This is a genomic window from Dokdonella sp. (assembly GCF_044227025.1).
Classification (GTDB): Bacteria; Pseudomonadota; Gammaproteobacteria; order Xanthomonadales; family Rhodanobacteraceae; genus Dokdonella_A.
In genome coordinates this window covers 224645-339987 of sequence record NZ_JBGAFX010000005.1, presented here as the reverse complement: position 1 = coordinate 339987, position 115343 = coordinate 224645, and the positions used below count along the sequence as shown (strand labels likewise).

Genomic DNA, 115343 nt, shown 5'->3' with positions numbered 1-115343 from the left:
GCGCTTGTCGCTGATGGATTCATTGCCACTGGTCGGCAGCGCGATCGAGGTCGCCCTGCCGGAGCGCGTGCCGGTCAAGGCCATGGCGGTGCCGCGCGATGCGCTCGTCGTGCGTGCCGACGGCACATACGTAATGCGCATCGGCGGCAACGGCAGCAGCGAACGCGTCGCCGTGCGGACCGGCACCAGCGACGGCGAACTGACCGAGGTCGAGGGCTCATTGAATCCCGGCGACCTCGTCATCGTGCGCGGCGCCGAACGGCTCGGCGATGGCCAGAAAGTGCAGATCGCCTCGCGCAGCCAGGTCGTCGCAGGCGTCACCTCTACCGCAGCGAAACCGCCCGGCTGACGGATTCAAAGCCGAAAGATTGAAGCGCGAATGAGATGAGGAACGGCGAACAACAAGCCTGGGGCGCCCAGCACACGGAGCACGCGAAAGAAAGAATCGTTCTGCTCTTCCGGACCCGGCGACTCGACATCAGTCCGTGAGTACGCGGTAGCAGGGCACGTAGCGCGAGCCCGGCAGTTTCATGCGCTGCTGCGCGACGAAGCTTGCGAGCAGCGCATCCAGTGCCTGCATGATCTCGCGGTCGCCGTGGATCTCGAACGGGCCATTCTTCTCGATCGCTCGCATGCCCTCTTCCTTGACGTTGCCGGCGACGATGCCGGAAAACGCGCGGCGCAGGTCCGCGGCGAGGCGGTGCGGCGGCTGGTCGCGATGCAGGTTCAAGCCGGCCATCGCCGCATGCGTCGGCTGGAACGGCACCTGGAACTCCCGCTCGATGTGCAACGCCCAGTTGAAGAAGAATGCGTCCTGGTTTTCGAGGCGGTACAGACGCACCTTTTCGATGCCTTTTCGCACCTGGCGCGCGACCTCGCGCGGATCGTCGACGACGATCGAATAGTGTTTCGCGACCTCGTCGCCGAGCGAGAGGCGCAGGAAGCGGTCGATCTGCTCGAAGTACCCCGCCGATTCCTTCGGACCGGTGAACACCAGCGGGAACGGCAACTGCGCGTTGTCCGGATGCAGCAGGATGCCAAGCAGGTAGAGGATCTCCTCCGCGGTCCCGACGCCACCCGGGAAGACGATGATTGCGTGGCCGATGCGAACGAATGCTTCGAGGCGCTTCTCGATGTCCGGCATGATCACGAGGTTGTTCACGATCGGGTTCGGCGACTCGGCCGCGATGATGCCCGGCTCGGTGATGCCAATGTAGCGATTGCTGTGCCGGCGCTGCTTCGCATGCGCGATCGTCGCGCCTTTCATCGGCCCCTTCATCGCGCCCGGGCCGCAGCCGGTGCAGATGTCGAATGCGCGCAGGCCGAGCTCGTAGCCGACCTTCTTGGTGTACAGGTATTCGTCGCGCCCGATCGAGTGGCCGCCCCAGCAGACGACCATGTTCGGGTCGGTGTTCGGACGCAGCACGCGCGCGTTGCGCAGGATGTCGAACACCGCGTGCGTGATGCCGGGCGATTCGGTGAGGTCGAACGCGCCGGCTTCGATCTGCGTCGCGACGTAGACGATGTCTCGCACGACCGCGAACAGCAGCTCGTTGACGCCGTGGATGAGATGACCGTCGACGAACGCCTCGGCCGGCGCATTCTTCAGCTCCAGTTTGACGCCACGATCCTGCTGCAGGATCTGGATGTCGAAGTCCGGGTAGCGGTCGAGCAGCGCACGCGCATCGTCGCTGCCGGTACCCTGGGTCAAGACGGCCAATGCGCATCGCCGCAGCAGCTCGTGCAGGCCGCCGGCGCCCGCATCGCGCAGGCGCGCGACTTCGTGGCGCGACAGGACATCCAGCCCGGCAACCGGCGAGATGCGTGCGCTGAACGTGGCGGACTTGGTCGGGATCTGCTGCTCCATTCGTGTTCCTTGGCTGTTCTTCGTCATGTGGACTGCTAGCAATGCCACCATGCCGCGCCGTGGTCAAGAGCATCGCGGCTTTCGTCCCCCACACGATGCGCGCCGCCCTCCGCTGCGCAGGAGCGGCGCAGCGCGACCGGCCTTCGGCGTGCGAGGCATCGGTCGCGCCTGAAGCGGCCCCGGCAGCATCGCTCCCGCAGACGCTTTGCCCCCAAGCAAAACGGCCGGCGCAAAGGCCGGCCGTCTGCTTCAAGCGTGCAGCGGGATCAGAACGTGTAGCGCAAGGTGACCATCATCGACCAACGCGAGACGACGTTGGTCTTGATGTCGCGACCGGCGTCGTACACCGTCAGGCCACCCGGCTGGTAGTTTCCGTTGCGATCGGTCGGCAGGCCGTAGACCATCTGGCCGTTCGAGTTGACGCCCTGGAAGTTCGCCAGCGTGCGGTTGTACGGGAAGCCGACGTACTCCTGCTGTCCCCAGTCCTTGTTGAGCAGGTTCATGAAGTTGAAGATGTCGAAGCGCAGTTCGCCCTTCGCACCTTCCGGGAAGAAGCCCGGCACTTCCTGACGGAAGCTCAGGTCCACCTGGTTGACCCACGCCGAACGCGCGCGGTTGCGGCCAGCGTCCATGCCCTGATGATCCTTCAGGTACGAGTCGCTCTGGATGAAGTTGTAGAACTGCTGGATCTGCTCCGGCGTCGTCGCCGACGTGAAGGCAACCATCGGGTCGTTGACGCGCGGGATGTAGGCCAGGTCCGAGCCGCTGTAGCTGTCGCCGTTCGCGTCGTTGCCGAAGGTCCAGCTGTACGGGTTGCCGGTATGGCCGTCGTAGAACGCCGTCACCGCCGTCGCGTAGTCGCCGAAGAAGTTGTGCTGCCACGTCAGCGAGGCACTCAGGCGCTGACGGATGGAGCCGTTGGCGGGCGCCTCCACGTCCTCACCGGGGATGACCCACGCGCTGTTCGAGAAGTTCGAGGTCGCCTGGCTCGACGTACCCGGATTCACTTCGGTTGCACGCGCGAACGTCGCCGCGACATTGCCGGACCAGTTGTCCTCGAACGGCTTGCGCAGGGCCAGCGTCAGGCTGTCCGCGCTGCCCTTGTCGGTGTTGCGCAGCAGCGTCACGCCTTGGGCGAACGCCGGGTTGGCATTCGCACGCGAGCGGTTGCTGCCACCCGGGGCACCCGTCGGATTCGAGAAGTAGGTCGGGCGTCCGTCCGGCAGCGTACCGGTCGGGGCACCGATGTTGAGGTTCTGGTACCAGATGCCGTCTTCAGTCGAGATGTGCTGGAACTCGGCCGACGCGACCAGGTTCCACCACGGCAGCTTGCGATCAAGCGCAATGGTCGTCTTCCACGCGGACGGCAGCTTGAAGCCGGGCTCGATCGCGTCGACCGCCATCGTGCGGCTGCCCGCGGGCGGCAGACCCTGGTTGAACGGGTCCGGGCTGAAGTCGGGCGGCGTCGTGCACGTCGTGTTCGACGCGGCGGGCTGGCAACTGTAGACCGAGGTGGTCAGACCGTTGTTCTGGTATGGATTGGTCATCCACACGATCGGAGGATTCGACTGGAACAGGCCGAAGCCGCCGCGCAACTGCGTGGTGCGCTCGCCGTCGAGGTCGAGATTGAACGACACGCGCGGCTCAAACAGCTTCGAATTGTTGATCGTCGAATTGTTGGGGATGCCGAACGCCTGCTGGAACTGCGGGTTGTAGCGCGGCACGTCGTTGGTCTTGGCGATATCGGTGCGGATGCCGTACTGCACGGACAGCGCATCGGTGACCTGCCAGGTGTCCTGCAGGAACAAGCCCCACTGCGCGTACTTCCACTTGGCCGCCACGTCGTCGATCGTCAGGCCATTCGCCGGACGATACAGGTCGAACTGGCGGTAGTTGCCGGCGGCGAAATTGTCGATGCCCCAGAACGTGTACGCGCCGAACTGCGTACGACCGAACAGGTTGTAGATGTCGCTGTTGGCGTAATCGACACCGCCCTTGATCGAGTGGTCGCCAACGTTGTACGTGCCGGCGAAGAATGCGTTCCAGCCCTTCACGTCGAGGACGTTGTAGTGGCTGAACTGGTCCTCGCCGAGGTTCACGGTCGGGCCGGTGCCGTCCGGATTCAGACGGATCTGCACCTGCGGCTGCTGCGTCGGGCCCGAGCGCAACTGGTCGAACGTCGTGCGCATGAACGAGGCTTCGGTCGAGAAGCTGTCGGTCCAGTCGTCGTAGAAGTGCAGGACCGTGCTCTTGGTCGTGCTGTTCTTGTTGTAGTAGTAGCTGCTCAAGCCGATCGACGTCGCGTTGTTGCCCTGCACGATCGGCTGGAAGTCCTTCGTGCGCTGGAAGCTCAGGCTCGCGCGATGGCTGTCGTTGATGTTCCAGTCGAGCTTGGCCAGCAGGCGCTTGTCGGTCTGGTTGCCGGCGGCCGCGCCGAACGTGCCGGGCACGAGGCCGAGGGCCGTCGCGGCGTCGGTGATGCGCTGCAGGTCGCCCGGGGAGATCTGGTTGCTGGTCGACGGACCACCACCCAGCGATTCGTTCAGGCCATTCGCCGCATCGGCACCGACGTCGGTGGTCTTCTGGTCTTCGTACGAGAGGAAGAAGAACAGCGTGTCCTTGATCAGCGGACCACCGACGGTAAGGCCGGCGGTGCGATCGATGCCGTAGCCCTTGTAGTCGTAGAACTGGTTGCTGCTGTCGAGCCAGCCGGCCTCGCCGACGAGCTTGTGCGCATTGCGGTACGCGAAGTACGCCGAACCGTGGAAGTCGTTCGTGCCGCTCTTGGTGACTGCGTTGATGCTGGCGCCGACCGTGTCGGAGGTGACGTCGAAGTTCGCCGTCGACAGGTTGTATTCCTCGATTGCATCGACCGAAACGGGCGAGCCGACGTACGGCATGCCGTTCGAGTTCAGACCGAACGGGTCGCCGATGTTGACGCCATCAACCGTGATGCGGTTGTAGCGGCTGTTCTGACCCATCGCCGACATCGAGCCGTCGCCGCGATCGGAGATCACGATGCGCGGATCGAGGCGCGCGATGTCCTGCACCGAACGGCTCGGCGCCGGCGCATTCTTGAGATCGCGACCGGAAATGTTCGTGCTGATGCCCTTGTTGTCGGCCTGGAACGTCGCGCCCGGAGCCACGGTCGTGACCGTGATGCCCTCGAGCGTCTGCGCGGCAGCGGCGCCGACGGTCAGGTTCAGCGTGGTTTCCTCGGCGAGCTTCAGGTATACGTCCGGCTGGTCGGCGCTCTCGCCGTGACTGCCGGCGGCCTTCACCTCGAACGGTCCGCCGACGCGCAGACCCTGCGCGGAATAGCGACCGTTCGCATCGGTCACGACCGTGCGCGACGTGCCCGACGGCACGTGGATGATCTCGACCGTCGCACCGGCGACAGCCTGCCCGCTTGCGTCGAGGATGCGTCCGCTGAGGGACGAAGAAGTGTTCTGCGCGTACGCGGCCGATGCCGCGAAGAGCGAACCGATCACCAACGGCAGGAGCCGCATGCGAAGCTGCTTGTTCATTGTTGCCTATCCCTCGTGGACGTCGTCGAAGTGCCGGACACGAAAGCCGCAACACTCGCGCTTGGGCGGAGCGGTTGCGGTCGTTTCGTTGATTTCGTTGGCCGCCCCCGGGACGACCCGGATGCAGGCTCCGTACGGAGCCGCATCCTTAACCCTAGTTTAACAGGGTTCGGTGACGGATTTGTAACAACCAGTCAACTGGCAGGGTCAACCGTCTGGCGCATGGCGCGGTCGAGATAGCGCGCGCGCTTGGCCGGGCGCAGATGCGCCAGATCCAGCTGGACCAGGCCGTCGACGCAGCCACCGAACGCCGGATCGATGCCGAAGCCGAGGAAACGCACCCCTTCCGGCTCGCACAGGTCGGCATATTGTCGATACAGCACAGGCAGTTGCGCCTGCAGCGCGTCCAGCTGTTTGCGCAGGACAGGCAGCCCTTCGGCCACGCTGCGTCCGCTCCACGCTGCGCTTGCGGCGGTGGCGACCGCAGGCGAAATGACAAACGGGTTACGCGGCCGCGCCAGCCCCGCGTCCGATCCGAAATAGTGCCGGTGGTAGTGGACGATCCATTCGCGCGCCTCGAACGGCAGCGACGCGCTCAGGCTGACCGGGCCAAACAGGTAGCGCACGTCGGGGCGGCTGGCGAGATAGGCACCGATGCCCTGCCACAGGTAGTCGAGGCTGCGCGAACCCCAGTAGGCCGGCTGGATGAAACTGCGACCGAGTTCAACCGCCTGGTCGAGGAACGGGCGCGCTTCGTCCGCGTAATCGAACAGGCTGGCCGAGTACAGGCCATCCATGCCGCGTTCGCGAAGGATCCGCCCGGCTTCGCCGAGACGATAGGCGCCCACGATCGCGAGCGCATGCTCGTCCCACAGCACCAGATGCCGGTAATGCGTGTCGTAGCGATCGAGGTCGCGGCGCGCGCCAGTGCCTTCGCCAACGCGCCGGAATGCAAGTTCGCGCAGGCGACCGATCTCGCGCAACGCCGGGCAATCCACTCCGGCATCGAGCAGCAGGATCTGCTTGCCGTCGACCGTGTGGCCGAGCGGTTCGGCCTTGCGCAACGCACTGCGCACGGCCAGCGGCGATTCCGGATGGGCGATCGCGGTGGAAGTCGGGAACACAGTAGGCCGGCGCCGCGCGAGACGGTAGACGTGACGGCGCATCTGCGCCGCGATGCGCTCCGGCTGTTCGGCACCGTCCGCCAGAGCTTCGCTCGGCACCATCTGCCCGATCTGGAAGCCGATCCGGGTGTGTTCGGCGCCGAACATCTCGCGCACCAGCATCAGCGAGGCGAGCGGCTTGGCCAGCATCGACACGCCGTAGAACATCGGCGAGTTCTGCGCGCGGATATGCACCGGCAGGACCGGCGCACCGGACTTCAACGCGAGCCGGGCAAATCCGCTCGACCACTTGCCGTCACGCACACCCTGCGCGCGCATGCGCGAGACTTCGCCGGCCGGGAACACGATCAGTGCCTCTTCGCGATCGAGCGCACGATAGGCCTCGCGCGCGCCACCAAGCGCGCTGCCCGAACCGAATACCGGCAACGGCAACAGCAGCGGAGTCATCGGCTCGAGCTGCATCAACACGTCGTTCGCGAGCACCTTGACGTCACGACGCACGGAGCCGACCAGATGGATCAGCGCGAGCGCATCGAGCGCGCCGAGCGGATGGTTGGCGACGATCACGACCGGCCCCTCGACCGGGATGTTCTCGCGATCCGTATTGGCGACGGCGTAGCTGACCTTGATGCTGTCGAGCACATGCTCGACGAAAGCCAACCCGGTCATTTGCGCGCCCTGTTGCAGGATCGCGTTGATACGTTCCTCGCAGGCGATCCGGCGCAGCAGCCCGACCACCGGCTGCGCGAATGCGCGCGCACGCCCCTCGGCCAGACGCGGGAACTTGCGGTAGAAACTGCGTTCGACGCTGATCAAGGGACACCTCTGCTGACGCGGCGCACACTATCGCCGATTTGTGACAGACATGCGCGCATCCCGATGGTACTTGCGCGACGGCGCGTCGTTCTGCCGCATGCCCTCCGCCCCGCCTCAGCGCAACGGCTGCACGTAGGCGACGATGCCGTCGAGGAACATCTGCACCGAAAGGGCGACCAGCAGCATGCCCATCAGGCGCTCCAGCGCGGTCAGGACACTGGCGCCGAGCCACCGGTACAGGTAGGTCGACGACAGCAGGATCAGCGCGGTAGCGAACCAGGCGACGAACAACGCGACGCTCCAGTCGACCGTGCGGCCCGGGTTGCTGTTTGCAAGCAGCATCACCGCCGCCATCGCCGAAGGCCCGGCGACGCCCGGTATCGCCATCGGCACGATGAACGGCTCGCCTTCGCTGTCGCCGAACACGCCACCCTGCTGCGGGAAGATCATGCGCACGCCGATCAGGAACAGCACGATGCCCCCGGCGATGCCGACCGACTCCTGCTTGAGCTGCAGCACATGCAGCAGGTACTGACCGCAGAAAAGGAACACGAACAGCACGACCAGCGCGATGAGCATCTCGCGCACGAGCACCAGTCTCCGGCGTTCCTGTTTGACATTGCGCAGCAACGCGAGGAACAACGGAATGTTGCCGAGCGGGTCCATGATCAGGAACAGCAGCAGGCCTGCCGACACCGTGCTCATCGAACTTTCCATGGCGCCCCCCTTCAGGAATTACCGCCGCGCTCGGCGCGACACCACGCGTTCCCCTCGTCCCGCAACGGTTTCATCGTTGTGGGAGAGTGAACAAATCTGTGCCTCACCACCAACCCATCTAGCGCAGGTCGAGGACCTTGCCTCGCACGTCGCGCGCGCCGGCACCCAGCAGCCACGTCACCGCCTGCGCCGCATGCGCGGGATCCGGGTGCGCCAGGGTGTCCTCGCCATAGTACGCGGCACGACGCAGGGTCGTGCGCATCGGACCAGGCAGCACGGCATGCGTGCGCACGCTCGAGCTTTCGGTTTCTTCGTGCACGATCGAGGCAAGTGCTTGCAGCCCCATCTTGGCAACGCCATAGCCCCCCCAGAACGCGTTGCCGACGCGCGCCGGGTCGTCGAACACGAACACGACCGCCGCGTCGTTCGCACGCCGCAACACGGGCATGCAGGCGCGGGTCAGCAGGAACGGCGCGGTCAGGTTCACCTGCTGGGTCCGGTTCCACTCCTCGGGCGCCTGCTGCTCGAACGGCTGCAGGGTGTCGAAGTGCGCCGCCGCATGTACCAAGCCATCGAGGCGGCCGCATTCGCGCATCACCGCCGCAGCAAGATCGGCGTAATCGTTCGGCGTGGCACCCGCGAGGTCCATCGGATACAAGGCTGGGGTGGCGCCCCCGAGGCGCTCGATCTCGTCGTACAGCGCCTCGAGCGGCCGCACCTTGCGACCAAGCAGTACGACGGTAGCGCCCGCGGCGGCAGTGGCAAGCGCGGTCGCGCGCCCGAGTCCGCCGGTCGCGCCGGTCACAAGCACGACCCGCTCGCGCAGGGAGTCCGCGGCAGGCGTGGCGACGCCGTCCGCGAGTTGCACCGGAACGAGCATGCTCAGGCCTTTTGTGTGTCCTGCACCAGGCGTTCGAGCTCGCCCGATTCGTACAGTTCCAGCGCGATGTCGCAACCGCCGATCAGCTCGCCATGAATGAACAGTTGCGGGAACGTCGGCCAGTTCGAATAGCGCGGCAGGTTGGCGCGGATTTCCGGGTCTTCCAGCACGTTGACCGAGTGGAAGTCGGCACCGACCGCCTTCAACGCCTGCGAGGTGCGGCTGGAGAACCCGCACATCGGGAACTGCGGCGTGCCCTTCATGAAAAGCACGATCGGATGGCCCGCGAGGGTGCCCTTGATGCGTTCGATGACGTCCATTGCTGACCTTTCGGGTTAACGCGGCATAATCGCCGATGATACCACCCGCACCCCGCGGTTGATTTGCCGCGCGCCGACTGCCTAGACTGCAAGACCCTACCCATCGGCAAGGAGTGTCCCCATGGCGATCGAACTGCCTGCGCTTCCCTGGGCGCGCGACGCGCTGGCTCCGCACATTTCCGCGGAAACCATCGACTACCACTATGGCAAGCATCACCAGACCTACGTCACCAATCTCAACAACCAGATCAAGGGCACCGAGTTCGAGAACCTCTCGCTCGAGGAAATCATCCGCAAGTCTTCCGGCGGCATGTTCAACAACGCCGCACAGATCTGGAACCACACGTTCTACTGGAACTGCCTGAAGCCGAACGGCGGTGGCGAGCCGAGTGGCCGCCTCGCCGACGCGATCAACAAGGCGTTCGGCGGTTTCGCCCAGTTCAAGGACGAGTTCACCAAGACCAGCGTCGGCACGTTCGGCTCCGGCTGGGGCTGGCTGGTGCAGCGACCGGATGGCAGTCTCGCGCTCGCCAGCACCTCGAACGCGGGCACGCCGATAACCGGCGCCGACCGCCCGCTGCTGACCTGCGACGTCTGGGAGCACGCCTACTACATCGACTACCGCAATGCGCGTCCGAAATATGTCGAGGCGTTCTGGAATCTCGTGAACTGGGATTTCGCCGCGAGCCAGATGGCCTGATTCGTCGATGTTGCGAACCGTACGAAAAAGCCGCTCCCGTGAGCGGCTTTTTCGTACAGGACCCCGCTGCGTGCGCAAGCACTGAAGGAAGGCTCAGCGTAGTGCGTCGAGCACGGGGGCTACCTGGCTCTCGCGGCCAAGCACGTGGGCGACACGCAACAGGCGCTCGCGCATCCCGGCGGCATCGTTCGCGCAGAACGTCGCGTGACCGACCTTGCGCCCGAGGCGCGGACTCTTGCCGTAGTCGTGCCAGTGCGCGCGCGGTTCGGCGAGCACGGGATCGGCGGGTGGCAGTTCGCCGACCCAGTTCAGCATGACGTTGACGCCGAGAGCGCTGGTGTCGCCGAGCGGCAGGCCGAGTACCGCGCGCACATGATTCTCGAACTGGCTCGCGGGCGCACCCTCGATGGTCCAGTGGCCGGAGTTGTGCACGCGCGGCGCCATCTCGTTGCCGAGCAGCTTGCCCTCGCGCACGAACAGTTCGAGCGCGAACACGCCGACGTAGTCGAGCTCCTCGGCAATCCTTCGTGCGTGCGCGAACGCGATGGGTGCGAGCGCGTCGGTACCCGGCGCAGGCGCGAGGCTGGCCGAGAGAATGCCGTCGGCGTGCCAGTTCTGGGTCAGCGGCCAGGTACGGAACTCACCGTCGCGGGAGCGCACCGCGATAACCGACAACTCGCGCTCGAACGGCACGAACGCTTCCAGGATCGATGGCGCGCCGCCGAGTGCGTGCCACGCCGCGTCGACATCGGCCGGCGACTTCAGGCGGAACTGGCCCTTGCCGTCGTAGCCGAGGCGACGCGTCTTCAGGATCGACGGCGTGCCGATCTTCTCGACCGCGCGCGCGAGATCGTCGCGGCTGTCGACCGCGGCGAACGACGGCGTATCGAGCCCGATTTCGCGGAACAGGCTCTTCTCGGCGAGTCTGTCCTGCGAAATCGACAGCGCGCGCGGATTCGGGAAGACCCGGGTGTGCTCGGTCAGCCAGTGCGCGGTGTCGGCCGGCACATTCTCGAAGTCGAAAGTCGCGACGTCGATGCGTCGGGCGAAGTCGGCGAGCGCGTCGAAATCACGCCAATCGGCGCGCAACAACGGTGCGACCTGCGCCGCGCACGCGTCCTCGGCGCTGTCGACGACGAGGAAGCGCAAGCCAAGCGGCGCGCCGGCCAGCGCGAGCATGCGCGCGAGTTGCCCACCGCCAAGGATACCTATCGTCGCCATGTGCGGAGGCTTTCCGACCAATGCGTGCCATCGACCATCGCGTGCCTCATGCCGGAACCCGCGGATCGGGATTCGCAAGCACGTTCGCGGTCTGCTCGGCGCGGAAGGCATCGAGGCGCTGCGCCAGCATGGAGTCTGTGAAGGCGAGGATCGCGCTCGCGCACAGCGCGGCATTCAATGCCCCGGCACGGCCGATCGCGAACGTCGCGACCGGAATGCCGGCGGGCATCTGCACGATCGACAACAGCGAATCCATCCCGTTCAGCGCATGCGACTGCACCGGCACGCCAAGCACGGGGACGCGGGTTTTTGCGGCGAGCATGCCCGGAAGATGGGCCGCGCCGCCGGCACCGGCGATGATCGCCACCAGCCCTCGGTCCAGCGCCGAGGCGGCATAACCGAACAGCAGATCCGGCGTGCGGTGTGCGGAAACAACGCGCACTTCACAGGCGACGCCAAGCTGCTCGAGGGTCTCGACCGCATGGCGCATCGTTTCCCAGTCCGAGCGGGAGCCCATTACCACGCCGACCTTCGGCGTTGCATTCACGCTTTCTGTCATGGTCGTCGCAAGCCCAAATGGTTATTGTACGCATCACGCCCGCCGCCGACACCCGCCCCCGATGGACAAGCGCCTGCTCGACATCCTCTGTTGCCCGACGACGAAGGCGCCGCTGCGCCTGCTTTCCGACGCCGAGCTTGCCGCCCTCAACCAGGCCATCGCCAAGAAGGGCGTGCGTTTCGGCAATGGCAGCGAAGTTTCCGCTGCCGTGGCGGCCGGCTTGATCACCCGCGATCGACGCACCATCTATCGCGTCGAGGACGAGATCCCGGTCATGCTCGCCGACGAGGCGATCGCGACCGACCAGTTGGGCGACTTTCCCGACCGTTGAGACCATTTTCCCCAACCAAGTGTGACCGGCCTCACATTCCGTCGCCAGAGCGGGCTTAAGCTACGGTATGGCGCAGAAGATGCATCGTTTCCCCTGATGCGGTGCAGCTACGGAAGAACGCAATGACCGCCCCCAAAGACAATCCGAACGTCGTGGATTTGCAGCAGCGCCAACCGGGAACGGCATCGACGGATCGTCTCGGCGATCTCATGAAGCTCGTGCGCGGAGTGTCTCTGAAGCGCATCAATGCGCTGGTCGGGACGCTGTTCGAGAACGTCGACGATGCGTTGTTCGACCTTGCCGAGCGCGCTGGCAGCAATGCGGTGCAGACCGAGTATTTCGACGGCATGCGCGAAGTGCGCAAGAAGCGCCAGCTGGTCGAGCGCCTGTTCCAGGACAATGCGACCAAGGCCTTCAACGAGTTCGCCGATGGCAAGCTGAAGGCGGTGAAGGCTGAAGTGGCGCCGCAGGGCAGCAACAGTGGCCTCGCGCTTGTCGACGACGTCGAGCTGGAAGAATCGCTGGCCGTGACCAGCATGGTCGCCAAGGCCGAAAACCGCCTGCAGCGTGCGCTCTATCAGGTCAACCAGCGGCTGTCGGTGATCGTCGGCGGCGGCAAGGTCGAGGACTCCAGCAACCCGATCGGCCCGGCCGTGCTCGGCAACGCGTTCCGCGGCGCGATCCGCGAGTTCGACGTCAACGTCCAGGTCAAGCTGATCATCTACAAGCTGTTCGACCGTTACGTCATGGCCGGCCTCGAGCCGATCTACGACGAGGTGAACGTCGAACTGATTCGCGCCGGCGTGCTGCCGCAGGTCCGGCATGTGATGCCGGCCGGCACGCGTCCACCCGCCGCTGCGCGCATGCCCGGCTCGGCGCCTGGCTCGCCCGCCGGCGGCGACATGGTTGCTGCTGCCGCTTACTACGATCCTGCGGCGGACCAGTTGCAGGCCGAGATCTACCACACCCTGCGCTCGCTGCTGGCCAATCGTCACGGCGCGGATGCCTACGTGGGCAGCGGTGACGGTGCCGGAGGTGGCGGCCTCGGCCTCAGCCCTACGGATCTGCTGAGCGCCTTGACGATCCTGCAAAGCCAGAATGCGGTCGCGCAGGCGCGCGCCGACACCGTCGCCGACGCGGCGCAGGCGGTGCAGCAGATCAAGCGCGAACTGCTCGAACAGGTCAACAAGATTTCGGGGGATGCCAGGCGGGTCTCTACCGCGGACGAGGACACGATCGACCTCGTCGGCATGCTGTTCGAATACATCCTGCAGGACCGCAACCTGCCTGCGCAGATGCAGGCGCTGTTCGGGCGTCTGCAGATCCCCTACTTGAAGGTCGCGATCCTCGACAAGCACCTGTTTGCACAGAAGTCGCACGCGGCACGGCGCCTGCTCGACCTGCTCGCTGATTCCGGCAAGAGCTGGTCGGAGGAATCGGACCGCGATCATCGCCTGTACGATCGCATCAAGGCTTGCGTCGAAACCGTGCTGCGCGACTTCGATGACGACGTCGGCGTGTTCGAGCGCGAGCTGACCTCGTTCACCGACTTCATCGACCAGCACAAGAAGCGCGCGGAACTCGCCGAGCAGCGCGCCGCCGACGCCACGCGCGGTCGCGAGAAGCTGCAAGCCGCCCGCCGCACCGCAGCCCGCGAGATCCTCAAGCGCATCGAGGATCGCAACCTGCCGCCGGTCGTGCACAGCGTGCTGTCGCGCCCGTGGGCGAACTACCTCGTGCTGACCGTGCTGCGCCAGGGCGAGGAATCGGACGAGTGGAAGAACGCGCTGCGTTTCGCCGATGAATTCGTCTGGAGCGCGCAACCCAAGACGACCGAAAGCGAGATCACGCGTCTGCGCGCCCTGCTGCCGCAACTGGAAAAGGCGCTGCGTCACGGCCTTGCCACCGTCGCCTATCACGAAAGCGACATCAAGCAGCTGATGGGCGAGCTCTCCTCGTTCTACAAGCGCGTGCTCGACGGGCAGAAGATCGAGACCAAGACGGTCAAGGAAGTGATCGCGGAATCCAGCGGCTCGAACGGGACAACGGTGGATGGCGCGGGCCCGGCACAACAGGATGATGTCTCCGCGGCCTCACCCACGGCAACACAGAGTCCGGTCGAGGAAATCGTGCTCGGCTCGTCTCCGTTCGAACCCGAAGCGGAAGCGCCAACCGAGGCGGAAGACGAGTTCGTGAAAACCGTGCGCGCGATCAAGGTCGGCACCTGGATCGAGTTCACCGACGAGGCAGGACAGAGCGAACGCGCGAAGCTGTCGTGGATCAGCCCGATCAGTTCGAAGTACCTGTTCGTCAACCGGCGCGGCTTGAAGGTCTGTGACAAGACCGTGTTCGGCCTCGCCGCGGAGCTGCGTCGCGGCAGCGCCGTCGTGCTCGAGGAGGTACCGCTGTTCGATCGTGCACTCGACGCGATCGTCGCGCGCCTGCGCCACCCGGGTGATGAATCGGCTCCGGCGACCGCCTCTGCGACGCCACCGGCAACGCCTGCCTGATTTGCGGCACACGCGGGCGGTCGGCGCTATCCTGCCCGTCCGCCAGTCGCCCAAGGGTCCTGATACGTGACGAATCCGGTTTTGCTCCCAGCGCGCGATTCGATCGTGCGCGACGTCCATCGCGCTCTCGAGGAAGACATCGGCAGCGGTGATGTCACCGCCGACCTGCTGCCAGCCGAAGCGCGTGCGCGCGCGCGCGTGATCGCGCGCGAGGTCGCGGTATTGTGCGGCAGCGCCTGGTTCGACGAGTGCTTCCACCAGCTCGACCCGCATGCGCGGATCGAGTGGCTTGCCAGCGACGGCGAGCGCACGGTGGCCGGCGCGCCACTGTGCCGGATCGAGGGAAATGCGCGCGCACTGGTCAGCGCGGAGCGTTCGGCACTGAACTTCCTGCAGACGCTGTCGGCCACCGCGACCACGACCGCCGCCTATGTCGAGGCCGCGCGCGGTACCCGCACCGCGATCCTCGACACGCGCAAGACCCTGCCCGGCCTGCGCCTCGCACAGAAATACGCGGTCCGTTGCGGCGGCGGCATGAACCATCGCATCGGACTGTTCGATGCGGTACTGATCAAGGAAAACCACATCGCCGCAGCAGGGTCGATCCACGCGGCGGTCACGCGCGCGCGCTTGCTGCATCCGGGCGTCCTGGTGGAAACCGAGGTCGAGAATTTCTCCGAGCTGCGCGAGGCGCTCGCTGCCGGCGTCGACCGCATCATGCTCGACGAATTCGAGCTGCACGAACTGTCGCAGGCAGTCGCCGAAGTCGGCGGCCGGGTGCCCCTGGAAGTCTCCGGTTCGGTGTCGCTGGAGCGCGTGCGCGCGATCGCGGAAACCGGCGTCGACTACATCTCGGTGGGCGCGCTGACCAAGCACATCCGCGCGCTCGACCTGTCGATGCGCATCGAGCTCGTCGGCCACGAATGATGCAACGGGCGGCGGCCGCGCCTGCCGCCCGTGTCCAAATCAGAATACGCCGGCAAAATGCAGCGCGGCAGCCACCACCGCTGCCACGACTACCGCGATCACGATCAACATGCCGCTGGAGCCGCCCGCGGCCTTCTTGGGCTCGGCTTCGACCGGACGCGCCGACTGCTGCTTCGCATCCATGCCGGGCGTGATGAGCAGGAAGCGCACGGTGTCGAGGCGCAATTCCTCGCCGGGCTTGAGCAGGCCGCTCTGCACGCGCTTGTCGTTGATCCAGGTGCCGTTGGCCGAACCCATGTCCTCGACCAGCACGCCTTCCGGAGTGACCTTCAGGCGCGCATGGTGGCGCGACACTTCCTCGGCCGGGATAGGCAGGTCGCAATCGGGCTGGCGCCCGATGACCGCGTTGTCGGTGACCGCATAGGTCTTGCCGAGCGTCGCGCCCGAGACGCCACGCAGCAGGAAGCGCGGCAGCGCCGCGCGCACGCGGGTGCGGTCGTCGTTGGCCGGCTCAGGCTTGGCAAGCGCAGGTGCCTTGCGTTCCGCGACGACCGAAACACCAACCCGCCCGAGCACGAGCAGGTCGCCGTCCTTGATCGGCGTCCGCGCCGAGACCTGGCGCCCATTCAGGACGGTAGGCATGTTCGCGTCGAGCGATCGCACACTCGCGTCGCCGCCTTCGAAAGTGATCTCGCAATGGTGCTCGGCAACGCCGTCGCCCTTGAGCACGACCCGGCAATCGGCAGCACTGCCGATCGAGGTTGCCCCACCCGCCAGCTCCACCGGAACGTGTTCACCGCCAGGAAACACCAGTTTCATCACTTCCCCCAAAGGTTGCGCACCGCGGCGGATTGTAACCGCGCGCGTGCCCATGTGGGCCGCCCCGCCCTTGCGTGATCGGACTCGACAGGGACTTGCCCGGGCCGGTGCGCGTCCCCACACTGTGCGGATGATCGGTACCTGGCTCCTGCTGCTCGCAATCGCCACCACGCTCTGGGCCTGGATGGATGCCCTCCGCGCGCGTGAACTCGCGATCCATCACGGTCGCGCCTTGTGCGGCGAGGCGGGCGTGCAACTGCTTGACCAGACCGTTTCACTGAAGCGGATCGGGATCGCACGGCGCAACGGCCTGCCGGCCGTGGTGCGGCGTTACGGCTTCGAAGTCAGCCTCGACGGCAGCGATCGCCATCGCTGCCACCTCGACATAGCAGGCGGGCGGCTCGAAGCGTGGAGCCTGCCGCTCGCCGAAGACACCGCAGCAGCGATCGCTCGCCCCAATCACCTGCACCTTGTGCAAGGTGGAACACAGCCATAGGGTTGGGCCTCGCCCACTCCATTTCGTTCGCGGGCGCCACGCGGCGCGCTCGAGTCCGCCCTACTTGATGACGCGCAGGTGCGGGCGTTTCGGCGATTCATCGGGCGCAGGCGTGGTCGGTGGCGGTTCGCCCGGCGCCCCGTCGGCCTGGAACATCATGCCCTGGCCGTTTTCCTGCGCGTAGATCGCGAGCACGGCGCCCATCGGCACGTCGACCACCTGGCTCACGCCGCTGAAACGTGCGAGGAAATGCACCCGCTCGTTGCTGATCTCGAACTGTCCGACCGCGCGCGCGGCGATGTTCAGGATCACCTTGCCGTCCTTGGCCGCGCCCGGCGGCACGCGCACGCCTTCGACGCCGGCGTCGACGAGCAGGTACGGGGTCAGGCCGTTGTCGCTGATCCACTCGTACAGCGCGCGCAACAGGTAGGGGCGGTTGGGAGTCATCGGGGGAGAATTCACACCGGCTCCCGGCACGCGAACACGGAACTCACGGGCGCAGGCTCTTCTCTTCGGCGGTCAGACTGCGCGTGAACCCCTGGCTGCGGAAGATGCGTTCACCGTAGTCGGCGATCGCCTGCGCCTCGCGCGGCAGTTGCACGCCAAGCGAATCCAGACGCCAGACCAGCGGTGCAAGTGCGCAATCGGCAAGGCTGATTTCCGGGCTGAGGAAGAAGCGCGAAGCCTTGAACGCCGACGCGTTCTTGACCAGATCGTCGCGCAGGGCCTTGCGCGCGGCATCGGCGCCCTTGCCGCCCGCCTCGATATCGTCGACCAGGGTCAGCCAGTCGTTCTCGACGCGCACGATCGCCAGGCGCAGGCGCGCACGCGACAGCGGGTCGACCGGCATCAGCGGCGGGTGCGGGTAGCGCTCGTCAAGGTATTCGCAGATGACCGAGGTGTCGTACAGGACCAGGTCGCGGTCGACCAGGGTCGGCACCGAGTTGTACGGATTGAGGTCGATCAGGTCTTCCGGCGGGTCGTTCAGGTCGACCAGGACATGGTCGTAGGTCACGCCCTTGGCGGCGAGGGTCATCCGCACCCGGTGGCAGTGGACGCAGTTGTGGGCGGAATAGAGGGTCAAGACGGTACGCGAACGCTGGTTCAAGGCCATGCTGGATCCCCTGCTCCCCTCTCAAACGAGCCCTTCAGCGGGAATGTACTACGCGAGGCCAGCGGCCGCCTAGGAGGGTGGGAGCGGACGCCCGCAGGGCGCATGCCTTGTGCGGGAGCGACTGGCCGCGACGCTCTCAGTCTTGCCCTTCAAGGGACGGCGCGTCGCGGGAGCGGCGGGAGCCAACGACGCTCGCTCCCGCACGGGTTCGTGCGGGAGCGGCGGCCACGCTCAGTGCACGTCTTTCCAGAACTCGTGCTTGAGCAGATACGCGAGCAGCGTGAACAGGGCGAGGTAGAGCAGCACCCACACGCCCATCGACTCGCGCTTGAGCGCGGCCGGCTCGCCGGCGTACTGCAGGAACGCAGTGATGTCGCGCGCGGTGCGGTCGAACTCCTCGGCGTTCTGGCGGCCCGGGGTCTTCAGATCGAGCTTCTCGACCACGGCATCATGCCCCTCGCTGGCGGGCTTCATCACCGCCACCTGGAGGCCCTGCAGTTCCCACAGCGCGTTCGGCATCGACGCGTTCGGGAACACCGTGTTGTTCCAGCCCAGCGGACGGGTCGGATCGACGTAGAACGACTTCAGGTAGTTGTAGATCCAGTCCGAACCCTTCGAGCGGGCTTCCAGCGACAGGTCCGGCGGTGCCTTGCCGAACCACTTCGTCGCGTCGGCAGCCGGCATGTGGTTGATCGCCGGCTCGCCGATCTTGCCGCCGACGAACATGAAGTTCTTCTCGACGTCCTTCGGGTCGAGCTGCAGATCCTCGGCAATGCGCGAGTAGCGCAGGTACTGCAGCGAGTGGCAGCCGGAGCAATAGTTGAAGAACAGGCGCGCGCCGCGCTGCATCGAGGCGACGTCGTCGAGGCGGATGTTCGCCTGCTCGAGGCCTTCGCTCTCGGATGCACTGGCGACGCCGATCGTCATCAGGGCGGCGACCAGCAGGGCGGCAATCTTGATGGACATCGCGGTCCTCGAATTCTTGGTGGTGGCCTTAGTCATGCGACGTCACCCGCTCGGGTACCGGCCTGGTCTTCTCGAAACCAAAGCGCGTGTAGACCCAAAGGAACACGAAGAAGCCGAAGTAGACGAACGTCCAGATGCGGCCGAACAGGTTCTCGATGAACGTCGCATCGGCGGCCTCGCCGAACCATTTCGGGATCAGCTCCGCGGTCACGCCCGCACCGACCGCGGCCAGCAGGACGAACGACAGGGCGAACAGGCCGAGCGCGATCTTGTAGCCGAGGCCGCGATAGCGGATCGACTTGACCCTGCCCTGGTCGATCCACGGCATCAGGAACAGCACCGCGATCGACCCGAACATCGCGATCACGCCCCACACCGCGGTGCCGAAGAACGACGGAACCATGCGCAGGATCGCGTAGAACGGCGTGAAGTACCACACCGGCTTGATGTGCGTCGGCGTGGCGAGGTTGTTCGCCGGGATGAAGTTGTCGTGCTCGAGGAACCAGCCGCCGAAGGTCGGCGCGTAGAAGATGATGAACGCGGCGATCAGCAGGAAGAAGCCGGTGCCGAACAGGTCCTTCACCGTGTAGTACGGATGGAACGCGATGCCGTCGAGCGGGGTACCGTCGGGCTTCTTCTTTTCCTTGATCTCCACGCCGTCCGGATTGTTCGAACCCACTTCGTGCAGCGCACCGAGGTGCAGCACGACCAGCAGCAGCAGCACCAGCGGCAGCGCGATCACGTGCAGCGCGAAAAACCGGTTCAGCGTTGCATCGGCGGGCAGGTAGTCGCCCATGATCCATTCGACCAGCGACGGCCCGATCCAGGGGATCGTGCCGAACAGCGAAATGATGACCTTGGCGCCCCAGAACGACATGTTGCCCCATGGCAGCACGTAGCCCATGAACGCCTCGGCCATCAGGACGAGGAAGATCAGCATGCCGAGGATCCACACCAGCTCGCGCGGCTTCTTGAACGAGCCGTACATCAGGCCGCGGAACATGTGCAGGTAGACGACCACGAAGAACAGCGAGGCGCCGGTCGAGTGCATGTAGCGGATCAGCCATCCCCAGCTGACGTCGCGCATGATGTACTCGACCGATGCGAACGCTTCGAGCGCGTTCGGCTTGTAGTTCATCGTCAGGAAGATGCCGGTCAGGATCTGGTTGACCAGCACGAGCAGGGCGAGCGAACCGAAGTAGTACCAGAGGTTGAAGTTCTTCGGCGCGTAGTAGCCGCTCGTGTGCGACGACAGGAACGAAAGGACCGGCAGGCGATCCTCCACCCACGCGAGCACGCGGTTCTTCGGCTGGAGCCGGGTCATGGTGGTACCCATCAGACCTTCTCCCCCGGATTGACGCCGATCAGGATGTGACTGTCGTCGACGAAGTGGTACGGCGGGACGGCGAGGTTCGCCGGGGCCGGCACGCCGGAGTACACGCGCCCGGACAGGTCGTAGCGCGACTTGTGGCAGGGGCAGTAGAAGCCACCCTTCCAGTGCGGGTCGAACGGCTCGGGCTTGAGCTCCGGGAAGAAGTCCGGCACGCAACCGAGGTGGGTGCAGATGCCGGTCACGACCAGCCACTCCGGCTTGATCGAGCGGTATTCGTTCTTCGCGTACTCCGGCTGCTGCGCGGTGTTCTCCGACTGCGGATCACGCAGCAGCGAATCGACCGAGGTCAGCGTATCGAGCTGGCCCTTGGTGCGGTTCACGATGAATACCGGAAGGCCGCGCCATTCGAAGGTGACCTTCTGGCCCGACTCGATCTTGCCGATGTCGGCGAGGACCGGCGCACCCGCCGATTTCGCCTTCTCGCTCGGCTCCCACGACTTGACGAAGGGAATCGCGGCCAACGCGACGCCCGCGCCACCGACGACCGAAGTCGTCGCGGTCAGGAATCGACGGCGCCCCTTGTCCACCACAGCATCGTTTGCCATCAGCACTCCGCTGCAAACTTGAAAAAACCGGTCGACGGAAGCCGGATCACTCCGAACGACCGCCATTGCGCGCCACGAGCAGTGCCGCCCTGCGCGTAGCGCGCAAAAACGGCATTGCACCCGCGTTCTCCGCGGGGGTGAGCCCCAAAATCGTGTTAGTTTAACGAACGCCTCCGCACCGCACAATCAAAGGCGATGCCCTGCCCGCCCTCGCCGCGGGTGTCGCGGCGCCAACGGAAGTCCATGCACAGCAGCAAACTGCACGCCATCGCCGTTTTCGTCGCCCGCAGCATCGTCGTCGGTCTTGCCGTCGCGTTCGTGTTGAGCGTGTTCGCACCCGGTCTCGTCGACCGCTTGCGCGGCACCGGCAGCGCGCCCGCAACGATGGCGGGGGCCCAGACCTCCTATGCACGCAGCGGCCCGGTTTCGTACGCCGATGCCGTCTCGCGCGCCTCGCCCGCGGTGGTGAACATCTACGCCAACCGCGTCACCATGACGCGTCCTGCCTATCCGGTTTCCGACCCGCTGAGCCGGCGACTGCTCGGCTATGCGCTGGGACCGATCCGCCAGCAGCGCGACCAGAGCCTCGGCTCAGGCGTCATCTTCAGCACCGACGGCTATGTCCTGACCAACAACCACGTCATCACCGGCGCCGACGACATCCAGGTGCTGCTCGATGACGGCCGCGTCGCGCAGGCACAGGTGACCGGCACCGATGCGGAGACCGATCTCGCAGTGCTGAAGATCGCCGAGCACAACCTGCCGGCGATCGAGGTCGCCGGGGATGCCAGCGCCGACGTCGGCGACGTGGTCCTCGCGATCGGCAATCCGGCCGGCGTCGGCAAGACGGTCACGATGGGCATCGTCAGCGCGACCGGCCGACAACTCAACATGTCCGCCTACGAGGACTTCATCCAGACCGATGCGGCGATCAATGCCGGCAATTCAGGCGGCGCGCTCGTCAACGCGCTTGGAGAACTGATCGGCATCAATACCGCGGTCTACAACAAGCCGATCTCGTCCGGGCTCGGGCGCGCGCCGGAGATGCCCGAAGGCATCGGCTTTGCGATCCCGGTGGCGACAGCCAAGGCGGTGCTGGACCAGATCGTCAAGCACGGACACGTCATCCGCGGCTGGATCGGCGCCGACTACGCAGACATTCCCCCGGCCAATGGTGCGACGGCTCGCCAGCAGGGCGTGGTGGTCGTGCGCGTGGTGCCGGAAAGCCCCGCAGCTCAGGTGGACCTGCAAGTGGGCGACCTGCTGCTCAAGCTCGATGGCGTAGCGATCGCCGACCAGGTGGACCTGCGCAATCGCGAAGCCGCTCTCGCGCCCGGCACCAAGGTGCGCCTGGAAGGCCTGCGCGGCAACGTGCCGTTCGCGCTCGACGTCGTGCTGGTGCAGCGACCGGCGCCGAGTACCACTGGAGCCTAGGGGCTAGGGGCTAGGGGCTAGAGGGGCTAGGGGCTTGGCCCCTGCTCACAACGCCTTCGCGTACCGGTCACGCAACTGGGACACGCGCTGCACGTACACTTGCGTCTCGTCATAGGGCGGAATGCCGCCGTACTTCTGCACCGCGCCAGGACCGGCGTTGTAGGCTGCGGTTGCGAGCTGCGCATTGCCGTTGAAATTCTTCAGCAGCATCGCGAGGTAGCGTGCACCGCCGCGGATGTTCTGAGAGGCGTCGAACGCATCGGCGACGCCCATGTCGTTGGCGGTGTCGGGCATCAGCTGCATCAGGCCCTGCGCGCCCTTGTTCGACATCGCCATCGGATTGAAGGCGGACTCGGCGTGGATCACGGCATGCAGCAACGCCGAATCGAGACCGAAGTCGGCGGCGGCTGCGGCGATCTCGTCCTTGTAGGCGTCCAGATGCAGGGTCGTGCGTGCGAAATCGATCTTCGAATGGATGTCGCAGGCAACGCAGGTCGCGATGTAGGTGAATAGCACCGCGAACGCGCCGCCGGAAGGTTTCACGTTCGTGTACTCGGTGATGCCGCCCTTGCGCTCCACCTTGTAGACCGCGCCGCGCAGGATGCGCGGCATCGCCGCCGCGGTCGAGGCAACCAGCGGTGCCGCGCGCGGCGGTTCCGCAACCGGCCGTGGAGTTGGTCGATACGGCGCGGCGATGAACAGTGGATTGCCGACGGTCGTCGCGCTGCTGGCGACATCGGCAAGCACGGTCGAGAAATCCTGCGGCACGAACACCGGCGCACTGCTGGCGACGCCGGCATAGGTCGCGCGGAAGTCCGCCCGCACGATCGACGCGGGGTCACTCGCGACCGCGGCGCTGATCCCGGAGAAGTCGGCTCTCGCCGTTTCCCTGGCGCCTTCCTCGTAGACCCAGCCGGACTTCGGCAGCGCGGGCTTGGGTGCGGCGGCGGCTTTGGGCTTGGGTGGATCGGCGAACACCGAAATCGCCTTGCAATTGGTGTAGCCCTTGCTCGTGCTGGTGTAGGCGATGCTGCCGTCGGTGGTATCGCACTTGTAGAGCACACTCGCCCGCGCACCACCCCCTGCACAGAGCAGGAGAGCGAGTCCGCTGAAGGCGAATCGTGTCAGTAACGTCATGGAAGCGATTTAACCCATCCCGCTCAAGAGTTTCCGCTGCATTGTTCACGTTGCCAAGCGGAAGTTGTGCCGCAATGCAACAAACGAAGGTCGCCGGCCTGTTTCTGGACCTCCCGGCCTGGCGCACCAGCCTGTGACCCTCGAAACCTCTGGCAGTTCCACATATCGCGCCATAAGCCCTTGCCGCACAATGCTAAACTGCGCAGTCTTCCCCCGCCCGCCAGCACCATGACCGGCAACGCTGCCCCCATGAAACTCTTCATCAAGACCCACGGTTGCCAGATGAACGAGTATGACTCGGCCAAGATGGCCGACGTACTGCGCGCTTCGCACGGCCTCGAACTGACCCAGGAAGAGGGCGAGGCCGGCGTGATCCTCGTCAACACCTGCTCGATCCGCGAAAAAGCGCAGGAGAAGGTGTTCAGCCAGCTCGGCCGCTGGAAGCAGTACAAGGCCGACGGCAAGCCGGTGTTGATCGGCGTTGGCGGCTGTGTCGCAAGCCAGGAAGGCGAGGCGATCATCCGGCGCGCGCCCTTCGTCGACCTCGTGTTCGGGCCGCAGACCCTGCATCGCCTGCCGCAACTCATCGACGCCCGGCGCAGCAGCGGCAAGCCGCAGGTCGACATTTCCTTCCCCGAGATCGAGAAGTTCGATCGCATGCCCGAGCCACGCGCCGAGGGCCCGAGTGCGTTCGTCTCGATCATGGAAGGCTGCTCGAAGTACTGTTCGTTCTGCGTCGTACCGTACACGCGCGGCGAGGAAATCAGCCGCCCGTTCGACGACGTGGTCGCCGAGATCGCCACGCTCGCCGAACAGGGCGTGCGTGAAGTCAACCTGCTCGGCCAGAACGTCAACGCCTATCGAGGCCCGATGCACGATGGCGCCGTCGCCGACCTCGGCCTGCTGATCCACGCAATCGCAGAGATCGACGGCATCGGTCGCATCCGCTTCACGACTTCGCACCCGCTCGAGTTCTCCGATTCGCTCATCGACGCCTACGCGAACGTGCCGCAGCTGGCGAACTTCCTCCATCTGCCGGTGCAGTCGGGTTCCGATCGCATCCTCGCCGCGATGAAGCGCGGCTACACCGCGCTCGAGTTCAAGCAGAAGATCCGCAAGCTGCGCGCGGTGCGCCCGGACATCTGCATCTCGTCGGACTTCATCGTCGGCTTCCCCGGCGAGACCGACGCCGATTTCGACAAGACGATGAAGCTCATCGACGACGTCGGCTTCGACCAGAGCTTCTCGTTCATCTACTCCAGGCGCCCCGGCACGCCCGCCGCGAACCTCGCCGACGATACGCCCGACGCAGTCAAGCACGCACGGCTCGAACGCCTGCAGGCCGCGCTCAACGCGAACGCGGCGAAGATCAACGCCGCGATGGTCGCAACGACCCAGCGCATCCTCGTTGAAGGCCCTTCGCGCAAGAACGCCAACGAACTCACCGGCAAGACCGAGAACATGCGCTCTGTGAACTTCCCGGCGCCGACGCGACTGGTCGGGCAATTCGTCGACGTCGTAATCACCGAAGCGCTGACCAATTCGCTTCGCGGCCGCGTCCACCTCGACGACGGGCTCGCCGCTTCCGCCGCGTGAGCTCGCCGCTCGCCATCCGCGAGATCCACGCGAGAGGCTTCGCGCGCGCGTGGCAGATCTTCCGTGCGGTGGTCGCCGCGGGAGACACCTACAGCTACCCGCCCGACATTGACGAATCGCAGGCGCGCGCAATGTGGACGACGCCGCCGAGCCGCTGCTTCGTCGCCGAACGCGACGGCGAGGCGCTCGGCATCTACATGCTGCGCCCGAACCAGCCCGGCCTCGGCGACCACGTCGCGAACTGCGGCTACATGGTGTCCCCGCACGCGCGTGGCCAGGGCATCGCCTCGGCCATGTGCGAGCACTCGCTCGCGTTGGCACGCCGGGCGGGCTTCACCGCGATGCAGTACAACTTCGTCGTCAGCAGCAACGAAGGCGCGGTACGGCTCTGGCAGAAGCACGGCTTCGCGATCGTCGGCCGCGTGCCCGGTGCGTTCCGCCACGCACGCCTCGGGCCGACCGACGTCTTCGTGATGCACCGCGCGCTCTAGCGACGCGCGCGCCGGTCGCCAGCGTCGCACGGCGCCGCCGCCTAGCCCCGCATCGTGGCGTCGAACGCGGCACAGGCCGGCACGTCTCTCAGCTGGACGCGCCACGCGGTCCCGTCCGGATCCACCTCGAGCCAGGCGTCGCGGGCGAGTGCGCAGCGGGCTGCGCGCTCGTTCCCGGCGCCGGCTTCGTAGACGAGCAGCGTCAGGAAGGTCGCGACGACGACCCGGTTGACGGCCTCACCGAGGTCGCGGCGGCCCGCGGCGATCGCGGCCGCCGCAGCCGCACGGTCGCCCTGCGATCGCGCCAGGCGAAACGCCCCGACCGCGGCCGCGACGCGATCCTCGGCCGCGGCCGGTCGCGCCGCCGCGGACGCCGCGAGCCGTCGCTGCGCGCCCGCCGTGTCGCCGATGTCGAGCGCGGCCTCGACGAGCATCTGCTCCACGGTGGCCCGGTAACGGTCATTGCCGGCATCCGCAAGGTAATCCTCGCCGATGCGCACGAGCGCGTCGTAGGCGCCGGTCGAACGCTTCGCCTCGAACGCGGTGAACGCGCGCTCGATCGCGCACCACGCTAGATCCTCCACGGCGTTGCCGCCGAGCCTGGCGTAGATCGCGGCCGCGCGGGCAAACCGCTCGTCGGCCGCCGCGTACTCGCCGACGACGCGGAGGTCATCGCCCTCGATGCGCAGTGCATACGCGTGGTAGACCGAGTCCGGAAGGTTAGTTGCGTAGATCGCGCCGGCACGCGCCGCGCTGCCTGCCGCGGACCGTGCGTGACCGCGCTTTCGCTGGGCGAGCTCGAGGCTCGAATGGAACGCCGCGAGGCGCGTGCTGCCCGCGCCGTACGATCGCTCCGCCGCGGGCGCGAGCGCGGCGAGCAGCCGTTCCGCGTCGTCGGCACGCCCGGCCATCGCGAGCGCACTTGCGCGCTGGCGGCCGACCCATACACGCATGCCGTCGAAGCCTTCCGGCAACGCCGACGCCTCGCTCCACAGCGCATCCGCCTCGGCGAGTGCCTCATCGTCGCGGTGCAGGGTCGACAACAGGTCCATGCGCTTGAGGCGCAGCGCGAGGCGCTCGTCGGCATTGCCGTCGCCGCGGGCGATCGCGCACAGCGCGAGCGCGGCCTCGACGTCCGCGAGCGCCGCCTCGGGTGCGCCGAGCGTGCGCTGCACGTGCGCACGAATCCCGAGCGCCTCGATGCGCAGTGACGCATCCTGACGCGCGATCGAAGGCCACAGGGCGGCCAGCGACGCGAGCGCAGGCGTGGTCGGATCGAGCTCGAAGCGGCTTGCGACGTCGCGCAGGGACAAGCGCACGCGCAGTGGGTCCGCTGGCGCCACCTCGGCCGGCAGCGCACGCAACGCCGCTGCGAAGGCGACGGCAGCGTCGCTGCTGCGTCCCAGCGCGAACAGGCCATGGCCGATCGCATCCAACAGCTGCGCGCGCAGGCGCGGATCGAGCCCCGCCTGGGCGCGTGTGCGCGCCGACGCCGCGTCGAGCATTTCCGCCACGGTCAGACTCGAACCACGCAGGTCGTAGGGATCAGCCGCGTCGACCAGCGAAACGAGCAAGGCGTTCTGCCGCTCGGCGCGATCGCGCTCCAGCAGCGCCTGGTCGCGCTGGTACACGGCGACCGCGAGCCCGGCGAGCAGGCCCGCAGCCGCCAACGCCGCACCGCCGACCGCGGCGCGGTGGCGACGCACGAACACGCGCGCCCGGTATCCGAGCGATCGCGGGAGCGCGTCGACCGGCTCGCCGGAGAGGTGGCGACGAACGTCCGCGGCGAACTCGCCGACCGAGCCGTAGCGCTCCGCGGCGTCGGTGCGCAACGCGCGCGCGACGATTGCCTCGAGCTCGCCGCGCAGGCGGCGGCGCAGCGCGTTCGGCGTGGTGCTCCGTGCAGCCGCGACATGGACCAGGTCGTCCGCCGATGCGCCCACGCGATCGCGCAGCAACGGCGTTTCGGCGCGCGGGCGGGCGGAGCCGTCCATGCGGCCAAACGGAAACGGGCCGACCAACAGTTCGTACAGCAGCAGGCCAAGCGCGTAGACGTCGGTCGCCGTCGTCGCGGATTCGCCGCGCAACTGCTCCGGCGACGCATAGCGCGCGGTGAATCCGACCGTCGCAGTCGCTCCATCGTCGGCCGAGAGCAGCTTGGCGATGCCGAAATCGAGCAGCTTCACGTCGCCGGCGGCATCGACGAGGACATTGCCGGGCTTGAGGTCGCGATGGACGATCGCGTGCCGGTGCACGTAGGCGACCGCATCGGCCAATTGCAGCCAGAGCCGCAGGCGCTCGTTCACGTCGAGGCGCGCCGTGTCCGCGTGCGTGGCGAGATCGGTGCCCTCGACGAGTTCCATCGCGAACCAGTGGCCGAGTTCCGGGCTCGTTCCCGCATCGAGGATGCGCGCGACGTGCGGGTGCGAAAGGCGCGCCAGGAACGCACGCTCTCGCTCGATGCGCTGCTGGACGGGCCCGGACAGGTGCAGGCGTCCGGTCAGTTTCAACGCGACGCGCTGCTCGATCGCGCCGTCGCGGCGCGAGGCGGCGTACACGACGCCCATCCCGCCGGCGCCGAGGCGCCGCTCAAGCACGTAGGCACCGACCGCACGACCGACCAGCGGATCGCCGGCGGGCGCGAGATCGGTTTCGTCGAGCGCGGCCATCCAGCGCGCGAGTTCGGCGGCGAACTCCGGGTCGACCGCGGCGAGTTGCGCGAGGCGCGCGGCGCGCGCGTCCGGAGGCTGCCCGATCAGATCGTTGAATTCCGCCTTGAGTCGTTGGAAGCGCGCGCCTTGCATGATCCACCTTCACCCGTGCGTCATGCAGTGCGTACGTCGTCGGCGCGCGTACCCGACACGTGCTGCGCGCTCAGGCGCCCAGATGCTGGCGCAACCATGCGCGAGCCATCGCCCAGTCGCGATACACGGTGCGTTCGTCGACGCCGAGCAGGTGGGCCACCTCGGTTACCTCGAGGCCCGCGAAACTGCGCAGCTCGACGACCTCGGCCATGCGCGGATCGAGTTGCGCGAGCGCATCCAGCGCTTGCGCCAGCGCGCTCACGTCGGTCCCGGGCTCGATCGGCAGCGCGATCGCCTCGACCAGGTCGACGCGCTGCCAATGGCCGCCGCCGCGCTTTTCGCGCTGCTGCGCGCGCGCGCGATCGACGAGGACCTGGCGCATGAGCCTCGCCGCCGTGGTGAACAGGTGACGGCGATCGGTGATGCGCACGTGGTCGGTGCCGAGCAGGCGCACGAACACGTCATTGATCAACGCGGTCGGCTGCAGCGTGCCGTGGCCGGCGTTCGAGCGCAGTTCGGATGCGGCGATCCGCCGCAGGTCGTCCCACACGTCCGGCAGAAGATCGTCGAGCGCCTGCATGTCGCCCTCGCCCCAACGCCGCAGCAGACCGGTGACGTCGGCACCGCCCTCCCCCATGTCCGTGCCTCCACGATACCTCCGCGGAAGTCTAGCCGACCCGCGCGTGTCAGGTTCGCCCGTCGGCAGCGTAAGTCGAAGCTGGAGGGCGCATCTCGCGCCGAGGAGTGGATCGATGCTCACGAAATCCGGGATGGGCTGGGCGTGCTGCCTGCTGGCAGCGACGGCGGCGCATGCAGGCGGGGAACTGGACGCAACCTTCGGCGATGGTGGGCGCATGCTGTACGCGATCGCTTCGCGCGATCCGGCGCAGACACCGGGCGCGCTCGCGTGGGCCCAGGTGAGCCCGTTAAAGGTGCTGCCGCTCGGCGACGGGCGGTCGATCGTGCTCGCCAATGCCGCGACGCCGTACGATGTGCCGATCAGTACGGAGTCCGTGCCGGTCGCGGTCCGGATCGGCGCGGACGGCAGCTGGGACACGAGCTACGGCATCGGAGGACGCGCGCTCGTCTACGTCGGCGAGGACTACGACTGGCGCGCGAGCGATGCAGTGCTGCTCCCCGACGGGCGCGTCGTCGTCGTCGGCACGATCGACAACCCGGACGGCAGCAGCGACATGGCGGTGTGGGCGCTCGCACCCGGCGGCGAACCCGATACGTCGTTCGGCGTCGGTGGCCTGACGCGCCTGCATCGCGGCGGCGTGCCTTCGGACGCCGGCAAGGCGATCGCGCTGCTGGACGTCGACCTCGCCGGCACGGGCAGCGCGAGCACGGTACTCGTCGTCGCCGGCAACATCCGCGACGGCCTCGCCGGACCGCATACGCTCGGCGCAGCGATCCTGGGCCTGGATGGATACCTGTGCCCTTCGGGCCTGGCCGGCTGCGGCAACGTCGTCGGCGGCGCGGGCGACGGCTACAGCGGCGAATGGCGGATGCTGCGCATCGACACCGACCTATGCCCGAACAATGCGGACATCGATGTCGCCGACCTGACCGGCTTCGCTGCGGGCGTGTCCACCGCGATCCCGATCGCGATCCGCGGCTGCGGCGATACCGGGGTGGTCAAGCACACCCGCGTCGGCAATTTCGGCGGCGCGTGGGCCTGGGGCGCGAGCGGCGCATATGGCAACCAGAGCCGCTCACTGATCGGCTTCGGGCCCGGGCTCGCGGTCGAGGTCAACGCGATCGCTTCCGCCCCGATTGCCGGCGATGCCGGCAATGAATCGATTGTCGTCGCCGGCTTCGTCGCCAATGCCGATCGCAGCTTCCCCGCGATCCTCGCCGCGCGAATCACGCGCGACACGATCACGACCGCGGCCTACGGGATGGAGATCCCCGGCGATCCGTGGCAGAGCCCGGGTGCTTACGCCGGTGCGATCGTGGTGCAGGCGGACGGCAAGGCGGTGCTCGGCGGCGGCTATGCGGCCAGCGACTGGACCTACGGCGACGCCATGCTCATGCGCCTGAACGCCGACCTTTCACCGGATGATTCGTTCGGCTACCTCGCCTCGAGCCTGCCGGGACGCATGGGTTACGGCTATACGATCGGCGGCAGCGATCGCGACAACCGCGTCGACACGCTCGCGCTCACGCCGGACGGCAAGCTGCTGTTCGCCGGCTACGCCTACGCGAGCGACGACGGCCAGTCCCGCTACGGCTCGGTCATGCGCGTCCTGCTGCAGGGCGACCGCATCTTCGCCAACGCCTTCGACAGCTCGCCGTGAGCGCGCCGTCCGGCTTCCGTGCGAACGGCACGACGCTCGCCGCTCGGGCGATGGTCATGGGGATCGTTTTCGCCCTCGCCGCGTGCGGGCGCGGCCCTGCACCCGTCGTCACCGGCAGTCCGCAGGATGCCGGCGCGACAGTCGCGACGAATACGTCGACGTGCACCCGCGCGAACGTACTCGCGCTCCGCATCGATGGACGCGCGTGGCACGCCGATCGCGCGATCACGGCCATCATGCATCCGATCGGATTCGACCGCATGCTCATGTTGTCGGGATCGTTCGGCGCGAAGGATCGCGACGAACAGACGTTCAACCTCAACCTCGCCGGCGTCGACCGCCCCGGGCGATACGTCATCAGGGGTGGAAACGTCGCCGCAGGCGCCATCCAGCTCGCCAACCTCGATGCGACCCGCTACCTCGCCGGCGGCGTGCTCGGTGCCGATGTCGTCGTCGACGTGCGCCTGTTCGAGCGCTCGCCCCTTGCCATCGAGGTCGCCTTCGAAGGCACGCTGGTCGCGAACGACGGCACGCTCCTGCGCGTCGAAGAGGGGCACTTCGCATATTGCGAGTGAGCGGGCCCGCGGTGTCAGGTCGCCACGTCGACGTCGTACGCCTGAGTGAGGGGCGACACCCGCCCTACCGGAGAACCGCCGTGAAAACCATCCTCCGCCTCGCCGGGCTGCTGGCCGCCGGGAACGCCATCGCGGCGACGTACGTCGTCGACACCGCCAGCGACGACGCACTCGACGCATGCACCGCGGCGGCCGCCGACTGCTCGTTGCGCGGCGCCATCGCGCGCGCCAACGCAGGGTCCGGCGGCGACCTCATCGCGTTCGACATGCCGGCCAGCGATGCCGGCTTCGTCGCCGCCACGCAACACTGGCGCATTGCGCCCGCGACCGACCTGCCCCTCATCACCGTGCCGCTCGACATCGATGCCTACACCCAGCCAGGCGCATCGCCGAACACGCTCGCGCCGACCGACGGCGGCAGCGATGCGGTGCTGCGGGTCGAGTTGCACGGCGACGGCGGCCCGAGCGGATCCGGCTTGTCGGCCAGTGCCGCGCTCCACGTACGCGGGCTGGCGATCAACGGGTTCCACGCGAACCTCGAACTGTATGCACCGGGCGGCCATCGCATCGAAGGCTGCTTCATCGGCACCGACATCACCGGCATGCAGGCGGCGTCGGCGCCGGGCGCGATCGGGATCCACCTGCGCGGCAGTGCGGCCGTCGGTGGCGTCCCGCCCGCCGCACGCAATGTGATCGCCGGTAATGCGTACATCGGCGTCTGGGACGAAACCGGGACGGCCTCGTCGCCGGGCACCTACGAAGGCAACCTGATCGGGCTCGCCGCCGACGGCGCATCGGTCATCGCGGGACAGGACTACGGCGTGTACATGAACGACCCGGCAGCCGGTACGCGCATCGGCGGCGCGCTGCCCGGGCAGCGCAACGTCTTCGGTGGCAATGAAATCAATGCCCTCTACGTCACCGGCGCTGCGCTCGCGGCGAGTGCCGCGCCCGTGCGTGTCGTCGGCAACGTCTTCGGCACGGACTGGAGCGGCACGCTCGCGCGGCCGAACGGCGCCTACCCAGGCTCGCCTTCCCAGCCGCAATCGACGATTTCGGTATTCCGTGGTGGACATTGTGGCGTCTCGATCGGCGGCGACGCCGCGGGCGAAGGCAATCTCGTCGCCTACGGCGCGGCGGCCGGCGTGCAGATCGCCACGTGCACGGGAGGATCGGTGCTCGGCAACGCGTTCATCGGCAATCGCATCGGCATCGACCTGTCGCCGACGAGCAATGCCGACGGAGCGACCGCGAACGATCCCGCGGACGCCGACGAAGGCGGCAACCGGCAACTCAACGCACCGGTGATCGAGAACGTCGCCTACCTCGACGCGGGCGCCACCATCCGCCTTCGGTATCGCGTCGACGCGGCGCCGGCGAATGCGAACTATCCGCTGCGCATCGACGTCGGCTGGGGGCGCCGCGGCCAGGCGGCGGGCATCGCCGTATCCGACGCGTATACCATGGCCGACGCGCAGGCGACGCGTAGCATCGAGTTCCCTGCGGCGGACCTGCACGGGCAGGCACTCGTGTTGTCGGCAACCGACGCCGACGGCGACACGAGCGAGTTCTTGGCCGAGGGCCTGTTCGACGACGGCTTCGAGCCGTGACGCGCCGCTTGCGGCGCGATCGGTTCAGTCCAGGCGCTTGTGGAATCGCAGGATCGCCGCGCTCATCATCACCGCGATGAATGCGACCAGTGCCAGCACGTCGATCCACATCTCGACGAGGCTCGCGCCACGCAGCATCACGCCGCGGATCAAGCGCAGGAAGTGCGTCAGAGGCAACACTTCGGCGAGCCACTGCACGAGCTTCGGCATGCCGGCGAACGGAAACATGAAGCCGGACAACAGGATAGACGGCAGGAACACGAAGAACGTCATCTGCATCGCCTGGAACTGCGATTGCGCCTTGGTCGATATGAGCAGGCCTAGCGTGAGGTTGGCGATGATCAGCAGGCCGGACGCAAGATAGACGTCGAGCACGCTGCCGCGCACCGGCACGTCGAACAGCCAGACGCCGAGTGCGAGTATCACGGTCGTCTGCACGAAACCGATGGCGACGAACGGCAACACCTTTCCGATCATCAGTTCCGAACGCGTCAGCGGCGTCGCGATCAACAGCTCCATGTTGCCGCGTTCGCGCTCGCGCACGATCGCCACTCCGGTGAACAGCACCATCGTCATGGTCAGGATCACGCCGATCAGTCCGGGCACGATGTTCACCGCGGAGCGACGCTCGGGGTTGTAGAAGGCGACCACGCCGATCGGGGTTTCCCGCGGCGTGCTGCTGTGCGGCGCGCGCATGTCGACGCTCCCCGGATCGAGCGGCGTCTGCGCGAGCTGCGCCGCCGCTCCCTGCACCGCGGTGTCGCTGCCGTCGACGAGCACCTGGATCGCCTCGCGCCCGTCGATGCGGCGACGCTCGAAGTCCGGCGGAACCGCGATGCCGATGCTGATACGCCCCGCGCGGATCATGGCCATCAATTCGTCGGGCGTGTTCGCCGTCGCGACCGGCGACACCACCCCGGTAGCCAGCATGTCCATCACCGCCGCGCGCGAGGCTGCGGTATTGGCCTGGTCGGCGATGCCCGCATCGAGGTCGCGCAAGGTGAAATTGATCGCGTACCCGAACAGCACGAGTTGCATCACCGGAACACCCACGATCATCGCGAGCGTGATGCGGTCGCGCCGCATCTGGCGCAACTCCTTCAACACGATCGCCCACAGTCGGCGCGCACTCACGCCGCACGCTCCGGGCGCTGCCTGTGGGTGCGAGTGACAGCGACGAACACGTCCTCCAGGTTCGGCGGTGCGGGCACGACATCGGCTCGCTGGCCTGCACCGGATAATGCGTCGCGCAGGCGATTTCCGATCGCGGCGGCGTTCTCGCCGGTCAGCACGCGCAGACTGTTGCCGACCTGCGCGACGCCGAGCACGCCGTCCAGCCCGGTCAGCACCCGTTGCGCACGGCGCGGATCGGGGGCCTCGACGACGAACGTGCGGCCGGTCAGCCCGCCGGTGAGTTCGGACGGCGTTCCGTCCGCGACCAGGGCGCCGCGATCGAGGATCGCAAGTCGATGACAACGCTCTGCTTCGTCCATGAGATGCGTGGAGACCAGCAGGGTGGTGCCGAGATCCGCGAGTTCGAACAGCTTCTCCCAGAAGTCCCGGCGGGATTCCGGGTCGACCGCACTGGTAGGCTCGTCGAGGAAAAGCAGTTCCGGCTCGTGGATCACTGCTCCGGCAAGTGCGAGGCGCTGCTTCTGGCCTCCGCTCATCGTGCCGGCCAGCTGCGACTGGCGATCCGAGAAGCGGTACTGTTCGATCAATTCGTCCACGCGCGCGCGCGTGCGCGGCCTCGGAACGCCCTGCACAGCAGCGAGGAACTCGAGGTTCTCGCGCACGGTGAGATCCTCGAACAGGGAGAACTTCTGCGTCATGTAACCGACCCGGCTGCGCAATGCGTCGGCCTGCTCGGGTATCGACAGCCCGAGAACGTCAATCTTGCCTTCGCTCGGCGTCAGCAATCCGCACAGCATGCGGATCGTGGTCGACTTGCCCGATCCGTTGGGACCGAGGAAGCCGTATACCCGCCGCGCCGGCACGTCGAGGTCGACATGATCGACCGCAACGAGGTTGCCGAAGCGCTTGGTCAATCCGCGTACGCGGATGGCGTTCGCGCCGTCGGCGTGTTCGCTCACTTGCCGGCGCCCGCGAGCACGACGCGAACCGGCAGACCGACGGGCAACGCGGCCGCCTCGGCGCCGAGCGCGACTTCGGCAAGATAGCTGAGCCTTGCCGCGTCGTCGCCGATGAGCGCGTAGTACGGCGTGAACGTCGGCTCGCTGCGGATCATGCGCACCTTGCCCGCATATGGCTGGTCGCGCCCGGCCACGTGCACTTCAATCGCGTCGCCGACCCGCACGTTCACGCGCTGCTGCATCGGGACGTAGATGCGTGCATACGGCGCGTCGCCGGCGAGCAGGATCGCCAGCGGCGCGCCGACCGGCGCCTGGTCGCCCAGGCGATACGGCAGGCTGTCCACCCGCGCGGCGCGTGGTGCGACGACGGCAAGCTTGTCGAGCAGCACGCGCTGCGCATCCGCCTGTGCTACCGCGCTGGCGAGCGCAGCCTCGGCCTGCGCGACCTGTTCGACGCGCGTGCCGTGCAGCAGTTCATCGAGCGTGGCGTTCGCCGCGCCGACCCGGCCGTCGGCACTGCCGGCGGCCGCCCGCGCGCGATCGAGATCGGCGGCGGCGATGTAGTTCTTGCCCTTCAGCGGCAGCAAGCGCGCGTAATAGGCGTGCGCTTCGCGCGCATCCGCTTGCGCGCCGGCGAGATTCGCGCGCGCCTGCGAGATGTCCTCGCTGCGAGGTCCTGCTTTCAGCTCCGCCAGCACGTCGCGCGCGCGCTGCGCCAGCGCCTCGGCGGCGGCGAGATCGGCCTTCGTGTGCGCGGGATCGAGCTTGAGCAGCGACTGCCCTTGAGCAACCGTTTCACCTTCGTGCACATCGATTGCGATGATGCGCTCGGCCGCCGGTGCCGGCAGCACGATGCGGTCGAACTCGAGCGTGCCAAGCGCCTGTGGCGGGGTCTTGGCACAGGCACCGAGCACAAGCACGCCGAGCAACATGGCGAGGAAATGCAACGGCGCGCGGAATCTGCGTTCTGGGAATGTCATGGCTTGATCCTGCTCGCCGCGGGCGCTTCATCGAGTGGCCGGCCTTTTGTTGCATTCAATCATGGGGGCTCCGGCGAAGCGATACACCTTCGGACCCACTGCTCTCCGAACGGGGGATGGATCCGGCGGACGAGCTCGCGACACCCATACCCGGCGCACTTGACGGCAGGATACCCACCTTGTCGATTGCTACCAGCCTCGACCTCGATTGAACGGGCTTCCGCCGTCGAACCACTCGCGTTGCAAGGCGCGACGCCGCACTGGCGAGCGTCGCCACGCAGGCGACTCGAAACTGCCCGTGCCTGCGAAGGCGATCCGCAGCGCTGGCAGGACGAGGCTCCACGCGTTAGGCTCGCCGCCCCATGACCGATCTCACCCACCACGACTTCGCGCTCGAACCCGCCGATGGCGCGCGCCTCGCCAATCTCGCCGGGCCGTTCGACGAATACCTGCGGCAGATCGAACTGCGCCTCGGCGTCGAGATCGCGAACCGCGGCAACGTGTTCCGCGTGACCGGCGCCGAGCACGCCGTCAAGATCGGCGAGCGGGTGCTGCGTGATCTCTACGACGCCACCGAAAACGAGACGCTCAGCGGCGCGCAGGTCAACCTGCGCCTGTCCGAATCGGGCATCGACGCACTCGATGCACGCGCCGCCGACGGTGCGCAGTCGGTCGCCGTCAAGACCAAGCGCGGGACGATCCGCGGCCGCGGCGCGAACCAGACGCGCTACCTGCATGCAATCGCCACGCACGACATCAATTTCGGGGTCGGCCCGGCCGGCACCGGCAAGACCTACCTCGCCGTCGCGATGGCGGTCGACGCGCTCAACGACAGCCGCGTGCAGCGCCTGATCCTGGTGCGCCCTGCGGTCGAGGCCGGCGAGAAGCTCGGCTTCCTGCCCGGCGATCTCACGCAGAAGGTCGATCCGTACCTGCGCCCGCTGTACGACGCGCTGTACGAGATGCTCGGCATCGAGAAGGTCATGAAGCTGATCGAGCGCAACGTGATCGAGATCGCACCGCTCGCCTACATGCGCGGGCGTACGCTCAACGATGCGTTCGTTATTCTCGACGAGGCGCAGAACACCACGGTCGAACAGATGAAGATGTTCCTGACCCGCATCGGCTTCGGTTCGGTCGCTGTCGTCACCGGCGACATGACCCAGACCGACCTTCCGCGCCATGTGAAATCGGGATTGCGCGACGCGATCGAGGTGCTGCGCGACGTTGACGGCGTCAGCTTCACGTTCTTCACCGCCAAGGACGTCGTGCGCCACCCGCTGGTGCAACGCATCGTGCGCGCCTACGAACAGCGCGAGGCGACCGCCGAATCGGTGGCGTCACGCTCGAGCACGACCGATGAAGGATGAACCGCGCGCGCGCGCGAAGACCTCGACCGCGCGCGCCGGCGAGCCTCCGCGCATCTGCCTGTGGCTCAAGAACGAGGCCGGCCGCAAGGGCGTGCCGTTGTTGCGCTCGTTCGAGCGCTGGCTCGCCGCGATTCCGGACCTGCGCGAGCGCCGAGGCTGGAGCGAGGTGAACGTATTGATCGTCGGCAGCACGGCCGGCCGTCGCTACAACCGGCAATTCCGCGGGCGCGACTACGCCACCAATGTGCTGAGCTTCCCGTACGAGCCGATGCCGGGCGAACACAGTGGCCTGCTCGGCGACCTGGTGATCTGCGCCCCGGTGGTCGCGCGCGAGGCACGCGAGCAGCACAAGCTGGTGCGCGATCATTTCGCGCACATGACGATCCACGGCGTGCTGCACCTGCTCGGCTACGACCACGAAGCGGGCGTCGACGCAGAGCGCATGGAAGCGCTGGAAACGCGCATCCTCGCCTCGCTCGGCATCGGCGATCCGTACAGCTAGGGGCCACAGGCGAGGAGCGGTGGTCGACGACCACGGCAAGTTCGCGGTGCCGCGACAAGAGCAAGCTGTTCACCTTTTCGATCCGTGACGACCTGATGGCGTGCCCTGGCCCCGGCGCCCAGCCCCTGGCCCCTAGCCCCTCCCCCCTGCTTTGCTACACTGCGCCCCCGCCCGCAAGGGCCCGCAGCGGTTGCCAATGAGCGAGGACCCTCCCAGTACGCCCGCGCCACGATCGTGGTTCGAGCGCATCACCCAGGCACTTTCCGGCGAACCGCAGAGTCGCGAGGAGCTGATCGAGGAATTGCGCCACGCCCAGGCCAACGGCCTGATGTCGAACGACACCCTGTCGATGGTCGAAGGCGCGATCGAGGTCGCCGACCTGACCGTCGCCGACGTGATGATCCCGCGCGCGCAGGTCGTGTCGCTGCCGGTCGATGCGAGCCTGCCGCAAATCCTCAAGGACGTTCTCGAGTCGGGACATTCGCGTTTCCCGGTGCATGCCGGCGACAAGGACGAGATCCTCGGCATCCTGCTGGCGAAGGACCTGCTGCGCTGTTTCGCGGAAGGCCCGACCGGTGACATCCGGGCGCTGCTGCGGCCGGTCACGATGATTCCGGAATCCAAGCGGCTCAACATCCTGCTGAAGGAGTTCCGCCTCTCGCGCAACCACATGGCGATCGTCGTCGACGAATACGGCGGCGTCGCCGGCATCGTCACGATCGAGGACGTGCTCGAACAGATCGTCGGCGACATCGACGATGAACACGACGACGACGACGACGAGCACACCATGATCCAGCCGGCCCCCAATGGCGACTTCCTCGTCAACGCGCTGACCCCGATCGCCGAGTTCAACGAGCGCTTCGGCTGCGATCTCAGCGACGAGGAGTTCGACACGATCGGCGGCATGATCACCTCGGAAATCGGCCACCTGCCCGAAGTCGGCGAGGAAACCACGCTCAGCGGCTTCCACTTCCACGTGACCAAGGCCGACGCACGCCGCGTGCAACAGTTCGCGGTGCGGGTGCATGAGGCCTAGAAGCGGCGACTCGGGATGGGTGATTCGTGATTCGGGAAAGCCGGGCTTTCGCGATCTGGTTGCCCGCGCTTGCCTGATGATGCTGTTCGCCTTCGCAGCCGCGGACGGAGCAGGCGCACAACCTGCGGCCGAACCGGCTTTTTCCGAATCACCGATCGCCGATAGCCAGTCACCACCGGCGATCAGCCTGCTGACGATCGGCCCCGGCGAGATCTTTTTCGAGCGCTTCGGCCACAACGCGATCGTGGTGCGCGATCCGGCGTCGGGTGAAGCGCTCGCGTACAACTACGGCATCTTCGATTTCGACCAGCAGGACTTCCTGCTCAACTTCGCGCGTGGGCGCATGCGCTACCGCATGGCGGTCGACGAACTCGCCGACGATCTCGCGATGTATCGCGACGAGGGCCGCGAAATCACCGAGCAACGCCTCGCGCTGACCCCGCAACAGACGCAACGCCTGCTCGCGTTCCTCGAATGGAATGCGCGCCCCGAGAACGCGCAGTACCGCTACGACTACTTCGAGGCGAATTGCTCGACGCGCGTGCGCGACGCGCTCGACCGCGCGCTCGGCGGCGCGTTGCACGCGCAGGCCGAGGGGCGCTCGCGCGGCTTCACCTGGCGCCTCGACGCGCTGCGCCTGATGGCACCCGAACCCGCACTGATGCTGCTCATCGACCTGGGGCTGGGCCCGTACGCCGACGAGCGCATCGACTACTGGCAGGAAAGCTTCGTGCCGGCGACCTTGCGCGATGTCGTCGCGGACGCGCAAGTTGCGGATTCGGCGGCCAAACCTGTGCCGCTCGCCGTCGCGACGCAGGAACTCGCGCACGGAGTGGTCGAAGAACCGCCCGTGCTGCCGCCGGACCTGCGTTGGCCATTCCTGCTGCTCGGCCTCGCGCTCGGCGGCGCGCTGGCCTGGCTGGGCGCATCGGCGCGCTCGCCGCGTCGGGTTCCGCTGGCCCTGTTCGCGCTCGCGTTCGAACTGTTCTGCGGCCTGGGCGGCCTCGCGCTGCTGTTCCTCTGGTTCGGCACCGAGCATCGTGCGGCCTGGCGCAACGAGAACCTGCTGCTGCTCAGTCCGCTCTGCCTTGCGCTGCTGCCCGCCTGGTTCGGCCTTCTGCGTGGTCGCCTGCGCGATCGGCGATTCGCTCGCGGCTGCGCATGGCTCGTGGTGCTCGGCGCCGGGTTCGCATTGTTCTCGAAGATCCTGCCCGCGTTCGCGCAGGCGAACCTGCACTGGATCGTGCTGTTCCTGCCGATCCACCTCGCGCTGGCGCTCGCGTTGCGACCCCCGGTCGTCAATCTGCATCGGGGCTGAAGCCCGTTCGCGAGCGATCGCGCACAGGATTGCCGCGGTCCCGACCGGCACGGCATCATGCGCGCATGGAACTCGCCGCAAATCTGCTTCCGACCGATCCGACCTGCACCGACCCGATGGTGGTGAACTGCGTCGCCTATTCGGCCGATGGCCGCCGCCTGCGCGACATCACGGTCGAAGAGATCAGCGACGTGCTGGAGACGCCGGACGAGTGGGTCTGGGTCGGCGTGCGCGAGCCGAGCGAGGACCTGCTGGATAAACTGCGTGAGGAATTCGGCCTGCACGAACTCGCGGTCGAGGACGCGCACAATGCGCACCAGCGACCGAAGATCGAGGTCTATGGCGATTCCTTGTTCATCGTCGCGCATACCGCGCAGGTCGTCGCCGGCAAGATCGCATTCGGCGAAACGCACGTCTTCATGGGCAAGCGGTACATCGTGACCGTGCGCCACGGCGCTTCCCTGAGCTACGCGACCGCCCGGCGCGGCTGCGAGCAGTCGCAGGAGATGCTCGCGCTCGGGCCGAGCTACTCGCTCTATGCGGTGCTCGACTTCATCGTCGACAACGTATTCCCGATCGTGCGCGAGTTCCGCGAGGAGTTGCAGGAACTCGAGGACGAGGTGTTCGAGGAGACGTTCAAGCGCGAGACGATCCGCCGCCTGTATGTGCTGAAGAAGGAACTGGTCACCCTGCGGCTGGCGATCGCGCCGCTGCAGGACATCCTGAACCAGCTGATCCGGCAGTACCCTGGCCTGATCCGTGACGAAGTGCGGCCCTACTTCCGCGACGTCTACGACCACGCCGCGCGCATCAACGAATCGACCGACACCATGCGCGAGATGCTCACCGCCGCGCTCAGCGTGAACCTCGCCCTCGTCACCGTCGCGCAGGGCGAGGTGGTCAAGCGCCTTGCCGGCTGGGCCGCCTTGCTGGCCGCGCCCACGCTGCTCGCGAGCTGGTACGGCATGAACTTCCACCACATGCCCGAGCTCGACCAGCCGTGGGCGTATCCGGCGATGATCAGCGTGACCGCCGGCATTTGCGGCGTGCTGTACTGGCTGCTGCGTCGCGCCGGCTGGCTGTAGCCGGCGGCCGGCAATGCCCGACTGCCAGCCGGGCGGTCGGTCCGACCCGCCGAACGGTGCTGGAACTCGCCCGATTTTCGGTTCAGGATCACACTTGTTCGACGATCCTCTGGCGATAATGCGCTGCCGGATCGCCCCTAGTCGGTCCCGGATCAGCCTCTGGACATGAAAGCCAGCAAACACCTCGTGGTCGCCGGCGCATCCGCAGCGGAAGTGGCGGAAATCGCCACTTTCATCCGCGCAACCCAGTCCCAGCTTGACCATGCATGGTCCTTCGCGACCGACGATGACGGCATCGACTTCGTGCTGGTGGACCTGACCGACTTCGGCGGTCGTTGCGCGCGCGTGCGTGCGCTCGACGAAGGCAAGCATTTCGCGGTACTCACCGAGCCGGGCCATGACGTGCTCGGGGCGGATCTCGTGCTGCATCGACCGTTCAGCGCGAAGGCGATCGTCGGCATGCTCAATCACGTCGGTCGCGCGGTGGCGCCGGAGCCGCGCAAGCTGATCGACTTCAGCGCACAGGAACGGCGCATCGTGCCGCAGCGCAAGCCATCGCGCCGCAAGGGCGACGAGGGCGACGCCGAAGCCGAACCGGAATCGACGCGCGCCTGCTTCATGGACGTGCGCCTGCAGCGCCCGTGCACCGACCTCGACGCGCTGATCAAGCGCGGCGCGGTGCTGGTGCAGCGCCACGGCATCCCGGCACTGCTGATCGACCCGATCACCGACACCTTCCACACCAGCGCGCGCCTGGTCGACCTGGAACCCTACTTTCTCGACCCGCTCACGGGCCACGAACGCAAGCGCGTCGGCGGCGAACAACTCGCCGCGCTGCGCAAGGAACATCAGGGGCGTCCGCTGATCCGCCTGCGCTGGCTGCATGCGTTCCTGCGCTCGAACGGCTGGCTCGCCGCGCATCTCGACCCGAGCGCGACCTACAAGCTGAAGAGCTGGCTGCCGCTCGACAACGACTACCGCAAGCAGCATCGCATCGCGCTCGCGCTCATGCGCGACGCGCCGCTGCACGAGATCGCCAAGGCCGCCAAGGCGAAAATGGCCGACGTGTTCGACGTGGTCAACGCCTACGATGCGCTCGACCTGATCGAGACGCGGCGCTCGGCCAGCTGGGATCCGAGCCCGGAAATCGTCAACAAGCGCAAGCGCACGAACCGCAAGGCGCAGCAGCTGATCACGGCGACCGCGCTCACTCGCCCGTAGCACGCGGTCGTCCACGGATCGCGCCGTTCATTCGAAAACTGCTACCTTGCCGGAAGCCGTTCATTCCCGAGGAGAGCCCGTGCACATCCACGCCGCACTGCAACCACTGATCGCGCTCGTCGCCGGCATCCTGATCCTGATCCGGCCGCGCCTGCTCAACTACATCGTCGCGCTCTACCTGATCATCATCGGCCTGTTCGGCCTGCTGCCGGCCCTGCACCTGTCCTGAGCCTGTCCTGCTATAACTGCGTGATGCGCTCGCCCGACGGTCCCTTCCGCCAACGCCGCATCCTCCGTGTGCTGCCCTTGCTCCTGTTCGCCGCGGGGACGGCACATGCCGGGCGCGTCAGCGTCCAGCTCGATGGCGTCGACGGAACCCTGCGCGACGCCGTGATGGCCGGGCTCGAACTCGTCCAGTACGGCGAGCGCGAGGTCAGTGCCGCGCAGGCTCGACGCCTGTACGAACACGCCGAAGCGCAGGTGCGCAAGGCGCTCGAACCCTATGGTTACTACGCGGTCGACGTAGCTGGCGAGTTGCGCGAGGCCGCTGACAACTACACGGCGGTGCTGCATGTAACCCCGGGCGATCCGGTCAAGGTCGGCACGCTGGACATCCGTCTCGACGGCGACGCCGATGGGCAGCGCGAAGTGCGCAAGGCGCTCACGGCCTTCCTGCCGGCGAAGGGCAGCGCCCTCGACCACGTCGCGTACGAGAAGAGCAAGGCGACGATCCAGGCTGCGCTGTTCGCCAGTGGTTACCTCGATGCCGAACTCGTCACGCATCAAGTCGAAGTCACGCGCTCGTCGAACAGCGCCGAGGTGCATCTCGCCTGGAAAGTCGGCGCGCGCTACCGCCTTGGAGCGACGACCTTCGAGGGCGGGCAGTTTCCGCCGCAGTTCCTGCAACGCTACATCCCCTGGAACGAGGGTGATTTCTACACCCAGGACCAGGTGCTGTCGTTGCAGCAGCGCCTGATCGACGCCGACTACTTCGCGGTGGTGCAGGTGCAGCCGGACATCGAGCATGCCGCCGACGGCACGGTGCCGATCAAGGTCATGCTCGCGCCGGCCAAGCGCACGATCTACACCGGTGGCATCTTCATCGGTACCGATACCGGCCCGGGTGTACGCGGCGGCATCGAGCGGCGCTGGATCAATCGGCGCGGCCACAAGATGAAGGTGGAGACGATCCTCGCCACGCGCCTGAGGACCGCCTCGGTGCAATACCAGATTCCGCTTGCCGGACCCGACAACCACACCCTTTCGTTCGGCGCGAACTTCCGTGACGAGAACACCGACTCCAGCACCGCGCGCACGTTCGGCCTCGCCGCGACCGACTCACGCATCTGGCATGGCTGGACGCGCACGCTCGGCCTGAAATTCCTGACCGGCGACTTCCGCGTCGCGAACCTCGAAGGTGACACGACCCTGCTCTACCCCGAGGTTTCGTTCTCGCGCAAGCGCGCGGACGACCCCTCGTTCGTGCGCGACGGCTGGTCGCTGACCGCGGTCGCGCGCGCCGGGCAAGAGGGGCTGCTGTCGGACACCAGCTTCGCGCAGGCAAGCGTCGACGCGAAGTGGATCCGCGGCATCGGCGAGCGCTCGCGCTTCATCGCGCGCGGCTCGATCGGTGCGACCCATGCCGGTGACTTCGACAAGCTGCCGCCGGAACTGCGCTTCTTCGCCGGTGGCGACCGCTCCATCCGCGGCTATCCGTTCCAGACCATCGGCCCGCCGCTGGCGGACGCACTCGTCGCGCAGGCCCAGGCCGAGTGCGCGGCGCATCCAAAGCGGGATTGCCAGGACCTCATCGTCGGCGGCAAGAACCTCGTCGTCGCGAGCGCCGAGTACGAGTACTACTTCAAGCCGAACTGGGGCATCGCGACCTTCATCGACACCGGCGATGCATTCTCGAGCTTCGGCAGCTACCGCCAGAAGGTCGGCGTCGGCGTCGGCGCACGCTGGCGTTCACCGGTCGGCATGGTGCGCATCGACCTCGGTTTCCCGGTGCGCGACGAGAATGCCAGCGGCGTCGAGCTGCATATCGTCATAGGGCCGGATCTATGACCCGCCCGCACACACCGCCGGACGGTGCGCACCGCTCGGTCGTCATCCCGGCGAGGGATTGTCGCGGGCCTGCTGGAGGTTTCGCGATGACGCGCCTGCTCGCGCGCATCGGCATCGTGCTTGGCGTGCTGCTCGTGCTGGTCGGGGCGCTGTCGTTCTGGCTGTTGCGCACCGAGTCGGGCTTGCAGTTCGTGCTCGCGCGCGCGACGGGCGCGACCGAAGGAAAGCTGACGATCGAACACTCCAGCGGCCATCTCGCGGGATCAGCGACGATCGAAGGCCTGCGCTACGCCGATCCCGCAGCCGGCGTCGACGCGCGCGTCGCACACACGACGATCGCGTTCTCGCCGCTGGAACTGCTCGCCTCGCGCCTGCACCTGACGCAGGTCGCGCTCGATGGCATCGATGTCGCATTGACGAGCGTCGCGAAAACCCCCGGGCCCGAGTCGAAGTCCGGCGAATTCACGCTCGCCGCACCGCTCGACATCGTGCTCGATCGCATCGGCATCACGCAGGCAAAGGTCACGCTCGACGGCCAGCCGCTGGTCGCGGTCGATTCGCTCGACATCATCGGCCGCTGGACGAAACAGGGCGTGAAACTCGATTCGATCGCACTGCGCTCACCGGACGGCACGCTGGACCTGCACGGCAGCGTGTCCGCGCTGCCCGGCTATCCCGGCGACGGCGCGCTCGACTTCCACTGGAAGGTCGCAGACACATCGTATGCGGGCACGTTGAAGGCGAACGGCGACGGCAAGGTCGCCCGGCTCGCCATCGCGCTCAGCCAACCGACCAGTGCGACGATCGACGCACAGCTCACGCAGGCGAAGGAGTGGCCGTGGACCGCGAAGATCACGATTCCGCGCTTCGATCCGAAGCGCGTGCAGAAGGATTCCACCCTCGCCTCGCTCGAACTCGCGCTGACCGGCACGGGCGATCGCACGCACGGCGAAGTGGCCGGTGAGGTCGCCGTGAACGATCACCGCGTGCGGCTCGAACCGCTGCGCTATGCCCTCGACGGCCCGTTGCTGAAGATCGAGGCCCTGACGCTGCGCAGTCCCGAAGCCGCCGGCTCGCTCGATGCGAGCGGCGAAGTACAGCTCGACGCGAAACCGCCCGCGGCAAAACTGGCGCTGCGCTGGACCGACGTCGTGCTGCCGGCCGATCTCGCCGGTCAGGTGCTCGCGACGCATGGCCGCCTCGACGCGGACGGCAGCGCCGAGCGCTTCCATGCGCAGGGAGCGCTGTCGGTCGGTCCGCCCGGACACCCCGCCGACATCGCGCTCGAACTCGACGGCACGCCGGATGCGATCGCGCTGAAACAACTCGCGTTGCAGCAGCCGAATGGCGGCCTCGACGCGCACGGCACGCTCACGCTCAAACCAGCACTCGGCTGGCAGATCGACGCGAAGGCGAACAAGCTCGACCCCGGCGCGTTCGCGAAGGAATGGCCGGGTGCGATCGACTTCGACCTCGCCACGCGCGGCACGCTGACCGACCGCGGCCCCGATGCGACGATGAAGATCGACCGCCTCGGCGGCAGCTTGCGCAAACGCGCGCTGTCGGGCAAGGCCGACCTCGCGCTGAAGCCCGGCTACGTCGTCGACGGCATGCTCGACCTCGGTGCCGGCAACAGCCGCATCGAGGTCACCGGCCACGGCGGCGAGCAGACCGACGCGAACGTGAAGCTCGCGATCGCCTCGCTCGGCGACTGGCTGCCCGACGCGGGCGGTCGCATCGACGGCGATTTCCGCGTGCGTGGCAGCTGGCCGAAGCTCACCGTCAACGGTCGCGCGCGCGGCGCGAAGCTCGCGATCGGCGATACCACCATCGACGCACTCGACCTCGATGCCGGCATCGCGAGCCTCGATCCGCCCCAGGGCAAGCTCGACGTGAACGCGACGTGCCTCGCCAGCGGCAGCCTCGTGTTCGACACGCTCCGGCTCGACGCCAGCGGCGATCGTGATGCACACCAGCTCAGCCTCGAAGCAAGCGGCTCACCGCTCGGCCTGAAATTGGCGGTGTCCGGTAGCGCGAAGGGCGATGGACGCTGGAATGGCACGCTGAGGACTCTCGATGTCGCGATCAAGGACGCACCGCCGCTCGCGCTCGATGCCGCGGCGGCGCTTGCATGGAACGGCAAGCAATTCGAAGCGCAGGAAATCTGTCTTGCCGGCGGCGGTCCGCGCGTGTGCGTCGCCGGCACTGGCGGTGCCGACGGTGCGCTTGCCGCGCGCTATCGCGTCGAGCGACTGCCGATCGCCCTGCTCGCGAAGCTCGGCGCACCGGAGGCACCCTTCCGCGCCGACGGGCTGCTCGCCGGCCATGGCGAAGTGCGCCGCGGCGCCAACGGTGCACTCGACGGCAATGCGACGATCGGCTCGGACAAAGGCAGCATCGCCTATCCGGACAACGCGAACCAGCCGCTGCTCGCCTGGACCGGGCTCGCGCTCGACGCGACGCTGTCGCCACAGTCCACGCATGCGACGTTGCGCGCCGCGCTCGACCACGACGGCAAGCTCGATGGCGATGTCACCCTGTCCGGCGCAGCCGGTTCCGCGCAAGCCCTGTCGGGCCGCATCGACCTCACGCTCAACAGCCTCGCCTTCGTCGAGCTGCTGACGCCCGAGGTCGCGAACGCGAAAGGCCGTCTCGCCGCGAACTACGCGATCGCCGGCACGCTCGCCGCGCCGCGACTCGACGGCGCGCTGACCCTGAAGGAATTCGCGGCGGAGCTGCCGAGCGCCGGGCTGAAACTGCACGACGGAGACATCAGCGCGCGTGCGACCGATGCCGACCATTTTGTACTCGAAGGCACCCTGAAATCCGGCGACGGCAGCCTGACCCTGTCGGGCACCGGCGGCATCGGCCCGAACGCGCCCCTGAAGGCGAGCATCAAGGGCGACCACTTCCTCGCTGCGGACATTCCCGCGGCCAAGGTCGTCATCTCGCCAGACCTGACCATTGAACGCAGCGCCGAGAACATCACGGTTGGCGGCAGCATCACGATCCCGGCAACCGACGTGAACCTCGCCAAATTGCCGGGCGGCGGGGTCGCACAGACTTCACCCGATGTGGTCGTCGTCGATGCGGAACAAGCCGCGCCGGGCAAGCCGTTGCCGGTTGTGGTCGGCATCGAGGTGCGGCTCGGCGACGACGTCAAGCTCGCCGGCCTTGGCCTCGACGGTCGCATCCAGGGACAACTGCGCATCGACCAGCGCCCCGGCAAGGTGGCGACCGGCACCGGCACGATGAACGTCGAGGGCACCTACAAGGCGTACGGCCAGAACCTCAAGATCGAAAGTGGCCGCCTGTTGTTCGCCGGCACTGCGCTGGACAATCCCGGCCTCGACATCCGCGCCGCGCGCACGATCCTCGGTGCTTCCGGCGGACAAAGCGACGACAGCATCACCGCCGGCCTGCAGGTGCGCGGCACCGCGCAGGTGCCGGTGCTGACGGTGTACTCGCACCCGGTGATGGAGCAGTCCGAGGCGCTCTCGTACCTCATCACCGGCAAGCCGCTGTCGGGACTCAAGAGCGGTGAAGGCGACATGCTGGGCACTGCCGCGCGCGCACTCGGCAGCGCGACCGGCGACCTGCTCGCGAAGGGCATCGGCGCACGCATGGGCGTCGATGCCGGCGTGTCCGACAACGCCGCGGTCGGCGGCGCCGCGTTCACGGTCGGCAAGTACCTCGCGCCGAAGCTCTACCTCAGCTACGGCGTCGGCCTGTTCACGCCGGGCGAAGTCGTCAGCCTGAAGTATCTCTTCAGCAAGCGCTGGAACTTCGAGGCGCAGAACGCGACCAGCGGCAGCCGCGCCGGGCTCAACTACCGCTGGGAGCATTGATGCGATCGCCGCCGCAGCCGCGCGACAAGGAAGTTGCACGCGTACGTGCGTATCTCCTGCGCGCAGGATCTCCGCGCGTGCGCATGCTGGTGATCGTGATGCTCACGGGTGCATGCGGCCTTGGCGCGTCGTACCTGTTGTTGCGAGCGGGCCTGCTGTCGATGCCGGTCCGCTATCCGATCGCGCTGCTGATTGCGTACCTCGCGTTCCTCGGCCTGCTGCGCCTGTTCGTCGACGATTCCGGCCCGGGCAATCCCGATCTGCCCGGCAACTCGTTTGCGGGATCTCACGAACCCTCGTCGGCACAAGCCAGCTCCATGCACGACGTCATCGATGCGCGCGGCAGCCGCAGCGGCAGCGGAAGCTGGTTCGACAACCTCGGCGCCGCCGACGAACTGGTGCTGCCGCTGCTGTTGCTGCTCGCCATCGTCACGATCGCGTTCGCGTCGGCATGGGTCATCGCCTCGGCGCCGACGCTGTTCGCCGAACTGGTCGTCGATTGCGCGCTGTCGGCCGGCCTTTACCGGCGCCTGCGCACCCTCGAGCGGCGCCATTGGCTCGACACGGCATTGCGCCATACGATCTGGCCATTCGCCGCCACGGCGCTGGTCGTCATTGCGTTCGGCGCTGCCGCGCACTACTACCGACCGCAGGCGCATTCAATCGGCGAGGTGTTCGCACGACCGCCCGGAAACGGTTGAAGCAGCCGCTTCGCCCTTCTTTACACTCCACCCCCGAACTCGTCCGCGGCCCGTACGGTCAAAGTCGCCATGTCAATGCTTGCCGACCTCCGTCCGCCCCATCCCCAACCCGGCGAGCGCACTCTCGAATCGGACCTGTGCATCCATATCTTCACCACATCCGCGGCGCTGGTCGGTGTCTGCCTGACCGTGATCGGGCTCATCCGCGTCGTGATCGCGACTACCCAGGTCGGCACCATCGCCGACGACCTGCTCGCCGGCGATGCGACCCTCTTCATGATCTCGTGCGTCCTGTCCTACTGGGCGCTGCGTGCGCGCAGCGCGCGGCGCATGCACCGCATCGAACGCGCGGCCGATGCGATCTTCCTGCTCGGCCTGCTGCTCATGACGATCGTCTGCGGCGTGGTGACCTGGGCGTTGCTCTGACTCTTCGGACAGGATTCAACGCCCTGCAGCGATCGCCCCCAGCGCGCGGCGCAGCGGGCGAACGCGACCGGCACATGCCAGCGCGGCGCCACGCAATACGGCGATCGGCATGCTCGCGGACGCATACACGCGCTCGATCCCATCGAGACCATGCGCGGCCAGCGTGCTCTCGCTGCGCCGTTCGCGTTCATAGCGGCGCAGCACATGTGCGGCGCCGAGGTCGCTGCCACGCTCGCGCGCATCGCGCAGCACGCGACGCAGGCAGGCGACGTCGCGCAGGCCAAGGTTCATGCCCTGCCCGGCCAGCGGATGAACCACGTGTGCAGCGTCGCCGGCGAGCACGCAGCGGCCTTCAACGTAGCGTTGCGCGAGACGCAGCCGCAGCGGGAACGCGGCACGCGCGCTCGCCGCGGTGATCTCGCCGAGGCGGAAATCGAATGCGCAACCAAGCTCCCGGCGGAACGCGTCGTCATCAAGCGCGAGGACGCGCGTTGCTTCGGCATCGGGCAGCGACCACACGATCGAACAGCGGCCATCCGCGAGTGGCAGGAACGCGAGCGGACCGCCGGGCTGGAAACGCTGCCACGCGGTGCCTTCGTGCGGCCGCTCCGTAGCCACGTGCGCAACGACCGCGCGCTGGCCGTAGTCACGCCCTACGAACGCGATGCCGAGTTTCGTGCGCACCGACGATTCGGCGCCTTCAGCCGCGACCAGCACCTTCCCCCGCAGGCGAGTGCCGTCCGCGAGCGTCGCGGTCACACCGTCGTCGCCATTCTCGATCGCTGCGACTTCGCCGGGGCAATGAATGCGCACTCTTGTGGGAGCGGCGGAAGCCGCGATGCTCCTGCTCCTGGTCTCTCCGAATGCAGGAGCATTGCGGCTTCCGCCGCTGCCACGGAGCCCATCATCCTGCAGGACGCGCCATAGTGCGTGCTGGACGAGCTTGTTTTCGACGATCCAGCCGAGCGCGGCTTCGCCCCGCTCCGCTGCATCGAAATGCAATTCACCCGGCGCCGCCGCATCCCACACGTGCATGTGCCGGTAGGGGCCGACCCGCGACGACGCGATGGATGCCCACACGCAAATGTCGTCGAGCAGCTCGCGCGCGTCCGGCGCGAGTGCGACGACACGCAGGTCGACTTCGTCATCGCCCCGCCACGGTTTCGGCTCGCGCGCTTCGACCACGACGACTTCGAAGCCGTCACGCGCCAACGCGAGCGCAAGCGCGCCACCGATCGCGCCGGCGCCGACCACGATGACGTCGATGTCGCCGCGACGGCTCATCGCGACAGGCCTGCCGCCGGCGTGTCACCGCGAAAGCCCATGCCACGCAGCGCGAAGCCGCGCTTCAGCGGTGCAATGCGATCGAGCGCATGCAGTCCTAGCGAGCGCGCGATCCGCAACGGCAGGAAATCGCTGCCGGTCAGGCGCACGAGTTCGTCGCTGAATGCCGTGGTGGCCGCACGATCGTCGGCACGGCGCTCGACATGGCGCGCGAGCAGCGCGTCCGCTCCGGGATCGGCGCCGCTCGACTGCGCCTCGCGCAGCAATTCGGCGAGCACGAGCGCATCGCGCAGGCCGAGGTTGAAGCCCTGCGCGCCAAGCGGGTGCACCGTCTGCGCCGCGTTGCCGATCAGCACGCTGCGCGCCGCGCTGGTTCGATCAGCGAGAACGCGCGCGAGCGGATACGGCTTGCGCCGGCCAGGCCGCGTGAAGCGGCCGGCACGCCAACCGAAACGCTCGTGCACGAAGGCGATGAACGCCGCGTCGTCGAGCGCTGCGACACCTTCTGCCTGCTCCGTCGGCACGCTCAGGACGAGGCCGGCGCGGCGCTCGCCGAGCGGCAACAGCGCGACCGGGCCACTGTCGGTGAAGCGTTCGTAGGCGAGTCCGTCGAGTGGCTTGTCGACCGTCACGGCCGTGACGATCGCCGACTGCCGGTAGTCGTGCCGCTGCACGTCGATACCGAGCGCGCTTCGCACGAACGATTCGCTGCCGTCGGCACCGACGAGCAGGCGTGTGCGCACGCTTCGCGTGGAGTCGCCGCTGCGCAGCTCGACCCGCACCGCATCCGCGTTCGCCTCGATCGCGACAGCCTGCGCCGGCGCGATGCGCACGAGCCGTGTGCACGCGTCCAGACGACGCAAGAGCGCGTTGCCAAGCTCGCGCGCCGGGATCACCGCGCCGAACGCGGGCAAGCCAAGCTCGGCGGCATCGAGGCGCGCCGCGCCGAAATCGCCGCGGCGACTGACATGGATGCGCCGGATTGGCGTTGCAGGCGACGCAGCATCCAGCACACCGAGTGCTTCGAGCGCGTTGACGCTGGCACGCGCGAGCGCGAGGTTGCGCTCGTCGTAGCTCGGCTGCAGGTCGACGCGCGGAGGCACCGCTTCGGCCAGCGCGACGGCCAGGCCGGAGGCGTCGAGGGCTATCGCCAGACTGGCGCCAACCAGGCCACCACCGACGATGAGGACATCGAGAGTCTCGTTCACCTGCCGATGATAGCGGACGCGCCCGAGGCGGGTACGCTCGCACCGGGGCTGCGCAAAGCGGCTGCGCGGGCGGTGCGGTACACTAGGCCGCCCCCTCCTCGCGGCGCGGCCGCTTCAAGCGCATGTCGAACGACGCCCGCGACGCCATTCCAGAACCGATTCCGTTCCGCGAATTGGGCCTTTCCGAACCGTTGCTGGCCGCGCTGGCCGAGGTCGGTTACGAAACGCCATCGCCGATCCAGGCGGCGACGATCCCGTCCCTGCTCGAAGGGCGCGACCTGCTTGGCCAGGCGCAGACCGGCACCGGCAAGACCGCCGCGTTCGCGCTGCCGGTGCTGTCGCGGCTCGACCTTTCGAAGACGAAACCGCAGGCGCTGGTGCTCGCCCCGACGCGCGAGCTCGCGATCCAGGTCGCCGAGGCATTCCAGCGATATGCCGCGAAGCTGCCTGGCTTCCACGTGCTGCCGATCTACGGCGGGCAGAGCTACGGCCCGCAGCTGTCCGGGCTCAAGCGCGGCGTGCATGTCGTGGTCGGCACCCCCGGCCGCGTGATCGATCACCTCGAGCGCGGCTCGCTCGACCTCTCGCAGCTGACCACGCTGGTGCTCGACGAGGCCGACGAAATGCTGCGCATGGGCTTCATCGACGACGTCGAGGCGGTGCTGAAGAAAACCCCACCGACGCGCCAGATCGCGCTGTTTTCGGCGACCATGCCGAGCCAGATCAAGCGCATCGCGCAGACCTACCTGCGCGACCCGGTCGAGATCTCGATCAAGAACAAGACCACCACCGCCGCGAACATCCGCCAGCGCTACTGGTACGTCAGCGGCATGCAGAAGCTCGACGCGCTCACGCGCATCCTCGAAGCGGAGAGCTTCGAGGCGATGATCATCTTCGCACGCACCAAGTCGGCGACCGAGGAACTCGCGCAGAAACTGCAGGCACGCGGTTTCGGCGCAGCGGCGATCAACGGCGACGTGCAGCAGCAGCAGCGCGAGCGCCTGATCCAGAACCTCAGGGATGGCAAGCTCGACATCCTCGTCGCGACCGACGTGGCCGCGCGCGGCCTCGACGTCGAGCGCATCAGCCACGTATTGAACTACGACATCCCGACCGACACCGAAGCCTACGTGCACCGCATCGGCCGCACCGGGCGCGCCGGCCGCAGCGGCGAGGCGATCCTGTTCGTCGCCCCGCGCGAGAAGCGCATGCTGCAGGCGATCGAGCGCGCGACGCGCCAGCCGATCGCCGAAATGCAGTTGCCGAGCGTCGAGACCGTCAACGACCATCGCATCACCAAGTTCAAGCAACGCATCGCCGATGCACTCGGCGGCGACGACCTCGGTCCGTTCCGCCAGTTGATCGAATCCTTCGAGCAGGAACGCAACGTGCCGGCGGTGGAAATCGCCGCGGCGCTCGCGCGCCTCGTGCAGGGCAAGGAACCGTTGTTGCTGCAGGCGCCCGCGCGCTTCGAGCGCTCGCCATCATTCGACCGCGGCGAGCGCGAGGCACGCTCGTTCGATCGCCCCGCCCGTGAAGGGCGGTTCGAGAAGCCGACCGGGCGCGCTCCGCGCGAAGAACGGCCGCATGCCGGCTCGCAGCAGCGACCGTCTTTCCCTCCGAGGCACGAATCCGGCGCTGGCGAACACGGCCACGCATCGCGCCCGCCACGGGATGCAGGCGCGAACCTGCACCACGAATCGCAGGCGCCCGCACGCAGCGAAACACGCCCGCCGCGTTCGCACCACGAGGAAGGTCGTCGCGACGAAAAGCTGTCGCGCATGCGCCGCGACGATCGTCCGCACGTGCCCGATGCGGGCTTCGAGACGTTCCGCATCGAAGTCGGCGACCAGCATGGCGTCAAGCCCGGCAACATCGTCGGCGCGATCGCCAACGAAGCCGGCCTCGACAGCAAGAACATCGGCCGCGTCGACATCCGTGACGACCACAGCCTGGTCGACCTGCCGTCCGGCATGCCGGCGGAAATCTTCAAGCATTTGAAGAAGGTGTGGGTGTCCGGCCAGCAATTGCGCATCACGCGCGGTGGCGACGAACCCGATGCCGGCCCGCCGCGCAAGGCAGGGCCGCGCAAGCCTCCCTCGTTCGATCGAGGTGGCTTCGCGCCGCCGAAGCACCGCGACGCCAAACCACGCCACGGCGGCAAGCCGCAGCGCCCGAAATAGACATCGCGCCCCGCTCCTGGCGTGATGGTGGCGTCGTTGCGGGTGTATGGCCAGCTCAAGCTCACGGGTGCCAGCGAGGGCCTGCAATTGTTGCCGCGTGACCTCGGCATGCGCTTCTCACGGACGTCGAAGCCGGAGGAAGCGAAGGCGGCCTGGCCCTCGCGGCCTTCGCTCATGCAAGCCTGAGCCGCAGTGATGCGGCTTTTTTGTTTTCGGATTCGACCGACCACCGTTGCGTCGGCTTCGCGCACGGTTGATTTGAAGCATCGCAAAATTTCGGTGCGGCCTTGCACCTTTTCGGTGCGTCCGGGCAAATCCGATTTGCTCCGTCGCAAATTTTCTTTGGAAGGCCGGAGTCTTCGGGGTCCGGTCGCGCATGATTTCGGTGCGGCGTTGCATTTCGCCGGTGCGCCTTCGCAAATTTCATTTGCTCGCGAGCATGTTTCATTTGCCCGCTCGCAAATCCGGTTTGCCCGGACGCAAATCCGATTTGCGCGGTCGCATGTTTTCTTTGCGAGGTCGCATCCGTGATTTGATGGGCTGCACCGAATGGGTGCAATGCCGGGGCTTTTCGAAGCCGCGATGCTCTTACGTAGGGTGGACCCTGGCCCACCCGTGCTTTGATCCGCGACGCGGAAAATGGTGGGCTTCAGCCCACCCTACCAAGCTGACGGGGCGTTGTGGATTGCTCCGCCGGGGGCAGCGCGGCTTCCGCCGCTCGTGCATGGGTGCTACGCGCGGGTTCTGTACGGCGCGAGCAACGCAGGATCGGCGAACAGCGCATCGGGCACGAGCCAGCGTGGTTCGCGTCCCGACGCGAGAATCGCGCGCACCGTGCTCGCGGAAATCTCCAGTGGCGTGACCGCGATCGGCAGCACGCGACCGGCCGCGCTTTCGCGCAGGCTGGCCGCATCCGCACAGCGGCGTGATGCGATCTTGGTTCGCAACTCGGTCGGCAACGCCGCGCCGTCATGGCCGGGACGTGTCAGCACGCCGATGTGCGCATGGTCGAACAGTTCGCGCCAGCGATGCCAGGTGGTCAGTCCGGCGAACGCGTCGGCACCGACCAGCAACACCAGCGGCCGCGCTTCGCCCATCTCGGCGCGCAGCTCCAGCAGGGTGTCGATCGTGTAGGAAGGCCCCTCGCGTTGCAGTTCGCGCGTGTCGAGCGTCAACCGCGCCTGTCCGACCAGCGCCGCGCGCACCAGTGCGGCACGCTGGCGTGCGTCGGCAACCGGCTGGTCGCGATGCGGCGGAACGCTCGCGGGCAACAGGCGCACATCGGCGTCGAGCGCTTCCGAGGCTTCCCATGCGACGCGCAGGTGCGCATTGTGGATCGGATCGAAGGTCCCGCCGAAGATCGCGAGTGGGCGCTGCATGCAGGCTTCAACCGCCGATGAGCTTTGCCGCACGGCGCGGCGCCGCGATCGCCGCGACCAGGCGCTCGAGTTCGCGCCAGGCGTTCGCTTCGCGCCAGGCGGTGAGGTCCGGCAGCTTGCCGACCGTGAAGTAGATCGGCGTGAGCTCGTCGCGCCCCTTCACGATGCGGTCGATGCGACCGGCCTGTTCGAGGCAGCGCTCCCAGTGCGCGCGATCGGCATTCTTCACCGCGCGACGGAACAGACCCTCGCGCGACTGCGGCCAGATGCGCTCGTTGCGCAATGCCGCGTCGACGCTCGACGCCGAGGCAAGGCGCAGCAACAGGCGCAATTGAGTCAGCATCCAGCCGAGCAGCGGGATCAGCTCCTCGCCCTCCGCGCGCAGGCCGGCGACGATGTGCAGGGCGCGACCGGCATCGCCACCGATCGCCGCATCGGCGAGGCGGAACACGTCGTAGCGCGCATCGTCGGCAACGCTCGCCTCGAGCGCGGCGACGTCGAGCACCTGCCCCGCGTGCAGCAGGGCAAGCTTGTCGATCTCCTGCGCCGCGGCAAGCAGGTTGCCTTCGACGCGATCGGCCAGCAGCGCGACCGCTTCGGTGCTCATCTTCAGGCCGCGCGAGTTCGCGCGCGCAGTGATCCAGTCCGGCAATTCCTCGCGCTTGAGCGGCCAGGCGATCACCGCCGCGCCGACGCGTTCGATCGCGGTCGACCACGCGCCGGTGTGCTTGGAGCTCCAGTCATTCGCGCTCACCAGCAGCACCGTGTCGGGCGGAGGCGACGCGCAGAATTCGGCGATCGCGGCACTGCCCTCCTTGCCCGGACGCCCGGTCGGCAGGCGCAGGTCTATCAGCTTGCGAGTCGCGAACAGCGACATCGAGCGACTGGAGTCGGCGAGGCGATTCCAGTCGAAGTTCGGCTCGACATCGAGCACGTCGCGCTCGAGATAACCCAGATCCTTCGCGCGCGTACGCAGCGCGTCGGCCGCCTCGATCACCAGCAGATGCTCGGCGCCGGCAATCAGGTAGGCGGGTTTGAGATCGCTCGTGGCGAGCTGCTTGCGGAAGGCGGTCAGCGTCGCGGCCATCGATGCCTAGCCACCGGCCTTCGATCGCACCTCGAGACGGCGCAGGATCGCCTGCACCATGTCCTGTTGCAGTTCCTTGCCAAGCAGGTCGGTCTCGGCGGCGACGCCGAGTGCCTGGCTCGCGTCGAAGGTGAAGTCGCGGCTCAGATCGATCGTCTGCTTCGGCACGATCGCCGTTCCGGCGGCATCATCCACAGAGAATTCGACGTGGTATCGCAACGCGTATTCGGTCGCGCGCGCATTGCCTCCGACCGACAGCACGTCGGTCGACAAGGTGTTCGCGCTGATCTTCATCACGGCGACGTCGGCGCCGGCGGCATCGACCACCTGCACGCCCGAGCGCGGCAACGCCTTGGCGAGCCCCTTGGCGAGCGCGCTCGATGCATCCGCGATCTCGATGTGCATGCGCTGCATGCTCGCCGGCAATTGCGCCTCGCGGCGCAGGTGGAAACCGCAGGCCGCCAGCGGCAGGGCAAGCATTGCGACGAGAGCGAAGGAACGGCGGCTCGGGTTCATCATGTGCGGGTTCCGGCGGAGATCGGGGGACTGGCGATCAGCAGATCATACGGTGCCGACCAGCCCGGCAGCGAGCGGATGCGCTCGAGCCAGGCGATGATCGCCGGCCATGGCGCGAGGTCGACGTCGGCCTGGCCGGTCCAGAACAGGTAACCGCAACAGGAGATGTCGGCGATCGTCGGCGCGTCACCGACGAGGAACGGCATGCCCTGCAGATGCCGGTCGAGGCACTCGAAATCCGACTGCATGCGCGCGGCCCACCACGCCTCAAGCACCGGGTCGGCCCGCGTGAAGCGGCGCGAGAAGCGCAGATGCGGAAAGCTCATCGCGAGGCGATTCGCTTCCCACGCGAGCCATTCGCGCACGCGCACGCGCGTCGCCGGGGTGCGACCGTCGAGCTTGGCGTAGCGGCGCGCGGCGTAATCGAGGATCGCGTTCGACTGGCACACCGCAAGACCATCCTCGTCGACGTAGACCGGCACCTCGCCGAACAGCGAGACCGCGCGGAAGTCCGCGCTGCGCTGCTCGCGCGGCAGGTTGAGGTCGACCGGACGCTGCTCGTACGGCACGCCCATGAGGCGCAGCGCGAGCGCAACCTTGTAGCTGTGGCCGGATTCGCGGTTGCAGTAGAGAATGGGAGCGGTCATCGCGTGCAGTGTATTCGACGCGGCAGCGGTGACCACAGCCTGTCGTCTCCCGATCACGACGCTTGATGGGCCTGGGCCTGCAGCCACTGGCGAGGCGATTCGCCTACCGTCTGCGCGAACGCGCGCGAAAACGATGCCGGACTGCCATAGCCAAGGCGGAAGCTCGCCGCCTTGATCGAGACACCTTCGCGCAGCAGCGATTGCGCGATCGCAATGCGCCAATGCTGCAAGTGGTCGGCCGGTGTCGAACCGACGACCTCGCGGAACGTCGCCGCAAACGCGCTTCGAGACATGCCGGCCTCGCGCGCCATCGACGCGAGCGTCCACGGCTGGCCCGGTTCCTCGTGGATCGCCGTCAGCAGGCGCGCGAGCCGCGGATGCGAGAGCCCGGCGAGCAGCCCGCCGCGCAGTCCAGCCTCCTCGGCATGATCGAGTAACCAGCGCAGCAACTGCAGCACCAGCACTTCGAACAGGCGATCGGCAAGCAGGCGCTGCCCGCACTGCACGCGCGCCGCCTCCGCGAACAACAGGTCGAGCGTCTGCCCGAGTCCGTCCATCTTCCGCAACGGCAGCACGAGAACCGCCGGCAGCGCGGCTGCGACCGGATGGTTCGAGCCGCCGTCGAAATCGAGTGTCGCGCAGACGAGATCGGCACCTTCCCCGGGATTCTCGAAGGTGTGCTCGAACGCGCGCGGATAGAACAGCAGGGTCGGCTCATGCAGCTCGACCCGCGCAGGGGCGCCCGAACCCGGCCGATGCACGACAGTCATCTCGCCGCGCTTGAGCAGATGCAGAAACGCGCGACCGGGCCTCGCATCAAAGCGCGTCAGCCCGCACAGCGAACCGGTATGGAACAGGTGAGCGCGTACTCGGAACCGTTCGAGCAGAGAGGAAAGACGATCGATCGAAGTCATTGCCCGGAGCGTGCCTGGACGAATTGCATCAAATCACGGACTAAATAATACACGACGTCCTGCGAGCTCCACGAAAATCTCGTTCACCGGTTCGCCGAGGCTCTCAAGGGCCGAGCGCCCCGGCTACTTACCCACAGAACGGAGACAAACATGACCCGTGTTCCCCTGATCGACCGCGCCGCCACCACCCCGGAACGCAAGGAACTACTCGATTCCATCCACGGCGCGTTCGGCGTGACGCCGAACATGTTCCGCGCCGTCGCCAATTCGCCAGCGGCGCTGAAGAGCCTCTGGGGTTCGTTCGGCGCACTGGGCGGCGGCGTCCTCGGCGCCAGGCTCGCCGAGCAGATCGCGGTCGCCGTGGCCGACCGCAACGGCTGCGAGTACTGTCTCGCCGCGCATACGATGCTCGGCAAGAACGCCGGCGCAACCGCCGAGCAGATGCGTGCGGCACAGAACGCCGAATCGACCGATCCGAAAGTGCGCGTCGCCCTGCAGTTCGCGGCCCGCGTGGTCGACACGCGCGGTCGTGTCAGCGACGCCGACGTGAAAACCGTTCGCGACGCCGGTTACGGTGACGAGCAGATCGTCGAGATCATCGCGCACGTCGCCCTGAACCTGTTCACGAACTACGTCAACAACGCGCTCGCCGTCGAACTCGACTTCCCGGCCACGCGCCTGCGCAACGCGGCCTGACGCAATCCGAACCTGCCGGATCGGATACCAACGATCCGGCAACTCCAGGACGACGACGTTGCTGCAACACGCCCGCGCGAGGTCGGGATCAGACGACGATATTGACGATCTTGCCCGGCACCACGATGACCTTCTTCAGCGCCTGGCTGCCGACGAATTCGACGACTTTCGGTGCCGCCAGCGCGAGGCGTTCGACCTCGTCCTTGCCCGCCGATGCGGCGACCTCGATCGTCGCCCGCAGCTTGCCGTTGACCTGCACGGCGATCGTGAGCGAGTCGCGCACGAGCGCGGCCGGATCCGCCTTCGGCCACGGCTGGTCCTCGATCAGCGTTTCGGCGTGACCGAGCACCTGCCACAACGCGTGCGCTACGTGCGGCGTGACCGGATTGAGCAGCAGCACCATCGCTTCGAGCGCCTCGTGGCGAACGGCGCGGCCCTGGTCGGTCTGGTCGTCGAACTTGCCGACGGCGTTCAGCAGTTCCATCAGAGCAGCGATCGCCGTGTTGAAGGAATAGCGGCGACCGATGTCGTCGGAGACCTTCTGGATGGTTTCGTGGACCTGGCGGCGCAACGTCTTCTGCGCCGCATCGAGCCTGGCCGCATCGACGACGCCTGCGGCGTCTTCCCTCTTCCGCCCTTCGGGCACCTTCCCCCGCTGCGCGGGGGCAGGCGAACTGGAGCGACCTGCGGTCGCAGCAACGATCATGGGATGATCGGGATTCGCCGCGTGCGTCACGACTTCGCGCCAGAACCGTCGCAGGAAACGCGCCATGCCTTCGACACCGGCTTCGTTCCACTCCAGCGACTGCTCGGGCGGCGCCGCGAACATCGAGAACAGGCGCACCGTGTCGGCGCCGTACTTGCCGACCATCGACTGCGGGTCGACGCCGTTGTTCTTCGACTTCGACATCTTCTCGGTGCCGCCGATGCGCACCGGCTTGCCATCGGCCTTGAGCACGGCGCCGACGACGCGCGCCTTGTCGTCGCGCTGGATCTCGACGTCGGCCGGGTTGATCCAGTCCTTCGAACCGTCGGCGTTGTCGCGGTAGAACGTCTCGGCGATGACCATGCCCTGGCAGAGCAGATTGGTCGCCGGCTCGTCCGAATGGACCAGCCCCGCGTCACGCAGCAGCTTGTGATAGAAGCGGAAATACAGCAGGTGCAGGATCGCGTGTTCGATGCCGCCGATGTACTGGTCGACCGGCAGCCAGTGGTTCGCACGGGCATCGACCATCTCGGCCGCACCCGGGCTGGTGTAGCGCGCGTAGTACCAGCTCGACTCCATGAACGTGTCGAACGTGTCGGTCTCGCGCTCGGCCGGCCCGCCGCACCGCGGGCAAGTCGTCTTGCGCCATTCCGGGTCAGACTTGATCGGCGACTTCACGCCGCTGAACGCGACGTTTTCCGGCAGCAGCACGGGCAGCTGGTCTTCCGGAACCGGCACCGCATCGCACTGCGCGCAGTAGATGATCGGGATCGGGCAACCCCAGTAGCGCTGGCGCGAGACGCCCCAGTCGCGCAGGCGCCAGTTCACGCGGCGCGCACCCTTGCCTTCCTTCGCAAAGCGCGCGGCAAGCGCATCGAACGCGCCACGGAAATCGAGACCGTCGTACTCGCCTGAATTCACCAGGGTGCCGTACTCGGTGTAGGCGCCGTCCTCGATGATCGCGCGCTCGAATTCCTCGACGATGCCGACCGCGGCTGGCGCTTCGTAGACATCGATCGCGCGGCTCTCACCGAGCGCCGCGCTCATCGCATCGGGATTGCGTGCGGCGTCGCGACCCAGTTCGCTGATCGCGTCGCGCACGGCATCGCTGATGATGACCATGCGGATCAGCAGGTCGTACTTGGTCGCGAATTCCCAGTCGCGCTGATCGTGCGCGGGCACGGCCATCACCGCACCGGTGCCGTAGCCCATCAGCACGAAGTTCGCGATCCAGACCGGGATCTCCTCGCCGGTGATTGGATGGACCGCGGTCAGGCCGGTGTCGATGCCCTTCTTTTCCGCGGTCTCGATATCCGCCTCGGCAGTTCCGCCGTGGCGGCACTCCTCGATGAACGCGGCGACCAGCGGCTTGCTTTGCGCCGCCTTCAGCGCGAGCGGATGCTCGGCCGCGACCGCAAGGTAGGTCACGCCCATGAGCGTATCCGGGCGCGTGGTGAACACGGTGAGCGGCTCGCTCTCGCCCTCGACCGCGAACTGGATCTCGAGGCCTTCCGACCGCCCGATCCAGTTGCGCTGCATCGTCTTGACGGCGTCCGGCCAGCCCGGCAGCTTGTCGAGGCCGTCGAGCAGTTCCTGCGCGTAGTCGGTGATCTTGAGGAACCACTGCGGGATCTCGCGCTTCTCGACCAGCGCGCCGGTGCGCCAGCCACGCCCGTCGATGACCTGCTCGTTGGCGAGCACGGTCTGGTCGACCGGATCCCAGTTCACGACCGACTGCTTGCGGTAGGCGAGCCCCTTCTTGAACAGGCGCACGAACATGCGCTGCTCGTGCACGTAGTAGTCCGGCCGGCAGGTCGCGAACTCGCGCGACCAGTCGATCGCGTAGCCGAGGGTCGCGAGCTGCGCGCGCATGTGCTCGATGTTCGCGTAGGTCCATTTCGCGGGCGCGGTGTTGTTCTTGATCGCCGCGTTCTCGGCCGGCAGGCCGAACGCATCCCACCCCATCGGCTGCAGGACATTCCTGCCCTGCATGCGCTGGTAGCGGCTGATGACGTCGCCGATCGTGTAGTTGCGCACATGGCCCATGTGCAGCGCGCCGGATGGATACGGCAGCATCGAGAGGCAGAAGAACTTCGGCTTCGAAGGGTCTTCCTTGACCTCGAATGCACGCTTCGTGCGCCAATAGTCCTGCGCGGCGGATTCGACGGTCTGGGGTTCGTAGCTTTCCTGGATCGGCATGGGCTGGGCGCGACGTCGTGCCGCGAGGCTCGGCTTGGGGGTCGGTCAGCCTAGCGCAGCGCCGCAGTCGAGGAAAGGTGGAACCGCGGCGGGCAACGTCACCGCCGCGATGCGAAACTCAGTGGGCTTCGAAACCGTCCTCGAAGACGGTATCGCCCACGCCAGTGAAATACGCGGCCCCACCGCGACCGTCGCCAGGTGCGCCGATCACGGCTGTCTCACCGGCCATTGTCACCGCACTGCCGAACCCATCACCCTCCAATCCGGGCTGCGTTGGCGGCGCTTCTCCCGACAATTCGACGTTCGGCAGCCAATCCGACCCGCTGATCGCGAAAACGAACGCACGCCCATTCGCATTCGGCCCGGCGCTGTCGCGCTGACCGACGACGATGCGGTCGCCTGCCTGCGAAATGGCCACCGCGCTCCCGTAGCTTGTCGATACGGCGTCCGGGTTCGCCGGGATCAGCGACGATCGCAGCGTCGCGGCGCCGCCAAGCCACGAATAGACGTAGGCGGCGCCCCGGTTTGCGCCGACCGCGCCGACAACGATCGCATCCCCCTCGAAAGCAACCGAATGACCGAATCCGGCAAGCTTGGCGGGCACAGGGGCAGTGATCTTCGCGTGCTGCGCCCACGCACCGCCGCCGTCGTCGAACACATACACGGCTCCGCCACCGGTCTCGATGCCGATGTCGGCATTCGGCGCACCGATGACGAGGGTATTACCCGAGAGCGCGAGCGAGGATCCGAAGCCGTCATCGACTGCGCCGTCCGCGGCCTGCAGGACGACAAGCGGGGACCACGTCGTTCCAGAGCGTGTGAAGAGGTGAACACGGCCTTGTATGTGGGCTTGCCTCAAACCCGGTTCGCCTACCGCGAGGAGGTCGCCGCGAACGGCGACGGCTGCTCCAAAGGCGACCGGCTGACCGGTAACGTCGCTGGTCAGACGCGCCTGTTGCGGCCAGCTGCCGTTGCCACGCGTGAATACATACACTTCGTGGCTTGCACCTATGACCGCAGTATCCTGGTCCAGCGCGACGGACGAGCCGAAGAGAGAAGCCGGCGCGGACGGCAGGAGGCGTGCCTGTTCAAGCCAACCACTGTTGCCTGCCTCAAATACGTATGCGACACCGGTCGCCAACGGATGATCGGTCGCCGCAGTGGGAGCTCCGATGAGGACGGTATCCACCGACGCGGCCGCAGCAGCGCCAAACTGCTCGTCCCGATGCTCGTTGCCGGCATCGAGCACGGCAACCTGCGACCAGTCGCCACCGATCTTCGAGAACACCGTCGCATCGCCCGTGGCGCCTGCCATCGTGTATGCGCCCGGCGCACCGATGACCATCGTGTCCCCGGCGAGCGCCACAGCCCGGCCGAAGCTGTAGTCGTAATTGTTGACGGGAGTGTGTGCAACGTGCGCCACCCGAGACCAGACGCCGCCAACGCGTTCGAATACATACGTCGTACCGGCGCCGGACCATCCGTAGACCCGGTCATCAGGCGAAGAGGCAAGCGCGCGATCGCCGTCGATGGCGACCCGCGCACCGAAACCGGGCGCCGCCGTCAGCGGATCGAACACATTCTGCGCCGACCAGCTGCCATCGCCCGCGCGCACGTACGGCGTGACGACGCCATTCCATGCGACCAGAGCCGTCTGGCCGGATAGCGCGAACGACGCCACTGGCGGCGAGAACGCCCCCGTCATCCCCAGGTCAATGCGCGCTTCGCGCACCCAGCCGGTCGCGCCGTGGTTGAACAGGTACGCGTAGTTCCGGATCTGGAACGTGCTGTCGAATGCGGATGACCACGCAAGTGCGAAATCGCCGTCGAGAACCGTCGTCGCGAAGATTTCGCCCGCGTCGGCCTGCAGTTGCGATTCCTGCGTCCAACCCGCTCCATTACGGACGTACACCGTGCCGTTGCCGATCGCGAGTCGTTGCCCGGACAGCGAAACCGGACCGGTGCCGGTGAAACTGTCCACCTGCTGCCAAGCGCTTCCAGCACGGATGAAGGTGTAGATCGAATCGCCGCCTGTCGCGACGACGATATCCTCCCCCAGCGCGACCGACCCACCAAATCCCATTCCGTTGGTGGCGCCGGCCGGATGCAGGACCGCTTCCTGCTGCCACACCGGGCCGACGTGGCGGTACAGGTTCACGCTGGTGGCGCTCTGACCGGGCGCGCCGACGGCGGCCACTTCGCCATGAAGCGCGACGCTGTAACCGAGCGTGCCGCCCGTTCCGGGGATGCCCTCGGGCGTCGATTCCACGCGTGTCGCCGCGGAGGTGCCTGATGCGGCGAGCATGCACGCCGCTGCGAGGAGCGCGCTGGCCGCGCGTTGCATGCGGAAGAAGCATTCCACGAATGACCGATCGCGGTGTGTCGAATCCATGCTGTTTCTCCGACGCTTGTGGCGGCTTCAACGAATTGTGCCGATCCTACTCGCGCCCGATGTGCGCGAGAAGCATCGCCAAAAATCGTCGTTTCTGAACAGCCGCCGCAACCCGCCGGCAAGTCCTACAAGGCCGGCGTGAAGATCGCATTCGGACCGACGCGTCGCTCCATTGTCAATTATATTTCTACATCGCCTTGCGATCTCCTCGCGCTGGCACAATCTGCGGTCGACCTGGTCCAGGAGCGTCATGATGTCTGCAGCGACACCGTCCCCACATGTATTCGATGCGACCGAGGCGAACTTCCAGGTCGACGTGCTGGACGCCTCGTTCGAGCGGCCGATCCTCGTCGACCTGTGGGCAACCTGGTGTGGACCATGCAAGACCCTCGGCCCATTGCTCGAAAAGGTCGTCGGGGAATTCAACGGCGCCCTGACGCTGGCGAAGATCGACTGCGACGCGGAACAGGCGCTGGCGGCATCGTTCGGCGTGCGCAGCATTCCGACCGTGGTGCTGATCCGCGAGGGCCAACTGGTCGATGCGTTCACGGGCGCGCTGCCCGAAAGCGCGATCCGCGAATTCCTCCTGCGCCACGTCCAGCCGATGGAAGCGGCGCCCGAATCGGAGGAAACAGCACCCGCTCCCACCGAAACGCCGGAACAGGCGATCGCACGCATCCAGCAGGAACTCGCGCTGCAGCCGGACAAGGCCGAGCTCAAGCTCGACCTCGCCGTCGCGCAGATGCAGGTCGGCAATGCGGACGCAGCCGAGGCCGAACTCGACGCATTGCCGGCGAATCTCGCCAGCGACGATCGTGCGCGTCGCCTGCGCGGCCAGCTCGATTTCGCGCGCTCGTTGAAGGACGCGCCATCGGCTTCCGAATTGCGCTCACGCATCGCGCGCGACGGCCGCGATTTCGCTGCGCGTGACCTGCTCGGCGTACGGCTGCTGCTGGAAGGCGATGCGCCCGGCGGACTCGACCAGTTCCTCGAAGTGTTGCGCTCCGATCGCGACTGGAACGAAGGTCAGGCAAAGAAGCGCCTGATCGCCGCGTTCGCCGTGCTCGACGATTCCGAACTCGTCGGCAACTATCGGCGACGCATGTCGTCGCTGCTGTTCTGAGCCCCTTGGATGCCATCGCGACTTCCGGGCTCCTGCTGCAGTGAGCGGCATCAGCCGGCCTGCTCCTCGAGCCCCGGCTCTCCGGAACATCGCGACTGAAGCGTTCTGCGACAGCATGGGCGCGCGGCGAAGTCAGATCCCATAGCGTAGACCGCGTCACACATGCAGTGTGGATGACGCCCGCTGCCAGCTGCCGATCCGTCGGCGGCAAGCCGTCATGCGTCGGCATAGGATCATCGTCCAGCGCTCGCATGCCCGGCGGGCGAAAGCTGACGCGCTGCAACAGACCGTTCAGGGTTCGATCGGCGAGTCGTGCAAACCGTCCACGCTACGTGCAGAGGCGCTACACTTTTTCACGCGGCAGACCCGGCTGGGGACGGCACCGGGTCAGCCCGGTGCAAGGGCAGTACCAGGTTGTTCACCAGCAGGGAGGTTTCTCCATGAAACGTGTCAGACAACGCGCCATCGACGCGCCGCGCCTCAACTCGCTCGCGAGTTGCCTCGCGACCGCGCTAGCGTTGGGAACGAGCGCGCTCGTTCCCACCCTCGCCCATGCCAACGTTCCCCCACCCCTTCCGGCGGCAGGGGCACACTCCGCCGTCGCGTCTGTTCCAACGGCCCTGTCGGGGGTCGAACGCGACCTCATAATGAACACGGTCAACGCCGCGATGCGAACGCCGCCGGCCGTTCCGGCCACGAGCATTCCGGTCACCAACTGCAACGATTCGGGCGCAGGCAGTTTGCGCGACGCGGCAACCGCGGCGGTCGACGGCGACATCATCGACATGACTACCCTCGCCTGCAGCACGATCACGTTGACCAGCGGCCAGATCAGCATCGGTGCGAACAACCTGACCCTGCAGGGGCCAGGCATCCTCGGACTGGAAGTCAGCGGCGGCGATTCATCCCGCGTGTTCTGGCACATCGGCAGCGGCACCCTGACGGTCAACGACATGATCGTCAGCCACGGCAAGAAGTATCTCAACGACGGCGAGATCGGCAATGCGGGCGGTGCCTGCCTCTTCTCCAGCGGCACGATCGCCATGAACAATGCATGGGCGAAGTACTGCGACACCGGTTCGAATGACGTCGACAACGCGGTCCACGGCGGAGCGGTTTACGCAGCGACCGGAATCCTCATGAACAGCAGCCTCGTCACCGCGAGCACGGCGCACTCGTCGACGTTCCAGGCACGCGGCGGCGGTCTCTACACGCCGGGGACGCTGTTCATGCTGAGGAGCACCGTGTCGGGCAATACCGTCACTGCTGCGTCCCTCGCGACGGGTGGCGGCGTACAGGTCGGCTCCGTGCGTCCCGAGGGAGTGGCGGGCACGCCGGGCCATTCGGCCGGCGTCAAGTACAGCAGCATCACCGGCAACAGTACATCGGGTTTCGGCGGCGGCGCCTACTTCACCGGAGATGCGGCGGTTGGCAATTCGACGATCTCCGGCAACCAGAGCTGTCGCGCAGGCGGCTTGTACTTCGTCAACAGCGCCACCGTGACGCAGCCTGCCTCCGTCTACAGCAGCACCGTGTCGAGCAACACCGCCGCCTGCACGACGGGCGGCGCGGGCATATCGATCTGGAGCCGGAACTCGTCCTTCAAGGACACGACGATCGCGTTCAACACGACCCACAGCGGCGGCTCCACCAAGTACGGCGCCGGTGTACGCATGCCCAACGCGAACACGATCGACCTGCAGAACACGATCATCGCGAGCAATTTCGTCGACTTCGGCGCAGGTCCGCTGGCGGACGACATCGGCGGCGGCGGAACCCTCACGGGCGCCGCCAACCTCGTGTACTTCCCCTCGTCCATGACGACGCCGGGCGGCACGATCCTGCTCCAGGATCCGATGCTCAGGGCGCTTGCGAGCAATGGCGGCCCCACTGCGACCCACATGCCGAACTACGGCAGCGTGGTCATCGACGCCGGCAACAATGCATCCGGCGCGACCGTGGATCAGCGCGGAACCGGACATCCGCGCATCTTCGGGCCAGCGGCAGACATCGGCGCGGTCGAGTTCGACCTGGCCGACCTCATCTTTGCCAACGGCTTCGATCCCTGAGCCACGACGACCCTGCAGCCGCCCGCGGGCGGCTGCAAGGTCGCGTTTGCGCCCATTCCCTGCAGGAAGCAATCCACGTGACCAGGCTCGACGAAGCACCCGATTCCCTCGCTGCCGCACACGGCGGCTTCCAGTTCATCAGCAGCTGGCCCTCCGTCACCGCCGAGGATGCCGCCGCGATCAAGGCGTTCTGGCGCAGCGAGGGCGCGCTCAACGACGAAGCGGCGATGGACCAGCGCGTGAAGCAGGTCGTCATGCATGCGCGCTCGAACGACGGCGAGGTCGCCGGCGTCTGCACCGCGATGCCGATGACGCTGCCGCGCCTCGGCCAGCCGATGTATTACTGGCGCACCTTCGTCGGCGCGCGCTGGCGAGCGAGCGCGCTCGTGATGTCCCTGCTCAAGCGCTCTTGCGTGCTGCTGGAGGAATTCGCCCGCACGCACGACTACCCGTGCATCGGCGTCCTGCTCGAACTCGAGAACGACCGCTTCCGCGAGCGCGGGCGCATGGCCACCTGGTTCAATCCGCGCTTCGTCTACATCGGCCGCAGCGAACGCGGCCTCGACCTGCGCGCGCTGTATTTCAAGGGCGCGCGCCTGAAGGCGCCGCCGGCGAAGACCTGACCTCGAGCGATGGGCGGTTGCCAGCGGCGATGCCTGCCGTGCACGATTGCGCATTCGAACCTGCGGAGACACCATGAACGCCTACGACACCCCGGCCAACTCCGCCGGCGCTGCGCCGGCGTCCGCGACCGAAGGCGAAGCCGATCCGAAAACCGTCGCCGAAGTGCTCGGCAGCGTACACACGACCAACTTCCCTGACCTGCTGCGCCAACTCGGCGGCAGCCTGCTCGTAAGCACCTACCAGGCCGGCAAGCTGGTGATCCTGCGACCGGACGGCGCGAGCATCAACACGCATTTCCGCAATTTCATGCGACCGATGGGCATGGCGGCAGACAACCAGCGCCTTGCGCTCGGCACCGCGATCGAGATTGCCGAGTTCCGCAACATGCCGGCGGTCGCCAAGCGCCTGCAGGATCCGCCGCGCCACGATGCGGTGTACATGGCGCGCCGCGTGCACATCAGCGGCGCCATCGACATCCACGAGATGGCGTGGGACAAGCACGGCGACCTGTGGTTCGTGAACACGCTGTTCTCCTGCCTGTGCACGCTCGACTCGAAATCGAGCTTCGTGCCGCGCTGGCGACCGCGCTGCGTCAGCCATTACGCGCCGGAGGATCGCTGCCACCTCAACGGCCTCGCCATGCGCGATGGTCGCCCGCGCTACCTGACCGCGCTCGGTGAATCCAACGAACCGCAGGGCTGGCGCGTGAACAAGCGCGATGGCGGGGTGCTGTTCGACATGGCTGGTGACAAGGTCATCACACGCGGCCTGTCGATGCCGCATTCGCCGCGCTGGTACGACAACCGCCTGTGGGTGCTCGAATCGGGCCGCGGCAAGCTCGTCACGATCGACCCGAAGACCGGCCAGAAGACCGATTTCGCGTCAGTGCCCGGTTTCGCACGCGGCCTCGATTTCCTCGGTCCGATCGCTTTCATCGGGCTGTCGCAGCTGCGCGAGTCCAACGCGTTCACCGACATCGAGATCACCGACGACAACAAGGATCGCCAGAGCGGCGTATGGGCGGTGCATATCGGCACCGGCAAGACCGTCGCCCTGCTCAAGTTCACCGGCGGCGTGCAGGAAATCTTCGCAGTGCAGGCACTGTCCGGCGTGCTGTTCCCCGAGATCGTCCACGAGGGCGAGCTCCTCGCCAGCACCTACGCGTTGCCGGACGAAGCGCTGCGCGAAGTCGGCTTCACGCAGGCCCCGCCGCCGACCAGCGGCTACGCGGCGCCGTCGTAGCATCGGCGCAGCCGCGACAAGCATACGACGAGCGCCAGGCATTCAGCCAGGCAGGTGCTCCTGCAGGCGTGCAGCAACCGCCTTGAGCGCGGCCTCGCACATGCGCACCGGCGATTCGTGCGCATCGATGCGCACGACGCCGGGCGGCAGTTCCTCGAAGCAACCAGCCAGTGCATCGACGAGCGCCGGCGTGCGATCGAGTGCGGGATGCGCTGCTTGCAGGCGATCGTTCGCGATGCGGGCCCGCGCCCGCGCGGGGTCGCATGCCGCCAGCAGCCAGAGCAGGTCGAACCCGTGCCGATCCGCAATCTCGACGAGGCGGTCACGGTCCTCGCGCCGCGAGAACGTCATGCCGTCGATCACGCTCGTCTTGCCAAGCAGCCCGTTGATCTCGACTGCAAGCAGCACGCCGCGGAATGCCGCGCGCTTCTCGATGAAGCTGTAGTCGCACTGCGGGAACATCGCATGGCGGATTGCATCCCGGCAGACCCGGCGCAAGCCGAGCTGGTCGACCAGCGCGCTGGCGATGGTGGTCTTGCCGGCTCCCGGCAACCCCATCAGCGCCACTACCAGAGGCCGGTTCTGTCGTTTTTGCGCGTCCGCAGCCATCGTGCTCATCGAAAATTGTGTCGGAGTGTGTCCGCCCGCGGGTTTCTCGCGCGATGCGGCGCAGCGCGCGTGCGAGCGCTTCGATAGAATTGTCGCCCTGCCGCATCGCAATTGCCATGACCAACCTGAAGCAACCGTTCACGATTCCCGGCTACCGTCTGATTCGCCGGCTCGGCGTTGGTGGCATGGCAACCGTGCATCTGGCCAACCAGGAGTCGCTGTCGCGCCTGGTCGCCATCAAGGTGCTGGCGACCGATCACGCGCCCGGCGAAGAACTCGTGCAGCGCTTCGAGAACGAGGCGCGCACGATCGCCCGTCTTGACCACCCGCACATCGTGCAGATCTTCGACGTCGGGCGCACCTCGACCGGGCAGATCTACTACACGATGCCCTATCTGCCGAACGGCGACTTGTCCGCGCGCAACCTGCGCGAAGATCCCGAAGGCGTGCTTGGTGTCATGCATGCGCTGACCGAGGCGCTCGGCTGCGCGCACGACCACGGCATCGTGCATCGCGACGTCAAGCCGGAGAATGTGCTGTTCGACAAGCTCGACCGGCCCATGCTGGCGGACTTCGGCATCGCGCTGACCGGTTCGCACCAGCCGCGCGTGACGCGCGAGGGAGCGACGATCGGTTCGTCCGGATACATGAGCCCCGAGCAGGCACGCGGCCAGTCGATCGATGGTCGCTCCGACCTCTACAGTCTCGGCGTGGTCTGCTACGAATTGCTGACCGGCGAATTGCCGTTCGAAGGTTCCGACGCGCTCGCGGTCGCGCTCGCCCATATCGAGAAGCCGGTGCCGCGCCTGCCCGTCACGCGCCGGATCTGGCAACCGCTGATCGACAAGGCGCTGGCGAAGCATCCGGACGAGCGTTTCCAGAGCGCCGAAGAGATGACCGCGGCGCTCGAGGTCATCGCGCGCCGCATGCGTGGCCCGTCGCGCCACGGCATCGCGCGACGCTGGCAGACCGTGGTCGAACGCATCGTCGCGATCCCGCGCCGCCGGCGTGCATTCGGCATCGCCGGACTGCTCGTGCTCGCGTTGCTGGCGTTGATGGCATTGTCGCCGCATGCGCCCGAGCGAACGCCTCCACATACCGATGCCGCCGCAGGCGGCTCCGATGCCGGAGATGCAGCGCCGCCGGACGCCCATCCGGCCGACGCGCTCACCGAAACGCGCGTGCAGCATCTGCAGCAGGCGGAAGACCTGATGTCGATCAATCACGTGGCAACGCCACCCGGCGAAAGCGCCGCGGATGAATATCTGGCCGTACTCGCCAGCGAGCCGCATCAGGCGGAAGCGCAAAAGGGAATCGCGCGCATCCTCGAACGGCTCGGCACCGATGCAGCCATCGCGATCTCGGCCGACAGCACACGCTCCGCCAGCGAGGCGATCGAGAGCGCACTGTCGATCGGCGCCCGCGCCGGCGATGATGCGGCCGCGGCACGTGGCGCCTTCGCGCAGTCGGTGCATGCCGCCGTCGAGCAACGCCGCGCGCGCGGACGCGGCCCGCTCGACCTCGCGCCGCTGCAGGCACTGAAGCCCTTGCTGCCCACGCTCGCGCGCGTGGATGCGGCGCAGGCAAGGGAGATCGGCGCCGAGCTGGCCAAGGCGCAGGCGCAGCCGGCCGCGGGCGGCGCGCTGCGCGACGATGGCGGCCCGGAGCTGATCGTGTTGCCGGCAGCGGACGGCGCCGCCGCCACGCTCGCCATCGCAATGCACGAAGTCACGCGCGGCGATTACGCGAAGTTCGCCCGCGACACCGGTCGCGCGGCATCGCGCTGTCGTGCCTCGCAGAACGTGCTCGCGCTCGTGCGCAATCGCGACATCACCTGGCGCAATCCGGGCTTCGCGCAGGGCGACGATCATCCGGTCGTGTGCGTCAGCTGGAACGACGCCATGGCATACGCGCGCTGGCTCGGCCAGAAGACCGGAGAACGCTACCGGTTGCCGAACTCGAACGAGTGGCTGCTCGCGGCGCGACCTGCCGGCAAGGGCACCGGCTGTCGTGCGGCGAACATCGATTCACACGCGAACGGCTGCAGCGACGGCTACGAATACACCGCTCCGGTCGGCCATTTCTCGGCCAGCCCGAACGGACTGCGCGACATCTCCGGCAATGTCAGCGAGTGGGTCGATGTCTGCGCCAAGCCCGGTCGCGTCGGCAGCAGTTGCCCGGTGCATCGCTTCCGCGGGCTGTCGTGGCGCGACGACGAAGACGAGTCGAACCTGGACCGGATGGACACCGCCGGGGCCGATCTCGGTTATGCCAACGTGGGCTTCCGCGTGGTGCGCGAACTCGGCGGGAAACCTGCACAATGACCGCGTTGAATCCGATACTCGCATCGTGCTGAATCCATGCGACCTCTCTACATCCAGCGTTACCTGCTCACCGGATTGCTCACGTTCCTGCCGATCTGGCTGACGTGGATCGTGTTCAAGTCGATCTTCTCCCTCCTCTCGCAGTTGAACCTGCCGTGGATCTCCGCGTTGTTCGAGGCTTTCCCGGGCACGCTCGGGAGATTGAACGAGAGCGGCCTGGTGTCTCTGCTCGCATTCGTGGTGACGCTCGTCGCACTGTATGCCGCCGGCTTCGCCGCGAACCGCGTGTTCGGCCAGCGCCTGCTCGGCGCACTCGAGCGCGTGATCGAGCGGATCCCGATCGCGCACAGCATCTACGGCGGCGCGAAGAAGCTGATGACGATGTTGCAGAGCAAGCCCACCGGTACGCAACGCGTGGTGCTGATCGACTTCCCGTCGCCGGAACTGAAATCGATCGGTTTCGTCACGCGCGTGTTCCGCGATGCAGGCGGCATGGAGGTCGCCGCGGTGTACGTGCCGACCACGCCGAACCCGACTGGCGGCTACCTCGAGATCGTGCCCCTCGAGCGCCTGATCGCGACCGACTGGAGCGTCGATCAGGCGATGGCGTTCATCCTGTCGTGCGGAGCAGCCGGACCCGACGCGCTGCCGTTCGACCTGCGCGGCACACGCCCGACCCCGCCGCCCCTCTCGTAACGCGCCGCGCGATTCGCTGTCGTCGCGCTTCGCGGAGCCGAGCAGGCTCGGCTCCACACCGACCCGGCTTCGCGAAATCAGCCGAGTCACACCACGGGTTCTTCCACGAGCGCTCGCCGTGGTACGCGACCCAGCGCGTCGGCGTGTACCCGGTCGTCCGCCTCGGGGCCGAGGCGCCTGGCGCATTCGCGCGGCGAAAAGCCGAATGACGGCGGGACTCGCACTGCGCGCTCGACCCACCCCGCGTTGAGCGCGCAGGAATCGTGCGGCGACGCCAATGGAGATGCGCGCGAAGCAGGTGCCGCCGGCGACGATCAAACGTCGAGGCGCATGACCGAGCCGAAAAACAGTTCAAGCACGCGATTGGCTACACCGTCGTCGACGCGCGCGGGACTGACGATATGCGCGAACTTGACCGACTCGGCCAGCGCGCACAGGCCGATCGCTATCTCGCTCGGCGGAATCGGCGTCGTCTCGCCGGTCAGCTCGCAGTAGCGCTCGACGAAGCCGGTGATCTCGGCATAGTTCTCGTCGATCAGCGCATTCATGCGCGTGCGGAACGCCGCATGCCTTGCGGCGTGCAGGCGCGCCTCCATCCACAACAGGCAGTGGTCGTTGTTGCGGTACAGCTGGCCGTAGAACAGGCGCAGGCGGTTGGCGAGATCCTTCGCGTCGGAGGTCGTGCGGAACACCTCGTGGAACACGCCAAGCATCTGGCCGTGGTCATCGCGCAGCAGTTCGATGAACAGGTCGTCCTTGCCCTTGAAGTTCGAGTAGAACGCGCCGCGCGTGTAGCCGGCCTCCTTCGCGACGTCCTCGACACTGGTGCCGCCGAAGCCGCGCTTGGCGATGACCTTCGCCGCCGCGGCCAGCAATGCCTGCCGCGTCTGCGCCCTGCTTTCCTCTCGATTCAATCGCTTGCGTGCCATTTCGGCAGCATAGCACGCGCCAACATACGCCGTCGAATTGGGATACACATACGTATCTGAATGTGGTACCGTATCTGTACTCTCCGGTACGAGAATGCCCGCCATGGACCTTCGCCTTCGTCGTCCCACCGTCGTCCGCGTGGCAGCCGCCACCGTGGCGGTTGCGCTTTCGCTCCTGCTCGCCGCGTGCGGCCGCTCCGGCGCCGAGGCGCCTGCCGCTGCGCCCGTGCGTCCGGTGATCGCGCAGACCGTCGTCGCCGGCGGGCACTCGAATACCGAGCGCTACAGCGGTGAGGTGCATGCGCGCTACGAGGCGCCGCTCGCGTTCCGCATCGACGGCAAGATCAGCCATCGCAACGTCGGCATAGGCGACCGCGTCAGCGCCGGCCAGGTGCTCGCGACACTCGACCCCAGCGACGCGTCGATGAACGCAGCCGGCGCGAAGGCTGCAGTCGCCGCGGCGACCAGCCAGCGGGATGTCGCCCGACTGCAGCGCGACCGGATTGCCGCGTTGCGCGGGCGCGCCCTCGTCAGCGAGGCGCAGCTCGATCAGGCCGACAATGCCCTGAAAGCGGCCGATGCGGCCCTGCAACAGGCGCGGCAGCAGCTTGGCGTGCGCGAAAACCAGGTGCGCTATGCGACCTTGGTCGCCGAACACGACGGCATCGTCACGACTCAGGACGCCGAATCCGGCCAGGTCGTCGCCGCCGGCCAGCGCGTGTTCGGCCTCGCCTGGTCGGATGAACGCGAAGTGCACATCGCAGTACCGGAAATCCGCGTCGCCGCGCTGCGCGACACCGGCCCACTCGAGGTGACGCTGTCTGCACAGCCGGACAAGCACTACACGGGACGCCTGCGCGAGCTGTCGGCCGCCGCCGACCCGCAGAGTCGCACCTTCCTTGCCAAGGTCACGATCATCGATGCCGGTGCCGAGGTGCAGTTGCAGATGAGCGCGGACGTCGCCGTGACCTCGACGGGCAACGACGACGCCATCGAGTTGCCGGCAACCGCGCTGTTCCACGACGACGCGCAGCCGGCCGTCTGGATCATCGATGCAAATGACCGCCTCGAACTTCGCACGGTCACGGTTGCGCGCTATGTCGACGCCGGCGTCGCAATCTCGCACGGGGTCGCACCCGGCGACCGCGTCGTCGTGCGCGGCGTGCACACGCTGCATGCCGGCGACGCGGTGCGCATCGTCGAGCTGCCGTTCCAGTCGGCGGTAGCCGAACGATGAGCGGCTTCAACCTTTCTGCCTGGGCGCTGCGCCAGCGCGCACTCGTCGTCTACCTGATGGCGGCGGTCGCGCTGCTCGGACTGTACGGCTACCTGCATCTCGGCCGGTCCGAGGACCCGCCGTTCACGTTCAAGGTCATGGTGATCCAGACCGCGTGGCCGGGCGCGACCGCGCGCCAGGTGCAGGAACAGATCAGCGACCGCATTGCACGCAAGCTGCAGGAGACACCGGACGTCGACTTCGTGACCAGCTATTCGCGACCGGCAGAATCCGTGGTGATGTTCGCGATCCGGGATTCAGCGCCGTCGGCCAATGTGCCCGCCACCTGGTACCAGGTGCGCAAGAAGATCGGCGACATCGCCGCGCAACTGCCACAGGGCGTGCAGGGACCGTTCTTCAACGACGAATTCGGGGACGTCTACACGAACATCTGGGCGCTCGAGGGCGACGGCTCGTCACCGGCCGAATTGCGCGACTACGCAGACACGATCCGCACCGAACTGCTGCGCGTGGCCGGTGTCGCCAAGGTCGACTACTTCGGCGACCAGGAACAACGCATCACGATCGAGATCGACAACGCGCGCCTCGCCACCCTCGGCATCACGCCGTTGCAGCTCGGAACCGCGATCGCGGCGCAGAACGCGGTCGCGCCGGCCGGCACGCTGGAGGCCGCCGAGGACCGCATCTTCGTGCGCCCGAGCGGACAGTTCGGCGACGTGGCCGCCTTGCGCGAGACGAGCCTGCGCATCGGCGACAAGCTGTTCCGCCTCGGCGACGTCGCCGAAGTGCGCCGCGGTTACGTCGATCCGCCGGTCGAGGAAGTGCGCTACGGCGGGCGACCCGCACTGGCGATCGGCGTGACCATGCAACCCGGTGGTGACGTGGTCGAGCTCGGCCACGCGCTCGACGCGACCATCGCGCGCCTTCGCACGGGCCTCCCGGCCGGCCTCGCCTTGAATGAATACAGCAGCATGCCCGCTGCGGTCGAACATTCGCTCGACGACTTCCTCGAAGCGGTGGCCGAGGCGGTGCTGATCGTGCTGCTGGTCAGCCTCGCCAGCCTCGGCTTCCGCACCGGCATGGTCGTCGCGATCACGATTCCGTTCGTGCTCGCCGCGACCGCACTCGGCATGTGGTGGTTCGGCATCGGCCTGCACAAGGTCTCGCTCGGCACGCTTATCCTCGCGCTCGGCCTGCTCGTCGACGACGCAATCATTGCGATCGAGATGATGGCGGTGAAGCTCGAGGAAGGCTGGGACCGCATGCGTGCGGCGAGCTTCGCCTACACCAGTACCGCGTTCCCGATGCTGACCGGCACGCTGGTCACGGTCGCCGGATTCCTGCCGATCGCTCTGGCGAAATCCGGCACCGGTGAATACACGCGCTCGATCTTCCAGGTTTCGGCGATCGCGCTGGTCGCTTCGTGGATCGCCGCAGTGGTGGTGATCCCGGTGCTCGGCCACGCGATGCTGCCAGAGGCGCACCATCCGCCGAGCCGCTTCGCTACATGGCTGCGCGAACGCGTGCTGCGCCGGGGCGCGGCCGCGGCGACGCACGGCGTCGATCCGTACGACCGCGCGTTCTACCACCGCTTCGGCGCGCTGATCGCCTGGTGCGTCGACCATCGCTGGCGCGTGCTCGCCGCGACCCTCGCGCTGTGGCTGGTTTCGATCGGCGCATTCGCGCTGGTGCCGCAGCAGTTCTTCCCGAGTTCGGACCGCAGCGAGCTGCTGATCGACCTGCGCCTCGGCGAAGGCGCATCGATCGCCGCGACGCGTGCGGTCGCCGCGCGCATGGAACACGAACTCGCCGCCGACAAGGATGTCGACCACTTCGTCGCCTACGTTGGTGCCGGCGCGCCGCGCTTCTACCTGCCGCTCGACCAGCAGTTGCCACGCGCGAACTTCGCGCAGGTTGTCGCAACCGCACGCGACGTCGAAGCGCGCAAGCGCCTGGAGAAGCGCGTGCAGCAGGTCCTCGACGAACGCTTCCCGGACGTCAGTGGTCGCGTCAGCGCGCTCGAGAACGGGCCACCGGTCGGCTTCCCGGTGCAGTTCCGCGTCTCCGGCGACGACATCGGCAAGGTGCGCGCGATCGCCGAGGAGGTCGAGCACGTGATGCGCGCCGATGCCGGCACCGCGAACGTGCAGTTCGATTGGGACGAACCGTCAACGCGCTCGATCCGCCTCGACATCGACCAGGACAAGGCACGTGTGCTCGGCCTCACCTCGCAGGACGTCGCCGCCGCGGTCAACCTCGCGTTGAGCGGTGCGCCGGTCACACAGTATCGCGAGCGCGACAAGCTGATCGTCGTCGACCTGCGCTGGCCGCAGGCGCAGCGCGTCGATGCCGAACGCCTTGGCGATCTCGCGATCGCCACGCCAGCGGGCAAGACGGTGCCGCTGACGCAGATCGCGCGCATCGACCAGGCGATGGACTACGGCGTGGTGTGGGAGCGCGACCGCCAGCCGACGATCACCGTGCGCTCGGATACCGCCGCGGGCCGCCTAGGCATCGACGTCACCCACAGTGTCGATGCAAAGCTCGGCGAGCTGCGCGCGAAACTTCCGATCGGCTACCGCATCGAGGTTGGCGGCGCGGTCGAGAACAGCGCCAAGGCGCAGGCGTCGATCAATGCGCAGATGCCGGTCATGCTGCTTGCCGTGCTGACCCTGCTGATGATCCAGTTGCGCAGCTTCTCGCGCACGCTGATGGTTGTGCTGACTGCACCGCTCGGCCTGATCGGCGTGGTCGGCGCGCTGCTGCTGTTCGGCCAGCCGTTCGGCTTCGTCGCGATGCTCGGCACGATCGCGATGTTCGGCATCATCATGCGCAATTCCGTGATCCTGATCGACCAGATCGAGCAGGACATCGGCGAAGGCCATTCCGCCTACGAGGCAATCCAGCGCGCGGTCGTGCGGCGTTTCCGCCCGATCACGCTGACCGCGGCCGCGGCGGTGCTGGCCTTGATCCCGCTCCTGCGCAGCAACTTCTTCGGTCCGATGGCGACGGCGCTGATGGGCGGCATCACGGTTGCGACCGTGTTGACCCTGCTCTACCTGCCGGCGCTGTACGCGATCTGGTTCCGCGTGCCCGCAGCGATCAGTTCTCCGGCGCGCAGCGCTTGAGCAGGAGCGCGTCGGCTTCCTGGCGCGGCGTGCAGACGATCTCGTCGACGATGTGGCCGCCGCGCGAGGCATGGGTCTGGCAGCTCATGCCGCTCGCCGCCAGGCCATAGTCGCGGATCTTCGCCGCCGCCTCGGCATCGGCGAGCTTGCGCTGCTCGGGCTTCATCGCCCGCTCGAGCTCGCGCACGATCGTCTGGTAGCCCGGGAAGATCTTCTCGGCCGCGACCTTCAGCCACGCATAGCCGGTCAGGTCGTCACGGGCGACGCCCTGTCCGAGCAGGTACATGCGGCCGAGCGCGGACTGGCTCTGCTTGTCGCCGGCGCAGGCGCCACGCCGGAACAGGCCGAATGCCTCGTCATACCGCTTCGCGTCGTAGGCCAGCGCCGCGCGGCGCAGGATGTCGCGGTATTCGTTCGGGAACACGCGCTCGAACGCAGACCCATCCCCCGCCATCGCGGCAGATGCGCTCGACGCCAGCAGCACCGCGATGAGCATGCGCGACCGTCCTGTCGTGGCAACACCCATTTTCCCGTTCCCTGAAGCGGAAAGCGCGCAAGTGTAACGATTTCATGCGGGGCGGCAATGACCTTCGACACTGTGCCTTACGGTCGCCGCCCGCTATTTTCATGCGTTGCCTTGACCTGCCGCGGCCCCCATCCGCTGGCATCCCAGACACCTGCAAGCCCAAGACCGCGAATCCCGGAGAAAGAAATGCGCAAGCTGCTGAACAAGACCCTCGCGTCGGCGATCTTCGCCGCGCTGTCCACCACCGCGATCGCCGCGACCACGGCCCCGTCCTTCGACGTCAACGATCTCGACGCGAAAATCAATCCCTGCGGTGATTTCAACGGCTTCGTCAACGCGAAATGGGTCGAGGCGAATCCGATCCCGTCCGACCGCACTCGCTGGGGCGCATTCGACCAGCTGCGCGAGCACAGCCTGCAGACCCAACGCGAGATCGCCGAAGCGGCCGCGCGCGACGCGAACAAGGCCGCGGCCGGTTCGGTCGGGCAGAAGATCGGCTGGTTCTACCGTTCCGGCATGGCCGAGGGCGCGATCGAGAAGGCTGGACTCGCGCCGGTCAAACCGGAGCTCGCGAAGATCGACGCGCTGAAGAGCCCCGCAGACATCGCCGCCTACGTAACCGAAAGCTTCTCGCGCGGCCAGAGCGGCCTGTTCGGCATCTACGCCGCACCGGACTTCAAGAATTCGAAGGTGCAGATCGCCTATGTCGCGCAGGGCGGCATCGGCCTGCCGACCTCGGAGTACTACTCCAAGCCCGACTACGCCGAACTGCGCAAGGCTTACCAGGCCCACGTCGCCAAGGTGCTCGAACTCGCCGGCGAGAAGGCCGTCGACGCGAACAAGGCGGCCGAGCAGGTACTCGCCTTCGAGACGCGCCTCGCCGCGGCCTCGCTCGTTCCGGTCGAGCTGCGCAAACCGGAAAACCAGTACCACTTCGTCTCGCTCGCCGATGCCGACAAGGCGAGCACGAACTTCTCGTGGACGAAGTTCTTCGCTGCACAGCACGCCGACATCAAGGGCGGTTTCTCGCTCTCGCAGCCGATGTTCTTCGCCGAAGTCGACAAGATGATCGGCGACGTCCCGGCGGACCAGTGGCGCGCCTACCTGCGCTTCCACGCCATCGACTCCGCCTCGCCGTACCTGTCCAAGCCGTTCTCGCAGGAGAACTTCGCGTTCTACAACAAGACCCTCAACGGCCAGAAGGAGCAGGAGCCGCGCTGGAAGCGCGTGCTCGCGACGGTCAACGAAGGAATGGGCATGGGCCTCGGCGAACTGTACGTCGCCAAGACCTTCCCGCCGGAGTCCAAGCAGCGCGCGATGGAGCTGGTCACCAATGTCAGCGCGGCATTGAAGGCGCGCATCGAGAAGCTCGACTGGATGAGCGACACGACCAAGCAGAAGGCGATCGAAAAGTGGTCGACCTTCCTGCCGAAGATCGGCTACCCGGACAAGTGGCGCGACTGGTCCGGCCTCGCGGTGAAGTCGGACGACTACTACGCGAACGTGCTGGCGGCGAGCAAATACAACTACGACTACGAGTTGGCCAAGGTCGGCAAGCCGACCGATCGCCTCGAGTGGGGTATGACGCCGCAGACGGTCAACGCGTACTACAACCCGACCGACAACACGATCAACTTCCCGGCAGCGATCCTGCAACCGCCGTTCTTCGACGCCAAGGCCGACGACGCGCTCAACTACGGCGGCATCGGCGCGGTGATCGGCCATGAGGCCACGCACGGCTTCGACGACGAGGGCAGCCAGTTCGATGCGCAGGGCAACAACGCGAACTGGTGGACGAAGGAAGACCGCGAGAAGTTCGATGCACGCACCGCCAAGCTGGTCGCGCAGTTCAACGAGTACCAACCGCTGCCGGGCAAGCACGTCAACGGCCAGCTGACCCTCGGCGAGAACATCGCCGACCTCGGCGGCATCAACGTCGCCTACGATGCGCTGCAGATGGCGCTCGGCAAGCACGGCGAGGCGTCGAAGGAGATCGACGGCTACACGCCTCAGCAGCGCTTCTTCCTCAACTTCGCGCGCATCTGGCGCGGCAGCACGCTGCCCAAGCGACAGGAAGTGCTGCTGAACGCGGACCCGCACGCACCGGCGCAGTACCGCGCGATTGGCGCGCCGTCGAACGTCCCCGCGTTCGCGCATGCGTTCTCGTGCAAGGCCGGCGACGCGATGGTGCGCGATGATGGCAAGCAGGTGAAGATCTGGTAGGACGGCATTTCCCGTCGGCTGGATGAAGACGGCGCCCATGCGGCGCCGTCTTCTTTTCACGGGTTGGCAAGCACGGCATCGTCGGATGCATCATGCAAGGGCGGCGTCTGGCCCCACTGGGCGCAAGTATTGGCGCCGGGGGCGCGGAAAGCGGGATAATCGCAACCCCTTCCGCGCGCCGAGCCCATGCCCTTCGTTCCCGGTCAACGCTGGATTTCCAATGCCGAACCAGAACTCGGCCTCGGCACCGTCGTGCGCCTCGATGGCCGCACCGTGCAGGTGCTTTTCGCGACCGCCGGCGTGTTGCGCCACTACGCCAAGCAGGCCGCGCCGCTCGCGCGCGCGGAGTTTCGCGTCGGCCAGAAGGTCGCCGGACAGAAACAGCACTTCGTGATCGAACACGTCAGCGAGGCCCAGGGCCTGCTGACCTACCACAATGGCAGCAAGGCGCTGGCCGAGTCCGAACTCGACGACGCACAACCGATCTCGCGCGCGGACGAACGCCTGTTGTCGACGCGCATCGACGCGCCCGACCGTTTCGATTTCCGCCTGCAGGCACTGACGCGGCGCGCGGCCGCGAAACGGTCGCCGGCGTGGGGCCTCGCCAGTGCGCGCATCGACCTGATCCCGCATCAGTTGCGCGTCGCCGGCATCGTCGCGCAGCGGCGTCCACCGCGCGCCCTGCTGGCCGACGAGGTCGGCCTCGGCAAGACGATCGAGGCCGGCATGGTGCTCGCGCGGTTGCTCGCCAGCGGACGCATCGCGCGCGTGATCGTGCTCGCACCACCGAGCCTGACCGCACAGTGGTTCGTCGAACTGCTGCGCCGCTTCAACCTTCCGTTCGCACTGTTCGACGAGGAACGCTGCGAGGCAATCGAAGTCGCTGACGACACGCGCAACCCGTTCGAGGACGAGCAGTGCGTGATCGCCGACATCGACTGGCTCGCCGACACGCCAACGCGTGCGCGGCAGGTCGCTGTCGCAAACTGGGACCTCGTCGTCGTCGACGAAGCGCATCACCTCGAATGGACGCCCGAGGCCGCAAGCCCGGCATATCGTCTGGTCGAACAGCTCGCCGGCGGTTCACCCGGCCTGATCCTCCTGACCGCGACGCCTCAGCAACTCGGCCGCAGCGGACACTTCGCTCGTCTGCGCCTGCTCGACCCCGCCCGTTACACCGACCTCGACGCGTTCACCGCCGAGGCCGATGGCTACGCGGCCCTGTCGTCGGTCGCGACGCAACTGGTCGACGCCGCTCCGCTGGATGCGCCATCGCGCGAACTGCTGGCACAGCGCTTCGACACCGATGCGGCGCTCGGCGCCTTGCTCGTGCGATACGACGAAGACCGCGCGGCCCATGCACCCGCCCTGCTCGATGCGCTCATCGATCGGCATGGCACTGGACGGGTGATGTTCCGCAACCGGCGCGCGCAGATCGGCGGTTTTCCGAAACGCGTAGCGAAGATCGACGTGCTCGACGGCCGCAGTCTCGACGACACGCAACGCCAGCGCCTGCTTGCCGAGTTCCACGCCGACGCGCAGGCGCATCCGCCGGCGGGTGAGCTCAACTACGCGAGCGACCCGCGCCTGCCGTGGCTGGTCGCGTTGATCGACCGGCTCGCGCCGGCGAAGCTGCTGCTGATCTGCCGCACCCAGGCGAAGGTGATCGCACTCGAGGACGCGCTGCGCACACGCAGCGGCGCGAAAATCGCACGTTTCCACGAAGGCATGAGCATCCTGCAGCGCGATCGCAATGCGGCGTTCTTCGCCGAGACCGAAGGCGCGCGCGTGCTTCTGTGTTCGGAGATCGGTTCGGAAGGCCGCAACTTCCAGTTCGCCCACCACCTCGTGCTGTGGGACCTTCCGCTCGACCCCGACCTGCTCGAACAGCGCATCGGCCGGCTCGATCGCATCGGCCAGCACGAAGACATCTGCCTGCACGCGACCGCGCACAACGGTACCGCCCAGCACGCGCTGTTGCGCTGGTATCACGAGGGACTCGATGCCCTGCGCACCAGCCCCTCCGATGGCCGCGAGATCCTGCGCCAATACCGCAGCCGCCTGCTCGCGGAAGCAGAACGGCACGCCGCCGGCGGCGAGGATGCAGATGCGGAACTCGACAGCCTGATTGCCGACACCGCTGCCACCCACCGCGAACTTTCCGCGCTCGTGCAGGCGGGCCGCGACCGCCTGCTCGAACTCGCGACCGAGCGCCAGGCACGCGAAATGCCGCTCGCCGACGCGCTGCGCGCGCAGGATGCCGATCACGGCGCCGACGAGTTCATGCTTTCCCTGTTCGAGCAGTTCGGCATCGACAACGAGGAAATCGGCGCACGCACGGTCGTGCTCGATCCGGAATACCTCAGCACCGACGGTTTCCCGGGACTCAAGGATGGGCCACAGCAGGTCACGTTCGAGCGGGCAATCGCGCTTGCGCGGGAGGACCTGCCGCTGCTGCGCCTTGACCATCCGCTCGTGCTTGGCGCGCTCGACCTGCTGCTCGAAAGCGAACAGGGCAATGCCTCGATCCTCGTCGATGCGGCGCTGCCAACGCGCACCGCATTGCTCGAATGCGTCTACGTGCTCGAATGCGTCGCCGAGCGCAAGCTCGACGTCGGGCGCTTTCTACCGCCGTTGCCACTGCGTGTCGTCGTCGACACGCGCCTCACGACTCGCGATGAGTACATGCCGAACCCCAGCAGTCTGTTCCGCGCGAAAGAACAACCGATCGAAGCCGCGCGCTATCGCCCGTTGCTGGCGAAGCTCGTCCCGCCGATGCTCGGCGCGTGCGAGACCCAGGCACGCCGCCTCGCCGCAACCGAAGTCGGCGCTGCGCTCACCGCGGCCCAACGCGAACTCGATGCCGAACATGCACGTTTGACAGCACTGGCCAAGGTCAACCCGTCAGTGCGCGCGGAGGAAATCGATGCGATTGCGGCCGAACTCGATGCACTGCGCGAGGCACTGTCGAACGCGGCGCCCAGGCTGGATGCGATACGTTTCGTCTGCAGCGCGGACATCGCGGCGCGCTGAAAGCGCTGGTCTTTCGCAAGGGGCGCGGTCAGGCAGCGAGGCCGCGCAGGATCGCTGAAGGACGACCGCACTCCCGAGGCCATGCGCGCTGCGCACTTTTCGGGCGCCGCATGCTCGGGTGGACGCCACCAGGGACGGCGCGACGTGCAAGACGACGCGCCGCCCTGGTCAACTTTTCACCGCAACGCCGTCATCGATTGGCAGATTCGCGGACCGACAAGTGGTCGATGGCAAGTCATTCGGGCACGCTTCCCCAATTGCCCGCCAGCGGGGTGTCCGCCGCGGTCTGTTCGAACCCGTCGTGAAACAGCGCATCGGAATCGAACGTGAAGGTCGTGTCGGCGGGCGCGTTGTCGAGGTTGTACTTCAGGATGAACGTGCCGCTGCCGGGTCGGAATACGCCGATGCCCGCATAGCCGCTGTGCGTCCAGTCGCCAGTGATCGCAACATCGCCGGCGCTCCCCAGCGGATAGGACCCGCTCTCGGCAACCGTGCCCGAGAAATTGCGGTCAGTGACATGGAAGCGGCCATCGGCGCGCCGATACACGCCCGCACTGCTCGCGCCGTCCCCATTCCAGTCGCCCGCCACCGCGGCATCCGTGCTGCTGCCGAAAACCACGGCGTAGTCCGGGGGCCCCGCCTCGAGATCATTCTTCAGGTAGTGCGTGCCCGTGGACGTCCGGAAGACGCCGACGCCGTCCTTGCCGTCACCGTTCCAGTCGCCGACGATCGGGCGATCACCGACATTTCCGAATACGAACGAGTAATCCGGATTGGCGATGCTCAGGCCGGACCATCGGTCCCACAGGTAGAACGTCGAGGTGCTCGGGCGATAGAGACCAGGGGTATCTACACCGTCGCCGTTCCAGTCGCCGGTCATGGCAATGTCTGCGATGTCGGCGAGCGCCACGACGGCACTGATGTCGGGCGTACCGGACGTCAGGCTCTTGCGCAACAGAAAGGTATGGGTTGCAGGTCGATAGATCCCCACGGTATCGGTCTTGCCCATCGTTGCAGCAAAACGGGTGACGACGCCGCCGCTGAGGGCGCCGCTGTACAACTGGCCGTTGCGCGGATTGACACCGAGTCCGTTTGCGCCGGTCTGCGGGAACGAGGACAGGAAGGTTCCGCCGTCGTTGAACTGCACGACCCGATTGTTGTTCAAGTCGGACACGTAGAGGTTGCCGTGCTGATCGGTGGCGAGGCCGAGCACGCCATTGAGGGTCGTCCCCGTGAAAACCTTGATGAAATCGCCGAAGACGGAGAACTGCTGGACGCGACTGCCGCCGTATTCGCCTACGTATACCTGATTCCGATTGCTATCAACCGCGATCCCGATAGGGGTACTGAACTGGCCATCACCCGTGCCAGCCGTCCCCCACTTTCTTACCCAGGCACCGGAGAAACTGAACTTCTGCACGCGATTGTTGTTTTCTTCCGTCACGTAGAGCCAGGATCCATCCGTCGCGATGTGACTGGGATGGTTGAACTGTCCGTCGCCGGTGCCCAAGCTGCCCCACTGCGTGATGTAGTTGCCGCTGTTGTCGAACTTCTGGATGCGGTTGTTGTTGCGGTCAGCAACATAGACGTTGTTGCTGCCATCGACGGCAACGCCCATCGCGCCGTCGAACTGGCCATTGCCTGTTCCGGCAGAACCCCACTGCGTGATAGGCGCGCCGAACTTGTCGAATTTGTAGACCGTATTGCTGTCGTAGCTGGCAAAAAAGACATTGTCCGAACTGTCGAATGCAATCTGCGCGTTGTAACCGCCGACCGCCGGAATAGCGGTAATCGGCGCATGGGCCGTCGGTTGCGCCGAGATCGACATCAGCTCGACCGCTTGCGAAGCGCTGTCGACAACCGCGATCGCCGGCGCGCCGTTGTAGGGTGGTACCGTGAGGGGCGCTGTGACGGCGAGTCCGCGAATGTCGCGAATGTAACCCTCGAAGAACGAAGTGCCCGTGTAGGAACCGTAGTAGTAGGCGAGGTAACTGCCGTTCGCCTCGTAGGCATAGATGTCGCCGGTATTGCCGGCGACCCACACCACATTGGCCTTGTCCACGGCGATACCCAGCGGGGTGGAAAGACCGACCGCCAGGTTGCGTATCCATAACCCCGTCGAATCGAACTTGCTCACGCGGTTGTTGGCGGTGTCCGCCGCATAGATGTTGCCGTTACCATCCACGGCCAAGGCGTAGGGATTGTTGAGCTGGCCGTCACCGGAACCGAGCGCGCCGAATTGTCCCTGATAGATCCCCGCAGTGGAAAACACCTGCACGCGGTCGTTGCCTACTTCGGATACGTACAGCAATCCGTTGACCGGGTTGTACACCAGTCCACTCGGCGCGTTGAACTGACCGGCGCCGGAACCGGGCGATCCAAACTGACTGACGTACGCGCCCGTCGTCTTGTTGAATCGCTGGACGCGATTGTTGCTGAAGTCCGCGACAAAGAGATCATTGCCCACGACCGCCACCTGCTCGGGGCCACTGAACTGGCCAGCGCCGGATCCTGGTGCTCCGAAAGTCCGGATGTAGGTCGCCGATCCGCTGACAATCTGGAACATCTTGACGAAATTGCCGGAGGCGTCCGAGATGAACAGGTCATCTCCATCGGCCGTGACATGGAACGGAAACACGAACGAGGCGGTGAAGTAGCTGTTGAAATGGACGCTGCGGTACCCGCTGGATACTGCAGCGAATTCCGGCAGCACCGATGCGGTGTCGTGAGCGTAAGGCAGGTGTGGCGTGGGCAAATCGCTTCGTGCGACCATCGGGCCGCGCGGGTCCGGTATCTCACCGGAATTTGCCCAGGCAGACACTGCGAATAACGCGCTCGTTGCGAGCGCGACATACACCATCCGATTCGATACCAACATGACGCTCTCCCGGAGTTGGAACGCGTAACGCCCGACTCGCGACTGTCGACTCAGACCTTCGCAGTCCGCTACGTCCATGACTTCCTGCGTTGAACGGGCCAGATGCTACCACCCGCAGCGCTCCAGTGAGGCTCGAGTCGGGCGCCATCGGGTTGGCGCGCGCCGGCTGCGGCGACGCTAGCGGGCCGCGCCGCTGGCGTTGGCAGGCTGGGGTTTCAACGTCGAACGATCCGTTCACGATCACTGGGCCTCTTTTCGCGGAGGCGATCGACGTCCAGGACAGGTGGGCGGAGCTTCGGTACCGGCAATCCGGACGCTTCAACGAAGCGATGGACCGTGCAGACGACGCCAGCAGAACATCCGTGCGCGCCTACTCGACGCCCGCAGCCTCACCTGCGAGAAGGCAGTGCGTCCCGTGAACCGGAAACTATGCAGCCGCCTTCGGCTGCCGCATCAACAACGCAAGCATCGCGGCGAGCTTGTCGCGCATCTCGCGCCGGTCGACGATCAGGTCGATCGCGCCGTGTTCGAGCAGGAACTCGGATCGCTGGAAGCCTTCGGGCAGGGTTTCACGCACGGTCTGCTCGATCACGCGCGGGCCGGCAAAGCCGATCAGCGCTTTCGGTTCGCCGACATTGATGTCGCCGAGCATGCCGAGGCTGGCGGAGACTCCACCAGTGGTCGGGTGGGTCAATACTGAAATGAACGGCACGCCGGCGTCGCGCATGCGCGCGAGCGCCGCCGAGGTCTTGGCCATCTGCATCAGCGAGAACAGGCCTTCCTGCATGCGTGCGCCGCCGGTTGCGGCGAAACAAGCGAGCGGCATCCGCTCGGCCAGCGCGAGCTCTGCCGAGCGCGTGAACTTCTCGCCCACGACCGAGCCCATCGAGCCGCCCATGTAGCTGAAGTCGAATGCGCATGCGACCGCGGGGTTGCCCTTGAGCTTGCCGCGCATCGCCACCAGCGCGTCCTTCTCGCCGGTCTGCTTCTGCGCGGCGACGATGCGGTCCTTGTACTTCTTCGAGTCGCGGAACTTGAGTGGATCGGTCGGCTCGAGCGATGCGAACAGCTCCTGCGTGGTGCCCTCGTCGAAGAAGGCAGCCAGGCGCGCACGCGCGCGGATCGCATGATGGTGCCCGCATTTCGGGCAGACCATCAGCGCGGCCTCCAGCTCGGGCTTGTACAGCACCGCGCCGCACCCGTCGCACTTCTCCCACAGGCCCTCTGGCACCTTGCCCTTGCCGACAGTCGCCGAGCGTGCACGTGGACCGACCAATTTCTGCAACCAGTTCATAGGGTGTCCAACGCTGTACGGATCGGGGCCAGGAATTGTCGCGCACGCATGGCGGCTTCCGTGGCGGCGGCCGCTCCGGCAAGGCGCTCGACCAGCGCGCTGCCGATGACGACCGCATCGGCGAACCCGCCGATCGCCGCCGCGGATGCCGCATCGCGCACGCCAAAGCCGACCGCGACGGGCGTCGTGGCCTGCTTGCGTATTGTCGCGACGCGTTCACGCACCGTGTCCATGCTGAGCCGGTCTGCGCCGGTGATGCCGGCGAAAGATACGTAGTATAGGAAACCGCGCGCCGCGGCGCAGACTTGCGCCAGGCGCGAATCCGTGGTGGTCGGGGCCGCGAGGAATATCTGCTGCAGGCCCGCATCGCGCAGGGGTGCGGCCGCGGCGCTCTCCTCGATCGGACAATCGACCAGCAGCACGCCGTCGACGCCGGCTGCGACCGCTTCGGCGGCGAAGAGCGCCGCACCGTGGATCTCGACCGGGTTCATGTAGCCCATCAGCACGACCGGCGTATGCGCGTCACGCACGCGGAATTCGCTCACCCAGGCGAAGATCTGGCGCAGACCCACGCCTTTTGCGAGCGCGCGTTCGCTCGCGTGCTGGATCACCGGGCCATCGGCCATCGGGTCGGAGAACGGCACGCCGAGCTCGATCAGATCGGCGCCGGCCTCGACCAGCGCATGCATGATCGGCACGACGCTGTCGGGTGAAGGATCACCCGCGGTAAAGAACGGGATCAACCCGGTGCGACCCTGCGATTTCAATTGTGCAAAACGCGTGTCAATACGGCTCATGAGCCCCCCTTCCGATTCTCGTCGCCCCGGCGCAAGCCGGGGCCCAGCGACTGATTTGCATCGCGTGAAGAAACCGGATCCCGGCCTTCGCCGCGATGTCGGGCGAGCAGCCGTGCACTCGTTTCTTGCGCGCACGCGCGGCTCACAGTGAGATTCCCTCGCGCGCCGCGATGGTATGCACGTCCTTGTCGCCGCGACCGGAGAGGTTGCACAGCACAAGCCTGTCACGCGGCAATTCGCGTGCGAGCTTGATCGCCTGCGCGATCGCATGGCTCGATTCGAGTGCGGCGAGGATGCCTTCCGTGCGCGCGAGACGATGGAACGCCGAGAGCGCCTCGTCGTCGGTAACGCCGACGTAGTGGGCGCGGCCGCTGTCCTTGAGGAACGCGTGCTCGGGGCCGACACCTGGATAGTCGAGACCGGCGGAGACCGAGTGCGTCTCGGTAATCTGACCGTCGTCATCGCACAGCACGTAGGTGCGGTTGCCGTGCAGCACGCCGGGGCGCCCGGCCGCGAGTGAAGCCGCATGGTGTCCGCTCGCGATGCCCTCGCCCGCCGCCTCGGCGCCAACGATGAACACGTCGCGATCATTGAGGAATGCGTGGAACAGGCCGATCGCGTTGGAGCCGCCGCCGACGCAGGCGGTGATGACGTCAGGCAGGCGTCCGAACTGTTCGAGCATCTGCGCGCGCGCCTCGCGCCCGACGACCGCGTTGAAATCGCGCACCATCTGCGGATACGGATGTGGACCGGCAACGGTGCCGATGATGTAGAACGTGTCGGCGACGTTCGTGACCCAGTCGCGCATCGCCTCGTTCAAGGCGTCCTTCAGCGTCTTCGAGCCGGACGTGACCGGCACGACTTCGGCGCCGAGCAATTTCATGCGGTAGACGTTGATCTTCTGCCGCTCGATGTCGGTCGCACCCATATAGACGACGCAGTCGAGGCCGAAACGCGCGCACACCGTCGCGGTCGCGACGCCGTGCTGGCCTGCACCGGTTTCGGCGATGATGCGGCGCTTGCGCATGTGGCGCGCGACGAGCGCCTGGCCGATCGTGTTGTTGATCTTGTGTGCGCCGGTGTGATTGAGATCTTCGCGCTTGAGCAGGATCTGCGCGCCACCGACGTCGTTCGACAGCCGTTCGGCGTGGTAGATCGGGGACGGACGACCGACGTAATGTTTGAGGTCGCGCTCGAACTCGGCAATGAAGGCCGGATCGACACGCAGCGCCTGGTAAGCCGCATCGAGTTCGGCGAGTGGCGCGATCAGCGTTTCGGCGACATACGTTCCGCCGTATTCGCCGAAACGGCCGTGCGCGTCGGGATATTGCATGTAGTCGATCGTCGTGGCGGACGCGACATCGTTGCAGGGCTTCGCCGGCATGGAATTCTCCGGATCGGACAGGCCTCGCGGGAGCGCGAGGCGGCGCACATCGCGCGCCTTGGATGGTGAGGTCGGCCGAGCGTCGGCCGGACGGGCGACTGGACTTCGCTGCTATCGCACAGCGGCGGCAGGCACGCGGCGCCAGCGGCGCAGCGAGCGGCCGGACGGGGGCGTCGGGAACGGGCGGTTCAAGCGGTTCATCGATGGGCGCATAGCGTACACGGTCCGGGTCGCTTTCGCCCGCTCATCCGTCGGCCGCACGGACTGCCTCGACGAAACGGCGCATCTTTCCGGACTCCTTGATGCCCGACGCGGTTTCGATCCCGCTCGACACATCGACGGCGTACGGCCGCACCAGCGCAATCGCCTGCGCGACATTGCCCGGGTCAAGACCACCGGCGAGGATTGTCGGCTTGCCGATGCGCGGCGCGCGCTTCCAGTCGAACGTCTCGCCGGTGCCGCCGAGCGCGCCAAGCGCATGGCTGTCGAGCACGAAGCCGCTCGCGGCCGGATGCAGACCGACGTACGCGGCCGCATCGTCGATGCTCGCCATCGGCACCACCTTCACGTAGGGGCGCGAGAAGCTCGCGGCGAATGGTCCCGCCTCGGCACCATGGAATTGCAGCAGGTCCGGCTGCACGCCGGCGATCACTTCCTCGATCCACGACGGCGCGTCGTCCATGAACAGCGCGACCGCACTCATGAACGGCGGCAGCATGCGGCGGATCTCGCGCGCCTGGCTGATGCCGAGAAAACGCTGGCTGCGGCGCGTGAACACCAGGCCGATCGCGTCGACGCCGAGTTCGATTGCAAAGCGCGCGTCCTGGGGGCGGGTGATGCCGCAGAATTTGATGCGTGTGGTCACAGGCAAACCTCGATGGGCAGGTTCCATTGCGCGGGATAGCGCGGCGCGAGAAAGGTCAGTCCAGTCGCCGGTGCGGTGGGGCCGGCCACGCTCCGATCGCGCCCTTGCAACAGCTCCGCCAACCACGCCTCGTCGCGTTCGCCGCGACCGACCGGCAGCAGCGAGCCGACGATGTTGCGCACCATATGATGCAGGAATGCGTTCGCCTCGATGTCGATCGCGATCTCGTCGCCGCAACGCGAAACGGTGATCTCGCGCACGTTCCGGTTGGGCGAGTTCGCCTGGCAGGCGACCGTGCGGAACGCGCTGAAATCGTGTTCGCCGATCAGCGCCTGCGCGGCACGCTGCATCGCGTCGATGTCGAGCGGCGTTCGCTCCCACGTCACGTAGCGACTCTGAAGCGCCGCGCGCATCGGGCGGTTGAGGATCGTGTAGCGGTAGCGGCGCGCGCGCGCGCCGAAGCGCGCGTGGAATTCATCGGACACCGGGCGCGCCCACAACACGGCAACGTCCCGGGCGAGCCGGGAGTTCGCGCCGAGCACCCAGGCACGCTCGCTGCGCACGGCGTCGGAGTCGAAGTGAACGACCTGGCAACGCGCATGCACGCCGGCGTCGGTGCGCCCGGCGCAAGTGACCTCGACAGCATGCGCGGCCACGAACGACAACGCGGTTTCGACATCGCCCTGCACGCTGCGTCCGTGCGACAGGCGTTGCCAGCCGAAAAAGTCGGTGCCGTCGTATTCGATGCCGAGGGCGAAGCGCATTTGAGGGCTGAGGGCAGATGACCGGGGACCCGGGACTCGAGGCCGACGGGAGAGGATAGCCGCTCCTGGGAGCGAGCCGCCGAAACGACGAAGGCCGGGGAAGATCCCCGGCCTTCGAGCTTCACGCGGGCGAAATCAGCGCAGTTCCGAAATCAGGCGATGCGCCTCGGCTTTCTGTGCGTCGCTGCCTTCGGCGACGACTTCTTCGAGCATCGAGCGCGCGCCATCCGGATCGCCCATATCGATGTAGGCCTTGGCGAGATCGAGCTTGGTGCCGGTCGCGTCTTCACCCGAGAAGAAATCGTCATCCAGGTTCGGGGTTTCCTTCATGGTCGGTGCGGGCTCCTTCGCCGCAGGGGTTGCCACCGGCTTCGTCGGCTTCGGCGACTCCAGCGGCGGCAGGTCATCGAAGGAGAACGTGTCCTCGGCAGGCACGGGTGCGGGGACATGCACCGTCGGCTGCGCGCGCGCGGGAGTGGGCGCATTGCCGAGACCGAAACCGAACTCCGATTCGTGCGCCGACGGCGCAGCGGCCACCGGCGTGCCGTGGTCGGCAAATGCGAAATCGTCCTCGTCGAGCACCGGGCGCTCGACCGTGTCGGCGTTGCCGGCATGGCGGGCGTCGTAGTACGCGTCGTGGACCGGCTCACCCGAGAACAGCGGATTGTGCGGAGCGAGTTCCTGCCCCATCGCCTGCGCTTCCTGCCACTCGGGCAGGTGCGGATCGGTGACATGGGCGCGCATTTCCGCCGCCGTCTCCTCGAACCTGGCGACGTCGCGCTCGGCGTAGTACAGGCTGAGCAGTTCGAGGTAGAGACCCGGGTTGCGCGGATCGCGCGCGATTTGTTCGCGCAACGATGCAGCCTCCGCTTCCATCACGTCACTGCTGCTACCACCATGCTGCTCGTGATACGGCGAGTCGCCGAACTGGTCGGCGATGGAGCCGCGCGCCGCACCCGCGGCCGCCGCGGCAGGCTTGCGCTTGCGCATGCCAAGCAGGCCAGCCAGCACCAGCAGCACGCCGCCGCCGAGTGCCGCGGGCTTGACCCAAGGGGCTTCGTACCACGCGGGTTCGATCACGGGCGCCTTGTTCACCGGTGGGGGCGTCGGCTTTTTCGCGGGTGTCGTGACTGCAGGTTTCGTCGCCGTGTCGGTCGTCGCGGTCGTCGGCGGACTTGCCGGCAACGGCGTCACGGTCGCGCCGGACGCCGGAGTGGTTGATGCGACCGGAGAAGTCGTGGGCGCTGGCGTAGTCGACGACGTCGCGCCGGCTGGCGTCGAAGTCGACGGCGTCGTCACCGCCGGCGCGGGTGGAGTCGTGGCTGCCGCCGTCGGTGCCGTGCTTGCCGGCTCGTGCGACGGAGCGGTCGCGGCCGGCGTCGACGGCGCATGCGCTTCACCCGGCTTCGCGGATGCGCTCGCCGTTGCGCTGTCGCCCCAGATGTCCTTCTTGTCGATCGTCGGGGTAGTCGACGGCGTGCTCGTCGCGGAGGTCGCGGCAGGTTTCGGGGTTTCTGCCGGCGCTGTCGCGGGCGTTGCAGTCGCCACTGGCGCACTCGGCGTCGCGGCAGGCTTGGTCGGCGCGGACTTAGCGATGGCGTCGGACTTGGCCTGCAATTCCTTCAGCTTCTGCTGCAGGTCGGCAATCTCCGAATCCTTGAGATTGATCAGGCGGTCGTTCTTGCCCTTCAAATCCTCGAGTTCCTTGACGCGGGACTTCAACTCTCCCGCTTCCTGGTCGCGCGCGGTCAGTGCTTCCTTGGTGCGTGCGAGTTCGCGTTTGATTTCGGTACCGGTACCGGCGCTGCCACCGCTGCCGGGCTGGTCCGCCATCGCGATGCTGTCCTTGCCGGCCTTCGGCGGCACCAGCTCGAGGCGCTCGCTCGGCGATTTGCTGCTGGCGGTCGCCTTCGGCGCCTTTGCAGGCGTCGCGGCGGGACTGGACGGCTTCTCGGGCGCGGCGGCTGCCGCGACGCGCGTCGGCGACGCGCGGCCACCTTGCCAGTCCTCGATCTGCGATCGCACCTCGGCGGCCGCTTCGCTGGCCGAGCCGATCGCCTTCGCCTCGTCCGCGCTCGGAATGCGCAGGATGGCGCCGCGCTTGAGCGCGTTGATGTTGTCCTTGTAGAACGCGTTCGGATTGTTCTTGAGCAGGGCCAGCATCATCTGGTCCATGTTGACGCTGCTGTCCGGCCGGGCGGAGCGCGCGATGCCGGAGAGCGTCTCGCCAGCCTTGGTCGGACCGTATTCGCCCTCGATGACCCTGCGTGGCGCGGCGGCGACCGGTGCGGGCTTCGCCTCCGTCGCGGCTACAGGCTCCTTCTCGGGCTTGGGCGGCTTCTCGGCCTTGGCGACCTTGGCCGGTTTTTCCGCGTGCTTTTCGGGTTCGACCGCCGGCTTGACCGCCGGGGTCGGCGCCGGGGCGCTGGCCACCGAGGTCGGCGGCGCGCTGCGCGCAGGCGCGGTCACCGGCGGATCGAGCAGGACCGTGTACTCGCGCAGCAGGCGTCCCTTCGGCCAGTTCGCCTCGACCAGGAAGTCGAGATAGCTGTCGCGGACCGGCTCCTTGCTGGTGACGCGGATGACGGTCTGGCCGTTCGCGCCCTTGCCGACCGAGAAGTCGAGCGGGATGTTGAGGTGCCCGCGGCTGATGCCGATGCGCTCGAAATCCTCCGCCGCAGCCAAGCTGACGAGCAGGCCTTCGGCTTCGCCGGCGGTGCCCTGGATGACCGGAATCTCGGCGTCAAGCGGTTGATTGAGCTTGGATTTGACGTGGACGGGGCCGAGGCCCAGCGCCATCGCGTTCGTTCCGCCCAACGCGAGCGCGATCGCAAGCGAAAGTTGCAGCGGTCGTTTCATCTAGGCATGCCCCCCGGAGGCGTACGTAATGGACCCAGTTTTTCGAATATCTCGAAACGGGCTTATAACACAATCGTAACTATAGATCACAGATACGATTTCGCAAAGCGGGGGCCCGTCACAGATGGTCCTTTGCGAGCAGTTCGGCAATCTGCACCGCGTTGAGCGCGGCGCCCTTGCGGATGTTGTCGGAGACGATCCACAGATCCAGTCCGCGCGGATGCGACACGTCCTCTCGGATGCGACCGACGAACACCTCGTCCTTGCCCGCCGCATGCGACACCGGCGTCGGATAGCCGCCCGGCTTGCGCTCGTCGACGACGACGATGCCTGGCGCGGCAGCGAGCAGTTCACGCGCGCGCTCGGCGCTGATCTTCTCGCGGGTCTCGATGTGCACCGCTTCCGAGTGGCCGTAGAAAACCGGCACGCGCACCGCGGTCGGGTTCACCTGGATCGACGCATCCTCGAGGATCTTGCGCGTCTCCCACACCATCTTCATTTCTTCCTTGGTATACCCGTTGTCCTGGAAGTCGTCGATCTGCGGGATCAGGTTGAACGCGATCTGCGCCTGGAACTTCTTCGGTTCGACTTCCTGGAAGTTCAGCAGCGCCGCGGTCTGGCGGCCGAGTTCCTCCATGCCCGAGCGCCCGGCGCCGGATACCGACTGGTAGGTCGCGACGTTGATGCGCTCGATGCCGACCGCGCGATGGATCGGCGCCAGGGCAACCAGCATCTGCATGGTCGAGCAGTTGGGGTTGGCGATGATGCCGCGATTCACGTACTGCGCGATCGCGTGCGGGTTCACTTCGCTGACCACCAGCGGGATGTCGTCCTGGTAGCGGAACTCCGACGTGTTGTCGATCACCACGGCACCGGCCGCCGCCGCGCGCGGCGCGTGCACGCGCGAGACCGAGCCGCCGGCGGAGAAGAACGCGATGTCGATGCCGTTGAAGTCGTAACTCGCGAGGTCACGCACGGTTATTTCGCGGTCGCCGAAGTTCACCTTTCCGCCCGCCGATCGTTCGCTCGCCAGGGGCACCAGTTCACCGAGCGGGAACTCGCGTTCCTTCAGGATCGAGAGCAGGGTTTCGCCAACCGCGCCGGTGGCACCCGCGATGGCGACATTTAACTTCTGATGATTGCTCATGGGACCTGCAGGGAATCGGAAGGGAATCGGAAGGGAATCGGCCAAGCATGGAACGGGGAACGCGAGCACGCCAATAACGATTCGATATTGAAACACGAACGACCCGCACAGAAAGCATTGAGGGCGAGCGCACCTCATGAAACCTTTCGTGTCGACCAGCGGGGCGAAGCTCCGCGGAGTCAAAACACCTTCGATGCGGGACGGCGCAACCGCTCCGAGCGGCGCCCTTCGACTTCGCTCAGGACAGGCCTGCGCCCAGGGTGAACGGAGTTGTGAAAGTGCCGTTTCGAAAGTATGGGGATTGACGCACTCAGCCAATGGCCCCCGGCACGCGCGGAACGATGTCGCCAACATCGCCGCACTGCGCGCGATGGCGCAGGGCCTGGTCCATCAACACCAGCGCGACCATCGCCTCGGCGATCGGTGTCGCGCGGATGCCTACGCACGGATCGTGGCGCCCCTTGGTCACGACCTCGACCGCTTCGCCGGCGAGGTTCACGCTGCGCCCGGGAATCAGGATGCTCGAGGTCGGCTTCAACGCGATCGAGGCGATCACCGCCTGCCCGGTCGAGATGCCACCGAGGATGCCGCCTGCATGGTTGGACAGGAATCCGGCCGGCGTGATCTCGTCGCGATGTTCGCTGCCCTTCTGCGCGACGCTGGCGAAACCCGCGCCGATCTCGACGCCCTTGACCGCGTTGATCGACATCAGCGCGGCGGCGAGTTCGCCGTCGAGCTTGCCGTAGATCGGCTCGCCCCAACCCGGCGGCACGCCATCGGCGACGACCGTCACCCGCGCGCCAACAGAGTCGCCCGCCTTGCGCAATGCATTCACGTAATTTTCCAGTTCCTCGACCATCGACGCATCGGGCCAGAAGAACGGATTGGCTTCGACGGCGTCCCAGTCGATCATGCCGTCCGCGCGTGCGCGCGGCGCGAGCTCGCCAATCTGCGCGAGATGCCCGCGTACGCGCACGCCATGCCGTTCGGCCAGCCACTTTTTCGCGATCACCGCGGCAGCGACGCGCATCGTCGTCTCACGCGCGGACGAACGTCCGCCGCCGCGCGGATCGCGGATGCCGTACTTCTGCCAGTAGGTGTAGTCGGCGTGACCGGGGCGAAACGTGTCGAGCAGGTCGCCGTAGTCCTTCGAACGCTGGTCGGTGTTGCGGATCAGGAGCGCGATCGGCGTACCGCTGGTGCGACCTTCATACACGCCGGACAGGATTTCGACCTCGTCCGCCTCGTGTCGCTGCGAGGTGTAGCGGCTGCGGCCGGTCGCGCGGCGATCGAGGTCGGCGCGGAAGTCCTCCGGCGCAATCGCAAGTCCCGGCGGGCAACCGTCGACGACGCAGCCGATCGCCGGCCCGTGGCTTTCACCGAAGGTCGTGACGCTGAGGAGCTTGCCGAACGTGTTGCTGGACATGGAAAGCCGTGCTTCTCGATTCGTGATTCGGAACGGCGACCTGCTCGTCGTCCCCGGGGCGCGCCGGGACCCGGTGCCTGCATCGTCACATCCAAGACACTGGTTTGCGGCATTGATTGGCGAAACGGTCTACTTGCGCGCGCTTGCGGCCTTGTGGATCGCGGCGGCATGCTCGACCAGATCGCGGCGATCCAGCAGGAACACGCCCATCTGGCCCACGTTGAACTCGATCCAGTTGAACGGCACGTTCGGCAGGGTCGCGACGAGCGCGCGTTCGCTCTCGCCGACTTCGACGATCAGCACGCCGTCCTCGTTCAGATGATCCGGCGCCGCCGCAAGGATGCGCAATGCGAAGTCGAGTCCGTCCTCGCCCGCGGTCAAGCCTAGTTTCGGCTCGTGGCCGTATTCGGGCGGAAGTGCGGCGAATTCCTGCTCTGTCACGTACGGCGGGTTGCTGACGATGAGGTCGTAACGCTCGCCCTTCAGGCTGCCGAACAGGTCAGACTTGAGCACTCGCACGCGTTCGCCGACATCCTGGAACTCGACATTCTCGCGTGCGAGCGCGAGCGCGTCGTCGCTGATGTCGGCGAGGTCGACCTGCCAGTCCGGGTTGTGCGCGGCCATCGCGATGCCGATGCAGCCCGATCCAGTGCACAGGTCGAGTGCGCGTTCGACGTGGCGCTCGTCCAGCCACGGCGTGAAATTCGACTGGATCAGCTCGGCGATCGGCGAACGCGGCACCAGCGCGCGCGTGTCCGACTTGAACTTGAGGCCGGCGAACCACGCCTCGCCGGTCAGGTAGGCAACCGGCTTGTGCTCGTCGACGCGCCGGTCGATCAGTGCAAGCACGCTCTGCCGCTCCGCCGCCGTCAGGTGCGCCTGACCGTAGGCCGGCGACAGGTCGTGCGGCAGGTGCAGTGCATGCAGCACCAGGTGGGTCGCTTCATCGAGCGCGTTGTCGTAGCTATGCCCGAAAGTCAGGCCGGCGGCGCCGAAGCGACTCGCGCCGTAGCGGATGAAATCGATGATCGTCGCGAGTTCCTGCGTCACGAGGGGATCCGCGCATGGAAGGGCCGCACAGTATAAGGCCGGAACGCAGAGAGTCGCGGGCGGTTCGACTTCGCTCGCTTGCGCTCGCTGCGCCCAGCGCGAACGGCTGGGGTAGTGCCCGAAGAGCCCGCGTCGCAGCCGCCGTGATCGGGCCGGTATAATCGATGGATGATTTCCTCCCGCACCGCCGGCCGCGTCTCCGCGAACTGGCTGATCCTGATCGCCGCACTCGCGGCCGCCTTGGGCCTTTGGGCGGGCGCACGCTGGTCCGGCCCGCGAACCACTGCCCTGCCCGAGATGGCGAGCGTGGTGCGTTACCCGGCTCCACGCGCACTGCCGGAGTTCCAGCTCGCGCGCAGTGACGGCAAGCCGCTCACGCACGCCGACTGGAAAGGGAGATGGACCATCGCGTTCTTCGGCTACACCCATTGTCCCGACGTCTGCCCGACCACGCTGGCGACGTTCAAGCAGGTGTGGAAGTTGCTCGATGCCGATGCGCGTGAGCGCCTGCGCTTTGACTTCATCTCGGTCGATCCCGCGCGCGACACTCCGGAGGTGCTCACGCGCTACGTCGCGTTCTTCAATCCGCAATTCATCGCCGCGACCGGCAACGATGCCGAACTGACGCGCCTCACGCGCGCGCTTGGCCTCGTGTATGCGCGCGGAGAACCGAAGGACGGTACCTACGAGGTCGACCACGGCGCATCGGCCGTGCTGATCGATCCGAACGGCAACCAGGTTGGCCTGCTGCGTCCTCCGTTCGATGCCTCGAAGATCGCCTCCGACCTCACCGTCCTCGCGCGGAGCCGTTGATGAAACCATCCGTCCTCGTGCAATACGTGCTGCCGCATCGGCTGTTGTCACGCCTCGTGATGTGGGGAACGCGCTGGACGTTCACGCCATGGAAGAATTTCCTGATCGGCCGCATCGTGAAGGCATATCGGGTCGACTTCGCGGAGGCGATGACGACCGATCTCCGCGCGTACCCGCATTTCAACGCGTTCTTCACGCGCGCATTGAAGGCAGGCGCCCGTCCACAAGCCGACGCAGCGGATGCCGTGCTCTGCCCGGCCGACGGCAAGATCAGCCAGGCCGGCGCGATCGAGTCCGGTCGCGTGTTCCAGGCCAAGGGCCAGTCCTACAGCGTCGCCGAGCTGCTCGCCGACGCGGACGCGGCAACGCCGTATGCGCAGGGAAGTTTTGTCACCGTCTACCTGTCGCCGCGCGACTACCATCGCGTGCACATGCCGATTGCGGGCGAACTGATTGAAACCGTGCATGCGCCCGGCCGCCTGTTCAGCGTCGCGCCGTTCGCGGTGGCCGCGATCCCGCGCCTGTTCGCGCGCAACGAACGCCTCGTCTGCCATTTCCGCGGCGAACGCGGCCCGTTCGCCGTGGTGCTGGTGGGCGCGATGCTGGTATCGGGCATCGAGACCGTCTGGGGTGATGTCGAGGTACCCCCCTACGCCTCGCGCATCACCCGCCGCGACTGGCGTGGACAAGGCATCCATCTCGCGCGCGGCGCGGAAATGGGCCGCTTCAACATGGGGTCGACCGCGATCGTGCTGTTGCCGGCGGGTGTGGCGATGCTCGACCCCGCCCTCGCCGCGGAATCCCCGGTGCGGGTCGGTCAGGCGATCGGTCGCCTCGCATCGACCGCCGCCCGACCATATTCAGGCCGATAGCCCCCTTCCCAATCGCTGGCTCATCGGTCACAATGTGACGCACTTCGGCAATTTGTGACGCGTTGGGCGGTCCCAGCGGGTGGCGTTGCCCTAGTATTACGTCCTTGAAACCGGTTTTGCGTCCATCAACAAACCCATGGACGGGCAGGGGGAACACCATGCATCTCATGACCAGACTGATTGCCCTGAGCCGCGCGATGCAGCTGCGCCGGCAGTTCCGCGAGATCAACAAGACGATGGAGCTGCTGCCGCCGAATGCGCGCCGCCAGTTGGCCGGGATTGCGTTGCGCGAGTTCAGCAGCGCCTCCAAGTGCGAGTTCCCGCACCTGTATTCGACCCCGCCGGACGAAAAGTACCGCGCCTGGGGCAGCGGCACCGACATCGGCCTCGAGCGCCTGCGCTCGGACAACCTGCAGGTTCGCCTGCGCGGCGTCGCGCTGTGGCTGACCGTGGCCTTCCACGAGACCAAGGATTCGCCGTTCGGCGAGCAGCAGGAACTGCACCGGCAGGTCATGCGTTCGCTGCGTTCGCTGAAGGAAGGCACGCCGGCGGCCGACATGAGCGCCTGGATGATCGACGCCGAAGCCGCCTGACTTCGGGCCACGCTCCGCGCCCGGCGCAACCCGCACATTCGATTCAATCCGGATTTCGCGCGACAGGACGACGCGTCCGGGTGGACAGTGCGGCCAATGGATGGGCCGCAACCTCTCGCTCCACGACACGCTTCACAGGACGGGACTTGGCGCATGGATGCGCCGCCTTCGCGCACGCAACGCAGGACCTGCAGAAATCGACGTACTGCCGATTTCTTGTGGTGGGCCGTTCGCGTTGAGCGCAGCGCGCGGTGCGCGCGAAGTCGAAACGTCCGCGAATCGCAAATCGCGTCGCACCTGATCCGTGGCGGACACGCCCGGAGGCGATCCCGCCGAAGTTGTCGATCCACAACCTCTCAGCGGCGGCAGGTCGGGACCTTGAGCGTCTGACCCGGCTTGATCGCATAGTGCGGAGCACGCAAGCCATTCGCCACGGCGATTTCGCGCACCGAGCAACTGCCGTGCTTGCGCGCGATTGCCGCCAGCGTGTCACCCCTGCGCACGACGTAGGATCGATCCTTCTTCGCATTCGACGGCGTGCTGCGTGCCACGCCCTGCGCAAGCGCGACGGGCGCGGGTGTCGGCACCACGGCCGCGTGCAGTTCCGCTGCAAGCTGCTGCCAGCGACCTTCGGCGCAATCGCGTTGATAGGTTCTTTCAAGTTGCTGCGGAACGACGATCCGCGCACCGGCTGGCTCCTCCTGCTGCGGATCGAGTTGCGGATTGAGGTTTCGCAAGGTGCGGAACCAGCCGTCGTGCACATTGCCGTCCTGACCGAGGCACACCGTCAGTTCGGCGATCGACGCCGCGCGCTTCAAGGTGATGCTGCCCGGCTTCGCCTCGATCTTCGGGAATTGCAGGTTGTAGCGCTCCGGATGCAGGAACAACCACGCGGCGGCGAGCACCATCGGCACGTATTCACGCGTTTCCTGCGACACGCTGCCATAGACATCCGGGCTCCAGAAGCTCTGCGCGTTCTCGCCCCTGCCCGCGCGGCGCTGCATCGCGCCCTCGCCGCCATTGTAGGCGCCAATGACGAGTTCGAGATTGTTGTTGAAGATCGCCAGCTGCTCGTTGACGTACGCGGCGTTCGCGCGAGCCGACAGGCGCGGATCGAAGCGCTGGTCGAAACCGTCGACGGTGGTGAGACCGAAGCGCAATCCGGTCGCATACATGAACTGCAATGGTCCCGACGCGCCCGAGCGCGACACCGCATGCACCTTGCCGCCCGACTCCTTCGCGAGCATGCCGAACAGCAGCGCCTCCGGCAGGCCGGCCTTGTCATACTCCGGCGCCATCTGGAACCGCAGGTACTGGTAGTTCTCGTACGCGGCCATCAGGTTCGGGCGGTATTGCGTCAGCCATTCCTCGAGCGCGGCCTTGACCGGACCGTTCAGCGCGATGACGTCGCCGAGCTCGCGCCCCTTCAGCAAGGCGATCGAGCGGTTCAGTTGCGGCAGGGTGGTGACCAGCGGCGATGACTCGCCGGCTTCGCCGGTCGCCTCCGGCGTCGACGCAGTGGTCTCGCCCTCCACGACTTGGTCGGATCGACTGCCGATGCCCTCGCGCAGCAGGTTGTCGAAACCGGCGACGAAACGCTGCTGGTCGCAATCGCGTGTGGCGGCGCAGGCGGTCGCCGCCGCGCGCAGGTCATCGAGCGCGGCCTTCATCTCCGCTTGCGCCCGACCGGTCTCGCCGGACCGCGCCAGCGCGAGGCCCGCCTCGTAGCGCCGGCTGTCGTCGTCGAGGCGCGCATACAGCGCGTTCGCGACGTCGTCGCCACGCGCGGCCGCCGGGCGTCCCGCGCGTTGCGGCACCCCGCTGCACGCCGCCAGCACGACCAGGAAAAGCGAAACGCCGACAACTCGAACCGATTGCGTGGACATCGCGCACCTGCTGTTCAAACCACGCACGGTAACCCTTCCGCGGCGCGCGCGGCAACCCGTGCGCGCCGCGTCATCCGCTTCGATCATCGCTACAATCGACCGATCGAGCGGCGGCCAGCATCAACGGGGGAACACATTGAACGACATCCTGATCGGCAAGGGCGACAAGGAAATCTTCCTGCTTGCCAAGTACGCGAACCGCCACGGCATGGTTGCCGGCGCGACCGGCACCGGCAAGTCAGTGTCGTTGATGTTGATGGCCGAAGGGTTCTCCAAGCTTGGCGTGCCGGTGTTCCTCGCCGACGTCAAGGGCGACCTCGCCGGCCTGTCGCAGGCCGGCGTGATGAACGACAAGCTCAAGGCGCGCATCGACAAGCTCGGCATCGACTGGTCCGCAGGCGCGAACCCGGTCGTGTTCTGGGACATCTACGGCAAGCTCGGCCACCCGGTGCGCACGACCATCTCCGAGATGGGCCCGACCCTGCTCGCGCGCCTGCTCGAACTCAACGACACCCAATCGGGCGTGCTCGAAGTCGCGTTCAAGGCCGCCGACGACAACGGGCTGCTGCTGCTCGACCTCAAGGACCTGCGCGCGCTGCTGACCTGGGCGGCCGACCACGCCAAGGAGCTGTCGCAACACTACGGCCTGATGTCGACGCAATCGATCGCGGCGATCCAGCGCGCCCTGCTCTCGCTCGAACAGGCCGGCGCCGACCAGTTCTTCGGCGAACCCGCGCTCGACCTCGCCGACTTCATGCGCCAGGACATGTCCGGCCGCGGCGTCGTCAACATCCTCGCCGCCGACCAGTTGATCCTGAAGCCGAAGCTGTACACGACGTTCCTGCTGTGGATGCTTTCGGAACTGTTCGAGAAGCTGCCCGAAGTCGGCGATCTCGACAAACCGAAACTGGTGTTCTTCTTCGACGAAGCACACCTGCTGTTCGACGACGCGCCACCGGCGCTGCGCCAGCGCGTCGAACAGGTCGTGCGCCTGATCCGCTCGAAGGGCGTCGGCGTGTACTTCTGCTCGCAGAATCCCGACGACGTGCCGGACGTGATCCTCGGCCAGATGGGCAACCGCATCCAGCACGCGCTGCGCGCATTCACACCGCGCGACCAGAAAGCGGTCAAGGCGGCGGCGGAGACGTTCGCGCCGAATCCGAAGGTGAACGTGGTCGAGGCGATCACCCAGCTTGGCGTAGGCGAAGCGCTGGTGTCGACGTTGCAGGCGGGTGGCGTACCGATGCCGGTCGAACGCGCGCTGATCTGCTCGCCCGGTTGCCGCATCGGCACGATCACCGACGAGGAACGCGCGACGATCCGGTCACGCTCGCCAGTCGGCGGAAAGTACGACACCGCGATCGACCGCGAATCGGCGTTCGAGAAATTGTCGCAGCGCGCCGAGCAGGAAGCCGCCGCGGAACCCGCGGCGAAGGGCGGCAAGGCGGCGGACAAGGACGGCGGCGGCTGGACCGGCATGGCGAAGGACATGGTCTTCGGCACCAGCCGGCGACAGGGCATGATCGAGGCGTTCGCGAAATCCGCGGTGCGCAACGCGGCCGGCCAGCTCGGCCGCTCGCTGTTGCGCGGCGTGCTCGGCTCGCTGAAGCGCTGACCATGACTTCCAACCACAACGCGCCGGCGACGGCGCGGCACGCCGAGATCGTGCCGTTCTGGAACCGGCTGCGCGAAATCTCGCTGTATCCGGCGCACATGGGCGCGCTGACCACGATCCTCGTGCTCGCGCTGTGCCATCTGGTCGACTTCCTGCCGCTCGGCATCCTCGGCTGGCTGCTCGACCTGCTGATCTGGGTCGCGCTCTACAAGTACGCGTTCGAGTGCCTGCGCGCGACCGCGAACGGACGCCTCGAACCGCCCGAGATCGCCGTGTCCGTCGACGACAGCCTCGGCTGGTCGCAGATCTGGCTGCAGGTCGCTTTCTTCGCGCTCAACGTGGTCGCGTTCTGGCTGCTTGGCCCGATCGGTGGAGCGATCGTCACTATCGTCCTCGCACTCGCCCTGCCCGGCGCGATCATGTCGCTGGCGATGGACGAGAACCTCGGGCTCGCGCTGAATCCGGCGACCTGGATCGCGGTGATGACGCGACTGGGCTGGCCGTACATCGCGGTGGCAGGTTTGTATTTCCTGTTCGGCGTCAGCCAGCGCTACGCCCAGGCAATGGTCGTGCCGTTCCTGCCGACATTCCTGTCCGTGATCGTGATCCACTTCATCACGAACTACGTCGTCGTCGCAACGTTCCACCTGATGGGTTACCTGATCTACCAGTATCACGACGAAATCGGTTACGAACCCGCCGCCGCATCCGCAACACCGCTGCGCCGCGCCGCCGACGATCCGGACCAGCGCTTTCTCGACGAAGCCGCCGAGCGAGTGCGCGACGGCAAGCCGGAAGCCGCCTGTGACCTGATCTCGACCCAGTTGCGCGGACGCGGCGGATCGGAGGCGATGCACGCACAGTACCGCAAGCTGCTCGCCCTGCTCGGCCGGCGCGAGGAACAACTGCGGCATGGGCGCGAATGGATCACGATCCTGATCGCGCAGGACAAGGACCGGCGCGCGGTCGATGTCGCGCGCGAATGCCTCGAGCTCGATCCCGCGTTCGAACTCGCCGAAGCAGACGAAGTCACGCGCGTCGCGCGCAAGGCCGTCGACGTCGGCGCGACCCAGGTCGCGCTGAAGCTGGTGTCGGCCTCGTACAAGCGCCATCCCAGGCATGCCGACGTGCCGCAGAACTGCCTGCTCGCCGCCAAGCTGCTGGCCGAACGCATGGGCAAGGAAGAAACCGCACGCAAGCTGCTCGACCAGGTGCTGCAAGCATTTCCGCAACACCCGCTGCGCGACGAAGTCGTGGCCTATCGGACGTTCCTCGACAAACTCGCAACGCCCGCAGCGAAACCTGCGTAGGGGAAGGTCCGGGCAAGTGAAAGCCCGTCATTCCGCCGAATGCCGGGATGACGACGCGCGTGATTCTGATCCAAGCCGGTACGGCACGCGCAGCGGGTCAGCCTTTACCGGTTTACCGCGAATGCCAAGGCGCGGCGATCATCCGGCATCGGCGAGCAGCATGCGCGCCTTGTCCGCTTCGACGGACTCGGGCCAGGTCGCGGTGATGCACTCGAGCACGCCGCTGGCGCACGTCGCGTCGCCGCGCGTGCGCAGGTCGCGCGCAAGCGCGAGCAGCGCGGATGGCAGCGCCGGCGCGGCCGGAAACTTCGCTGCGAGTCCGGCCAGCACAGCCGCCGCCGCAACGCCTTCGCCGATCGCCGGCCAACGCGCGACGAGCGCGACCTGTCGCTCCGGCGCCAGCACGAGGCGGCCGCCGCTTGCCTTCATCGCATCGTCGTAGACCTCCTTCTGCGCGCGAAGCTCGGCCGTTCCGCGTGCCGGACAGGCGAACACCGCGACCGCGGTGGCTGCGAGCCGCGGCGCACCCGGTTCGTAGCGCGCGCACCGATAGGACGCGACGAGCACGTCGAGATCGTCCGGGCGACGCAACGCGAGCGGTTCGAGCAACGCGCGCGCGGCCGGCAGTTCGAGCCGGCCGATGTGTTCGTTCGCCTTCGCCAGCGCGGCGCGGTCGTCGACCACGGCTTCGGCCAGAGCGTCCTCATCGAGGAAGTCGCGCCGCTCGCGCCCGCCCAGGCGCACCACGAACGCGAGCAACGCCCCGCTGACGATGCCGCCCGCATGCGCGTCGAACGCGACATTGGAACCATGCGAGAACAGCAGCTGCAGCACTTCCCAGCCGAGCCACACCGGCAGCAGCAACAGCGCCGGCGCGCGCACGTAGTCGAACACGATGAAGAACCACCAGAAGAAGCGCACGCGGCGACGCCCCCACAGCACGCAGTACGCGCCCATCAAGGCCGCGATCGCGCCGGACGCGCCGACCAGCGAACCGTGGTCGCCCCAATGCCAGGCGAGGCTGGCGAGTGCGGCGCCGAAACCGCCGGCCAGGTAGACGACGAGGAACAAGCCATGCCCGAGCGCACCTTCGACGAGCAGGCCGAGCAAAGCGAGGAACAGCATGTTGCCGAGCAGGTGGCCTATTCCGCCGTGCAGGAACATCGAACCGAGGATGCGCGGCGGCGAAAACTCGGAATAACGCAGCATCCAGCGTTCGGTGAATCCGCCTTCCCACAGGCGGTCGAACTGCTGGCGCAGCTCGCGCCATTGCGCGTGCCCGGCGAGCGCAGGGGTAATCACCTCATCGGCTTCGAGCGCGGCGATGAAGTCCGCATCGGACTGCAACACCTGCACCGCGATAGCGACATCGCCGGCGTCGGCGAAACGGGTGAACACCTGCGCTCGTTCCTCTGCATCGCCGTGCACATCGAGCCATTCGCGATACGCCGGGAACTCCCATTGCGCGAGATCCGCGTCGACGTAGTACGCAAGCGCGCGATCACGCACGCCGTCGTCGCCGAGCTGCAGGCCGAAGAACACGAACACGTTGGCGAGGATCAGGCCGAAGGTCGCCCACGGAAAGTTCGCGCGCGTGAGGGCGCGGTGCATCGGCAGGATCAGCAAGCACGATTTCCTTCGCGGGATGAAGCAGTGATTCTACGCATTCGCACCGTTGACGTGATGGCACCCGCACCGTAGTTTCGCGATCGACGCCGGCACGCGAGCCGGCAACGAGGATTTGCATGGGCCGCTGGCGCGCACCGACCGCCGCTTCGACCGCCGTGATCACCGCCGACGGCCACCTGCGCCTCAAGCAGGAGCTCGACGAGCTGTGGCGCGTGCGCCGTCCCGAGGTGGTGCGCGCGCTCGCCGCCGCGGCTGCGGAAGGCGACCGTTCGGAAAACGCCGAATACACCTACCGCAAGAAGCAGCTCGGCGAGATCGACCGGCGCGTGCGCTATCTCGGCAAGCGCCTCGAATTCCTGCGCGTGATCGACAGCACGCCGAGTGATCGCAGTGCGATCTATTTCGGCGCGTGGTTCCGGGTCGAGGACGGCGACGGCGTCGAGCACGAATACCGCATCGTCGGCCCCGACGAGACCGACGCCGCGCGCGGCTGGATCAGCATCGACTCGCCGCTCGCGCGTGCAGCACTGAAGCGCCGGGCGGATGACGAGTTCGAAGCGGAACTGCCCGCCGGTCCGGCACGCTTCACCGTAATCGCCGTGCGCTACGAAGGACCATTCGAGTAGCCGCTCCCCACACGGAAGACGAGGGCATGGCGGCAAGCGCCGCGTGCGCATCTCCTACGGGCTGAGCGCCTAGAAGCATCGCGGCTGAAGCCGCTCCTGCAACAAACTTGACGCCTTGTTGCTGTCGCTCTGCCTCTGCACGCAGGAGCGCGCTGCTTCTACCCGGGTCCCCTTCGGCAACGGTGGACGGCGGACGAAACAGCCCGCAGGGGCGCGCGCACGGTGCGCGCGCGTTCGCCGTCAGCTCACGGATGCGCTGTCGGCGAACCTCGGCCGACGTTCACGCACCAGCCGGGCAGGACGCCCGGCGGGCGTTGCCGTTGGGGAGTGCCCCTTCTTGGGGTTACCCTTCTTTGGGCAAGCACTGCGCCGCAGGAGCGGCGCGAACGGCGAAGCTGGCCCGAAGGGCGCAGGGCAGGATGCCCGGAGTCAAGAGGGGTAACCGGCCCGAATGGATGCGGGACGAACATGCATGGATGCGAGTCGGTTTTAGCGGAGGCGCATTCCCGAACAACAGCCCAGCGAAGCGCAACGAAAAAGGGCGGCCGAAGCCGCCCTTTTCGATCCGATTGCTGCAGATCAGCGCGTGATCGGCAGGTAGACGCGATAGACCTCTTCGTTCGCCGGCGTATCCGGCGAAGACATGAGTTCGTCGTACGCGCGCGTCAGCCCGCCTTCGCTGTAACGGTAGCCATGCGTTTCCGCATAGGCTTTCTGGTTCAGGCGCAGCAGCGGGAGCTGGGCCGGGCTGCCGGTATATTCGGTGTACAGCGCGGTGCCGCCGTACCAGAGCGCGGCGCGCACGTTGCCTTCGACGACCAGCATGCCCTTCGAATCCTTCTGGCCCGGACCATAAACTTTTGGCTGGCCGGTGTCGTCGACACCCTCGTCGCTCTGGTTGGACACCGGAGTTTCGATGTTGTAGCTCTGGCCGTCGAGCGTGAACGACGCCGCGCTGACCGGAACGGCCACACTGAACGTGTAATCTTCCTCGCCCCATTCGGTGGTGATCGTCATGCGCGGACCGGCCGCAGTCAGGCCGACCTTCTTCAGGGCGGCATCGATCTCGGTCATCGCAGTCGCGGTCGCATCGGCCACTTCGTCGAGCGAGCGCTTCGCCTTGGTCTGCACCAGGAACACCGGCTTCGAGTCGACATTGACCACCTCGATCTTCTGGTCCTTGTAGTCGGTGTTCGGGAATCCGGCGAGCATCTGCGAAAGGCCCGCGAGGCCGCCCTGCACGATCGCCGACGGCTCACCGTTGATGTACAGGCCACCGTAGCGCCAGATCAGGTTCCAGCCGTAGTCGACGTCGTAGGACTCGACGATCTTGACGGTCTTGCCATTCGCGGCGGGAATCAACTCGATCGAGTAGTTCTTGTTGGTGCCGATCCAGTCGTTGTCGAGCGTCATTTCCACGCTCTTGTCCTGCTCGGTCTTGGTGATCGTGAGCGAGCCGTCGCGAACCTTCGGCGAAGTGCTGGTCCAGCTCGCCTTGGCGCCGACGCCGGCTTCCGGTCCGGACACGGTCATCTTCAGGCCCGGGTCGAACGCGCGCATGCCGTTCCACTGCGGGAAGCGCCGGAACGAATTGACCGAGTCGTAAACCTGCCGCACCGGGCTGGGCACCTCGACGGCACGCTCGACATGGCCATGGTCCGGCAACACCACGCCGACGAGGACGGCGAGCAGGAACACGATCAGCAGAGCGATCAGCACTTCGAAAATACGAATCATCCGAGGGTCTCCAGGATCCAGCCATGGGCTGCGCATGTCGCGGTGACCTGTCCGGCCTTTCGGCCATGTCGGTTCCCCACCGCCTGCGCACGCGCGGTCCCGCGCCGGCGGGACAAGGAATGGATGGTACTGGACTCCGGGGCGCATGCGCTACGACCCGCGACTCCCTGATGCGCCGCGGCAGCGCTTCCCGGGCACGTCCCGGCGCTTCCAGCCCCCTCCGGCAACCCGGGCAGCGCCCCGCGCGCGATCAGACGATGCCGAGCTCGAACGCTTTCAACACTGCGCGCGTACGGTCGCGCACGCCCAGCTTGGACAAGATGTTGGAGACATGATTTTTCACCGTTCCCTCGGCGACGCCGAGCGAATTGGCGATTTCCTTGTTGCTGTAGCCGCCCGCCATCAGGCGCAGGATCTCGGTCTCGCGCTCGGTCAGCGGGTCGGGCCGGTCGAGACTGACGAACTCGTTGTGCATGCGCTCGAGTCCGCTGAGCAGGCGCTGGGTGACCATCGGCGCCACCAGCGAGCCGCCGTCGGCAACGGTCTTGACCGCATCGACCAGCTGGTCGAGCGAGACGTCCTTGAGCAGGTAGCCGCGCGCGCCGGCCTTGAGGCCGGCCAGCACGATCTGGTCGTCGTCGAACGTGGTCAGGATAATCGTCGGCGGCAGCTCGCCCTTCGCCGCGAGTGCGTTGAGCACGTCGAGGCCGGACATGCCGGGCATGCGCATGTCGAGCAGGACGACGTCGGGCTTGACGCGCGGAATCGTCTCGACCGCCTGCACGCCGTCGCCGGCCTCGGCGATCACGCGGATCGAATCGGACAGCTCGAGCAGCGAACGGATGCCCTGCCGCACCAGGGTCTGGTCGTCGACCAGGCAGACTTGGATCATGTGGTTCCCTCCAATGGCAACAGGGCATCGAGCGCAAAACCCTCGCCCCTGCCAGTCACGATGTCGACTCTACCGCCGAACTGCGCCAGCCGCTCGCGCATTCCGGCCAGTCCGTTGCCCTGGGTGAACTCGGCCGCACCGCGACCGTCGTCGCGCGCGTGGATCGCCATCTGGCGGCCGTCGCTGCGCTCGAAGCTCAGCCACAGGTTGCGCGCGCCGGCATGGCGCACGGTATTGGTGATGATCTCCTGCGCGCAACGCAGCAGCACCTGCGCGCGCTTGGGATCGTCGACGCTGAAGCGCGGCGGCAATTCGAGGTGGATCGCGAGCCCGGGCACGCCTTCGGTGAGGTTGGTCAAGGCCTGAGTCAGGTCGATGCTGTCGCCCTCGCGCAACTGGCTCACGACTTCACGCACGTCGCTGAGCAGCAGTTTCGCCACCGACTGCGCCTGCCGCACGTGCTCCTGTGCCTGCCCCTGCACCAGGTGGCTGGCGACTTCGAGATTGAGGCTGAGTGCGGTCAGATGATGGCCGACCAGGTCGTGCAGTTCGCGCGAGATGCGCATGCGTTCGCCGAGCCGGCTCGATTCGGCCAGCAGGGTGCGTGTCGCACGTAGTTCGGAATTCAGGCGGCGCTGCTCCTCGCGCGCCTCGACCTGTTGCTTGGTGACCAGCGCGGTGACGAACGCGAGCACGATGAACCCCGAATACAGGCTCGACTGCAGGAACGCATCGCTGAGACTGAAGGCCGGCTCGCGGATGCTGGCAAACACCGGCACCAGCGAGAAGTTCTGCAACACCATCCAGGCAATGCCGATGCGCAGCGGCAGCAGCCACGGCAGCACCACCGCGACGACTGCGAGCAGCAGGGCGGAGATGCCGCTCTGGCTGAACCAGCCGATCGCGACCGCCATCAGGTTCAGCACGACCAGCAGGCCGATCTGCAGCGCACGCCTCCAGGGGGTGCGGCGGCGATCGCCGAGATCGTGGGTGAGGTACCAATAGACCACGCCGAACACCACGTAGCAGGCGAGCCACAGGTGCACGTAGCTGCCCGGCAACTGCTTCTGCGCGAGGTCCTCAACCACCGTCTCGTAACGCAGGAACGGCGTGCCGACGCTGGCGTACTGGAACAGGCCGGCGTAGCGGAGCAACTGGATGTGGTTGATCTGAGGCCACGGCATGGCGCCATCATAGGACCTGCGCCGCTCGCGCGACCCTGCCCGGAAGTCATTGTTTCCGGAGTGGCGCCGAAGGGTCGCCTGCCGCCCGCACTTCCTAACGATCCCGTAACACCTCCGCCCGCAGCGCGCCATGACCGCATCGCGGGCGCATGCGATAATCGACCGGAGCAGGCTTGACCCACGGCGACGATGTCGCCGAACGGCCCGCAACCTCCACGGAGCAAGACATGGCCCTACGCATCCGCGACGTGCAGCCGCACGATCTGGACTCGGTGCTCGCACTCAACAACGCCGCTGGCTCCACGATCCTGCCGCTGGATGTCGCTGGTCTGCGCAGGCTGCACGACGAGGCATGCTATTTCCGCGCGGCCGAAGTCGACGGGCACATCGCCGGCTTCCTGCTCGCCCTGCGCGAGGACGCGAGCTACCACAGCCCGAACTTCCTGTGGTTCCAGAAGCACTTCCCCGAGTTCGTCTACATCGACCGCATCGTCGTCGCGCGCCCTTACCGCGGCCTCGGCCTCGGCCGCGTGTTCTACGCCGACGTCAACAGCTACGCCGAAACGCGCGTGCCACAGCTCACCTGCGAGGTGTTCCTGGAACCACGCGACGACGTTTCGCTGCTGTTCCACGGCACCTGGGGCTTCCTCGAAGTCGGACAGCAGACGATGCCAAGCAACGGCCGCCGCGTCGCCTTGCTGGCAAAGACCCTGTGCAGCTACCCGTTCGTGCGCGACACCTATCTGCACGGTGCAGCGGGCCTGCCGGATCTGCCCTGGCTGGCCGAGCGCGAGCACGTCCAGCCGGCTCGACATCGCGGCGCGCGCGCGGCCGGCGGCGCATGAGCATGACCGCTGCCGCCCTTGCGGACCTCGAACCGGTCGCCGAAATCAAGTTCGGGCAGGTCGGCATTGCCAACCTCAAGCTCAAGCGGCTCAACCCCGATGCGCTGGCGGCCGAACTGCGCGCCAAGGTCGAGAACGCCGAAAAACTGTTCCTGCGCGCTCCGGTCGTGCTCGATCTCAGCCATCTGCCGGAACTGCCCGACGTCGAAGTCGTGCGCGACCTGCTCGCGCGCATACGCGCATCGGGCATGCTGCCGGTCGGCCTGTCCTACGGCACCAGCGAGAACGAGCAGATCGCACAGGCGCTCGGCGTCCCGGTGATCGCCAAGTTCCGCGCGTCGTACGAGCGCGCGCACGACGCCCCGCCCGAGCCCGCCGTACGCGCGACACCGCCACCGCCATCGCGTGAAGCGGTCGTCGAAGCGCGCGCGCCGACCCCGGCCGCGAGCGCGATCGGCATGCTGCACGACAAACCCGTGCGCTCCGGCCAGCAGGTGTATGCGCGCGGGCGCGACCTGATCCTGACCGCCCTCGTCGGCAACGGCGCGGAAGTGATCGCGGACGGTTCGATCCACGCCTATGGCGCCTTGCGCGGGCGCGCGCTCGCCGGCGCACAGGGCGACGAAAGCGCGCGCATCTACTGCCAGGAATTCCACGCCGAACTCGTTTCGATCGCGGGCCAGTACCGCGTGTTCGAGGACATCCCGAAGGACCTGCGCGGACAACGCGTGCAGTGCTGGCTGGAAGGCGACAAACTGATGTTGAAGAAACTGTGATCCGGGATTCGTAAATGCCGCCACGACAGTGCGCTGCCGTCACCCAATCGATCACCATGCTTTCCCGAATCCCCAATCCCCAATCTCGAATCCCGAGGACACTGCATTGACTGAGATCATCGTCGTCACTTCCGGCAAGGGCGGCGTCGGCAAGACGACTTCCAGCGCCTCGCTCGCGGTCGGCCTCGCCAAGCGCGGCAAGAAAGTCGCCGTCATCGACTTCGACGTCGGCCTGCGCAACCTCGACCTCATCATGGGTTGCGAGCGCAGGGTCGTGTACGACTTCGTCAACGTGATCCAGGGCGAGTGCACGCTCAAGCAGGCCCTGATCAAGGACAAGCGCATCGACACCCTGCACGTGCTGGCCGCCTCGCAGACGCGCGACAAGGATGCGCTCAACAAGGAAGGCGTCGAGCGCGTGCTCAACGAGCTTGCCGAAGACGGCTTCGACTACGTCATCTGCGATTCGCCTGCCGGCATCGAGAAGGGTGCCAGCCTCGCGATGTACTTCGCCGATCGCGCGATCGTCGTGGTCAACCCGGAAGTCTCCAGCGTGCGCGATTCCGACCGCATCCTCGGTCTGCTCGCGAGCAAGACGCGCCGCGCCGAACAGGGCAACGGCGGCGTCGAGCAACACCTGCTGCTGACCCGCTACAACCCGGACCGGGTCGCCAACGGCGACATGATGGGCATCAACGACGTCAAGGACATCCTCGGGATCGAAGTGCTCGGCGTGATCCCGGAATCGACCGGCGTGCTCAGCGCATCGAACGCCGGCGTACCGGTGATCCTCGACGACGCATCCGAAGCGGGCCAGGCCTACGCCGACGCGGTCGCGCGCCTGAGTGGCGAAGAACGCCCGATGCGCTTCGTGGAAGCGACGAAGAAGGGTTTCCTCGCACGCATCTTCGGGAGCTGAGACATGGGACTACTGGATCTCTTCCGCTCGCGCCCGAAGAACACCGCCTCAGTCGCTGCCGAGCGCCTTCGCTTCATCGTGATGCAGGAACGCGCGTCGGGCGACCGCGCCAGCACCGACTACCTTCCGGCGATGCAGCGCGAAATCCTCGCGGTACTGCGCAAGTACTTTCCGGTGGACCCCGACGCCGTCGACATCCACGTCACGCGCGAAGGCGAAGGCGACGTGCTGGAACTGTCGGTCACGCTGCCGGAACGCCGCAAGGACGCAGCGCCCTCGCCCGACGCGAAGGCGCCGACCGAGGACGACGAAGTCTGATCGTCGACGCCATGCAGGCTGCCGCGTCCCCCGCGCACGCGGTGCTTACGCTCGCCGACATCGGCTTCGAATCCGCGCGCGCCCTGCTCGCGCGCCACGCGCTCGGGCTCGCGCAGGTCGACGATGGCGCACCGATTCCCGGCAGCTACTGGGGCGAATGCGAGGCAGGCGTGATCGCGAACACCGTGTACGCGCGCTCCGACACCCCGGTGCACTCGCTGCTGCACGAAGCCTGTCACCTGATCGTCGTGCCCACCGAGCGACGCGCATCGATCCACACCGACGCCTCCGACTCGCAGGCCGAGGAAGACGCGACCTGCTACCTGCAGATCGTGCTCGCCGACGCCCTGCCCGGTGTCGGTCGCGCGCGCGTGATGGCCGACATGGACGCGTGGGGCTACACGTTCCGCCTCGGCTCGACGCGCGCGTGGTTCGAGCACGACGCCGAGGATGCACGCGCG

General features: G+C 67.0%; 93 protein-coding genes (2 of these 93 running past the window's edge). 46 read left to right on the top strand and 47 right to left on the bottom strand.

The features are described from left to right. Positions 1–349, top strand: the 3' portion of a protein-coding gene (locus tag ACILRJ_RS13960; protein ID WP_395683807.1) for an efflux RND transporter periplasmic adaptor subunit. It extends 755 nt beyond the left edge of the window; 349 of the gene's 1104 nt are visible here — the last part of the coding sequence; its start codon lies off the left edge, out of view; the stop codon is at positions 347–349. A 129-nt stretch (positions 350–478) separates the two neighbouring features. On the opposite strand, the gene ppnN is transcribed toward ACILRJ_RS13960, so the two are convergent. From ppnN to grxD, 6 genes are all read right to left on the bottom strand, one after another. Beyond that, positions 479–1867, bottom strand: a complete 1389-nt coding sequence (ppnN, locus tag ACILRJ_RS13955; RefSeq protein WP_395683806.1) for a nucleotide 5'-monophosphate nucleosidase PpnN — start codon at positions 1865–1867, stop codon at positions 479–481. Between the two features lie 266 nt (positions 1868–2133). Next, positions 2134–5394, bottom strand: a complete 3261-nt coding sequence (locus tag ACILRJ_RS13950) for a carboxypeptidase regulatory-like domain-containing protein (protein ID WP_395683805.1) — start codon at positions 5392–5394, stop codon at positions 2134–2136. Positions 5395–5588: 194 nt separating this feature from the next. Beyond that, positions 5589–7334, bottom strand: a complete 1746-nt coding sequence (locus ACILRJ_RS13945) for a lysophospholipid acyltransferase family protein (protein WP_395683804.1) — start codon at positions 7332–7334, stop codon at positions 5589–5591. A 114-nt stretch (positions 7335–7448) separates the two neighbouring features. Continuing rightward, positions 7449–8039 carry a YhgN family NAAT transporter gene (locus tag ACILRJ_RS13940; RefSeq protein WP_395683803.1) on the bottom strand — a complete coding sequence of 197 codons (591 nt, stop codon included), beginning with the start codon at positions 8037–8039 and terminating at the stop codon, positions 7449–7451. 130 nt (positions 8040–8169) lie between these two features. Continuing rightward, positions 8170–8931 (bottom strand): SDR family NAD(P)-dependent oxidoreductase, encoded by a 762-nt coding sequence (locus tag ACILRJ_RS13935; RefSeq protein ID WP_395683802.1) that lies wholly within the window; start codon positions 8929–8931, stop codon positions 8170–8172. Between the two features lie 2 nt (positions 8932–8933). Continuing rightward, positions 8934–9251, bottom strand: a complete 318-nt coding sequence (gene grxD, locus ACILRJ_RS13930) for a Grx4 family monothiol glutaredoxin (protein ID WP_395683801.1) — start codon at positions 9249–9251, stop codon at positions 8934–8936. Between the two features lie 121 nt (positions 9252–9372). Between grxD and sodB the strand changes: the two genes are divergently transcribed. After that, positions 9373–9951 carry a superoxide dismutase [Fe] gene (sodB, locus tag ACILRJ_RS13925; RefSeq protein WP_395683800.1) on the top strand — a complete coding sequence of 193 codons (579 nt, stop codon included), beginning with the start codon at positions 9373–9375 and terminating at the stop codon, positions 9949–9951. 93 nt (positions 9952–10044) lie between these two features. Here the strand turns inward: sodB and ACILRJ_RS13920 are convergent, their stop codons facing one another. After that, positions 10045–11172, bottom strand: coding sequence for a 5-(carboxyamino)imidazole ribonucleotide synthase (locus ACILRJ_RS13920; protein WP_395683799.1), 1128 nt, complete (start codon positions 11170–11172; stop codon positions 10045–10047). A 46-nt stretch (positions 11173–11218) separates the two neighbouring features. Beyond that, entirely contained in the window at positions 11219–11731 is a 513-nt protein-coding gene (gene purE / locus ACILRJ_RS13915; RefSeq protein WP_395683798.1) for a 5-(carboxyamino)imidazole ribonucleotide mutase, read from the bottom strand. Between the two features lie 61 nt (positions 11732–11792). Here purE and ACILRJ_RS13910 point away from each other — a divergent pair, with 61 nt between their 5' ends. The 3 genes from ACILRJ_RS13910 (at position 11793) to nadC (ending at position 15499) form a co-directional block, all read left to right on the top strand. After that, positions 11793–12062, top strand: a complete 270-nt coding sequence (locus ACILRJ_RS13910; protein WP_395683797.1) for a Trm112 family protein — start codon at positions 11793–11795, stop codon at positions 12060–12062. A gap of 122 nt (positions 12063–12184) precedes the next feature. Next, a complete protein-coding gene (locus tag ACILRJ_RS13905; RefSeq protein ID WP_395683796.1) occupies positions 12185–14572 on the top strand; it encodes a DUF1631 domain-containing protein in 2388 nt (795 codons plus the stop codon). Positions 14573–14677: 105 nt separating this feature from the next. Continuing rightward, the gene (gene nadC, locus ACILRJ_RS13900; RefSeq protein ID WP_395683795.1) at positions 14678–15499 is read left to right on the top strand and encodes a carboxylating nicotinate-nucleotide diphosphorylase; all 822 of its coding nucleotides are present in this window, start codon (positions 14678–14680) and stop codon (positions 15497–15499) included. A gap of 39 nt (positions 15500–15538) precedes the next feature. Here nadC and ACILRJ_RS13895 read toward each other — a convergent pair whose 3' ends face one another. Continuing rightward, positions 15539–16318: an FHA domain-containing protein gene (locus ACILRJ_RS13895; RefSeq protein ID WP_395683794.1), complete on the bottom strand. Its 780-nt coding sequence runs from the start codon at positions 16316–16318 to the stop codon at positions 15539–15541. 130 nt (positions 16319–16448) lie between these two features. On the opposite strand from ACILRJ_RS13895, the gene ACILRJ_RS13890 reads away from it, so the two are divergent. Further along, positions 16449–16814 carry a DUF3301 domain-containing protein gene (locus ACILRJ_RS13890; protein WP_395683793.1) on the top strand — a complete coding sequence of 122 codons (366 nt, stop codon included), beginning with the start codon at positions 16449–16451 and terminating at the stop codon, positions 16812–16814. A 60-nt stretch (positions 16815–16874) separates the two neighbouring features. Here ACILRJ_RS13890 and ACILRJ_RS13885 read toward each other — a convergent pair whose 3' ends face one another. The 5 genes from ACILRJ_RS13885 to petA all read right to left on the bottom strand — a co-directional run bounded on the left by ACILRJ_RS13885 (position 16875) and on the right by petA (position 20832). After that, a complete protein-coding gene (locus ACILRJ_RS13885; protein WP_395683792.1) occupies positions 16875–17261 on the bottom strand; it encodes a ClpXP protease specificity-enhancing factor in 387 nt (128 codons plus the stop codon). Positions 17262–17304: 43 nt separating this feature from the next. Then, entirely contained in the window at positions 17305–17928 is a 624-nt protein-coding gene (locus ACILRJ_RS13880; RefSeq protein WP_395683791.1) for a glutathione S-transferase N-terminal domain-containing protein, read from the bottom strand. 231 nt (positions 17929–18159) lie between these two features. After that, positions 18160–18894, bottom strand: coding sequence for a cytochrome c1 (locus ACILRJ_RS13875; RefSeq protein WP_395683790.1), 735 nt, complete (start codon positions 18892–18894; stop codon positions 18160–18162). A gap of 28 nt (positions 18895–18922) precedes the next feature. Then, positions 18923–20230 carry a cytochrome bc complex cytochrome b subunit gene (locus tag ACILRJ_RS13870; RefSeq protein WP_395683789.1) on the bottom strand — a complete coding sequence of 436 codons (1308 nt, stop codon included), beginning with the start codon at positions 20228–20230 and terminating at the stop codon, positions 18923–18925. Beyond that, positions 20230–20832 carry a ubiquinol-cytochrome c reductase iron-sulfur subunit gene (gene petA, locus ACILRJ_RS13865; protein ID WP_395683788.1) on the bottom strand — a complete coding sequence of 201 codons (603 nt, stop codon included), beginning with the start codon at positions 20830–20832 and terminating at the stop codon, positions 20230–20232. Before petA ends, ACILRJ_RS13870 begins: the two co-directional genes overlap by 1 nt. A gap of 243 nt (positions 20833–21075) precedes the next feature. Between petA and ACILRJ_RS13860 the strand changes: the two genes are divergently transcribed. Beyond that, positions 21076–22266 (top strand): S1C family serine protease, encoded by a 1191-nt coding sequence (locus ACILRJ_RS13860; RefSeq protein WP_395683787.1) that lies wholly within the window; start codon positions 21076–21078, stop codon positions 22264–22266. Between the two features lie 45 nt (positions 22267–22311). Here ACILRJ_RS13860 and ACILRJ_RS13855 read toward each other — a convergent pair whose 3' ends face one another. Next, positions 22312–23403, bottom strand: a complete 1092-nt coding sequence (locus ACILRJ_RS13855) for a lytic transglycosylase domain-containing protein (RefSeq protein ID WP_395683786.1) — start codon at positions 23401–23403, stop codon at positions 22312–22314. A 228-nt stretch (positions 23404–23631) separates the two neighbouring features. Here ACILRJ_RS13855 and miaB point away from each other — a divergent pair, with 228 nt between their 5' ends. Next, complete coding sequence (miaB, locus tag ACILRJ_RS13850) at positions 23632–24999, top strand: tRNA (N6-isopentenyl adenosine(37)-C2)-methylthiotransferase MiaB (protein ID WP_395683785.1); 1368 nt, start codon at positions 23632–23634, stop codon at positions 24997–24999. After that, a complete protein-coding gene (locus ACILRJ_RS13845; protein ID WP_395683784.1) occupies positions 24996–25490 on the top strand; it encodes a GNAT family N-acetyltransferase in 495 nt (164 codons plus the stop codon). The genes miaB and ACILRJ_RS13845 overlap by 4 nt, the downstream gene beginning before the upstream one ends. Before the next feature lie 41 nt (positions 25491–25531). On the opposite strand, the gene ACILRJ_RS13840 is transcribed toward ACILRJ_RS13845, so the two are convergent. Beyond that, the gene (locus ACILRJ_RS13840; protein WP_395683783.1) at positions 25532–28294 is read right to left on the bottom strand and encodes a protein kinase domain-containing protein; all 2763 of its coding nucleotides are present in this window, start codon (positions 28292–28294) and stop codon (positions 25532–25534) included. Between the two features lie 70 nt (positions 28295–28364). Beyond that, positions 28365–28931 carry an ECF-type sigma factor gene (locus ACILRJ_RS13835; RefSeq protein WP_395683782.1) on the bottom strand — a complete coding sequence of 189 codons (567 nt, stop codon included), beginning with the start codon at positions 28929–28931 and terminating at the stop codon, positions 28365–28367. Positions 28932–29046: 115 nt separating this feature from the next. Here ACILRJ_RS13835 and ACILRJ_RS13830 point away from each other — a divergent pair, with 115 nt between their 5' ends. From ACILRJ_RS13830 to ACILRJ_RS13820, 3 genes are all read left to right on the top strand, one after another. Then, on the top strand, positions 29047–30594 hold the full coding sequence (locus tag ACILRJ_RS13830; protein WP_395683781.1) for a hypothetical protein: 1548 nt from the start codon (positions 29047–29049) through the stop codon (positions 30592–30594). Continuing rightward, a complete protein-coding gene (locus ACILRJ_RS13825; RefSeq protein WP_395683780.1) occupies positions 30591–31169 on the top strand; it encodes a hypothetical protein in 579 nt (192 codons plus the stop codon). The genes ACILRJ_RS13830 and ACILRJ_RS13825 overlap by 4 nt, the downstream gene beginning before the upstream one ends. 80 nt (positions 31170–31249) lie before the next feature. Continuing rightward, positions 31250–32779, top strand: coding sequence for a hypothetical protein (locus ACILRJ_RS13820; protein ID WP_395683779.1), 1530 nt, complete (start codon positions 31250–31252; stop codon positions 32777–32779). Between the two features lie 24 nt (positions 32780–32803). Here ACILRJ_RS13820 and ACILRJ_RS13815 read toward each other — a convergent pair whose 3' ends face one another. From ACILRJ_RS13815 to ACILRJ_RS13805, 3 genes are read right to left on the bottom strand one after another with little or no spacing between them, the layout of a single operon-like run. After that, positions 32804–33913 carry an ABC transporter permease gene (locus ACILRJ_RS13815; protein ID WP_395683778.1) on the bottom strand — a complete coding sequence of 370 codons (1110 nt, stop codon included), beginning with the start codon at positions 33911–33913 and terminating at the stop codon, positions 32804–32806. Beyond that, positions 33910–34842 carry an ABC transporter ATP-binding protein gene (locus ACILRJ_RS13810; protein ID WP_395683863.1) on the bottom strand — a complete coding sequence of 311 codons (933 nt, stop codon included), beginning with the start codon at positions 34840–34842 and terminating at the stop codon, positions 33910–33912. Before ACILRJ_RS13810 ends, ACILRJ_RS13815 begins: the two co-directional genes overlap by 4 nt. 26 nt (positions 34843–34868) lie before the next feature. Continuing rightward, positions 34869–35852, bottom strand: a complete 984-nt coding sequence (locus ACILRJ_RS13805) for an HlyD family secretion protein (protein ID WP_395683777.1) — start codon at positions 35850–35852, stop codon at positions 34869–34871. 362 nt (positions 35853–36214) lie between these two features. On the opposite strand from ACILRJ_RS13805, the gene ACILRJ_RS13800 reads away from it, so the two are divergent. From ACILRJ_RS13800 to ACILRJ_RS13750, 11 genes are all read left to right on the top strand, one after another. After that, on the top strand, positions 36215–37222 hold the full coding sequence (locus tag ACILRJ_RS13800; RefSeq protein WP_395683776.1) for a PhoH family protein: 1008 nt from the start codon (positions 36215–36217) through the stop codon (positions 37220–37222). Continuing rightward, positions 37212–37724, top strand: coding sequence for an rRNA maturation RNase YbeY (gene ybeY / locus ACILRJ_RS13795; protein WP_395683775.1), 513 nt, complete (start codon positions 37212–37214; stop codon positions 37722–37724). Before ACILRJ_RS13800 ends, ybeY begins: the two co-directional genes overlap by 11 nt. A 196-nt stretch (positions 37725–37920) precedes the next feature. Next, positions 37921–38763 carry an HlyC/CorC family transporter gene (locus ACILRJ_RS13790; protein ID WP_395683774.1) on the top strand — a complete coding sequence of 281 codons (843 nt, stop codon included), beginning with the start codon at positions 37921–37923 and terminating at the stop codon, positions 38761–38763. A 76-nt stretch (positions 38764–38839) separates the two neighbouring features. Beyond that, the gene (locus ACILRJ_RS13785) at positions 38840–40081 is read left to right on the top strand and encodes a DUF4105 domain-containing protein (RefSeq protein WP_395683773.1); all 1242 of its coding nucleotides are present in this window, start codon (positions 38840–38842) and stop codon (positions 40079–40081) included. A 65-nt stretch (positions 40082–40146) separates the two neighbouring features. Then, positions 40147–41166, top strand: coding sequence for a magnesium/cobalt transporter CorA (gene corA, locus ACILRJ_RS13780; protein WP_395683772.1), 1020 nt, complete (start codon positions 40147–40149; stop codon positions 41164–41166). A 165-nt stretch (positions 41167–41331) separates the two neighbouring features. Then, a complete protein-coding gene (locus ACILRJ_RS13775) occupies positions 41332–42387 on the top strand; it encodes a hypothetical protein (protein WP_395683771.1) in 1056 nt (351 codons plus the stop codon). Between the two features lie 79 nt (positions 42388–42466). Next, entirely contained in the window at positions 42467–42616 is a 150-nt protein-coding gene (locus tag ACILRJ_RS13770) for a DUF3096 domain-containing protein (protein WP_395683770.1), read from the top strand. Between the two features lie 68 nt (positions 42617–42684). Next, entirely contained in the window at positions 42685–44454 is a 1770-nt protein-coding gene (locus tag ACILRJ_RS13765; protein WP_395683769.1) for an autotransporter assembly complex family protein, read from the top strand. 86 nt (positions 44455–44540) lie between these two features. Further along, positions 44541–48302: a translocation/assembly module TamB domain-containing protein gene (locus ACILRJ_RS13760; RefSeq protein WP_395683768.1), complete on the top strand. Its 3762-nt coding sequence runs from the start codon at positions 44541–44543 to the stop codon at positions 48300–48302. Continuing rightward, a complete protein-coding gene (locus tag ACILRJ_RS13755; RefSeq protein WP_395683767.1) occupies positions 48302–49003 on the top strand; it encodes a hypothetical protein in 702 nt (233 codons plus the stop codon). Before ACILRJ_RS13760 ends, ACILRJ_RS13755 begins: the two co-directional genes overlap by 1 nt. 69 nt (positions 49004–49072) lie before the next feature. After that, positions 49073–49429, top strand: coding sequence for a hypothetical protein (locus ACILRJ_RS13750; RefSeq protein ID WP_395683766.1), 357 nt, complete (start codon positions 49073–49075; stop codon positions 49427–49429). Between the two features lie 15 nt (positions 49430–49444). Here ACILRJ_RS13750 and ACILRJ_RS13745 read toward each other — a convergent pair whose 3' ends face one another. Then, positions 49445–50713, bottom strand: a complete 1269-nt coding sequence (locus ACILRJ_RS13745; RefSeq protein ID WP_395683765.1) for a UbiH/UbiF/VisC/COQ6 family ubiquinone biosynthesis hydroxylase — start codon at positions 50711–50713, stop codon at positions 49445–49447. After that, positions 50710–51921, bottom strand: coding sequence for a 2-octaprenyl-6-methoxyphenyl hydroxylase (gene ubiH / locus ACILRJ_RS13740; RefSeq protein WP_395683764.1), 1212 nt, complete (start codon positions 51919–51921; stop codon positions 50710–50712). The genes ACILRJ_RS13745 and ubiH overlap by 4 nt, the downstream gene beginning before the upstream one ends. Before the next feature lie 122 nt (positions 51922–52043). On the opposite strand from ubiH, the gene ACILRJ_RS13735 reads away from it, so the two are divergent. Continuing rightward, positions 52044–54104, top strand: coding sequence for a DEAD/DEAH box helicase (locus ACILRJ_RS13735; protein ID WP_395683763.1), 2061 nt, complete (start codon positions 52044–52046; stop codon positions 54102–54104). A gap of 731 nt (positions 54105–54835) precedes the next feature. Here ACILRJ_RS13735 and nadD read toward each other — a convergent pair. Genes nadD through ACILRJ_RS13710 form a run of 5 tightly spaced genes read right to left on the bottom strand, consistent with a single transcriptional unit; the run spans position 54836 to position 58647 of the window. After that, a complete protein-coding gene (nadD, locus tag ACILRJ_RS13730; RefSeq protein ID WP_395683762.1) occupies positions 54836–55483 on the bottom strand; it encodes a nicotinate-nucleotide adenylyltransferase in 648 nt (215 codons plus the stop codon). A gap of 7 nt (positions 55484–55490) precedes the next feature. After that, positions 55491–56570 (bottom strand): DNA polymerase III subunit delta, encoded by a 1080-nt coding sequence (gene holA / locus ACILRJ_RS13725; RefSeq protein WP_395683761.1) that lies wholly within the window; start codon positions 56568–56570, stop codon positions 55491–55493. Between the two features lie 6 nt (positions 56571–56576). Then, positions 56577–57089, bottom strand: a complete 513-nt coding sequence (gene lptE / locus ACILRJ_RS13720) for an LPS assembly lipoprotein LptE (RefSeq protein ID WP_395683760.1) — start codon at positions 57087–57089, stop codon at positions 56577–56579. Then, complete coding sequence (locus ACILRJ_RS13715) at positions 57086–57733, bottom strand: glutathione S-transferase family protein (RefSeq protein WP_395683759.1); 648 nt, start codon at positions 57731–57733, stop codon at positions 57086–57088. The genes lptE and ACILRJ_RS13715 overlap by 4 nt, the downstream gene beginning before the upstream one ends. 53 nt (positions 57734–57786) lie before the next feature. Further along, positions 57787–58647, bottom strand: coding sequence for an AraC family transcriptional regulator (locus ACILRJ_RS13710; protein WP_395683758.1), 861 nt, complete (start codon positions 58645–58647; stop codon positions 57787–57789). Between the two features lie 150 nt (positions 58648–58797). Between ACILRJ_RS13710 and ACILRJ_RS13705 the strand changes: the two genes are divergently transcribed. Next, positions 58798–59343 (top strand): carboxymuconolactone decarboxylase family protein, encoded by a 546-nt coding sequence (locus ACILRJ_RS13705; RefSeq protein WP_395683757.1) that lies wholly within the window; start codon positions 58798–58800, stop codon positions 59341–59343. An 88-nt stretch (positions 59344–59431) separates the two neighbouring features. Here the strand turns inward: ACILRJ_RS13705 and leuS are convergent, their stop codons facing one another. Both leuS and ACILRJ_RS13695 read right to left on the bottom strand, forming a co-directional pair. Further along, positions 59432–62248, bottom strand: a complete 2817-nt coding sequence (gene leuS, locus ACILRJ_RS13700; RefSeq protein ID WP_395683756.1) for a leucine--tRNA ligase — start codon at positions 62246–62248, stop codon at positions 59432–59434. A 118-nt stretch (positions 62249–62366) separates the two neighbouring features. Next, positions 62367–64517, bottom strand: coding sequence for a hypothetical protein (locus tag ACILRJ_RS13695; protein ID WP_395683755.1), 2151 nt, complete (start codon positions 64515–64517; stop codon positions 62367–62369). A gap of 376 nt (positions 64518–64893) precedes the next feature. Between ACILRJ_RS13695 and ACILRJ_RS13690 the strand changes: the two genes are divergently transcribed. The 4 genes from ACILRJ_RS13690 (at position 64894) to ACILRJ_RS13675 (ending at position 69698) form a co-directional block, all read left to right on the top strand. After that, complete coding sequence (locus ACILRJ_RS13690) at positions 64894–65763, top strand: tetratricopeptide repeat protein (RefSeq protein WP_395683754.1); 870 nt, start codon at positions 64894–64896, stop codon at positions 65761–65763. A 647-nt stretch (positions 65764–66410) separates the two neighbouring features. Continuing rightward, complete coding sequence (locus ACILRJ_RS13685) at positions 66411–67832, top strand: choice-of-anchor Q domain-containing protein (protein ID WP_395683753.1); 1422 nt, start codon at positions 66411–66413, stop codon at positions 67830–67832. A 77-nt stretch (positions 67833–67909) separates the two neighbouring features. Next, positions 67910–68455, top strand: coding sequence for a hypothetical protein (locus ACILRJ_RS13680; RefSeq protein WP_395683752.1), 546 nt, complete (start codon positions 67910–67912; stop codon positions 68453–68455). A gap of 73 nt (positions 68456–68528) precedes the next feature. Continuing rightward, positions 68529–69698, top strand: coding sequence for a TIGR03032 family protein (locus ACILRJ_RS13675; RefSeq protein ID WP_395683751.1), 1170 nt, complete (start codon positions 68529–68531; stop codon positions 69696–69698). Positions 69699–69740: 42 nt separating this feature from the next. Here ACILRJ_RS13675 and ACILRJ_RS13670 read toward each other — a convergent pair whose 3' ends face one another. Then, positions 69741–70316: an AAA family ATPase gene (locus ACILRJ_RS13670; RefSeq protein ID WP_395683750.1), complete on the bottom strand. Its 576-nt coding sequence runs from the start codon at positions 70314–70316 to the stop codon at positions 69741–69743. 107 nt (positions 70317–70423) lie between these two features. On the opposite strand from ACILRJ_RS13670, the gene ACILRJ_RS13665 reads away from it, so the two are divergent. Together ACILRJ_RS13665 and ACILRJ_RS13660 are read left to right on the top strand one after the other, a co-directional pair. Further along, positions 70424–72631, top strand: coding sequence for a protein kinase domain-containing protein (locus ACILRJ_RS13665; RefSeq protein ID WP_395683749.1), 2208 nt, complete (start codon positions 70424–70426; stop codon positions 72629–72631). A 36-nt stretch (positions 72632–72667) separates the two neighbouring features. Further along, a complete protein-coding gene (locus ACILRJ_RS13660) occupies positions 72668–73327 on the top strand; it encodes a DUF502 domain-containing protein (protein ID WP_395683748.1) in 660 nt (219 codons plus the stop codon). Between the two features lie 314 nt (positions 73328–73641). Here the strand turns inward: ACILRJ_RS13660 and ACILRJ_RS13655 are convergent, their stop codons facing one another. Beyond that, entirely contained in the window at positions 73642–74256 is a 615-nt protein-coding gene (locus ACILRJ_RS13655; RefSeq protein ID WP_395683747.1) for a TetR/AcrR family transcriptional regulator, read from the bottom strand. A gap of 103 nt (positions 74257–74359) precedes the next feature. Here ACILRJ_RS13655 and ACILRJ_RS13650 point away from each other — a divergent pair, with 103 nt between their 5' ends. Beyond that, positions 74360–75493 carry an efflux RND transporter periplasmic adaptor subunit gene (locus ACILRJ_RS13650; protein WP_395683746.1) on the top strand — a complete coding sequence of 378 codons (1134 nt, stop codon included), beginning with the start codon at positions 74360–74362 and terminating at the stop codon, positions 75491–75493. Beyond that, the gene (locus ACILRJ_RS13645; protein WP_395683745.1) at positions 75490–78621 is read left to right on the top strand and encodes an efflux RND transporter permease subunit; all 3132 of its coding nucleotides are present in this window, start codon (positions 75490–75492) and stop codon (positions 78619–78621) included. Before ACILRJ_RS13650 ends, ACILRJ_RS13645 begins: the two co-directional genes overlap by 4 nt. Here ACILRJ_RS13645 and ACILRJ_RS13640 read toward each other — a convergent pair. Further along, positions 78596–79117: a hypothetical protein gene (locus ACILRJ_RS13640; RefSeq protein WP_395683744.1), complete on the bottom strand. Its 522-nt coding sequence runs from the start codon at positions 79115–79117 to the stop codon at positions 78596–78598. The two genes, ACILRJ_RS13645 and ACILRJ_RS13640, sit on opposite strands and share 26 nt — an antisense overlap. 216 nt (positions 79118–79333) lie before the next feature. Here ACILRJ_RS13640 and ACILRJ_RS13635 point away from each other — a divergent pair, with 216 nt between their 5' ends. After that, a complete protein-coding gene (locus tag ACILRJ_RS13635) occupies positions 79334–81370 on the top strand; it encodes a M13 family metallopeptidase (RefSeq protein WP_395683743.1) in 2037 nt (678 codons plus the stop codon). Positions 81371–81556: 186 nt separating this feature from the next. Continuing rightward, entirely contained in the window at positions 81557–84403 is a 2847-nt protein-coding gene (gene rapA, locus ACILRJ_RS13630) for an RNA polymerase-associated protein RapA (RefSeq protein ID WP_395683742.1), read from the top strand. Positions 84404–84638: 235 nt separating this feature from the next. Here rapA and ACILRJ_RS13625 read toward each other — a convergent pair whose 3' ends face one another. The 10 genes from ACILRJ_RS13625 to prmB all read right to left on the bottom strand — a co-directional run bounded on the left by ACILRJ_RS13625 (position 84639) and on the right by prmB (position 98867). Next, positions 84639–87281, bottom strand: coding sequence for a hypothetical protein (locus tag ACILRJ_RS13625; RefSeq protein ID WP_395683741.1), 2643 nt, complete (start codon positions 87279–87281; stop codon positions 84639–84641). A gap of 427 nt (positions 87282–87708) precedes the next feature. After that, positions 87709–88575, bottom strand: coding sequence for an acetyl-CoA carboxylase, carboxyltransferase subunit beta (gene accD, locus ACILRJ_RS13620; protein WP_395683740.1), 867 nt, complete (start codon positions 88573–88575; stop codon positions 87709–87711). Further along, complete coding sequence (gene trpA, locus ACILRJ_RS13615) at positions 88572–89372, bottom strand: tryptophan synthase subunit alpha (RefSeq protein WP_395683739.1); 801 nt, start codon at positions 89370–89372, stop codon at positions 88572–88574. The genes accD and trpA overlap by 4 nt, the downstream gene beginning before the upstream one ends. 142 nt (positions 89373–89514) lie before the next feature. Then, positions 89515–90756, bottom strand: coding sequence for a tryptophan synthase subunit beta (gene trpB / locus ACILRJ_RS13610; protein ID WP_395683738.1), 1242 nt, complete (start codon positions 90754–90756; stop codon positions 89515–89517). Positions 90757–91000: 244 nt separating this feature from the next. Then, entirely contained in the window at positions 91001–91621 is a 621-nt protein-coding gene (locus ACILRJ_RS13605) for a phosphoribosylanthranilate isomerase (RefSeq protein WP_395683737.1), read from the bottom strand. Continuing rightward, a complete protein-coding gene (gene truA / locus ACILRJ_RS13600) occupies positions 91618–92385 on the bottom strand; it encodes a tRNA pseudouridine(38-40) synthase TruA (RefSeq protein ID WP_395683736.1) in 768 nt (255 codons plus the stop codon). The genes ACILRJ_RS13605 and truA overlap by 4 nt, the downstream gene beginning before the upstream one ends. Positions 92386–92520: 135 nt before the next feature. Then, positions 92521–95244 (bottom strand): FimV/HubP family polar landmark protein, encoded by a 2724-nt coding sequence (locus tag ACILRJ_RS13595; RefSeq protein WP_395683735.1) that lies wholly within the window; start codon positions 95242–95244, stop codon positions 92521–92523. Positions 95245–95362: 118 nt separating this feature from the next. Beyond that, positions 95363–96391: an aspartate-semialdehyde dehydrogenase gene (locus tag ACILRJ_RS13590; RefSeq protein WP_395683734.1), complete on the bottom strand. Its 1029-nt coding sequence runs from the start codon at positions 96389–96391 to the stop codon at positions 95363–95365. A gap of 310 nt (positions 96392–96701) precedes the next feature. Continuing rightward, positions 96702–97817, bottom strand: a complete 1116-nt coding sequence (gene aroC / locus ACILRJ_RS13585) for a chorismate synthase (protein ID WP_395683733.1) — start codon at positions 97815–97817, stop codon at positions 96702–96704. A 129-nt stretch (positions 97818–97946) separates the two neighbouring features. Then, entirely contained in the window at positions 97947–98867 is a 921-nt protein-coding gene (gene prmB, locus ACILRJ_RS13580; RefSeq protein WP_395683732.1) for a 50S ribosomal protein L3 N(5)-glutamine methyltransferase, read from the bottom strand. A 168-nt stretch (positions 98868–99035) separates the two neighbouring features. On the opposite strand from prmB, the gene ACILRJ_RS13575 reads away from it, so the two are divergent. The 3 genes from ACILRJ_RS13575 to ACILRJ_RS13565 all read left to right on the top strand — a co-directional run bounded on the left by ACILRJ_RS13575 (position 99036) and on the right by ACILRJ_RS13565 (position 101145). Continuing rightward, a complete protein-coding gene (locus ACILRJ_RS13575; RefSeq protein ID WP_395683731.1) occupies positions 99036–99680 on the top strand; it encodes an SCO family protein in 645 nt (214 codons plus the stop codon). After that, a complete protein-coding gene (gene asd / locus ACILRJ_RS13570; RefSeq protein ID WP_395683730.1) occupies positions 99680–100552 on the top strand; it encodes an archaetidylserine decarboxylase in 873 nt (290 codons plus the stop codon). The genes ACILRJ_RS13575 and asd overlap by 1 nt, the downstream gene beginning before the upstream one ends. Positions 100553–100719: 167 nt before the next feature. Beyond that, positions 100720–101145, top strand: coding sequence for a hypothetical protein (locus ACILRJ_RS13565; protein ID WP_395683729.1), 426 nt, complete (start codon positions 100720–100722; stop codon positions 101143–101145). A gap of 356 nt (positions 101146–101501) precedes the next feature. Here ACILRJ_RS13565 and ACILRJ_RS13560 read toward each other — a convergent pair whose 3' ends face one another. Then, positions 101502–103031, bottom strand: a complete 1530-nt coding sequence (locus ACILRJ_RS13560; RefSeq protein ID WP_395683728.1) for a transglycosylase SLT domain-containing protein — start codon at positions 103029–103031, stop codon at positions 101502–101504. 136 nt (positions 103032–103167) lie between these two features. Between ACILRJ_RS13560 and ACILRJ_RS13555 the strand changes: the two genes are divergently transcribed. Together ACILRJ_RS13555 and ACILRJ_RS13550 are read left to right on the top strand one after the other, a co-directional pair. Further along, complete coding sequence (locus ACILRJ_RS13555) at positions 103168–104646, top strand: helicase HerA-like domain-containing protein (RefSeq protein WP_395683727.1); 1479 nt, start codon at positions 103168–103170, stop codon at positions 104644–104646. 2 nt (positions 104647–104648) lie between these two features. Further along, complete coding sequence (locus ACILRJ_RS13550) at positions 104649–105956, top strand: hypothetical protein (RefSeq protein WP_395683726.1); 1308 nt, start codon at positions 104649–104651, stop codon at positions 105954–105956. Positions 105957–106094: 138 nt separating this feature from the next. Here the strand turns inward: ACILRJ_RS13550 and ACILRJ_RS13545 are convergent, their stop codons facing one another. Beyond that, positions 106095–107582 carry a rhomboid family intramembrane serine protease gene (locus ACILRJ_RS13545; protein ID WP_395683725.1) on the bottom strand — a complete coding sequence of 496 codons (1488 nt, stop codon included), beginning with the start codon at positions 107580–107582 and terminating at the stop codon, positions 106095–106097. A gap of 119 nt (positions 107583–107701) precedes the next feature. Between ACILRJ_RS13545 and greB the strand changes: the two genes are divergently transcribed. Next, entirely contained in the window at positions 107702–108211 is a 510-nt protein-coding gene (gene greB, locus ACILRJ_RS13540) for a transcription elongation factor GreB (RefSeq protein ID WP_395683724.1), read from the top strand. 579 nt (positions 108212–108790) lie between these two features. Here the strand turns inward: greB and ACILRJ_RS13535 are convergent. From ACILRJ_RS13535 to ACILRJ_RS13525, 3 genes are all read right to left on the bottom strand, one after another. Further along, the gene (locus ACILRJ_RS13535) at positions 108791–109948 is read right to left on the bottom strand and encodes a hypothetical protein (RefSeq protein WP_395683723.1); all 1158 of its coding nucleotides are present in this window, start codon (positions 109946–109948) and stop codon (positions 108791–108793) included. Positions 109949–110198: 250 nt separating this feature from the next. Then, a complete protein-coding gene (locus tag ACILRJ_RS13530; protein WP_395683722.1) occupies positions 110199–110840 on the bottom strand; it encodes a response regulator in 642 nt (213 codons plus the stop codon). Further along, positions 110837–112024, bottom strand: coding sequence for a sensor histidine kinase (locus ACILRJ_RS13525; protein ID WP_395683721.1), 1188 nt, complete (start codon positions 112022–112024; stop codon positions 110837–110839). Before ACILRJ_RS13525 ends, ACILRJ_RS13530 begins: the two co-directional genes overlap by 4 nt. Positions 112025–112251: 227 nt before the next feature. On the opposite strand from ACILRJ_RS13525, the gene ACILRJ_RS13520 reads away from it, so the two are divergent. The 5 genes from ACILRJ_RS13520 to ACILRJ_RS13500 all read left to right on the top strand — a co-directional run. Beyond that, the gene (locus ACILRJ_RS13520) at positions 112252–112869 is read left to right on the top strand and encodes a GNAT family N-acetyltransferase (protein WP_395683720.1); all 618 of its coding nucleotides are present in this window, start codon (positions 112252–112254) and stop codon (positions 112867–112869) included. Between the two features lie 2 nt (positions 112870–112871). After that, positions 112872–113645 (top strand): septum site-determining protein MinC, encoded by a 774-nt coding sequence (minC, locus tag ACILRJ_RS13515; RefSeq protein WP_395683719.1) that lies wholly within the window; start codon positions 112872–112874, stop codon positions 113643–113645. A gap of 106 nt (positions 113646–113751) precedes the next feature. After that, positions 113752–114564, top strand: a complete 813-nt coding sequence (gene minD, locus ACILRJ_RS13510) for a septum site-determining protein MinD (protein ID WP_395683718.1) — start codon at positions 113752–113754, stop codon at positions 114562–114564. A gap of 3 nt (positions 114565–114567) precedes the next feature. Next, a complete protein-coding gene (gene minE, locus ACILRJ_RS13505; protein WP_395683717.1) occupies positions 114568–114882 on the top strand; it encodes a cell division topological specificity factor MinE in 315 nt (104 codons plus the stop codon). Positions 114883–114893: 11 nt separating this feature from the next. After that, positions 114894–115343, top strand: the 5' portion of a protein-coding gene (locus ACILRJ_RS13500) for a hypothetical protein (protein WP_395683716.1). It continues 36 nt past the right edge of the window; 450 of the gene's 486 nt are visible here — the first part of the coding sequence; the start codon lies at positions 114894–114896; its stop codon lies off the right edge, out of view.

Excerpts from the sequence above, each read along its gene's own strand:
- corA (WP_395683772.1), top strand. The coding sequence starts at position 40,147 with ATGGAACTCGCCGCAAATCTGCTTCCGACCGATCCGACCTGCACCGAC.
- ACILRJ_RS13860 (WP_395683787.1), top strand. The coding sequence starts at position 21,076 with ATGCACAGCAGCAAACTGCACGCCATCGCCGTTTTCGTCGCCCGCAGC.
- ACILRJ_RS13590 (WP_395683734.1), bottom strand. The coding sequence starts at position 96,391 with ATGAGCAATCATCAGAAGTTAAATGTCGCCATCGCGGGTGCCACCGGC.
- ACILRJ_RS13675 (WP_395683751.1), top strand. The coding sequence starts at position 68,529 with ATGAACGCCTACGACACCCCGGCCAACTCCGCCGGCGCTGCGCCGGCG.
- ACILRJ_RS13775 (WP_395683771.1), top strand. The coding sequence starts at position 41,332 with ATGAAAGCCAGCAAACACCTCGTGGTCGCCGGCGCATCCGCAGCGGAA.
- accD (WP_395683740.1), bottom strand. The coding sequence starts at position 88,575 with ATGAACTGGTTGCAGAAATTGGTCGGTCCACGTGCACGCTCGGCGACT.
- ACILRJ_RS13875 (WP_395683790.1), bottom strand. The coding sequence starts at position 18,894 with ATGTCCATCAAGATTGCCGCCCTGCTGGTCGCCGCCCTGATGACGATC.
- ACILRJ_RS13595 (WP_395683735.1), bottom strand. The coding sequence starts at position 95,244 with ATGAAACGACCGCTGCAACTTTCGCTTGCGATCGCGCTCGCGTTGGGC.
- ACILRJ_RS13785 (WP_395683773.1), top strand. The coding sequence starts at position 38,840 with ATGATGCTGTTCGCCTTCGCAGCCGCGGACGGAGCAGGCGCACAACCT.
- ACILRJ_RS13550 (WP_395683726.1), top strand. The coding sequence starts at position 104,649 with ATGACTTCCAACCACAACGCGCCGGCGACGGCGCGGCACGCCGAGATC.
- trpB (WP_395683738.1), bottom strand. The coding sequence starts at position 90,756 with ATGCCGGCGAAGCCCTGCAACGATGTCGCGTCCGCCACGACGATCGAC.
- ACILRJ_RS13565 (WP_395683729.1), top strand. The coding sequence starts at position 100,720 with ATGACCAGACTGATTGCCCTGAGCCGCGCGATGCAGCTGCGCCGGCAG.
- ACILRJ_RS13685 (WP_395683753.1), top strand. The coding sequence starts at position 66,411 with ATGAACACGGTCAACGCCGCGATGCGAACGCCGCCGGCCGTTCCGGCC.
- ACILRJ_RS13635 (WP_395683743.1), top strand. The coding sequence starts at position 79,334 with ATGCGCAAGCTGCTGAACAAGACCCTCGCGTCGGCGATCTTCGCCGCG.
- ACILRJ_RS13905 (WP_395683796.1), top strand. The coding sequence starts at position 12,185 with ATGACCGCCCCCAAAGACAATCCGAACGTCGTGGATTTGCAGCAGCGC.
- ACILRJ_RS13890 (WP_395683793.1), top strand. The coding sequence starts at position 16,449 with ATGATCGGTACCTGGCTCCTGCTGCTCGCAATCGCCACCACGCTCTGG.
- miaB (WP_395683785.1), top strand. The coding sequence starts at position 23,632 with ATGACCGGCAACGCTGCCCCCATGAAACTCTTCATCAAGACCCACGGT.
- ACILRJ_RS13755 (WP_395683767.1), top strand. The coding sequence starts at position 48,302 with ATGCGATCGCCGCCGCAGCCGCGCGACAAGGAAGTTGCACGCGTACGT.
- ACILRJ_RS13950 (WP_395683805.1), bottom strand. The coding sequence starts at position 5,394 with ATGAACAAGCAGCTTCGCATGCGGCTCCTGCCGTTGGTGATCGGTTCG.
- ACILRJ_RS13800 (WP_395683776.1), top strand. The coding sequence starts at position 36,215 with ATGACCGATCTCACCCACCACGACTTCGCGCTCGAACCCGCCGATGGC.
- ACILRJ_RS13690 (WP_395683754.1), top strand. The coding sequence starts at position 64,894 with ATGTCTGCAGCGACACCGTCCCCACATGTATTCGATGCGACCGAGGCG.
- ppnN (WP_395683806.1), bottom strand. The coding sequence starts at position 1,867 with ATGGAGCAGCAGATCCCGACCAAGTCCGCCACGTTCAGCGCACGCATC.
- lptE (WP_395683760.1), bottom strand. The coding sequence starts at position 57,089 with ATGATGAACCCGAGCCGCCGTTCCTTCGCTCTCGTCGCAATGCTTGCC.
- ACILRJ_RS13895 (WP_395683794.1), bottom strand. The coding sequence starts at position 16,318 with ATGAAACTGGTGTTTCCTGGCGGTGAACACGTTCCGGTGGAGCTGGCG.
- ACILRJ_RS13665 (WP_395683749.1), top strand. The coding sequence starts at position 70,424 with ATGACCAACCTGAAGCAACCGTTCACGATTCCCGGCTACCGTCTGATT.
- ACILRJ_RS13705 (WP_395683757.1), top strand. The coding sequence starts at position 58,798 with ATGACCCGTGTTCCCCTGATCGACCGCGCCGCCACCACCCCGGAACGC.
- ACILRJ_RS13855 (WP_395683786.1), bottom strand. The coding sequence starts at position 23,403 with ATGACGTTACTGACACGATTCGCCTTCAGCGGACTCGCTCTCCTGCTC.
- sodB (WP_395683800.1), top strand. The coding sequence starts at position 9,373 with ATGGCGATCGAACTGCCTGCGCTTCCCTGGGCGCGCGACGCGCTGGCT.
- trpA (WP_395683739.1), bottom strand. The coding sequence starts at position 89,372 with ATGAGCCGTATTGACACGCGTTTTGCACAATTGAAATCGCAGGGTCGC.
- ACILRJ_RS13750 (WP_395683766.1), top strand. The coding sequence starts at position 49,073 with ATGTCAATGCTTGCCGACCTCCGTCCGCCCCATCCCCAACCCGGCGAG.
- ACILRJ_RS13835 (WP_395683782.1), bottom strand. The coding sequence starts at position 28,931 with ATGGGGGAGGGCGGTGCCGACGTCACCGGTCTGCTGCGGCGTTGGGGC.
- ybeY (WP_395683775.1), top strand. The coding sequence starts at position 37,212 with ATGAAGGATGAACCGCGCGCGCGCGCGAAGACCTCGACCGCGCGCGCC.
- ACILRJ_RS13715 (WP_395683759.1), bottom strand. The coding sequence starts at position 57,733 with ATGACCGCTCCCATTCTCTACTGCAACCGCGAATCCGGCCACAGCTAC.
- ACILRJ_RS13920 (WP_395683799.1), bottom strand. The coding sequence starts at position 11,172 with ATGGCGACGATAGGTATCCTTGGCGGTGGGCAACTCGCGCGCATGCTC.
- ACILRJ_RS13760 (WP_395683768.1), top strand. The coding sequence starts at position 44,541 with ATGACGCGCCTGCTCGCGCGCATCGGCATCGTGCTTGGCGTGCTGCTC.
- ACILRJ_RS13940 (WP_395683803.1), bottom strand. The coding sequence starts at position 8,039 with ATGAGCACGGTGTCGGCAGGCCTGCTGCTGTTCCTGATCATGGACCCG.
- ACILRJ_RS13805 (WP_395683777.1), bottom strand. The coding sequence starts at position 35,852 with ATGACATTCCCAGAACGCAGATTCCGCGCGCCGTTGCATTTCCTCGCC.
- minE (WP_395683717.1), top strand. The coding sequence starts at position 114,568 with ATGGGACTACTGGATCTCTTCCGCTCGCGCCCGAAGAACACCGCCTCA.
- ACILRJ_RS13935 (WP_395683802.1), bottom strand. The coding sequence starts at position 8,931 with ATGCTCGTTCCGGTGCAACTCGCGGACGGCGTCGCCACGCCTGCCGCG.
- ACILRJ_RS13880 (WP_395683791.1), bottom strand. The coding sequence starts at position 17,928 with ATGGCCTTGAACCAGCGTTCGCGTACCGTCTTGACCCTCTATTCCGCC.
- ACILRJ_RS13575 (WP_395683731.1), top strand. The coding sequence starts at position 99,036 with ATGATTTCCTCCCGCACCGCCGGCCGCGTCTCCGCGAACTGGCTGATC.
- ACILRJ_RS13655 (WP_395683747.1), bottom strand. The coding sequence starts at position 74,256 with ATGGCACGCAAGCGATTGAATCGAGAGGAAAGCAGGGCGCAGACGCGG.
- petA (WP_395683788.1), bottom strand. The coding sequence starts at position 20,832 with ATGGCAAACGATGCTGTGGTGGACAAGGGGCGCCGTCGATTCCTGACC.
- rapA (WP_395683742.1), top strand. The coding sequence starts at position 81,557 with ATGCCCTTCGTTCCCGGTCAACGCTGGATTTCCAATGCCGAACCAGAA.
- ACILRJ_RS13745 (WP_395683765.1), bottom strand. The coding sequence starts at position 50,713 with ATGAGCCGTCGCGGCGACATCGACGTCATCGTGGTCGGCGCCGGCGCG.
- ACILRJ_RS13910 (WP_395683797.1), top strand. The coding sequence starts at position 11,793 with ATGGACAAGCGCCTGCTCGACATCCTCTGTTGCCCGACGACGAAGGCG.
- ACILRJ_RS13650 (WP_395683746.1), top strand. The coding sequence starts at position 74,360 with ATGGACCTTCGCCTTCGTCGTCCCACCGTCGTCCGCGTGGCAGCCGCC.
- holA (WP_395683761.1), bottom strand. The coding sequence starts at position 56,570 with ATGGCCGCGACGCTGACCGCCTTCCGCAAGCAGCTCGCCACGAGCGAT.
- truA (WP_395683736.1), bottom strand. The coding sequence starts at position 92,385 with ATGCGCTTCGCCCTCGGCATCGAATACGACGGCACCGACTTTTTCGGC.
- ACILRJ_RS13885 (WP_395683792.1), bottom strand. The coding sequence starts at position 17,261 with ATGACTCCCAACCGCCCCTACCTGTTGCGCGCGCTGTACGAGTGGATC.
- ACILRJ_RS13710 (WP_395683758.1), bottom strand. The coding sequence starts at position 58,647 with ATGACTTCGATCGATCGTCTTTCCTCTCTGCTCGAACGGTTCCGAGTA.
- aroC (WP_395683733.1), bottom strand. The coding sequence starts at position 97,817 with ATGTCCAGCAACACGTTCGGCAAGCTCCTCAGCGTCACGACCTTCGGT.
- ACILRJ_RS13830 (WP_395683781.1), top strand. The coding sequence starts at position 29,047 with ATGCTCACGAAATCCGGGATGGGCTGGGCGTGCTGCCTGCTGGCAGCG.
- ACILRJ_RS13645 (WP_395683745.1), top strand. The coding sequence starts at position 75,490 with ATGAGCGGCTTCAACCTTTCTGCCTGGGCGCTGCGCCAGCGCGCACTC.
- ACILRJ_RS13560 (WP_395683728.1), bottom strand. The coding sequence starts at position 103,031 with ATGTCCACGCAATCGGTTCGAGTTGTCGGCGTTTCGCTTTTCCTGGTC.
- greB (WP_395683724.1), top strand. The coding sequence starts at position 107,702 with ATGGGCCGCTGGCGCGCACCGACCGCCGCTTCGACCGCCGTGATCACC.
- ACILRJ_RS13525 (WP_395683721.1), bottom strand. The coding sequence starts at position 112,024 with ATGCCGTGGCCTCAGATCAACCACATCCAGTTGCTCCGCTACGCCGGC.
- ACILRJ_RS13790 (WP_395683774.1), top strand. The coding sequence starts at position 37,921 with ATGAGCGAGGACCCTCCCAGTACGCCCGCGCCACGATCGTGGTTCGAG.
- leuS (WP_395683756.1), bottom strand. The coding sequence starts at position 62,248 with ATGCCGATCCAGGAAAGCTACGAACCCCAGACCGTCGAATCCGCCGCG.
- asd (WP_395683730.1), top strand. The coding sequence starts at position 99,680 with ATGAAACCATCCGTCCTCGTGCAATACGTGCTGCCGCATCGGCTGTTG.
- nadD (WP_395683762.1), bottom strand. The coding sequence starts at position 55,483 with ATGCAGCGCCCACTCGCGATCTTCGGCGGGACCTTCGATCCGATCCAC.
- ACILRJ_RS13530 (WP_395683722.1), bottom strand. The coding sequence starts at position 110,840 with ATGATCCAAGTCTGCCTGGTCGACGACCAGACCCTGGTGCGGCAGGGC.
- ACILRJ_RS13735 (WP_395683763.1), top strand. The coding sequence starts at position 52,044 with ATGTCGAACGACGCCCGCGACGCCATTCCAGAACCGATTCCGTTCCGC.
- minC (WP_395683719.1), top strand. The coding sequence starts at position 112,872 with ATGACCGCTGCCGCCCTTGCGGACCTCGAACCGGTCGCCGAAATCAAG.
- ACILRJ_RS13520 (WP_395683720.1), top strand. The coding sequence starts at position 112,252 with ATGGCCCTACGCATCCGCGACGTGCAGCCGCACGATCTGGACTCGGTG.
- ACILRJ_RS13840 (WP_395683783.1), bottom strand. The coding sequence starts at position 28,294 with ATGCAAGGCGCGCGCTTCCAACGACTCAAGGCGGAATTCAACGATCTG.
- ACILRJ_RS13640 (WP_395683744.1), bottom strand. The coding sequence starts at position 79,117 with ATGCTCATCGCGGTGCTGCTGGCGTCGAGCGCATCTGCCGCGATGGCG.
- ACILRJ_RS13535 (WP_395683723.1), bottom strand. The coding sequence starts at position 109,948 with ATGATTCGTATTTTCGAAGTGCTGATCGCTCTGCTGATCGTGTTCCTG.
- ACILRJ_RS13660 (WP_395683748.1), top strand. The coding sequence starts at position 72,668 with ATGCGACCTCTCTACATCCAGCGTTACCTGCTCACCGGATTGCTCACG.
- grxD (WP_395683801.1), bottom strand. The coding sequence starts at position 9,251 with ATGGACGTCATCGAACGCATCAAGGGCACCCTCGCGGGCCATCCGATC.
- purE (WP_395683798.1), bottom strand. The coding sequence starts at position 11,731 with ATGACAGAAAGCGTGAATGCAACGCCGAAGGTCGGCGTGGTAATGGGC.
- ACILRJ_RS13625 (WP_395683741.1), bottom strand. The coding sequence starts at position 87,281 with ATGTTGGTATCGAATCGGATGGTGTATGTCGCGCTCGCAACGAGCGCG.
- ACILRJ_RS13670 (WP_395683750.1), bottom strand. The coding sequence starts at position 70,316 with ATGAGCACGATGGCTGCGGACGCGCAAAAACGACAGAACCGGCCTCTG.
- ACILRJ_RS13870 (WP_395683789.1), bottom strand. The coding sequence starts at position 20,230 with ATGGGTACCACCATGACCCGGCTCCAGCCGAAGAACCGCGTGCTCGCG.